Genomic DNA, 115,343 nt, shown 5'->3' on the forward strand with positions numbered 1-115,343 from the left:
CGTCCCCGATCTTCACCACATTTATGGAAAAGAGTTTGAGGCGAGATACACAGAGTATGAAGCAAAAGCGTTTAAAGGAGAAATCACCCTCTTTAAAAAAGTCGCGGCTTTAGATCTTTGGAGAAAAATGCTCAGCATGCTCTTTGAAACAGGTCACCCTTGGATCACCTTCAAAGACCCCTCTAACATCCGCTCTCCTCAAAGCCATATGGGCGTTGTGCATAGCTCTAATCTCTGTACAGAGATTTTACTGAACACCTCAGCACAAGAGACAGCTGTTTGCAACCTTGGCTCCATTAACCTTGCTAACCACTGCACAAAAGAGGGGCTAGATGAGAAAAAGCTTCAACAAACGATTAAAACAGCGATCCGGATGCTGGACAATGTGATTGATATTAACTTCTATCCCATTACAGAAGCTGCCTCTTCTAACGTTAAACACCGCCCGATTGGGCTTGGGCTGATGGGATTTCAAGATGCGCTTTACATCCAAAATATCAGCTACGCAAGCCATGAAGCTGTAGAGTTTGCGGATCAAGCGATGGAGATGATCTCTTACTACGCCATTTTAGCCTCAAGTGAACTCGCTAAAGAAAGAGGCGCATATCCTAGCTATAAAGGGTCTAAATGGGATCAAGGACTTCTTCCGATTGATACACTAGGACTTCTTGCAGAAGAGCGTGGAAGCCATTTTGATGTGAATAAATCTTCTCGTATGGATTGGAGTGTGGTAAGAGAGTCGGTGAAGAAATACGGTATGCGCAATTGCAATACGATGGCAATTGCACCAACTGCTACCATTTCTAACATCACAAACGTCACTCAATCCATTGAACCTACTTATAAGCATTTATTTGTGAAATCTAATCTCTCAGGAGAGTTTACTGTCCCAAATATTTATCTTGTGAAAAAGCTTAAAGAACTTGGGTTATGGGATCAAGAGATGCTTGATGACTTGAAATATTTTGACGGCTCTATCACAGAGATTGACCGTATTCCTGAAGAGGTCAAACGGGTCTTTTTCACCGCGTTTGAAATCGATCCGGAATGGATCATTGAGTGTGCAAGTAGACGGCAAAAATGGATTGATATGGGACAATCTCTTAACCTTTACATTGAATCTCCAAGCGGTAAAAAACTCCACGACATGTATTTCTTAGCGTGGACCCGGGGACTAAAAACCACCTATTACTTAAGAGCCATGGCAGCTACTCAAATTGAGAAATCCACAACCGATATTAATAAAAGAGGATTACAGCCTCGTTGGATGAAAAACAAGTCAGCTTCAAGTAATATTAAAGTGAACCGAGAAGAAGAAGCTCCTAAGGCGTGTAGAATAGGAGATGAAAGTTGTGAAAGTTGTCAATAACCGTAAGGAAATATCATGTCTTTAAAAAATAGTGCTAACCAGCGTGTTGACGCCGATTTAAAAAGATTGATTAACTGCAGTACAGTGGATGTCAATCAACTTATGCCTCTAAAGTATAAATGGGCATGGGAACACTATCTTAATGGTTGTGCAAACCATTGGATGCCAACAGAAGTCCCTATGGGAAAAGATATTGAGCTCTGGAAATCGAATCAGCTTAGCGCTGATGAAAAGACGGTGATTAAACGGAATCTTGGCTTTTTTAGTACAGCTGAGAGCTTAGTGGGAAATAACATCGTTCTTGCGATCTTTAAACATGTGACTAACCCAGAAGCTAGACAATACCTATTAAGACAAGGGTTTGAAGAGGCGATTCATACGCACACCTTCCACTACATTGTAGAGTCTCTTGCGCTTGATCAAGGAGAGATCTTCAACATGTATAACGAGGTGAACTCGATTCATGCAAAAGATCAGTTTGAAATGCGGCTTACAGAGTCCATTTTAGACCCTAACTTCACAACCTCAACTCCTGAGGGAGCCCGTAAATTCTTAGAGAATTTGATTGGGTACTACCTCATTATGGAAGGGATTTTCTTCTATAGCGGATTTGTGATGATCCTCTCGTTCCACCGTCAAAATAAAATGACCGGAATTGGAGAGCAGTTCCAATACATTTTACGGGATGAAACCATTCACTTAAACTTTGGTATTGATCTCATTAATAGTATTAAAGAGGAAAACCCTGAGCTTTGGACAGAAGAGTTCCAAAACCATATTGTGAACTTAGTTAAAGAGGCAGTAGAGCTTGAATACCTCTACGCAGCAGATTGTCTTCCAAGAGGCATATTAGGCCTTACAGCGCCGATGTTTAGAGAGTATGTTCAACATATTGCAGATCGCCGTCTCGAAAGAATTGGACTTAAAGCGGTTTATAAATCGAAAAACCCGTTCCCATGGATGAGTGAAACCATTGACCTTCAAAAAGAAAAAAATTTCTTTGAAACAAGAGTCAACGAGTATCAATCTGCAGGAAGCCTTTCCTGGACTTAAACGTCTCTTAAAATCTCTTCTAGTCATAGAATGATGACTAGAAGAGGTTGTTCTTTTTTTCCTATCCATCTCTAGAGGCACTTCTTCTTTACCTCTTCCAAAATATAATTAATTTTACAAAAGCTCTTCTCTCTTCTATAATGAAGACTACTTATGGCATCAAAAATATCCTCCTCTTATAGATCGTTTAAAGTCACTTATACCACGCAATTAGAAGAACTAAGCGCTCATCTTACCGAGCTTGAGCACATCCCAACTGGCGCTAAAGTGCTTCATATTGCCTGTGATGATCCAGAAAATCTTTTCTGCCTCTCTTTTCAAACCTTTCCCTCTAACTCTAAGGGAGTGCCTCATATTCTTGAACACACGGTGCTCTGCGGCTCTCAAAAATACCCTGTTAAAGATCCTTTTTTTGCGATGACAAGAAGAAGTTTAAATAGCTTTATGAACGCCTTAACAGGCTCTGACTTCACCTGTTATCCAGCCGCCTCACAAGTGGAAAAAGACTTTTACAACTTGCTTGATGTGTATCTAGATGCGGTCTTTCACCCTTCTCTTCAAAAAGAGAGCTTTCTTCAAGAGGGACACCGTCTTGAGCTAAAAGACATCAATAACTTAGAGTCTCCTCTCATTCATCAAGGTGTTGTGTTTAATGAAATGAAAGGGGCTCTTGCCTCTTTTGAGAGCAGGATGTGGAATATCCTCTGTCAAGAGCTTTTGCCTGATTTAACCTACGCCCATGTCTCAGGAGGGACCCCTCAAGAGATCCCTCATCTCTCTTATGAAGAGCTGCTAGCGTTTCATCAAGAGTTCTACCACCCTTCTAGGTGTCTTTTCTTCTTTTATGGCAATATGCCCCTTGAAAAGCATCTAGATGTGTTAGAAGAAAAGGCTCTCTTAGGAGCTCAAAAGCTCCCCCCTCTAGAGCCTATTCCTTTACAAAAACGGTTTCTAACCCCTAAATATCTCACAAGATCTTACCCTCAGCAGCCCTCTGATGAGGGAGAAGCGATTGTCACCTTTGCTTGGTTAACAACTAGAGCAACAGATCAAGAGACGCTTCTTGCTCTTTTTCTCATCGACGCTCTCATTATGGAAAATGACGCCTCTTTACTGAAAATGGCTCTAACTCAATCAGGGCTTTGCTTAACAGCAGAGAGTTTTTTTGATCCTGATATGTCAGAGGTTCCCTACGGCATTATGTGTAAAGGGTGTGATGAAACAAAAGTGAAAGAACTAGAAACAATTCTCTTTAAAACCCTGCAAGACATCGCCTCTCAAGAAATCCCTGCTGATGCAATAGAATCTGCGCTCCATCAACTAGAACTTTCCCGAACAGAAATTGATGCCGATTCTGGCCCATTTGGCCTTTCTCTCTTCATGAAATCAGCGCTCACACTACAACATGGAGGGCGTCCTGAAAAAGCGCTTAAAATCCACTCTCTCTTTAACCATTTAAGAGAAGAGATTAAAGACCCTCTATTCTTAGGGAATTTAATCCAGAAATTTTTCATGACTAACACCCACCGCATTTGCTTAACGATGGTTCCAGATAAAGATCTTTTAGAAAAAGAGGAACTATTAGAAAAAGAGGCGCTTAAAACATATCAACAAAAAGCCTCTTTGGAAGAAAAAAAGCAGATTAGAGAGCAAATGGAGCGTTTAAAGCAATTTCAAGAAAAACTTGAGCATCAAGATCTTGAATGCCTCCCTGAAGTCACATTAGAAGATGTTCCTCTTTTACCGAAGCCTCTTGTTTTAGAAGAAAAAAAACCTCTATTTATCTTCCCTTCTTTTACAAATGGTGTCGTCTATGCTGACCTTATCATGGATATCCCCTCTTTAACAGAAGAAGAGCTTCCTTGGGCTCAGCTTGTCACCATGCTTTTAGGAGAAGTAGGAGTAGGAGATAAAGACTATCTCACCTGGTTAGATGAGGTACAATCAAGTGTTGGTCTTATGAGCGCCTCTTTATCTTTTTACCCCCCTATTTCCTCTCCTGAAGCGCTAAAACCTACTCTTGTGATCCGGTCTAAGGCGCTAGAGAGAAATGCCACTTCGATGTTTCACCTCATGAAAGAGTTAGCCACTCAGGCAAAATTTCATGAAAAAGAGAGGATCATTGAGCTCATTGAGCAGCTCAATTTTGCTCTTCAACAAAATTTAAGCCGAAATAGCTTAAAGTACGCCTCTATGGCAGCTTTAAGTCATCTCTCTTTAGCTGGTTACTTAACAGAAAAATGGCACGGCCTTTCTTATGTGAAGTGGGTACAAAATCTTGCTAAAGAGGCAAAGCAAAATATTGACCCCATTATCGGATCTTTAGAGCGCATCTATGATAAAATCACCTCCTTTCATAACGCCTCTTTAGTTCTTGGGTGTCAAAAGACCTTTAATACCTCTTCTATAGAGAGTTTATTCTCCCTTCCCTCTAAACCGTTTACCCCTTGGCAAAACCATTTTGTCCTAGAGAGTCCTGTATCTAAGGCAATCCCTATCACCTCTGCAGTAGGGTTTAATGCTGAAGCGTTTAAAGTGTGTACAGCAGCGCACCCTGACGCTCCTTTTTTAGCTCTTGCTTCTCAGCTGATGGAGCATCTTGTTCTTCACCCTAAAATCAGGGAACAAGGAGGAGCTTACGGAGCCTCTATCTCTTACATTCCTTTGCTGGGGCATTTCACCTTTCAAACCTACCGTGACCCGCATTTAAAGAGCTCCCTGGATGCGTTTAAAGAGGCCGTGCTACGTATCTCTCAAGGAGAATTTTCTCTGAAAGAGTTAGAGTCTGCCAAGTTAGAGATGATCCAATCCCTTGATGCCCCTCTTGCTCCCTCAGCAAGAGCGTCTACTGCCTATGCTTATCTTAGGCAAGGAAAAACCTTTGCTCACCGTAAAGCTTATAGAGAAGCGCTCCTTGCTGCTACCCCTTCTCAAGTTGCAAAGGCCGTTAAGGAGCAGTTACTCCCCCGATTAGACTCTGGTGTCATTGTTTCTCTTGGAAGTCAAGGGTGGCTTGAAAAAGAAACCGCTCTTCTGCAAAAACCCTTGCCTATTATTTCTATCTAACATAGAATATTCCTTTTTACTGATAGAGTAAAGTAAAGGGCGTATAGCTCAGTTGGTAGAGCGCCTGTCTTACACACAGGTGGTCATAGGTTCGAGTCCTTTTGCGCCCATATTTTGCTTTTCTTACTTCTTTGCGGGAGTAGTTCAATTGGTTAGAGCACTGCCCTGTCACGGCAGAAGTTGCGGGTTCGAGCCCCGTCTCCCGCGCATTTTTTTCAAATGACTCACCTGTTTTTTCCCTCCTTATCCATTTGACATCGCTGTAAGCCAAGACACCTGTCTCTCAATGCGGTAAAAAGCGTTTTGCTGCGCTTTAAGATCTTGCATCCCAAGGATTGAAGACCGTTTTAACGATACTTCTTTCCAAACATCCTCAAAAACCTCTTCACTCTGCTCTAACCCTTTCTGAGGAAGCTCTATTTTTGCTGCATCCCACGCTTGATCAAGTCTATTATCCAATTGCCTATTACCACTCTGAGCTGGGACATCCGTAGCTGTGATGCCTTGAGCTGAGATACCTTGAGCTTTGATAAGAGTCTCTTGGGATACCGTAAAAGATCGTTGATCAAGAGGCGCTTTTCTCATCTTTTCTGAAGATATACTTAACTGTTTTTCTTTATTTCGGCTCTTTCCAAAAATACTTCCTGAAAGAGAAGAAAATTCTGTCATCCCCTCCCAAATATCATCGAAATCCCTCTCTTCTTTCTTACGAGAATAAGAGTCATGCATCTTTTTTTCCTGAACGGTCTTTGAATCAAACAGTTTTTTTTGCGATCTCTTGTTACAGGGCTCATCACTTAGCACAGATTCGCTACTACTGAATAACGATTCTACAGTTTGCGTAAGATTTGTAAAAACCTCATCCACCTTCTTATCCGCGTAGTTACTAAGAGAAGTATTCACAAGCTCTCTTACCCTACTTGAACATTCTTTGCTCAACCTTTTTAAGAGCTCTTTGCCTAACTCTAAAAGCGCTTGACACTCTTTAAGAAGCCAATTCTTTAAAACGGTAATGATCTTCTTAAATGTGCCAGTCACTGCTACAATAAGAGCTGCCACTACTGTAGCTGTCACTGTAGCAGGAGCTGTCTTAATAACAACGGCTGCCATTAAAACTCCAGCTGTGACTTTTGCAAGACAGAGGAGGTTTTGCCGGTTGAATCCAGATAACCCCTTAAGAAAGGCGTCTTTTGTCACAAAGTTAGGAAAAGCTCCCCTAGATGGGATCTGATTACTTTCTACAGCTTTCATTTTTATCATAATTTCCTCTCAATAATGTCTGTTATTTAACACCTTGTTACTTCCTATACTTATTATTTTATCATTTAATATTTTAATTTTAAACAATAATTAAAAAATTAGTTTTATTTATTGATATATATTATAAATATAAAAATCGTACTCATTGCGGATGTGTTGCATATGTTTCCGAAGCAAAGCTTAAAGGGCTTCTTTTCCATAACATATAAAGGATCCTGTTCAATTTGAAAGCTGGGTAAAAGCTTTAGCTAGCTACCTAAGCTCTTTGCATTTTATCCCCGTAAATAGGGTCTGCCAAATTTTTAAAGATCTCCTTGGAATATCCCTATCCCCAGGGAGCTGTATGAACATCAATACACAGCTTTTTACAGAGCTTTACTCGTTTGAAGAGGGATTAAAAAAGGATCTTTTAATTTCAAAGGTCTTACATTTTGATGAGACAGGAATGAGATGCGAGAAAAAGCTGAAGTGGATCCATGGTGCAGCATCCAAGACGATAACTCTTTACATAATACATTCTAAAAGAGAAAAAACAGTCATGAATACCATCGGGATCTTACCTCTTTTCAAAAACTATGTTGTTCATGACCATTCAAATTCTTATTTTAATTATCTGGGCTCAAGTCATGTACTGTGTAATGTTCATCATTTAAGAAAGCTCAATTTTATCTATGAAGAGGAGAAAGAGGAGTGGGCCTTGGCCATGAAAAAGACTCTCCTGCTTGCTCATCAAGCTATCAAAAAAGGGCCTCTTAAAGAAGAAGTGATCAAAGAGATCAAGAGCTCTTACAATAAGGCTGTCCAAGAAGGACACTCCTATCACGCAACCCCCCAAATCTTTAGCTCTCGAAAAAAGAGGAAGAACTAAGTCAAAGACCAGAGAAAACCCTCCTAGATAGGCTAAAGCAAAATGCCTCCTCTGTTATAGCATTTACTAAGGGTTCTAAAATCCCTTTTAGTAATCATCAAGAGGATATTTTAGATAGTTCAACTCAAACAAAAAATTAGAGAGTGCTTCCTAACATTTCTTAGAGGGAAAATTTTTTACCGAATTAGAAGTTATCTTTCCATAGCCCGTAAGCAAAACTGGAATATTTTGGAAGCTATCACTATCCAAGGAAACCCTTATCACTTAACAGGCCGTCCTCCCTTAACTCTTTAGATTTTTAAGAGCTAGATCATACTCCCCCTATACACAAATGTGTGTATAGGAAGTATCTAAATAATTACGAAAATAGAGTAAAATGCCTGTGTGACATAAACCCTTATACGAATCTTAATCGATTAATCCTGCTAAGAAAAACGCTCCCCATTGACGTGGTTTATTCCGCTCTGTTTCCATTGCCATAAGAACTGACTTCTGAAGAGCTTTTGCTTTATTAAGCTTGGGGGTCTCAATCCCTAAATAATGCCTATAAAAAGTATCTACCATCTTAACGGTCATCTCTCCTTCAGGAAGCGGCCAGTAACTAGCAATTGTGGATTTAGCTCCGGATCCTAAGAAAGACCAAATAGGACCAATACTTCCCTCTCTTTTGAGATTTCCTCTTCCTAAATGGCAAGCACTCATAAATACAAGATCAGCTTTTAATGTGAGTAAACTCTCATCTTTTTGTACCCCTAGTAGATTGATATCTTTTGCATGAAGGTCACCTGCTGGATATTTTTCATCCGGCGCTAACCTAAAGAACCCTTCAAAGACAGAGTAAGGGTCATCTAAAGGTTTTTGATTAGTCACTCCGTGAGCCGCAATATGAATAATCTTAGAATGAAGAGCATGTGTAAAGACATTTCCTACAGTCGCCTCTTGTTGAGTTAATACTTTTACATCAAAATTTTGCATCAGCGGCGCAATAATATCACGCACTTCACCTTCAGATTGTTCGAGATTGTTGTGTTTTTTATCAGAGGTTGTGGGATTGCCCATCAAAAGAACTTGGGTTGAAGCTTCTTTAGGCAGCTGATCTAGAAGAGAGAGCACTTGAATAGAAGGAGCTACCGAAAGTGGATAATTTTCAATCAGGTACTGATCTGTTTTGCTATTATAAAAGGCTCCAAAAGGAAGATGTGCTAAAAACCCATCAGGAATAAAGGTGAGGGTCTTCCCAGAACCTGGCGAAGGAATATGCTCTTCTAAAGGAGCAATTAAAAGCTCATACCAAGAAGAAAGTCTTTCTTCAAAAAATTGACTGGGTTGTTTTTGACCTCTTAATGGACGAGTTTTTTCAGTTTGATAGGGAAATGCTTTAAAAATGTGATCTAATTCTGAAAATACATTCTCTGGAATAGGTAAAGAAATGGATTGGAGAGGCTCTTTATCAGAAGATATAATCCATGCGTGAACAGAAGGGAGTTCTTTATTGAAAGTAGTAAGAGAATAGATAATGCAAGTCACATTAAGTTTTTCAGCTAAATTCTGTATGTCTTGAACTGAAAGAAGATTAAGATGAGAATATTGATTTTCTTTTACGCTTAAATGTTGAAATAAAAGAGAAGAGAGGGCACGGGCACGTCTTGTATCAGAAATCTCCAAAGCCTTGGTATTTTCTCCCTTTAATAAAACGCGTTCTAAACCTATATAAGGTTTTGATAACTCCTCAAATATAGAGATTTGCCACTGGGCGTGTTTTGCATCATGCTGAAGAGAGGCAAAAATCTCAATGCTTTGACGGAAATACTTTTCCGCTGGAAGGTACTGTTCTATCCCATAATAAGCCATTCCCAAATTACAATAAGCCCCTCCTTCCCCTACCTTGTCTTTAAGCTCTAAAGCGATATTTAAACCCTTTTCATGGAAATCGATGGCTGTACGGATCTCTCCTAAAGAACGGTAAGCAATTCCCAAATTATTATAAGCGCTTCCTTCCCTTATATTGTCTTCAAGTTCAAGAGCTATCTTTAAAGCCTTTTTATGAAAATCAATTGCTTTACGGGTCTCTCCCAAAGAATCGTAAGCAATTCCCAAATTACTATAAGCCCTTCCTGCCCCTATCTTGTCTTCAAGCTCAAGGGCTATTTTTAAATCCTTTTCATGGAAATCAATGGCTTTACGGGTCTCTCCTAAAAAGTGATAAGCATTTCCCAAATTACTATAAGCGCATCCTTCCCCTACCTTGTCTTTAAGCTCAAGGGCTATTTTTAGATCCTTTTCATGGAAATCGATGGCTTTACGAGTCTCTCCTAAAGAACGATAAGCAATTCCCAAATTACCATAAGCGCTTCCTTCCCCTACCCTGTCTTTAAGCTCAAGGGCTATCTTTAAATGCTTTTTATGAAAATCGATAGCTTTACGGGGCTCTCCTGAAGAATCGTAAGCATTTCCCAAATTACTATAAGCCCTTCCTTCCTCTATCTTGTCTTGAAGCTCTAGAGCGATCTTTAAAGCCTTTTTATGGAAATCGATGGCTTTACAGGAATCTCCTAGAGAATCATAAGCCATTCCCAAATTGCCATACGCCCCTCCTTCCCCTATCTTATCTTGAAGCTCTAGAGCTATCTTTAAATCCTTTTCATAGAAATCGATTGCTTTACGGGGCTCTCCTAAAGAATGATAAGCATTTCCCAAATTGCCATAAGCCCTTCCTTCTCCTACCTTATCTTGAAGCTCTAGAGCGATCTTTAAATCCTTCTCATGAAAATTGATTGCTTTACAGGGCTCTCCTAAAGACTCGTAAGCATATCCCAAATTACCATAAGCCTTTCCTTCTCCTACCTTATCTTGAAGCTCTAGAGCGATCTTTAAATGCTTTTTATGAAAATCGATGGCTTTACGGGGCTCTCCTGAAGAATCGTAGGCATTTCCCAAATTACTATAAGCCCTTCCTTCTCCTACCTTATCTTGAAGCTCAAGAGCGATCTTTAAAGCCTTTTTATGGAAATCGATGGCTTTACGGGAATTTCCTAGAAAATCATAAGCCATTCCCAAATTGCCATAAGCCCCTCCTTCCACTATCTTATCTTGAAGCTCTAGAGCTATCTTTAAATCCTTTTCATGGAAATCGATTGCTTTACGGGTCTCTCCTAGAGAATAGTAGGCATTTCCCAAATTGCCATAAGCCCTTCCTTCTCCTACCTTATCTTGAAGCTCTAGAGCGATCTTTAAATCCTTTTTATGGAAATCGATGGCTTTACGGGAATTTCCTAAAGAATCGTAAGCAATTCCCAAATTGCAATAAGCTCTACCTTCTCCATCCCTGTCTTTAAGCTCTAAAGCGAAATTTAAATTCTTCTCGTAGTATGGAATTGCTTTTTGATACTCTCCTGATTTATAGTGAATCCCTCCCAAATTACTATAGCTCAATGAAAGAACCTCTTCTTTTGAGATCAGCTTAAGCTGCCTTTCTTTTTTAAACAAATATGGTTTATTTGAAACATCTTGAAACATTTCACTGATAAGCCCATCATAAATCCTCCCTTTCACTTTCATCTCGAATAGTTTCTGAATCTGTGCAATACCCTCAGGAGTTTGATCAGAAAACCTATAAAGCCGGATTTTATCCTTTGAAGTATCTGAAGAGGGCAATGGTATTTTAATCAGCCCGGCTTTGCTTAAAGATTTTGCATGAATGTCCATCTTGAACCTCTAATGGTTTAATTGAAAAACCCAATACTGAATACACTCTTCTATTTAATCAAGATTTTTTTCAATTTTGGCAACTATTCAGATGCCCCTCACTATTCCTGATAAATTTTTTATTCCTTTTTACAATCATAGTTAGTAATCTGGAAATATGTCGATAAAGCTAGATAATCTTACACCAGATTCTATTGAAGAGATTTTAAAAATTCTCCCTGAACAGACACCACCATATGTTCATCTTTTGGTGCAACAGCTACTCACTACAATTCAAAAACTAGAAACTAGAGTCCAAGATCTAGAAGCTAGATTATCCAAAAATAGTTCTAATAGTCATAAGCCTCCAAGTAGTGATGGTTTTAAGAAAATCCCTAAAAGCTTAAGGGAGTCTTCAGGTAAAAAAATTGGAGGACAAGAGGGATGGAAGATCGCAAGTGAATAACCCAGATCATACGTTTTTATTAAGTCGTGACCACCCTCAACATTGTCACGCTTCTCTTAAAGAAATTACAAGGAACTGCTTAAGAAAAAAGACAACTGTTTAAGCTCCCTCAACCTAAGATAGAAACGACTGAATACGAGGTTATAGAAAAAACATGTTTGCGCTGTGAACAGTTAACAAGAGCTTCTTTTTCAGAACATGTTAAAGGCCCTACTCAATTTGGAAGCCGGGTAAAAGCTTTAGCTAGCTACCTAAGCTCTTTGCATTTTATCCCCGTAAATAGGGTCTGCCAAATTTTTAAAAATCTCCTTGGAATATCCCTATCCCCAGGGAGCTGTATAAACATCAATACACAGTTTTTTACAGAGCTTTACTCGTTTGAAGAGGGATAAAAAAAGAATCTTTTAAGTTCAAAAGTCTTACATTTTGATGAGACAGGAATAAGATGTAAGAAAAAGCTAACGTGGATCCATGATGCAGCATCTGAGATGGCAACTCTTTATATGATACATCATAAGAGAGGAAAAGAAGCCATGGATACCATCGGGATCTTACCTCTTTTCAAAAACTATGTTGTTCATGACCATTCAAAGTCTTATTTTAATTATCCGGGCTCAAGTCATGTACTGTGTAATGTTCATCATTTAAGAAAGCTCAATTTTATGTATGAAGAGGAGAAAGAGGAGTGGGCCTTGGCCATGAAAAAGACTCTCCTGCTTGCTCATCAAGCTATAAAAAAAGGGCCTCTTAAAGAAGAAGTGATCAAAGAGATCAAGAGCTCTTACAATAAGGCTATCCAAGAAGGACACTCCTATCATGCAAACCCCCAAATCTTTAGCTCCCGAAAAAAGAGGAAGAACTAAGTCAAAGACCAGAGAAAACCCTCCTAGATAGGCTAAAGCAAAATGCCTCCTCTGTTATAGCATTTACTAAGGGTTCTAAAATCCCTTTTAGTAACAATCAAGGAGAACAAGATATTTTAGATGGTTAAACTCAAACAGAAAACCCATGGGTGCTTCCGAACACTTCTTGGAGGGCAAATCTTTTGCCGAATTAGAAATTATCTTTCCACAGCTCGTAAGCAAAACTGGAATATATTGGACGCGATTACAGATGCTATCCAAGGAAATCCGTATCACCTAACAGGTCCTCCTCAGTTAGCTCTTTAGATTTTTAAAAGCCAGATTATACCCCCCTATACACAAATTTGTGTATAGTGGGGTATCTGAACAGTTACCTTTTTATCTTGTATTTTCTCTCCTCTTTTTTGAAAAAATGGCTCTTGAATCAAAAAAAATCTTTCTCTAAATCAGAAATTCACCCTCTTTATCCTAGCTATAATTCACCCATTTACTTCTCTTCAAAAAAAAGAAATTCTCAATATTCCACGAACTGATGGGAGAGCCTTGTATTACAATTGCAAATGTGCCATAGTAAAAACGAACTTGGAGAAACATTACATGACAGCCGCAAAAAAATCCCTTCAGCAATACATTATCACCTATTTTTGGCTCATGTTGGGCTCTTTTTTAGCTGCATTCTCCATCCATGTTTTCTTACTTCCCAGCTCTTTGATTGATGGCGGAACAGTAGGGGTTGCCTTGATTTTATCCAGGCTATTTGGAGAGTCTTACCTCTCTTTATTCCTCATTGTTTTAAACCTCCCCTTTATCTATTTAGCGTATAAATATATCCGTAAGTCGTTTGTGATCACCATGGGAGTCGCCCTTCTATTTTTTGCGCTGTTTTTGGTGCTTGTTTCAACATTTCCCTCTTTTGAAGGAGACCCCATTGAAGTCACCATCATCGGAGGAGCCATTTTAGGGGTAGGTGTTGGGCTCATCATCCGGCACGGAGGGTGTTTAGATGGAACAGAAATTCTTGCCATCCTCATCAACCGCAAGCAAGGGTTTACAGTTGGACAAGTGGTTCTTTTTATCAACTTTTTCATCTTTACAGCGTATGGATGGATCTTTTCTAACTGGCACCATGCCCTTCAATCTCTTATCACCTATATCGTAGCATTTAAGATGATGGACCTTGTCATTATGGGAATTGAAGAGCTCAAATCCGTGATGATTATCTCTGCAAAACCGCAAAAAATGGCAAACGTCATTATGGCAGAGCTAAGACTTGGATTAACCATTGTTCATGGAAAAGGAGGATTTACTGGAGATACCCGTGAAATCCTTTATATTATCATCGAGCGTCTTGATCTTGCTGCTTTAAAAGAGCTTGTTTTAAGAGAAGATCCGACAGCCTTTATGGCGATTGAAAACCTTCATGAGGTTGTGTATGGCAAGCATGCTCATCTCCCTTATAAGAAAAAGAAACGGTCTTTCCTCTAGACTCTTTAAATCTTTAGAAGGGAGATCTCTCCCTTCTCTCAAAAAAAATCGTCTTTACCCATTGCTAAATATTAATAATTTCTTTACTTCTTAATTAAAAGGGGCAAAGAAAATTATGCATCTTGAATATAAAGACCATCATGAAAGCTGGGACTCTTGGAGAATTTTTCGGATCTTAGCGGAGTTTGTTGAAGGGTTTGAAACCATGACAACATTGGGACCCTCTGTTGCCATTTTTGGATCTTCACTCATCCCTCACTCAGACCCTTATTATGAAAAGGCGTCTCTTCTTGCAACGCTCATTGCAGAGCAAGGGCTTGGGGTGATTACAGGAGGCGGCCCTGGAATCATGGAGGCTGCAAATCAAGGAGCTAGATCGAGCCTTGGAAAATCGTGTGGCCTTTGTATCGATCTTCCTAATGAAGAGAGACCTAATTCCTTTATTGATGAAAAGTTTCTTCTGAAATTTAGGTATTTCTTTGTCCGTAAAGTGATGTTCATGCGGTATGCAAAAGCGTTTGTGGCTTTTCCTGGAGGGTTTGGAACACTCGATGAACTCTTTGAAGTGCTCACACTCATTCAAACAAAAAAAATTGCACAGGCTCCTGTTTTTCTGATTGGAAAAGCTTACTGGGAAGGGCTGTTTGAGTGGCTAAAAAATCACGCTGTAGAGAGATCTTATCTCTACGCTGTAGATCTAAGCATTGTGACCATTACAGATGATCTTGAATTAGTTGTGGAAGAGATTACAAAACAGTCTCTACACACAAAAAAAATTGGAAACTTTTAAGAGATGTTTTTAGAGTCTTGAAAAGCTTAAAAAAGCCTTGAAATGGGTGTTTCAAGGCTTTTAAACCGTTTTTAATCTTTAGGGAGGGTAAATTGACACCCTTCTTCAATTAATTGGTCAATATAGGTAATGGGATACTCCCCTTCTAAAAAGGTGGCATCTTCTAACATGTATTGATGAAAAGGAATGGTGGTATGAACACCTCCTATATGAAACTCTTTTAAAGCCCGTTTTCCCACTTGAATGGCAGAGGCTCTATCTTTCCCTTTTACAATCAGTTTTGCAATCATCGAGTCGTAGTTAGGAGGAATACGGTACCCTGAATAACAGGCGCTATCAATCCTTACGTGAGGGCCTCCAGGAGCGATATAGTACTCTAATACACCAGGGCAAGGAGCAAAGTTTCTTGTGGGGTCTTCTGCATTAATGCGGTATTGAATCACATGCCCTTTCATCTGCACATCTTTTTGTTTAAAGCTAAGCTTTTCTCCTCTTGCAATCTGGATCTGCTCTTTGACAAGGTCAATACCTGTCAGCTCTTCTGTAATGGTGTGCTCCACTTGAATCCTAGTATTAACTTCCATAAAATAAAAGTTTTTATCTTCATCTAAGAGAAACTCCACCGTTCCAACAGAGTGGTAGTTTGCAGCTTTAACAATGGCAACAGCGGATTCACAAATCTTTTTCCGTAATGCCTCGCTAAGAACTGGACTTGGACACTCTTCAATCAGTTTTTGCCGCCGCCTTTGAATGGTGCAATCTCTTTCAAAGAGATAGGCATAGTTACCTTGTTGATCTCCAATCACTTGAATCTCAATGTGACGCGGATTGACAATCATCTTCTCGAGATACACATCAGGGTTATTGAAGCTAGATTCGGCTTCTCCTCTAGCTGCTGCAAATTGTCTTGCAAACTCTTCTAAGTTATGAGCAATTCTAATCCCTTTACCGCCGCCCCCAGCTACTGCTTTAATGAGAAGGGGAAATCCAATTTTTTCTGCCTCTTTAAGCCCTTCTTTCACATCTATCACAATTCCATCTGATCCTGGGATGACAGGGCACTTAACGCTTTTAGCAATCGACTTAGCTTTTGCTTTATCGCCTAAGAGCGAAATAGCGGCAGGTGATGGCCCAATAAAATTCACTCCGCAGCTCTCACAAATCGAGGCAAACTTGGCATTTTCTGACAAAAATCCATATCCAGGATGCACAGCATCAGCGCCGGTAATTTCACAAGCAGAGAGGATATTGGCAATTTTGAGATAAGACTTTTGAGAAGGCGCCTCTCCAATGCAGATCGCCTCATCAGCAAGAAGAACATGCAGTGATTCTTGATCTGCTTGTGAATAGATCGCAACGGTTTGAATCCCCAGTTCTTGACACGCTCTAATCACCCGAATCGCAATCTCTCCCCGGTTAGCAATAAGAATTTTTTTCATGGGACCTATCCTGTTAGAAGTTAAACAATCCGAATGAGCTTTGCGCCAAATTCCACAGGGTGGCCATTACTCACAAGAATTTCTGCAACAGTGCCGCTCATTCCCGCTTTCACTTCATTCATCACTTTCATCGCCTCGATGATGCACACAACACTATTTTCACTCACAGGGTCACCAACTTTGACAAAGGGAGGGTTTTCAGGAGAAGCTGCGTGATACACCGTTCCTACAAGAGGCGCTGTAATGCATTTTCCTTCCACTTTTTTCTCTTCTAACTTCTCTTCTGAAGGGAAATGTCTATGAGGAAGTATAGAGCTACTTTGTTTAGAAGAAAGATCCATAGAGGAGTGATTTACGGCCATCTGAAGGGATCCCGCATGAGACACCTCTCCTTGACGCTCCAGCTCTATTTCATACTTATCTTTAATCCGTAATTTCGTAATGCCCGATTTTTCCATCATAAGCATGAGTTCTTTAATGTGCTTGAGATCCACAGATGTCTCCTTTTGTCGTTGTATCACAGCTGTCAGCCGCTGAAAAATGCCCATTTTATACACGTTGAATGTAATCACAAGTTTGCGTATCGACCTTCACAATATCTCCTACCTCTGTGAAAAGAGGCACTTCAATTTTAGCGCCTGTCTCTAAAATGGCTGATTTTGTTCCATTAGAGATTAAAGAGACATGGTCTGCTGGCTCTGTCTTTACAATCATGAGTTCAAGAAATTGCGGAAGCTCAATAGAAAAAATGGTCTCTCCGTAGCTTCTTGCCTTCACATGAACCCCTTCTTTGAGAAAGTTCACTTTCTCACTGATGATAGGAGCTGGAATGAGCACCTGCTCAAGTTCTCCAATATCTAAGAAAAGATAGTCTTTACCTTCTAAATAAAGATATTCAAGAGTCCTTTCGGCAAGGTTCACTTCTGTAACAGACTGCCCGACTTTGAAGTTTTTCTCTACAGTTTCATCTGTCATCAGATCTTTCAGTTTAGCTTTAATAAAGGGGGTCCCTTTAGCTACAGTCACTTTAACACACGACTCGACTCGGTAGATATTTCCTTCGACAGAAATCGTCATGCCAGCGATCAATTGTTGGGTATTTGTCATAATTTATCTATGATTTCTAAGATTTGGTTGAGACGGCGGATTTTAAAATCAACATCTGAAGCAGGCCCTTTAGAGGCAAGTCCTCTTCCCCATTGCATCTGAATTGTTAAGCAACCCAGCTGCTTGGCAGGAGTAAGATCCCGTCCTATACGGTCTCCACAAACAACCGTTTTATCAGGGGTTACATTCAGTTCTTGTAAAACCTTTTCATAAGAGGGTCTTTTATCTACATGCTCAGAAAAAACTATCTTACTAAAGAGTCCTGAATCTAGACCAGCATTTTTCATTTTAAGAAGCTGCTGATCGGTTTTTCCTTTGGAAACAAGAGCAATTTGATGGTGCTCTTTAAGCTGCTCTAAAACCGCTTCCGCATCTTCAAGTGCAAAAATGGTGGTATCTTCTGCAATTTCCCCGTAAATGATAGACTCTCCAATATCTAAGAAAGCGGCATCTCCATCTATAATATCTAAAAATTCTTTTAGCGTATGAAGCGCGCTTTCTGAGGAGCTATCCATCCGTTTAAGGGTCGTAAGAGCTTCTTCAAAATCTCCTGCCTCTAGCCCTTTTTCCACCATTTTTAATAGCGCCTTTTCTAGCTGCAGAGGGGTTACGCACCCTGTTGTATCAATTAAGGTATCATCAAGATCAAAGATAATTAACAATTTTCATCAACTCTTTAGCTAATTTTTTAGAATCGTGCCGTATTAAATTTCTCTTCAGTAAATCTTTCTTAAACCCAGGCGTTAACTCTCCTAAAAGAGGCACTGCCCTCACACGGTCAGAGATTAGATCATTCTCAATCAACTCTCCCTCTTCTGCATAAAGAGCAATCAATTCTTCTGGGGGGAGCTGGTTATTCACAATGATATAATCAAAAACATCTCTCCCTAGATATTTTTCAAATTCGTTTAAGTAGTCACTCACCTTAAAATGCGATGTCTGCCCTTTACGGTTCATGAGGTTTACAACAAAAACTTTTTTTGCATCGCTCTCAAGAAACGCTTCACTGATCCCTTCCACTAAGAAATTGGGAAGAAGAGATGTGTAAAGGCCGCCCGGCCCTACCACGATCACATCGGCATTTTTGATCTCATCTATAGCTCTTGGATTGGCTTTAGGGTAAGGATCTAAATAAATGGAGCTATATCCTTGTTCAATTTCTTGAGAAAGATACACCTCTTTCTCTCCTTCAAGAAGATGCCCATTTTTTAAGATCATCTTAAGCCGCACTTGGTGCATGGTGACAGGAATCACTTTCCCTTTAATATAAAGGATTTTTCCCACCTCTTCTACAGCTCTTTCAAAGCTCCCCGTTACCTTTTCTAAGGCAGAAAGCAGCAAATTTCCAAAGCTGTGTCCAACAAGTCCCCCCTGCTCAAACCGGTAGTTCATTAAACTGCGCATGAGTCTTGAAGAGTCAGAGAGCGCTACAAGACACTGCCTTACATCTCCAGGAGGCAGTACCCCTAGCTCGTCGCGTAAAATGCCTGTACTTCCCCCGTCATCTGCCATAGAAACGATGGCTGTGATATCGATATCATCGTTTCTTAAGCCATTAAGGACAGTAAAGTTCCCCGTCCCTCCGCCAATTGTGACAACTTTTTTCATGAGCCGTTAAGCTCTTTTAAACTCTTAATAGCTCCCTTCATATCTTTAGATTGATAAAGGTATTGCCCTGACACTAAGATGCTAGCTCCTGCCTTAACACATAAGAGGCCTGTCTCTTGATTAATGCCTCCATCCACTTGAATAAGAGGTGCTGCATCTAACGCTTTAGAAAGCGTTTTTACATAGTGGATCTTTTCCACCATTTCAGGAAGAAATGGCTGTCCGGTAAATCCAGGATTTACCGTCATTAAAAGAATCTGATCGGCCTCTTTTAAGTATTTTAAAATCATCTCAGGTGAGGTGTCAGGAGAGAAAGCAAGTCCTGCTTTCACTCTACATTTACGGATGTAATTTAAGGTGTCTAGCACATCTTCTGTTGCCTCAAAATGAAACGTAATACCGTGAGCGCCAGCTTCTACAAACTGCTCAATATAGCCATAAGGGTTATACGTCATTAAATGGACATCTAGAAAAAGAGAGGTCGATTTTCTGATATCAGCTACTGCTTTAGCGCCAAGGGAAAAATTGGGGGCAAAATGTCCATCAATAATATCAATATGAAGGCCATCAGCTCCTGCATCTTCTGCACGTTTTGCCTCATCAGCTAATTTCCCAAAGTCTGCTGCTAAAATAGAGGGATAGACCTGGATCTGTTTTTGGATTTGTGTTTTGCTCTGATCAACTTTATTCATTTCCCTTAAATTTTAGAGGGTTTGAATAGATCACGTCAATAAAGATCTAGGAATTTGAGGTGAAATGCCTCCTCTCTCTCTTAAGTTAACGCCATCTCTATCAGATCTTCTTCGCTAGCGCTCTCATAAATAGGAGAAAAGCTTTTCTCAGAAGAAGAGGCTTTTCCAATCCACGAACCTTTAGCTAAATCAGGATGGATAAACGAGAGCACTTGAAGCGGCATCTGATTTTTTTCTGCTAATAAAACACATCTTTGATGCAGCACCTTAGCTCCTTCTTGAATAATCAAGAGCGCCTCAGAGTAGGTTAAATGCGAGAAGAGAGAAGCCTCCCTATTTTTCTTAGGATCTTCATTAAAAATGCCTGGCACATCTTTATAAAACTCCACTTTATCTGCCTGCAGGGCAACAGCTAAAGCCACAGCTGTTGTATCAGAGCCTCCTCTTCCAAGTGTTGTCACCTCTCCTTCATGACTTACCCCTTGAAACCCTGCTACGATCACAATTTTTTGCTGCTTTAACCCTTGCAAAATCCGCTTTGGCCGGATCTCTATGATCTTAGCTTCTGCATGCTGAGAAGTCGTTATAACACCTGCTTGACTCCCTGTTAAGCTAATTGCCTCTTTCCCTTTAAGATCAAGTGCCATCGCAAGAAGCGACATGCTAATTCTTTCTCCAACAGAGGTGAGCATATCTTGTTCTCGTTTAGGAGGAAAAGGGTGAATTTTTTGAGCCAGCTCCAAGAGCTGATCTGTGGCGTTTGCCATCGCGCTCACAACGACCACAATTTCATCTACTTCTCTTGATCTTCTCTCAATGAGATCTGCGATGCGTAAAATATTTTCGGGAGAAGCAACAGCTGCCCCTCCAAACTTTAAAACAACCCTTTTCATAGATATGATGATACTCTGGCACATTTCTCCCGTCAATCTTGGAGAATGGATTGTGTAAAAGAATCAACACTCACCCTTATATTGACAAGAGATCCCAAGAAATATCTGAATGAAGCTGAAAAGAAAAAATCTTTAAAAATTTATGTAAATCACACCTTATTTTTTTAACGGTGAATCTAGAGGCTGATGAGAATGCAGCGCCTCTTTTAAAGCATGAAACAATTTCACAGCCTCTTCCTTCCTATTCAGTTTACAAAGTAAAGTCATCACTAATTGATAACTTTGCTGGATTAAAGATCTCTTATCTCCTACAGTATCCCCTGCATGGCGCTGCTTAATGGCAATCATTTTTTGAGCGGCATCAAGAGCCTCTTGAGTTCTTTCTAACTTTACTAAGAGTGTGATAACTAATTGATAACTCTCAAGTAGGAGGTAGCGGCTCTCTTCTAAACTCTCTTCCCGCCTTTTTAATAACGCCTGTGCTTTAATAAGAGCCTCTTCATCTCTTCCTAATATTTGTAGTAATTCAATCACATTCTTAGAGGCGTATCCTGCAGATATCTCATGATCACTCACCCCTAAAATTCTATTTTGAGTCATTAACATGTCTGAGGAAAGCGTAAGGGCCTCTTCATATTTCTTCAGTTTTTTTAAAATATTTATGACATTTTCATAATCTCTAAGAATGCCATCTACATCTCCTAGGGCAGCTTTTTTCCTATGAAGCACCTCTCTTGCTAAAGAGAGAGCTTCTTCATGTTCATTCATTGTTCCTAAAATAAAGGCTAAGGTTTCACAGCTCTCTACTGTATATTCAGAGGATACCCCGCAAAGTTTTTCTCTGATGGCTAAAGACTCTCTTGCTAGCTCCTCATCAGATTCAATACAGCTTCTTAAATGATACAGTTCTGCTTTCAGTAAGGAAAATGGTTGATCTGAGAGATCTTTAATTAAAGTAATACCTTGGTCAATATACCAAAGCGCATTTTCCTCTTTCTCCTCATAATAAGCTATCCATCCTAGATGGCTCAGGAGTTGAACCGTCTCTTTTAAAGGGATAAGGGGCCCCATGTCTATGAAAAGAGCTAGCATATGCACCTGATAGATCTCCCTTAACCGGTCATCAATCTCTCCTTCAACAATGTGATAAGGTCTTCTGAGTTCTGTGATTTCTTGATCAAGCGATGTAATCACGTCTTGGATGATCTCTTTTTTGTCTTCTTCTCTTAGCTCATGCGCGATCACTTTTTGCACAAGAGCGTGAATATGATAATATTTTTTTACCCCTCTTGTCTCCTGAAGAAAGGCATAATTTTTTAAAAGTTTAAGCCCGGAAGCGATAGACACAGGGTCTTCTTCTGGATAACGTCTTTGAATAAAGGTGCATAAAAGATCAAAAGGAATATCTTCTTCCCCAAGGAGTGCAATAAAATGCATGATCTTTAAAGAGAGTTCTCCATTTTTCTTCTGTTTGATCGCCTCTAATGACACTTGCCAGGTGATAAAAACAGATTGCTCACCTGCAGGAAGAGAGATGGCATCAAGATCAGGAAGCTTTAAGCTGCGGCTTTTAAACCTTTTACTATATTCTTCTATGGAAAGATCTTCCTCTTGCAAATACCTAACGATGTGTGAGAGTGCAAGAGGGTGGTATCCCACTTCTTTAGCAAGACAGCTAGCACTTTCTTGTTCTACCTTATTCACCTGTTTTTTCTGAATCAAATAGCAAAGCGCCTCCTCTTCTGAAAATTCTGTTAAAGAAATATCATGAAATCCATTAACTTTAGCTTCTTCTCCTATCCTTGTAGTGATTAAAATGTGACACTGCATAGAGTTTGGTAAATAGTCATCTATCTCTTGAAAAAATAAAGAGTCATCAAGTCCATCGATCACAATTAATCCAGGAAGCGTCATTTTCTTAAGGGTTACTTTAAGCTCAGTTAACGTTTCTTCATGATCCTCTTTTTTTAAGCCAAGTAAAAGAGCTAGCTCAAGGAGCCCTAATTTAATGGATCTTGGCCCTGTGACTTTAATGAGATGGAGGAAAAGATACTCTTTAAGCTCTAGAGCATATTTGAAACTTAAAGTGCTTTTTCCCATTCCTCCAAGCCCTGAAATAGAGACTCTAGAAGAAGCTAGAAAAGCTGTTTTTAACTCCTCAAGCTCTTTAACTCTTCCAACAAAAATGTGATCTCTTACAGGGATATTACTGAGACAAGAGGGGGGCTTGATTAAACCGTCTTCTAACGCTTTTGAGGTACTCTGAAGAAAAAAATCATACTTCCACGGCTTAAGAAGAGGTTTTGATGACCTTGAAATGCCAAGAGAAGTTTTATGAACATCAAATGCTTTAACCTCTGAAAATAACTGCTCTATTTGTTGATTAGACTCACTTTTATGATCTTCTCCTAGAAAAGAAATTTCCTTGATCCTTCCCCGAGAGATCTCCTCAGATATTTCTCTTTTTTCCCCTTGTCCTAGATGCTGATAAAGTAGCCTCAAGAGAAGCCGCTCTTCACGGGTCAGTTTATCTTTTTTAACCGTTAAATGCGTTAGCTTGAGAACAAGGGTGCGGTAATTGGTTTGTTTTCCTTTAAAATAAGGATTTTCTTGATAGATGAGTTCATCAAATTGATCTACAAGAGAGTTGATAAAAGAAGGGGCTATAACCTTTCCATAAGTCGTATCATCATAGAGATCTTTGCTAGAGTTTTTCCGTCTTAAGATGAGAGGGCTTAAAACCCCTGGAAAAGAGAGCGCTGCAGTAAGAACATCTGATATCACAAAATCTTCGTATTCTGCATTTTCTGAAGTGACATGCATCAGTTTCTCTTGAGTTAAGCTATAGGTAAAGAGGTGAATATGTTTATATCTCTCAGGAAATTTCTGGATTTTGTCAGCTAGCTCTTTAAATGTCATATCATGTATCTCTGACTGCTGATAGATGATTTCTTCTAACGTCTCTTGCAACGGCTTCATGTGACATAAAGCAAGAGAAGAAACCTTATTTTTTCCTGTGAATCCTTGAGAACATTCAAAGGCTTCTAGTTCTTTAAGCTCTTCATGTTGTAGCGTATGATCTACTGTAAGAAGTTCTTGAAGCGACGTGAAAGGTAAATCTCTTAATTGAGAGGATGTATATCCAAGAGAGAGAAGTGTGGCTATCATAGAGCCCATCCCAAGTCCTGAAAATCTCCTGATATCTTTGAGAATCTTTTTCGATTCTAGCCCTTCTATGACGCCTATAAATCCTTCCATATGCAGATAGCTTCCCTCTAAAATCATGTTAAAAGGAGCCCTTTCTAAAATGAGTGTCTCTTTCACCTTGTCTAGCCGTTTGGAAGCGGTAAAATTTTCTAAGATATTTTTACATCTTCTCATCAAGGGGGCTTTAGCGTCTTTATCCTGTAAATCAGCAAGAGGAGATCTTCCTGCTGCATCTGTTTTACTGGGATCTATTCCTAGAGAAAGAAGGAGGAGGGTAGCATCTGGCTGTTTTCCTCTTACTGCAAAATGGAGAGCTGTTCCCCCTTTCTCAAACTCTCCTTGATGAATATGCGCTCCCTTATGAATCAGCGCTCTTATCGCAAATAGATCTCCTAAAAAAGCGGCGAGTTGAAGAGGTGTCCTCCCTAAGGCATCTTTAAGTTCTAAAAGGTATTTTACCGTGTCATGCTCATGATTTAAGAGATGAGTCAGCATACGGGGTTGATTGGAATGAATCGCCAAATGAAGAGGGGTTTTGAGCTCTGGAATCCCCTCTAAGAGGCTGATCTCTTTAAACTGATTATGACTAAGTAAAAGAGCTAAGATTGAAGGGTATCCGGAGAGAATGGCAAGTGCTATCAGGGAAATGATGTGTGTTTTAAGCTCTAACTCTTGCCCAATCATGCCATAGCTAAGAAGCCTTCGAAGGATTTCTTCATGCCCTTCATGAATGGCCCAGTGTAAAGCAGTAAGACCTAAAGCATCTTTATCTTTCATATTGATCATATCTAAATGTGTATGAAGAAGTGCTTGAAGCATCTCTTCTCTTCCATAGATGGCAATGAGATGAAGAAGTGTTTTTCCCCTAAGTTCTTCTCTTTCTTCTAACCCTTTAATCATTATGAGATCATCTACAGGCACGTGGTGAATGAGATACGAAAAAAATGGTTTTTTCCCTTCCCGAATCGCTGTAAAGGCAATATTCATCCCTTGTAAATCATAAAGCTCAAGTAAATGAGGATAGGAGAGTTTATCCCACTCTTCAGGTTTCATTTCATGCAAAATGTGAGAAAAAAGATACGTCACTAGATGCTCTTGACTCTGAAAATTCTCTTCTTTTACCTCTTGGATCCATGCATCATCAAAGCCGCATGTTTTCATCAAAGAGCGCATGCCCTCTTTTTGAATAGAGTGTATAGCAGCACACCTTAACTCTGAATGAGGCAAGCTCTTTATTGGAGATGATGGGGTAAATGCCCCAGAAGCTTTTAGCGAGGTAGGCTCAGATGGGTTATGCTGAGGCCAAATAGAAGAAGAAGGGATCATGAAACACCTTAAAAGAGGATTTTTTTAAGTGATATTGGAATGAAGGGCAATTTTACATCAAATAGAAAAATGTGTTTTTTGATCCAAAGGCTCTTACCCTTAATTTCTTAAGAGTTAAACATGTTAGAAGATGAAAAAAGATATCCTTATTAACGCCTTACAAACAGTAAACTAAAACAGTCCATTTTAGGCCCTCTTTCTATTAAAGCTAACGCTCTCTCTTTTGTATTCACTTTCTTGGATATTTTAAAATAGCTGAAGAATCTATCTAGGAATAGAGGAGTTAAGATTAATTTGTCATTCTTACTATTTCCTAACCACCACGCAACTAAAAAACTGCCATATTTTTTAATTTATGCACCCTTTTTAAAACCAATCTGTTAAGCTTTAGTAAGTAAACTGTCATTTTCATGCATATTAATCCCTATTAGGAATCTATACTATGTCTACATCTCTTATTCTCTCTTCAGCAACTACTACATTATACTACTTCAATCAACTGAAATACTCCGAAACGCTTTTTGATGCATGCTTTCTGCAAACTCCAAGCGTAGCTGATGCTGATGAGGATGAATTACTTAACCAAGAGATTGAAATCGTATCTCATGTATTAAACCCTCAAGAAATATTTCATACTCTGCAGATGAAAGAAATCTTAAAAGTGAGTACACTCAGCAAAATCCTCATCCCCACCTTGATAGGAGCCTTAGGAACTTATCTTAAACTCTACTCTCCGCAAAGATCGTATGTCTTTAACGGTATCATAGGACTTATTACAGCGTATACCCTCTTTAATATCCGCTTAACTCTCATCAAATGCGCTCTCATGTGGAATTTTTACCACTTACGCCAATCTCTTTATCATTTAAATCAATCTTCTCCTCAATTACAAGAAGATATTCAAAATCCACAAGCCGCATTTGCGACCCCCCTGCCCTATATTTTCGCTAACATTGCCTTCAATCACCCTATTTTTGTCACTGCATTAATTGACTCAGCGCTTAATGATGCCAAAGATACCCTCTCTTTTTCTGCGGAAATTTACAATCAAGAGCAGCTTCTGATTTCTGAAGAGGATCCAATCAAAGAGATTGAGTAATTTCTGAACTCTTGATTTTAGCCTTGCCTCATGAGAACCTCTTAATCTCTTTGGGCAAGGTCGCATTTTAGCTCTCTTGCCTTGTTAAAAGAGTTGAAATCACAGCTATTTTTCTCTATTTGAATAGACCTCTTCGGTATACTACTTCCTATGTTAACCCCCTGTTATCTTAAAACTGCCCTAACTTCCCTCACTCTTCTTCTTTTTTATACAGGAAAAGTTTATGGAGAAGAGTTTGAAGTTAAACTCAAAAACCCCGTCTTTTCTAAAGGAACACTCTCTTCCACAGAAGGGGGTATTATTACGGGGCCTCATCTTCGCATTCAAGCTGAGGAAATGGCGTATATCGATAAAACAGCTGATGGCCTTCATATTAAGCAAGTCAAAGCTAAAGGAAATCTTCTCTTAGAATATAAGGGGAAGTTCTTTACAGGTAGTGATCTAGATTACGATTTAATCCATCAGACAGGAATTTTAAAAGATGCAAGAACATCTACAGATTACTGGTTTGTAGGAGGCGACACCTTAGAGATTCAAGAAGATGGAAGCTTTTGGATGTCGGAGGCTTATTTAACAACAGCTGAGAGTGAAGATCCTTGGTGGAAGCTCTATTCTTCTCACATTAACTTAAAAGACAGCTATCTTCTTTCAGCAAAAAATATGGGCTTAAGATTTTTTGACTTTCCTCTTTTGTGGCTCCCCTACTTTAAACTTAATCTCAAATTTTTAAAAGACTCTCCGATTCGGTATAAATTTGTGTGGGATGAAGTGTTAAAACAAAAGCTATCTATTCGGTATGAGCTGTATTCCACAGAGACATTTGCGCTATTTGGACGGCTAGATTATAGAGCTCAAAAAGGGCCAGGCATTGCCATTGAGACAAGTTACCGCTCACCTTCATCCACAACTGTTTTCCAAACAAAAAATTATGCCGCGCATGATAAAGTTGTCCCTGATGAAATCAGTAACAAAAGGTACCGCTTTCAAGGACTCTTAACCTCATCTTTTCAAGAGGGTCATACTCATATGCATATCAGCTATGATAAACTCAGTGACGATAAGATGCCTCAAGACTTTAAGGAAGAAGAGTTTGAGCTTGGAAACCAAAAAAGAACGCTTGCCTTTATCTCTCATGTAACAAAAAGGAACTCTTCTAGACTCACTTTAGAACCGAAAATCAACTATTTTCAAAGTATTAATCAAAAGCTTCCCCTCTTTGTCACCCATCAAAAATCTGCTCCTCTTGGCAAAACGGGGATCATCGCTCAAAATAGTGCCTCTATGGGCTATTTAAGCTACACCTATGCAGGGGGGCTCTCTTCTTGGATTCAAGACTTTGAATCTGCAAGAGTTGAAAATAAAACAACGCTCTACCGTCCCTTTCACACAGGCCCTTTTTCTTTAACACCTTGGATGAATATAAGCGGCCTTTATTACAGTAAGCCTCATCAAACAAAGCTCATCACCTCTTATGGGTTTAAACTTAAAACGGCTCTTTATAAAAGATTTCAATCCTTTACCCATCAACAAGCCCCTTACATTGAGCTCTATAACATCACACCACTATCCTCTACACACACTCCAAACCCGGTTTTTTCTCTTCAAGATGGGATTGTAAAACAGACGGTGATGAAGCCAGGGATGACTCATGCGTTTTACCCTCAGCAAAAAACGGCTCTTCCCTTCACTACTTTTCATCTTTACACCTATCTCTTTATAGGAAAAACTCCCTTTACATCAAGAGCTCCTAAAGTTTACCTCTCAGCTCTTTGTGAATACCCGTCTTGGAGAGGCTCAATGGATTTCATCTATAATAGAGAACAGCAAGTGATTGACCGCATCAATACAAGATCTGCTTGGACAGTAAGTAGAAATGTCGCCTTTTCTTTAGAGCTTAGACACCGTAGCCGTTTTGATTGGCGTAAATGTGATCAACATAACTTTTCTCTTGATGTCAAAAGAGATGGTGATGAGCTCCTTAGCTCCCCTCTTTCTGACAGGAGAAATACCCTCCTCTCGCAATTTCACATCAAACTCTCACCTTTATGGTCATGTCATTTGGAGTCTCATCATGGATGGGGGAGAGTCACAGAAAAAAACTACAATGCGTATGAGATTAAAGTGATCACTCTTCTTAGCGGTAAATGGCAAATGGAGATGGGATATAGATACTCTCCTTCCACAAAAGAGTGGACATTTCCTTCCATTAAGCTCATGGATATGAAGTTCTAAAAGCCTATACTTCAGCTCGGCTTGAGTTAAAAGTCAGAATCCTCTTCCTCTTAAATGGTATTTTTTAACAAATAAGAGGAACTATTCAGATACCCCGCACTTATTCCCTGATAAATTTTTTATTTCCTTTTACAAAAATAGTCAGTAACCTGGGAATATGTTGATAAAGTCAGAAAACTTTACACTAGATTTTAATGAAAAGCTTTTAAAAACTCTTTCTAAACGGGCACCGCTGTATGTTTGCCATTTAATAGGACAGTGACTCACTGCAAATTAACAACAAGATATCCTCATTCAACAATTAGGAGCCAAAGTCCAAGATTGAGAAGCTAGATTGTGCAAAAGCTCTAATAGTCATAAACTGCTCAGTAGTATGGGAATAGTTTGGAGGCTGTCATAGAAGCTATCCAAGAAGATCCCTATCACCTCATATGTCCTACGAGACAGTTTCTTTGATTTTTAGAAGTTAGATTACTCTCTTATACACATGTGTGTATAAGAGAGGCAGACATCTAAATCGTTACAAAAAATTAAGGATTATTATGCGTATTGCAAATCATCATTCTTTGACCTCTCACCTGCCGCATTCCTCATTAGATGGTAATAAGCAGGAATATCCTTATACTCTTCTAGCAGAAGGGCTCAATCAACTGACAAGCTTAGAGACTTTGCCTAATTGCATCGTCATTACAGGTGATATAGAACTAATTTCCTCTAACATCCACGCTTTTGTCCTTTTACAATCTAGAGATGTTACAATAGAAGGCTCTCTTACATGTGACCCCCTCTTTGTTTCAAAATTCTTAGAAGAAGAGATACATAATGCTTCTCAGCAAGCATCTTACTTTTTACCTCAAAAGCTCTATGTTAAAGGAGATGTTAACCTTTCTAACCTCTCTACATCTTTTTCTTTACCTAAGACATTTAAGGTTGAAGGATCTCTTGATCTCTCTGACTGTAGAGCTCTGAAACAGCTCCCTGAAGATTTAGCCGTAGGAAAAGATCTTAATCTTTTTCGGTGTAACTCTCTTATAGCAATGCCTAAAGGACTTAAAGTCAAAGGATCTGTATATCTTTTTAATTGTAAAAAGCTCTCTCATCTCCCTCAAGATTTGGAAATAGGAAAAGATCTTATTCTCTCTAACTTAAGCCTAATTACCTCCTTACCCGAGGGCCTTAAAGTCCAAGGATCTCTATATCTTTCTGATTGTAGAGCGTTAACTCACCTCCCTCCAGCTTTGGCAATAGGAGAAAATCTTAGTCTTTCTAACTTAGAGTTAATTACTTTCTTACCAGAGAGCCTTAAAGTCCAAGGATCTCTATATCTTTCTGATTGTAGAGCGTTAACTCACCTCCCTCCAGCTTTGGAAATAGGAGAAAATCTTAGTCTTTCTAACCTAGAGTTAATTACTTTCTTACCAGAGAGCCTTAAAGTCAAAAGGTCTCTATATCTTTCTGATTGTAAAGCGTTAACTCGCCTCCCCCCAGCTTTGGCAATAGGAGAAAATCTTAGTCTTTCTAATTTAAGATTAATTACCTCCTTACCAGAAGGCCTCAAAGTCAAAGGATCTTTACATCTTTCTCATTGTAGAGCGTTAACTCATCTTCCTCAAGGTTTAGAGGTAGGAAACAATCTTAAACTTTCCAACTTAAAATTGATTACCTCCTTACCAGAAGGCCTCAAAGTCAAAGGATCTTTACATCTTTCTGATTGTAGAGTGTTAACTCATCTTCCTCAAGGTTTAGAGGTGGGAAACAATCTTAAACTTTCCAACTTAAAATTGATTACCTCCTTACCAGAAGGCCTCAAAGTCAAAGGATCTTTGCATCTTTCTGATTGTAGAGTGTTAACTCATCTTCCTCAAGGTTTAGAGGTAGGAAACAATCTTAAGCTTTCTCACTTAGAATTAATTACCTCCTTACCAGAAAGCCTCAAAGTCAAAGGATCTTTGCATCTTTCTGATTGTAGAGCGTTAGCTCATCTTCCTCAAAATTTGGAAGTAGGAAAAGATCTTAAGCTTTCTCACTTCAAATTAATTACCTCCTTACCAGAGGGTCTTAAAGTCAAAGGGTCTCTAGACATTTGTAATTGTCAAACACTTACCCACCTTCCTCCAAGTTTGGGAGTAGGAGAGAATCTTGATCTTTCTAACTGTGAGTCTTTGACTACATTACCAGAAGGTTTTAAAGTCCAAGGATCTTTGAATCTTTCTTTTTGTAGAACATTCTCCCATCTTCCTCAAGATTTAGAAGTAGGGGGGGATATTGATCTTTCTCACTGTGAGTCTTTGACCACATTACCAGAAGGTTTTAAAGTCCAAGGATCTTTGAATCTTTCTTATTGTAGAACACTCTCTCATCTTCCTCAAGATTTAGAAATAAGAGGAGATATTGATCTTTCTCACTGTGAGTCTTTGACTACATTACCAAAAGGTTTTAAAGTCCAAGGATCTTTGAATCTTTCTTATTGTAGAACACTCTCTCATCTTCCTCAAGATTTAGAAATAAGAGGAGATATTGATCTTTCTCACTGTGAGTCTTTGACTACATTACCAAAAGGTTTTAAAGTCCAAGGATCTTTGAATCTTTCTTACTGCAGAACACTCTCTCATCTTCCTCAAGATTTAGAAATAGAAGAAGATATTGATCTTTCTCACTGTGAGTCTTTGACTACATTACCAGAGGGTCTTAAAGTCCAAGGATCTCTAGACCTTTCTAATTGTCAAGCATTCACTCACCTTTCTCCAGGCTTGGAAGTAGGAGGGGATATTGACCTTTCTGGGTGCAAAGCTCTTACTACTTTGCCTCATTTTCTTAAGCTTAGAGGGAATTTATATTTAAATAACTGTTCCCATTTAACCTCTTTACCCAATTGGATTGCCACTTTAGGTTATTGTTCTAACGGAAAGAACCGTATCATAAATCTTACAGGATGCTCTCTTTCTCCTAGGGTTATCTCAAGATTGCAAGAAGATACTCATGGTATAGAAGGAATGCAATTTTATTTTTCTTTTGAGGCTAAAGAGGAATATATCATCTCATTTGACGATCTCTTTGAAGCTCTTAAGTTTTGGCAAGATCAGGCTAAACAAGATATGCAGATCCCTATTGAAAAGATATGTGATCAGCTTCATCAAACATTGACAGAGGTACAAGATCATGAAAATCTCTTAGAATTTCTCATGCGCCTTACCGGAACAGCAGATTACTACAACATCGCCACCCGGGAAAATCTTGGAAGACAGATTCTTCAAATGATAAAAATCATGACAGAAGATGCAGAACTTTGCCGCCCCATTGTAACATTGATTCATCAAGGACTCTCTTCCTGTGATGACCGGGTGATGACAACTTTAAGTGATATTGGACTCTATCAAAAACTCAAGGGAATTGAGCAAAAATCTGCGACTATTGAAGAGGTGAAAAGTTTAGGAAAAGGCTTTTTCTTGCTTGAAGAACTGAACAAAAAAATCAGAGATTTTACCAAAACACTCCGTTTTGTGGATGAAGTAGAAGTGTATATGGCCTTTCATATCAGGTTACAGAAAATGTTAAATCTACCGATCAATATAAAAGACATGCTCTTTAGGAAATGTGTGGCTATTTCGGATGCAGAAATTGATTATGTGGGTCAATTGGTTTTACAAGAAACAACTGAAAATGCTTTTGAGGCTTTTTTAGAAAGCTGGAACCCTTGGAAACGGTATCAAAGAAGAGCCTCTATTCAAGCTTGGGAGCATCTTCTTGTAATACACCGCTCATCACCATGTAAAGAGATTTGCCCTTATCTTCAAGACACTCCAGAGCGCCCTGTACTTTATAATAATGTGGTCTACGATTATGAGGCATTCATCAAAAGATATATCTCTGAAGGAGTCGATTTATACAATGCAAAAGTGCAAATTGAAAAGCTTTTACGTATTGAACCCATCTTAGTATCTCAAAATACTTTAGAAGCTTTACATCCAGAAAAGATCACGGCTCAAGATAAAAAAATGAAGAGCGAATAAAAATTGTTTTCTTAAGGTAGATGATCGATAAAAACTCTACCCTTTTGTGCATCTATTCAATTTAAGAAAGGTTAGTAGGGGACACTTTAAAATTTAAAAAAACAAATGGATTTAATGCGTAATTTTTGTAAGAAAATGCTATTTGAAGAAAGATAAAAGTGTAGCGGTAGTCGGATTCGAACCAACGACACAAGGATTATGATTCCTCCGCTCTAACCAACTGAGCTATACCGCCATATCGAAGATGGGAAAAAAATAGCGGGGGAAGGATTCGAACCTCCGGCCTTTGGGTTATGAGCCCAACGAGCTAACCACTGCTCCACCCCGCGATAAGATAGACAATATGGTAGCATTTTCTCTTTTTTAAGGCGAACTTATTTTATCATCTTGTAAAAAACAGTCTCTTAAACAAGAAAACGTTTAATGAGTCTCCAGGTTCTCTCCGTAGCTCCTCTCGCCTCTTCTCCTAGGAGAAGCCCAGACTCTCTCATGGAAATAGGAGGATTTAAGAGCATCTCTTCTACTGTAGATGACACATCATCTAGCATCACCTGGGCTCCTGCAGGAGCTCTTCCCTCTTGACCTAGCACTAAATCTACAAGATCTTGTTGCCCATGCATGTAAGGACCAAAGAGGACAGGAGTTCCCATCATGGCAGGCTCAAAGATATTGTGCCCTCCTACATGAGGGATAAAGCTTCCTCCTACAATGGCAAGATGCGACACTTTATAACACGCAGGAAGTATCCCCATCGCATCGATTAATACAATGCGGCTAGATTCCTTCTCTTTATCCCTTTGAGAAAACAGGGTAAAAGGTATCTTTTTCTTACTCATCAGCTCAGCGACTTTTTTAAACCGCTCTGGGTGACGAGGAGCTAAAAGAATCTTAAGGCATGGGTATTTCTCAAGTAGAGGCATTAAAGCGTGAAGAAGACTCTCTTCTTCTCCTTCATGGGTAGAGCCCAGTGTAATGATGGTATCTTCTTCATGAATCCCTAATTTCAGCCGCCAATCCATGAGATCTATGAGCGGGATTTCGTGATCAAATTTCAAGTTACCTGTCACTGCAATGCGGTGAGGATCAATTCCAAGCTCTTCAAACCTGTGTGCAAATTGAGCGCTTTGCACACATAAAAGATCGATATTTCGAAAGAGCCGTTTCGTAAAAAAAGGGACTTTCTTAAACCTGGAAAACGACTTTTCTGAAATATCGCCATTCACAAGCACAACTTTAGGAGAGAGTCTAATCAAATTCAGCCAAAAATCACTTTCTACTAAAATGAGAATATCTGGCTTCAAGTGCTTTAAAACCCTTTTAATATTCCAAGAAAAATCAAAGGGAAGATAAAAGTAGTGCTGAGCATGAGGTATGCTTCTTTTGGCTTCTGCCTGCCCTGTTTCTGTCACTGTAGAAACCATCAAAGAAGCAGAGGGGATCTCTTTTTGAATCTTATGAGCTAAAGGCGCAACCGATCTTGTCTCCCCTACAGAGATCGAATGGATCCACACTCTTGGCCCCTCTGATGAGGGGCGAAAAGGGGTGATTTTAACGCCTAGCTTTTCTAGAAAAGAGCGGTGGTGCTTGCGAGATTGCAACATGTCAAAGAGCCATTTAGGCAAAAAAAGACACAGCATCACAAGAAGCAAGGTGTTATAGAGCAGATTAAACATCAGTCACAACGTTGAGAAGTTTATTCGGAACAAAGATCACTTTCTTAATAGGGCCCTCAATATGCTTTATGATCTGAGGCTCCTCTCTTATGAACTCTAGAATTTCTTCTTCTGTCTTGTCTTTAGGAAGCTCCCACTTACCTCTTAGTTTTCCATTCACTTGAATCACATAAAGCGCTGTATGATCAATGAGATACGCCGCGTTAACAACAGGATAAGGAGCGTAGGTTAAGCTCTCTTTTTCTCCAAGAAGCTCCCACATCTCTTCTGCAATGTGCGGTGCAAAAGGATAGAGCACTTGGACAGCTATTTTAACAGCTGTTTTAGGATAAGAAGCTAAGAGAGAAAAATGGTTAATAAATTCCATCATTTTTGCAATTGCTGTATTAAATGCCATCCCTTGAAGATCTTTTTCCACATGAAAAATAAGTCTGTGAGCGAGTTTTAACCCTTCTTCTTCCTCTAAATTTTTATCCAGTTTATCTGAGGTGACAAGATTGTAAAACCTGTTTAAGAATCTAAAGCACCCTTGAATCGCATCGTTATTCCACACCTTTTCTTGATCAAAAGGGCCCATAAACATTTCATACAGCCTTAAGCTATCAGCTCCGTACTCCTCAATCATTTCATCAGGTGTCACACCGTTGAGTTTAGATTTAGACATCTTTTCCATCTGACTCTCTAAGGAAATATGCGTCTTTTTATCAAAAAATAGACCGTCTTTTTCGATCACATCTGCCTCAGGAAGATAAGGACCAGAGGGTATTTTATACGATCTTGATGTTAAAAGACCTTGGTTACGAAGCTTTTGAAACGGCTCTTTTGTCGAGACAAATCCGCAATCATAGAGAACTTTATGCCAAAATCTTGCATAAAGAAGATGAAGAACTGCATGTTCAACCCCTCCTACATAAAGATCCACTGGCATCCAATATCTCTCTTTTTCAGGATCCCACGCCATCTCTTCATTGTGCGGATCACAAAATCTTAAGTAATACCAGCACGACCCTGCCCATTGCGGCATAGTGTTGGTCTCTCTTAACGCTTTTTTTCCTGTTTTAGGATCTACAACCTCTACCCACTCTTTAACTTTAGCAAGAGGGCTCTCCCCTGTTGGAGACGGTTTATAGTCGGTAAGCTCTGGAGGAAGAAGAGGAAGTTCATCAAGATCAAGAGACCGAATAGACCCGTCTTCTAAGTGCAAAATAGGAAACGGCTCTCCCCAATATCTTTGGCGAGAAAAGAGCCAGTCTCTTAGCTTATACGTGACGCTTTTCTCTCCCTTTTGATGATCCTCTAACCATTTAATCATCACTTGTTTAGCTACCTTAACTTCTAAGCCATCTAAAAACTGACTGTTATACAAAACACCTTCTGTAAAAGAGATCTGTCCTTGAAGCATTTTTTCCTTTTGCTCTAAGTCTACTGGCATGATGACAGGTAAAATAGGAAGATTAAACGCCTTTGCAAAATCAAAATCCCTCTCATCACTTCCAGGAACTCCCATGACAGCCCCTGTTCCGTAACTTGCCAGCACATAATCTGCAATCCAAATAGGAATGCGTGTATTTGTCACAGGGTGAAGAGCGTAGCTTCCTGTCCATACCCCGGTTTTTTCTTTACAAAGATCCGTTCTTTCAAGATCAGATTTTGCCTTAACCCCTTGAAGATACGCATTCACGTGTTCTTTTTGCTCTAAGGAAGTGATTTCTTCTACAAGAGGGTGTTCTGGAGCTAATACAAGAAAAGAGACCCCAAAGAGCGTGTCAGCTCTTGTGGTAAAGACAGCCACTTTCTCCTCAAAATTCTCTAGCGAGAAAAAGAGTTTTGCCCCTTCACTTCTTCCAATCCAATGAGTTTGTAGCCTCTTTAAAGAGTCTGGCCAATCCAGTAACTCTAAATCTTCTAAAAGACGGTCCGCATACTTTGTAATCTTTAAGACCCACTGCTTAAGAGGTCTTCTTTCAATGAGGTGCCCTCCCTCTTTAGCTCTTCCTTGCTCTACTTCTTCATTAGCCAAAACTGTGCCTAAAGCAGGACAATAGTTCACAAGCATTTCCGCCTCATACGCTAGCCCCTGTTCAAAGAGCTTTGTGAAAATCCACTGCGTCCATTTGTAATAAGTAGCATCACTAGTCGCTATTTCCCTATTCCAATCGTAACTAAGCCCCAAAGATTTCAGCTGTCTGCGGTAGGTGTTGATGTTGTTTTCTGTGGTGATTGAAGGGTGCGTACCTGTTCTAATCGCATACTGCTCAGCTGGAAGTCCAAAGCTATCCCATCCCATAGGATGGAGCACATTGTACCCTTTTGTTCTCATGTATCTTGCTGTGACATCGGTGGCTGTATACCCTGTAACGTGCCCTACATGAAGACCTGCTCCTGAAGGATACGGGAACATATCTAAGACATAATATTTAGGCTTTTGCCAATTGACTTCTGCTTTAAAAAGATGGTGATCTTCCCAATATTTCTGCCACTTTTGTTCGATCTGTTGATGAGGATAATTTGACATATGTGCGTTCCTTATAAAAAGCGGTCTTACGTGTCTATATTAAAGGGCTGAGAAAGATTTTGCAATCTCTTAAGAATCAAAAACTCCAAGCCATTCTCTAAAATACTAGAGAGTTGAAATTGCTTCAAAAAGAAAAATCACCTATAATTTTGATTACAGCTATGATAGATCTCACTTCAACAAAGAAAAATAAAATCACGCTCAGTGATTACGACTATAAAAAAGACATCCTTAGTCGTCTTTTGCTCTCAAATCTTAACTCTGATGAGGCATCTGTTTTAGAAGAGCTTCTCTTTAGCCCGATTAAAACTTCCGTTGCAAAAATTTCCAAAACAACCGCTATACCTCAAGAAATTATTTTGCAAACGCTCAGCCGCTTAGCGCCAAGTGGCCTTGTGGAAATCGAGGGAGATCTCGTCACGGTTGATAAAGAAATGCGCAAATATTTTGAACGGGAATTTGAGAGATTCTCTAGTGATTTTGAACCGGGGATGGAATTCATTCAGCTGCTTCTCAAAAAAGTCCCGATTCACATTCTTCCCCTTTGGTATGCGATACCCCGGATGACAAATAACATCTTTGAATCTGTCGTCGAAAGGTATCTTCAAACCCCCTACATCTATCAAAGACACCTCTCTGAAATTCAATTTCCCACACCTGTGTTTTCTGCGATCACCCAAGATCTTCTTAAATCCCCTTCTTTTGAGCTTTCTTTAGAAGATATTGCCTATAAATACGGCCTCTCTGATGAAGATTTACAAGAACTTCTTTTGCATCTTGAGTTTAACTTTATCGGAACCGTCATTTACCGAAAGGAAGAGGACGAGTGGAAAGGGATCTTAACCCTTTTTCAAGAGTGGAAAAATTACCTCACCTTTCTGAAGGTGACAGCTCCAGAGCCAATTTTAGAGGTGCAAGAGATTGAAAAAATTAGACCTTTAGAGTTTTCTTTTGTAGAAGATCTCACCATGCTTTGTAAGTGCATTAAAAAAGAGCATTCCTTAAAAAAAGAAGATGTGACACCTGCCTTATTTGTAGCGCCTTTTCCTTCTAAGAGCTATCTAGAGACTCTTTTATCTCGGGGAAAAGCCTTAAACCTCATTCGAGAAGACAATGATCACTACGTTGTAACAGAAACAGGCATAGAGTGGCTAGATTTAAGAGTGGAAAACAAATCTTTATACCTCTACCGTCACCCTCCCATTCACGCGTTATCTCAACGATTTTCTTTTACTGTCCCAGAAAAAATGGTCCGGGAAATTGAAAAATCTGTGATTAAAATCCTCCACTCAGGGTGGGTTTACCTAGATGCCTTTCTTAAGGGTGTACATGCTCCTTTAAAAGAAGATCAAATGGTGATCCTTTGCAAAGCAGGAAGAATGTGGAAATACCCCCTCCCTGCCTACTCTTTAGAAGAGCTGCAGTTAATCACCGCTGTTTTAACCGAACATCTTTTTGAATCAGGCCTCATCATGGTAGGCCATTTCAAAGGGAAACTCTGTTTAAGTTTAACGGCTTTTGGCCAATCGTTTTTTGGGTAATTTTCATGGCTGAAGATCTTGTTTCTAACCGAAAAGCGTTTTACAACTATGAAATATTAGATACATTTGAAGCTGGCATTGTTCTTGTAGGAACAGAGGTGAAGTCCTTAAGACAACACGGGGGCAACCTTCAAGAGTCGTATGTGATCTTTAATGAAGATGGAGCTTACCTTAAACTTGCCTCTATCTCCCCTTATAAGTTTGGTAATCTCTTTAATCATGAAGAAAAAAGAGAGAGAAAGCTTCTTTTACATAAAAGAGAAATCAGCAAACTCCGGTCTGCAACAACGGAAAAAGGGCTCACTGTCATAGCGCTCAGTTTTTACCTCAAGCAAGGGAAAATCAAAGTGAAACTCGCTCTTGCTAAAGGGAAAAAAACGTATGACAAACGGGATGCGCTGAAAAAAAGAGAGCATGATCGTCAAATTGATCGCTCTTTAAAAAATCTAGATGATTGACAGGCACTAAAAAATTACGGTATCTTCTATGCCAAAAAAGGAATCTTATGAAATTCGTTGTCTCTCGTATTGATCTTTTGAATTTGATTAATAAAATCCAAGCTGTTGTTCCTTCAAAGCCGGCTCTTCCTGTTTTAAATAACGTGCTTCTTGAAGCCAAAGCAGACGGTTTAACGCTTAGCACGACAGATCTTACTGTCTCTATGCAAGCCACCTGTGAGGCTCAAATTCATGAAGAAGGAGCCGTAACGCTTCCTGCAAAAAAACTGTTTCAACTCACAAGAGAGCTCACCTCTTCTCATATTGAAATTGAAACCTCTGTTGGAGAAATTGCCAAGATTAATGCAGGATCTTCTCACTTTAAAATGAGCGGCATGCATCAAGGAGAGTTTCCCCTTCCCCCTTCTCTTCAGTCAGGAGTTTCTTTAGATATCGATAATACGCTTTTAAAAGAGATGCTCATTCGCAGTTCTTTTGCAGCAGCCCGTGATGATAACCGGCAAATTTTAAACGGCACGCTTCTTGAGCTTCAAGGAGATGAGGCCATCTTTACAGCAACAGATGGAAAAAGACTTTGCAGACTCTATACAAAAATTGAGTCTAATATCTCGTCTAAAAGCTCTTATGTGATTCCTTTAAGAGCTATTGAAGAGATGATCCGTCTCATTGATGTGAAAGAAGGGCACTCTACGCTCTCCTTCTTTCCTGACCGTATGGGTATTGCCATTAGTAATATCACCCTCACCTCTAAGCTTTTAAATGGGCAATATCCTGATGTGAATAAAGTGATTCCGCAAAAATCCCTCTCACCGCTCATTTTACACCGTGAAGAACTGATTGCTCTTTTAAGACAAATTTCTCTCTTTACAACAGAGCATAGTAGCGCTGTGAAGTTCACCTTTTCTTCCGGAGAGCTTCATTTAACAGCGATGAGTTCGGATCTTGGAGAAGGGTCTGTCAGCATGAGTGTGAACTACGGAGGCCCAAAGCTTGATATCGCCTTTAACCCGCAATTTTTCTTAGATATTTTACGGCACTCTAAAGATGAAACTGTGCACCTTTCGATTACAGACGCTTTTAGTCCAGGACTCATTACAGATTCCACATCGTCTCAATTTGTTTTGATGCCGATGCGACTTGATTCTTAAATGTTCATCCAGAAGATTTATTTAAGGCATTTTCGTAATTATTTAGAGGAATCCATCACATTTTCCCCCCATACTAATTTGATTTGGGGGAAAAATGCTCAAGGGAAAACCTCTCTTTTAGAAGCACTATTTCTAGCTTCTATGGGAAGATCGTTTCGTACCCCTCACCTTAAAGAGCTCATTCACGAAAAAGGGTCCTTTTTTTTCATTGAAATTCAGTTTGAAAAAGATGGTATACAACAAATTGTAAAACTCTCTTTTGATGGAGAGAGTAAACGGTTAGAGATTAATCACTCTACCTACTCTCACTTTAGTCCCCTCTTAGGGATTTTGCCCATTGTCCTTCTCACCCCTGAAGATGTACAGCTCATTACAGGCGCCCCTTCTGAGAGAAGACGGTTTTTAGATCTGCATTTAGCGCAAAGCGATCCGCTTTATGTATTTCACCTCACAAGGTACCATAGAGCTCTAAAGCAACGTAATACCCTTCTTAAGCAAGGGAAAACTGACGGGCTTTTACCGTTTGAAGAGCTGATGAAGATTGCAGCTACCTACATTCAAGAGCAAAGATCACTCCTCATTAAAACGCTATCTCCTCTTCTTGAAGAGGGGGTGCAAGCGCTTTCTGAAAACTGTGATCATATTGAGATTAAATACCACCCCTCCATGGTTCACGACTATACAAAATATAGAGCAAGAGACCTTCATCTCAAATCAACATCAATGGGCCCTCATCGGGATGATTTTACGCTTCTCATCAATCAAAAATCAGCAGCTAGTTTTGCAAGTCAAGGGCAAATCAGATCAGCTGTTGCGTCGTTAAGACTCTCTCAATGGAAAATACTCTCTGATCATCATCAATTTCCTGCTCTTTTTTGTATCGATGATTTTGGGGTGCATCTTGATCAAGCAAGAAGAGATGCGCTTCTTAATCACATCACCTCACAGGGACAGATTTTTTTAACTTCCCCCTTTTTTTTAGATCATAAAGACTACCATGCTCTTCATATTGAAGAGGGAAAGCTCTTCCCCTCCCCCTAAAGTAAGAAGATATTTTTTCTTTAACGGCAGTTTGAGATTAACCAAATGCCTAAAATCTATATCTTTATTTAAAAAAACTGTTACCTTTTTTTCTAAAAATATTACATGAAAAATTAATTCTATTTTTTTGAAAAAATAAGGATTTTTCCAAGAAATCAATACTTTTAAGGCACTATGTAATGCCCCTTTTAGCAACTAGGAAGTTAAGTTAAAGAAAAAAAAATCTTCGCTTTAAAAGATATAATATTCAGGATAAAGTATATGATTTTTTTAATTCATGCTTTACTTGAACTGAAAATATTGATAAAGTTTCAAACTTCATAGAGAGATGTGCCAGAGGATCAAGCGAGAAATTTATATCCTTTGGGGACTCGTTAGCTTAAAAACATAAATCAAAAGTTATAGTATGACAATTAAACCTTATGCTTTAATGGCAGATCCATTAGAGGCTCTTTATTCCCAAGAAAATTTATCTAGTTTAGCAAAAAATGCGGATGAAAATTCGTCTAGAAAACTCCAAATAGAATGTTCAAAAACAGACCAGGTAGCAAAAGATATTTTAGAAATAAGTGGCAATAACAACACTAATAATATTTTAGATTTACATCCAATCATAGAGTCCTTAAATGATGAATTTGGTACAGAAAAAGAATTTTTTATCCAGGCAATTGATTGTAATTCTCAAGACGGGAGCGTTTACAACAAACTTGCAAATCTTCTAGAAAATGGTGAAACCATTCAGCTTTTAAGCGGGAAAATCTATACAAATAAAGAACTCTATCTTAAGGCGATTGATTTAAATCCTCAAGATATAAATCCTTACTATAATCTTGCATATCTTCTAGAAAATAATGAAACCATTCAGCTTTTAAGTGGGGAAATCTATACAAATAAAGAACTCTACCTTAAGGCGATTGATTTAAATCCTCAAGATGTGAGTCCTTACAATAATCTTGCATATCTTCTAGAAAATAGTGAAACCATTCAGCTTTTAAGTGGGGAAATCTATACAAATAAAGAACTCTACCTTAAGGCGATTGATTTAGATCCTCAAGATGTGAGTCCTTACAATAATCTTGCATATCTTTTAGAAAATAGTGAAACCATTCAGCTTTTAAATGGGGAAACCTATACGAATAAAGAACTCTACCTTAAGGCGATTGATTTAAATCCTCAAGATGTAAATCTCTACACTAATCTTGCAAATCTTCTAGGAAATAGTGAAACCATTCAGCTTTTAAGTAAGGAAACCTATACGAATAAAGAACTCTACCTTAAGGCGATTGATTTAAATCCTCAAGATGTAAATCTCTACAATAATCTTGCATATCTTCTAGAAAATAGTGAAACCATTCAGCTTTTAAGCGGGGAAACCTATACGAATAAAGAACTCTACCTTAAGGCGATTGATTTAAATCCTCAAGATGTAAATCCTTACACTAATCTTGCAAATCTTCTAGGAAATAATGAAACCATTCAGCTTTTAAATGGGGAAATCTATACGAATAAAGAACTCTACCTTAAGACGATTGATTTAAACCCTAAATATGAAGATTCCTACACTAATCTTGCAAATCTTCTAGGAAATAGTGAAACCATTCAGCTTTTAAATGGGGAAGCCTATACAAATAAAGAACTCTATATTAAGGCTATTGAGTTAAACCCTAAAGGTGAGATTCCTTATATTAATCTTGCTAATCTTTTGGCAAGAGATGAAACAGTTCAACTGTTAAATGGAGAAGTCTATACAAATAAAAAGCTTTACATTAAGGCCATTGAGTTAAACCCTAAAGGTGAGATTCCTTATATTAATCTTGCTGATCTTTTGGCAAGAGATGAAACAGTTCAACTGTTAAACGGAGAAGTCTATACAAATAAAAAGCTCTATGTTAAGGCTATTGAGTTAAATCCTAAAGATGACTGTTCCTATACTAGTCTTGCCCACCTTTTAACAAAAAATGAAACAATCACCTTTTTAAGTGGGGAGATTTATACCAGTAAAGAGCTTTATCTTAAGGCTATTAAATTAAATCCTAAAAATCTACAGGCCTATACAATCCTTGCACATCTTTTAGAAAAAGATGAAACGGTCCAACTTTTAAATGAAAAAGCTTATACGAAAAAAGAGATTTACCTTAAGGCTATTGATTCACATCCTCAACATGAATGCTTTTATTCTACTCTTACAAATCTTCTGAAAGATGATGAGCCTGTAACACTTTTAAATGGGGAAATTTATACAAAAAAGAAGCTTTATCTTAAGGCTATTGATTTAAATCCTACAAATGAAGCTAATTACGCCAATCTTGCAGATCTTCTAACAGATGATGAATCAGTCCAGTTTTTAAATAGGGCACTCTATACAAAAAAAGAACTTTATCTTAAGGCTACTGATTTAGAATCTGTTACACACATGAGCTCAAGAGCTATGGAATATTTACAACACTTCTATATTCAAGAAATTGGTACAAATCCGGAGAAAATAGAAAACTACTTTAACTTAATTACAGTCATGCAACACGGCACTGTTTATTTACAGAATGGAATGAAAGTAGATAGTGCATTTTATTTTCGAGAAGCGCTTCGTTTGGATCCTACCTCTGCTTTTAGCTCACGATTTGCTAAGGGGGTTTTCTCTGTAGCTTCTGATTTATCTAATCAAGTGGAAAGAATTTTGCAGCAACCTCAGGAGATGACTGTTAGAAATGGATCTTATATAACGCAGATTCTCAAAGGAGGGGCTTATTTAGAGTTAGAACATGATAAGAAGATATCTATAAGGGCACTTTATGAACATGCTCTTCCTTTTCTTTCATCGGTATATTTAAAGCATAGAGGAGAGGAAAAACTTGGAGACTATCTCTCTTCTAGAAAGCATATTGTATTACAAGATGGGGTAAAGTTTACAAAATTAATGGCCTACACGTACGCCCATCAAAAAAAATACACTAGTCATATTTTAGGAAAACTAGGTGATGCGACTCACCCTGAAAAGCATTTTCTATTAAATGAACAGTGTTATGATAAAAGAACCTTGTACCAACACGCCAAACAGTATAATACAGATATTACAGCTTGCTTAAGGATGGCCGAATCCCTTTACCCACATGAATGGTTAAGAAAGGAAGAGTTATTTCACAGCATCTTAGATCAAGTTTCTCAATTGAGAGAATTTTCTTGGGAAGCTATCACAATATTTGTCCGGATTCTTTCTCAATATGAACTGACAGGTTTAGCATCTAAATATCTTCTAATTTTTGAAGAGCGCATTAAAGGACTTAATCGTCCTGAGGAATGTTATCCTATACCTGCAAATGAATACTATAAAGATTCAGAGATCAGTGATAAGCTTTATTTTATCAAAAAACAGGAGTTATTACTCTATTTATTCAAGTACATGCCTGATCATGAAGAGATGTATGTAGCTTTTGCAAGAAGTTTTGAGTCCCCTGTGATGATTCATGAAAAGAATTATGCCTCAAAAGAGGCTCTTTATCTTAAAGCCATTGATATTAATCCTGAATATAGCTTGCCCTACTTCCTTTTAGGAAAAGAGCTTTTTCATCAAAATATCAAGAGTATTCAGCTTTTAAATGGAGTGACTTTGTCTTGTAAACAGCTTTTCATGAGAGCGATACAGCTAGGAACGTATGAGGCAGAAGCTTACCACTTAGCAGCTATTATGATGGATGATAGAGAAGGCATTCTTCTTTTTGATGAGAAGACTATTCTTTCAAGAGGAGATCTCTTCATCCGTGCATTTGAGCTTGACTTTACACGGATAATGGATTTTAAAAATTTCATCTCTTATATAAAAAGAAACAAAAAATTAACGAAATCAGGCTGAATATGAACCCTGTACGATTACATATATTAGCAGTCCTAGAACCTTGATTTGAGAAAATCATCGCAAATCATTAATGGAGTGCAAAATAAGGTAGCTCATTCAAGTTCATTCATTTTTCAACCTTCTTGTTGATTTTTTTTCTAGATAAAAAAAATGCGTACTTAGAAGGTTGATTTTCAAGATTGAAAATGTTGTTTTGGTCAATCCAAAACAGGCTTTTCTTTAGCCCTTTTTTAATCTTGGATAAAGTTAACATAAGCGTGTAAAAGAGGATCCTTAGAGGCTTTGTTAGCGCGGCTTAATACCATCTCTTCGATCATCTTAGATGAGAGCCTCTTACCTAACTGCACACCTTCTTGATCAAACGAGTTAATACCCCATAAAAACCCTTGAAAGGCTATTTTATGTTCATAATAAGCCATGAGAGATCCTAGTGTAAAAGGGTCGCATTTTTTTGCCATTAAGATGTGAGAAGGGCGGCCCCCTTCAAAATGTTTATTGGGATTTTGAGAGCTCTCCCCAGCTGCTAAACTAATTGCCTGCGCAATCATATTTCCTAGTAGCTTCTCTTGAGATAAGCTTTTATCTATTTCTAAATCAAATCCATAAGCGGGCTCTAAGAAGCCGATAAATTCTAAAGAGGCAAGAAGATCTCCTTGATGAAGCAGCTGAAAAAAAGAGTGTTGTCCATTTGTTCCTGGCTCTCCCCAAACAATAGGGCCTGTAGGATAGCTCACTTTTTCTCCCTGCCGGCTGATGTGTTTACCGTTAGACTCCATACTTAGCTGCTGTAAATACGCGGGAAAGCGAGATAGCGCTTCACTATAGGGAATCACAGCTATAGTAGGGATTTTTAAGAACGAGTGGTTCCACACGCCTAAAAGCGCTGCAAAAAGAGGAAGATTTTCATTAGGAGAGACCTTAAGAGCGATTTGATCCATCTCATACGCGCCTTCAAGAAACTGTAAAAAAGAGGCATACCCTAAGATGAAGGATAACACAACCGCTCCTACCATCGATGTGACGGAAAACCGTCCTCCAATAGAGTCCCAAATGTAGAAAACCTCTCTATAATAAAGAAGATTGTCCATGAGGCTCTTCTCTTCTGTTACTGCAATGAGATGCTGTTTGGGATCAAGACCCTCTTCTTTAAGCCTTTCTCGAATTAACGCCTCATTTGTGAGGGTTTCAAGAGTGGTTCCTGATTTAGAAACGATCACAAAAAGGGTCTTTTTAAGATCCAAAGAATTTAAGATGGAATAACTTGCATCTGGGTCAATATTTGCGATAAAGTGAGCCTCTCTTCCTTTGATGCCATATGGTTTTAGCGCCTGATACACAGCCTCTGGGCCAAGTGATGACCCTCCAATTCCCACCTGGACAAGTGTGGTAAAATCCATAACTTCTGTTAAAAATTGCTGAAGACGGGTCAGCTCTTGTTGATTTTTTTCAGCGATGAAGCTAGCTTTTTGAGATAAAGGAACCTGACCTTTAGGGATGCGGAGCGCTGTATGCAGCACGGATCTATTTTCAGAAGGGATGTTCTCTAGCTTATTAATCACCTCTCCAGATTGCATCTTAAGCATCCACTCAAGCGCTTTTTTCTCCTCTGCAAACGCAAAAAGCTGTGATAAAATGGCCTCTGTGACAAGCTCTGTTGCATAGGAGAGTTTAAAGGCGCCAGCTTCTAATTGATAGCTCTTAACCCGAGTTGCTGTCAGATCTTCTCTTAAATTAGGTACGCACTGAACACATTGCTCTAAAGGATGGCTTAGCATCTCTTATCTCCTATTTGATTACTTCTTAACCCAAAGTGGTATTTTGCTCTATTTTTAAAACTTCGTTATTGATGAAAAGGGGTGAAGTGAGCTATACTGACTCCTGTTCGGAGCATAGCGCAGCTTGGCTAGCGCAACTGCTTTGGGAGCAGTGGGTCGGGGGTTCGAATCCCTCTGCTCCGAACTTTATCACACTCCCTCCAGCGGCTTCAAATCCACAGATTTGCCGTTTTCCGTAAGCTGAAATTGTCTCTTCAAATACAATGATTTCATCAAGTCCATTCCATAACTCACTGAGCTGCCTTTCAGGAATCACTTTAATCTTTTTATGGGCGTTTTGAAACGTGCTTAAAAGCGTGGTTAATCGCTCCTGAATACTCAGAGAAAACAGTTCATCAGAAGGAAGAACGACCCCGATGGGAGATTCCTCAGGTGTTAAGGAGAGCTCTAGATAAGAAAACCGCTCTTTAGAAAGAAGATAAGCCATCTCACCAAGAGGTCTTTTCAGCGGATTACTAAAAAGAGCATAAGGAACTGCTTCCTCAGGTAAAAAAGAGGCTAACCTATGTAAATAATCTCCTAAGAGAGAAGCTAACTCCCCCTCTGATAAATTTTCTTCAGAAACAGTGAGAGTTGAGAGCACTTCAATAGACCCTTGAAATACAACAACACCCTGACAAGAATGCTTAATAAGAGGCCACACTTCTTTCGAAAAATGCTCAAACGCCCTCACAAGTGCATAAAAAATAGAAGTGTCATTTAAAAAAAAGGGACCTTCATCAAAGCCGCAATTTAGATGAACATAGAAAGGCTCTTCTAAATTCAGCATATCCCCAATCTCTTCATCCCAATTAAGATCCGAAGAGGAAGAGGCATAAAGTGTCACGATTGCCACTTAAGACTCCTCACGGATAAATTTCATATACCGTATTTCTTTCCCTTTTTGTCTCCACAGCTCTTCAAAAAAGGACGTGCCATACCCTTCTAAGCTTGTGACATAGTGAGGAGAAGCAAAAAAAGAGCCCCAAGAAGGGTTTTCTAACACTTCATCCATCACTTGGTGACTATACACTGCGTCATCTGTGACAACGGTTAAACACCCGTGAGGCCTCACTGTTCTTGCTAAATGGCGCACAAACTCTTGTTGAAAGAGTCTATTTTTTGCATGTTTCAGTTTAGGCCAAGGGTCAGGAAAGTTAACATACACCTCATCTACTTGATGATCCTTCATATAATCTTTAATGAAAATATGTGCATCTCCATACACAACAAGGAGATTATTGAGTCTTTTTGTCCTTTTTTTGGACCAAATCTTTTGGGTTCTATCAAACCGCTTTTCTACAGCTATCCAATTAACAGAAGGGTCTTTTGCTTTTTCAGCTAGCCATGTTCCATTTCCTGTGCAATATTCAATGTGAACAGGATTTTGATTACCAAAGATTTCTTCCCATGAAGGAAGTGTCCAGCTTGTATGCTGATCATAATGCGGAGGGATAAAGAGAACCCCTTCATGAAGGCAAGGTTTACGCTCTTCCCAAGTGTAAGGATAGGTCAGTTTATAGAGTGTCATACGGCATCCATTTTACCCCAAAGATACGTTTTGTTGCCTTAGGAACTATCTTTTCATTCATTTTAAATAAAATACTACCTATTAAAAAAGAGCATTAAACCGGGGCCCTTCTTCAAGACCTCTAGAAAATATATCTTAAATACCTCTTCTCTTAAGATAGGATTAAATAGTGATTTTATTTCCAGAAACAATTTAAACTCTATCGTGAAATAGCTTGTATTCATAAGGAACTTATGTCGATTGAAGTAGAAGAAGAACACCCTTTTTTAGATCTTGATCAAACCATTTTCCCCCATTTTAAAAATCTCGTGACTCCTTCTTTAAGAGAGCTTTATGAACGTGTCGAGCGCGCAAGACAGAAGAAGATGATTGCCTACACCTTAGGAAGCGCTGCAGCTGTTGCAAGTTGCGCTCTTTTAGCAACAGCTACTTATCTACCCATAGCACCGCTTGCTCTTGTGGCTATCAGCTGTTTTATGTATGGTAAGATTCAACATAAGCCTAAACCCTATCTCATTTTATCGATTGATGGAGGAGGTATCCGAGGTATTATCCCTGCTCAAATGTTAGCGCATATTGAACGGATGGTAGGGTGCCGTATCGGAAGTTTATTTGACTGCATTACAGGGACCTCTATTGGCGGGGTTTTAGCTCTTACACTTGCGCTTCCTGACCCTCAAAACCCTAGATATCCGAAAAAAAGCGCAAGAGACATGGTTCATTTTTTTCTTAACTCAGGCCCTGCTGTCTTTTCCAATACCACTTACGAAAGAATCAAAGGGATTGAAGGAGTGAGAGGCCCTAAATATTCTAATGAAAGTTTAAAAAATCTCTTAACTCAAGAATTTGGAGAGACAAGGCTCTCTGAAGCTGTAACTGATGTTTTAGTTCCCAGCTACGATCTTGCCAAGGGAAAGCCTCTCATTTTTTGCCATTTTAAAGATGATAAAACAAAGAAATCTTTCCTGATGCGAGATGTAGGACTTGGAACGACAGCTGCTCCCGTGTATTTCCCCTCTCACTCCATTCAAGATAATGGTCATTCACTCAATCTCATTGATGGCGGTATGATTGCCAATAACCCCTCTTTCCTTGCCTTTATGAAAGCAGCCGGCCATATTGAACCTGGCCGTGATATTTTCATCTTATCCCTAGGAACAGGAAACGCCACTTGGAAGTCCATTAGTCATGAAGAGTCTAAAAACTTTGGGGCGTTTCAGTGGCTTCCTATGATTTTTAATCTCCTCTTTCAAACGTCAGAAAAAATGCTCACCCTGCATTTTAAAAATATGCAATACCGAGATGGAAAGAGCTTTTCCATGATCCGGCTTCAACCTTCTTTAGACAGCCCTGAACAAACAGTCTTAGACAACACTTCAAGGCAAAACATTATCAACTTAAACAATATTGCTATTAGGTACTGTGCAAAAAATAAAGAGTGGATTCAGAAAGAAATCGTGGAGCCTTTAAAGAAGCATGGGGTCTCTCCTTTGCATGAAATAGAAGAATTTGAAGAACAGCATCCTATTGAGCTTGACGATTATACAGCAACCATTTATCCTTAAGACCTCTTTGCCCAGATGGTGGAATTGGTAGACACAACAGATTTAGGTTCTGTCGCCCAAAAGGTGTGTAGGTTCGAGTCCTATTCTGGGCATCTTTTTTTATCTCTCTTAATTTTGATGCCTCTTTAAACTAACAAAGAAAAATTGTAATCATTCAGTCCCCTCCCTTCTGGATGAGTTTTCTGTCCCTTTTTACAATAATCGTCAAATCGCCTGAGAATATGTTGATCAAGCTAGAGGCTCTTACAATAGATTCCCTCCACGAGATTTTAAAAACTTTCCCTCAATGAGCACCCTTTATATTCGAAGTTATCTCTTCAAAATACGTCAGTAAAACGGAAATATTTGAGATATAATCCAAGAAAATCCTTATCTCTTGGCAAATCTTTCTAGAGAAACTCCTTCCTCTTTTTAAGAGGCATTTGAAGGGTTATTTTAAATCCAAGATTATCTAGAATGGATAACGTTGTGAAAGCTGCAAGTTGATCATAGGTAAGCTCTTTTATCTATTTGATAACTGCCGTGAGTTGCTATCTCTTGTAATCTACTGAAAAGTAATGCTCACTATTCAAGCTTCCCTTATTTTTTTGAAAAAATATTTTCTCATATTTTTAAAGAGCAGATTTCAATTAAAACCGATTGTTTTAGCTATTTGGATAAGGTGTTTGATAAAAAATAAAGAGGGGATAAAGGCACATCACATAAGCCTTGAAGAAGAGCTCTTCAAAGCTTATGCAGTTAAAGAAAGAGTTATTTGAGATGTTCTGCAAAGAAGGAAATTGCAGATGTTGCAATCTCATCATGAATCTTTGAGCGGTCAACAGTTGGAGAGTCAAAAGCGACTTTCTTATCTAAAAGCATTTTTCCTCCCTTACTCACTTCATTCAAGAATACATAGTGACTAGCGCTTCCAGGAATTAAGCTTAAGACAGCTTTTTTAATCTTTCCGGCTAAAATTTTTGGACTCGAATCAAAAGGAACTGTTTGATCCCCTTCTGCTGCGACAATGTAGACAGGAATAGAAATTGACTGCAAGCTTGCCCCATCAAACAGATAGCCAAGAGCTGGAGCCATTAAAAAGGCGGCACTCACTCTTGGATCTCTATAAGAGTTAGCAGCTGGTGAAAAGTCAATCGCTCTTAATACCTCTTCATTAACTGTTGTAGGAATTTGATCCGCAGGAAGCTTACTCATATCGGGTTGATCAAAATGTGCAACTCTTCCCCCAGCAATCCAAACACCTGTTTGACCGCCTAAAGAGTAGCCCACAAATCCAATACGCTGTGCATCGATATGGTCTTTAAATTGCTCCATTTGAAATAAATTATCAATCACCGAAGAGATATCTTTAGGTCTTTCCCAGATTTTAATGAAGCTATCAACAATTTTGTTATTCCATGTGTTACCGTAGTGATCAACGGCTGCTACGATGTAGCCATTTGCAGCTAGAGTCTCTGCGATCCACGATGTGTTCATTCTATCGCCCCAGTTCCCATGAGACATCACGATTAAAGGGTATTTTTTTGAGGAAGTTTTTAAAGGAGCGTCTCTAGCTTCAGCGCATCTTACCCAAAGCCCTTCCACTTTAGCAGCGGTTGTTGCTTGATCAACCGGGTACCAAATTTCTGTGACAAGAGGTCTCTCTCTTGCTTCATCATAAAATCTAACGGTCGTAATGCCTGTTTTAGATGGATGTAAAACACGGTCTAGAGAACACGGCTTTTGACAGCAGCTTAATCCGATTAAACAACCGATAGCAACAGCTGCAAGTGATAGATAAAGTATCTTTCTTTTCATGGCTAAGTATCCTTTTATGATTCAAACAAGTCTCTCTGACAAAGCAGTGAGGTGAAAGGAGTAAGTTTAACCGATTATCTAGTTTCTTTACACTGTAGCTTTTATTTTCCTCTCAAAAAAATAGTGATACTAGAAAAAGAGTTGCCGATATTAAATAAAAAAACTATTTTGCAATTCAAGAGAAGACGAGATAAATAACCCTCAATTTTATACACTATGAAGGTGCTAATGACTCTCTTGCTTTTCTCTATAGTTAAGAAAACTGATCATAGCGACAGGACCTTATTACCGATGTATCTATTGTTTCAAAAAAAAATCACATTTTTTGTTCTTTTTTTAGCTCTTTTTGCTTGTGAAGTGAAGCTCTTTTCCGAGGAGAAGAAAACCGTTCTTGTGTTATGCAGTTATGGCGGATATGGCCACCAGGCAGCTCTTCAAACACTTGATCACTTAATGGGAGAAAAATACCATATCAACGTGATCTACCCCATCGATGAAATGAACATCTTTGGCGTCAAATCAGGGGAGCAATTTTATAATTTTATGCTCCAAACAGGGTGGATTAAACCGGTCAATTTCATTACAAAACATATCGCCCCTAAGCTCTTTCGCTCAAGAAGATCGGCCATTACCTCTTTAATTAAACGGCATATATCACAAACTCAGCCAGATCTGATCATCTCTCTTATTCCCTTTATCAACTTATCTGCTAGTGACGCAGCGCATGAAATGAGAGTCCCCTACCTTGTTGTTACAGTCGATAACGATTTACAAACATGGGTGCATGGCCTTCAGCAAGTGGATCACCCGCATTTCAAAGTGACGGTGTCTTCAAGCGATAGAAAACCTCGGAAAATGCTGAAAGATCGCCATATTGCAAATCATCTGATCCAAACAACAGGACTTCCCATACGGGAAGATTTTTTTACTCCTAAAGATCAAAAGCGTATTAAAGAAAACCTCGGCATTGATCCTCATCAGCCTGTCATTCTTTTAACCTGCGGCGGAGTAGGAGGAAAACAAACGTTAAGCTACACAGAAGAAATCAGCAAAATGCCGCTTGGAGCTCATCTCATTGTGTGTGCAGGAAAAAATGAAGCGCTCATCCACTCTTTAGAAAAACTGACTCTTCACCCTACAAACAGGCGCACGGTGATGGGTTTTACCTCAGAGATTGCCGATTTAATGGCCATTTCTGATCTCATTATCACCAAATCTGGACCTGGAACCATTACAGAAGCGATGACCCTAGAGCGTCCCCTTCTCATTGATGCAACGGGGTCCATTTTAAGATGGGAAAAAGCCAACATTGATCTTGTTAAAGAGTATAAAGTAGGGGATGTGATTCATCATCTAGATGAACTTGAGCCTCTTTTAAGAAAATTTCTCTTTGATTCTGAAGTTCGCCATGAGATTCAAAAAGCGTACCATTTGGTGCCTCCTAACCGATTTCAAGAAGAGATCATTCCGCTCATTGAATCGATGTGTCTTTTAAAAAGTGACTCCCCTTACAATGAAGGATAAAAAATGAGGTCTTTTGATGAAACAACTCGCTCCTTACGGTCTATGGACCTCTCCCCTTCATGAAACCCACCTGACAGAGGGGCAAAAACGGCTAGGGACTATTCTCATCCAAGATGGCTCTATCTATTGGGATGAAGGAAGACCTCAAGAAAAAGGGCGTGTGGCCCTCATGGAAAAAGCCCCTGACGGCACGGTCATAGACCACACGGGAGGCTCCATGAGCTGCCGGACCCGCGTGCATGAATACGGGGGAAAGTGTTTTGCTGTAGCAAATAAAAAAGTTTATTTTGTGAATGACACGGATCAAAGAATCTATGCCGAGGGAAATCCCCTCACAGAGCCCGGTATGCGGTGTGCGGATTTTGTGATTCATGAAGATTACTTAATAGGTGTAGGAGAAAAAGAGGGAAATAATTTTCTTTTCTCTCTTCACCTCCCTTCAGGCGCCTTTTATCAAGTAGCATCTGGTCACGATTTTTACGCCTCACCTACCCCCTCTCCTTGTGGAAACCAGATTGCTTACCTCACCTGGGATCACCCCCATATGCCTTGGGAGTCTTCACAGCTATGGCTAGGGAGTCTTAAAGAGGGGCGTATTGTCTCTTCTAAGTTAATAGCTGGAGGAGAAAATATCTCTATCCAACAGCCTCTCTTTTCAAGTGATGGAGTACTTCACTGTATCAGTGATGAGAGCGGATGGTGGAACATTTATCAATACATCCATGAAAAGTGGATACCCCTTCACCAAGAGGCAAGAGAGTTTGGGCTCCCGCTTTGGCAGCTGGGACTTTCCACCTATACATTTTGTCAAAATCAACTCATTGCAGCTTCTCAAAAAGAGGGCCTATTTACCCTCTTGAATGTCACAACACAAGAAACACTTACTCTTCCTTGGACATTTTATACACAGCTAAGATCGGAAGGGTCCACCTTAGTTTTTATCGCAGCTTCTGCTACAGAAGGAAAGAGCCTCATTCGTTATGATCTTTTAACACAAAAAATGGAAACCATCACAAAAGAACAAGAGGTTTTTTTAGATCAAGAGATGATCTCTCTTCCTCAAATGATCTCTTTCCCCTCTCATCAAGGAAGAGCTTGTCACGGAATCTATTACCCTCCGCAAAATGCGCTATGGCGCGCCCCTTTAGATACAGCTCCCCCTTTACTAGTGATCTCTCATGGAGGCCCGACATCCCAAGCATTTCCTCTCTTTGATCTAAAAATTCAATTTTGGACCTCAAGAGGGTTTGCAGTCATTGATGTCAACTACGGGGGAAGCTCTGGCTATGGAAGAGCGTATAGAAACTCTCTTCAAGGGGAGTGGGGTGTTATGGACACCCAAGATTGTGAGGCTGCAGCCCAATTTCTCATTAAGCATCAGCTTGTAGATCCTAAGTACATTGCTATAAGAGGGTCTAGCGCTGGAGGATACACCACACTTGCTGCCCTCACCTCATCTCCTATTTTTACAGCAGGGGCTAGCTACTACGGTGTGTCTGATTTAAAACTTCTTGCCAAAGAGACACATAAATTTGAAGCGCACTATCTCGATTTTCTCCTAGCTCCTTACCTCTCTCATCAAAAGCTCTATGAAGAGAGATCCCCTCTCCATCAGATTCAAGGGATTAAGTGCCCTATCATCTTTTTTCAAGGAGAAGAAGATACGGTTGTCCCTCCTAATCAAGCTAGGCTCATGCATGAGGCTTTAAAGCACCAAGGGATTAAAACTAAGCTCATTCTCTACCCTCACGAACAACACGGCTTTCGGCAGGCAAAAAATATCCAAGACTCCTTAGCCCAAGAGCTAAACTTTTATTTAACCGTGTGGGGGCTAAAGCCGTAAAATCATCTTTTGTTCTCTCAGATTCTTTGAATATTCATCCCCCTACACAATAGAGGGTTTTGAAATGGTTATGATGGTAGCTATTTTTGCTCAAAGCAAAAAGGGCCTAATAGAGAGTGCTCACTCCAATTGTTTTAATGCCTAAGAGAGTCACCTCTTCAACGATGAGTTCAAACTGATCGATTCTAACAGTTTCTCCAAGAGTTGGGATATGTCCAAGCGTGTGGATCATGAGCTCTTCTAACGTTTTTTTACCGTGCCCATCAAGGTGGACATGATAGGTTTGATTAAACTCTTCAATTGATTGATGACTGGGAAACGATCTATCCACAACAACATGGCGCGCTCTTGGGACAATCTCTTCAAATGACATCCAGTTGTCATCTAATCCAAAAATTTCATCAATGATTTCATCAAGAGTTAAAATACCAGCTGCTCCCCCCTTTTCATCTAGAACAACAGCCACACTTTGGTTGTTATGCCGAAACTGTTTTAAGATGGAGAGTATCGGATCTTTAGTGGTAATGAACCAAGGAGCTTTAGCGTAATCACGCACTTTTTTCTGATCTGTCAGCCTAAGAAGATCTCTTGGGTAAATAATGGCCATGATATTAGAGGGGCTCTTTTGAAAAAGAGGCACAAAAGGAGAGTAGTTTTTCTCTAACAAAACTCTTAGCTCTAAAAGAGTAGCTGTGGAAGAGATCATCACAATCTCTTGTAAAGGCTTCATGAGCTCTTTAGCTGTCATCGTCCTAAGGGCAAAGATTTTCACAGATGTTGTGTTAAAATCTTCTTCATCTTTTTCCTCTAAAATCTTTTGCAGCTCTTCGCGGCTTAAAGAGAGCCCTCCCTTTTCTGAAGATCCAATAAGTGAGTGTACCATTTGACAAAAAAGATCAAAAAAATCAATGAGCGGTTTTAAGATAAAAGAGATGGCATAAAGAACTGGAACCCCAATCATTGCGGCATGCTCTGCATACCGTCTTCCAGCAAAAAGCGGGGCAATTTCTGCAAAGATGATCACAATAATCACTTGTGTTAGCGGTGCAAAGTCAGGATCAAGATTTAGGGACTCGTAAAGCCTTCTTGACGCTTCTGAACCAATTAGAAGGCTTGCATTAATGCAAATGAGAGCGCTTCCAAATAGCCTGCCCGGATGCTGCAAAAGATCATTTAACCAAATCGCTCGTTTGATCCCTTTGCTGACATAGTATTGAAGACGCACTTTATTAAAAGAAACACACGCCATTTCGACCATCGCAAAGAACCCTTGCGTCACTAAACAGAGAATAATTAAAAAAAGAAGCGCTTGTGAGGAGAGGTTCATCGTTTTGTATGCATCCTTCGAATATAAATGCGCCGCACCCTTGTAGGGTCAGCAGCTAGCACATGAAATAAACAGTTTTCTAACACCATTTTACTGCCGCTTTTAGGAATATCTCCCATCTTTCCTGTTAAATACCCCCCAACTGTCACCATGTGATTTTCAGAGGGAAACGGTTGATCAAAGAGCTCTTCTAAGTCGTTAAGTTCCATTTTTCCGCTTGCAATGATGACATCTTTTCCAGAAACCGTGTAAAGGTTTTTCTCATCCCTCCTGTCAGCAATCTCTCCAATCACCGTTTCAACAAGATCTTCTAATGCAATGATGCCGCTGACGGACCTGTATTCATCAACCACAATCGCAAAGGACTCTTGTCTTGAATAAAACTGTCTAAGGAGAAGACGTGCCGGGATCGTCTCAGGGACAAAGAACGGTTTTTCAATCACCGTTAAAAGATCTTCTGCTTTATGGATGGACTCTTGATGAAGAAAAAACTGTTTACTTGTCATGATTCCAATGATTTGATCAAGCCCCTTACGGCATACCGGAATGCGGGAGCACTCAAGGTCTACAAAAAAATGGACTAACCGAGAGAGCGGCTCTTCTAGCTCAAAATGCAGCACCTCTTCCCTAGGACGCATCTGCTCTTTAACGGTGGATTCTTGAAGGGTTAAGTACCCCCTGATCAGCTCTCCCTCTTCTGCTTGAAGGACTCCATACTCCCTAGATTGCCTAAGAGCGTGTCTCAGCTCATCAATCGAGATTTCTTTTTCTTGATGCAGGAAGAAAAACACAAACCGTGAAACGCCGTTTGTGATCCACACAACGATTTGCCGAAGCGGCTTAAGAAGCTTTTGGAATATAAAAATGATAGGAGCCACCCGTTCTGCAATTTTCACACCGCTCACGAGACCAATCGATTTGGGTAAAATATCTCCAATAATTAGCGTTAGCACTAAAGGAATACCGACATTCACCATCCAACTCGATGTTTCTGCAAAAATGGAGGCGCACACATTTTGAATCAAAATATTTGTGGCAATATTAAGCATAATAATGGTGACAAGAAGGTCACTTGGAGAGGCAAGAAGATCAGATACAAGTCTTCTTCTTGGATGAGGATCTGTTTTATACGCTTTAATCTTTAAACTTGAAAGGGAAAAAAGAGAGGTTTCTGATGCGGAAAAAAAAGCTGATAAAAACAGCAGCAAGAGAAGAGATACAATAAATAGGGTCATAATATAGGAGTGAATATTTGTTTACTCTGTAAGAGTCTCTGGGGAATGCCTCCATAAAGAAAAGAGGGGCAAAGGTCTTTACTAAAGTGATCTTGATCAAAATTACCGTTCATCTTATCAGAAGTTATCACACCTTAAGAATTATTGTGAAAATAGATCTTTGTTTGCCCATGCCGCACCATCCCCAGCTGCCGCTTAAGCACCATTTCCACCCACTCAGGATCAGACTGGCTTTGAATTTGAAGAAGGAGCTCTTCTTGCGAAGAGATCGCCTCTCGTTTCTCTTCCTCTAAAGAGTTTAGCTTCACAAGAAGGAGCTGATAATTATTTTCTTTCTCCTGAATCATGAAAATTCCAACAGCTGCAGCCAGACACATCCCCAAATAAAAAACCCACCGAAAACGGCCTGTTTTCTTAAGAGAGGGAGCAGGTGGTGAGAGGGCAGCTCTTTTCATCCTAGAATCTATTGTATTGGAAATATTTTTTTACTGAAGGCTTTTTTTCGAATAAAATAATAAGGCTAATAATCAATAAGATTCAATGTGCAAATTCCAAGCCGTCAATAAATTAAGCGATTGGCAAAGTAATGCGCGTTTGTTTCATATATTTACCTCCTCTATCTGCATAAGAAACCTCACACACATCTTGCGCTTGATAAAATAACACCTGCGCTAACCCTTCATTGGCGTAAATCTTTGCAGGAAGCGGTGTTGTATTAGAGATTTCAAGCGTCACAAACCCTTCCCACTCTGGCTCAAAAGGAGTGACATTCACAATGATGCCGCACCTTGCATAGGTGGATTTTCCTAAACAAATGGTCATTACGTCTCTAGGTATTCTAAAATACTCCACACTTCTAGCGAGTGCAAAAGAGTTCGGAGGAACAATGCAGTAGCTTCCCTCAACATGCACAAAAGCGTTATCCTGAAAGTTTTTAGGATCGATTAAAGAGTTGTTAAGATTTGTAAATATTTTAAACTCCCCTGCCACTCTTAAATCATATCCGTAGCTAGAGAGTCCATAACTAATTACTTTTTGCCCTTCACAAGACCGAATTTGTTCATCGACAAACGGCTCAATCATCCCTTTTTTAAGAGCCATTTGACGAATCCATGTATCTGATTTAATCCCCATCTTCATCTTCCTTATGTTGAATACCCGCTTATTTTGGGTACAATCCGCTAAGCGTTATCCGAAAGATATAGCGAGGCAATTCGTTTTTTGCTAGAGTTTTGTTAAGAATTTAACCTTAAGCTATCAGGAAAAAGAGTTCATGCGCATCTTTTTTTCCCTAAAAGTTTATCTAATCCAAAGCCTATGAACGAGCAAAGCTTTATCCAGTCCTCTTGGTCTAAACCGGATGAAAAACTTGAGACAACACTAAGACCTCAGTCTCTAACAGATTTCTTTGGCCAGGAAAAAGTGAGAGAGCGTCTCTCTATTTTGATGCAAGCTGCAAAAACAAGAAAAGAGCCGCTTGGACATGTGCTCTTTTACGGCCCGCCAGGGGTGGGTAAAACCACACTTGCCCATCTGATTTCTAAAACCATGGGCACTCAGCTTGTTATCACTTCAGGGCCTGTCATTGAAAAAGCGGCAGATCTTGCAGGGCTTTTAACCAAGCTTAAAGAAGGCGATGTCCTTTTTATCGATGAGATTCACCGCCTTTCTAAAACCATTGAAGAGTATCTTTATCCTGCCATGGAAGACTTTTGTCTTGATCTTTTGATTGATACAGGTCCAGCTGCAAGATCTGTTCAGGTAAAGCTCAATAAGTTTACGTTAGTGGGAGCCACCACCCGTGCAGGCCTCCTCTCTTCTCCTTTACGGTCAAGGTTTGCTTTTTCTTCAAGGCTTGATTACTACGACGCTGAAACTTTACAGAAAATCATTTTACGGTCTTCTTTAAGACTCAGCACACCCATCGATGAGGATGCTGCATATGAAATTGCCCTCCGTTCAAGAGGCACTCCCCGTATTGCAAATAATTTACTTAGGTGGGTTAGAGACTTTGCCTTAATTCAAAAATCAGACCGCATTCATCAAGAAATCGCTGTTTTAGCGCTTGAGCTTCTCTCTATTGATCACTTAGGTCTTGATGAAATGGATAAAAAGTTCCTCTCTGTCTTGATTGATCATCATGAAGGGGGGCCAACTGGCATTCAAACCTTGGCTGCAGCTGTTGGAGAAGAGTCTGAAACCCTTGCTGAAGTGTACGAACCGTATCTTGTCTTGCAAGGATTTATTAAACGGACTCCAAGAGGCCGTGAGGCAACACGTCTTGCCTATTTACATCTAGGAAGAACTCTTCCCTCGAAATTTAATCAAGGAGAACAACAATGTCTTTAAGACATCTCATGACACTACTCATTGGAGGACTTGGAATGATGTGTAACCTCATTTCCTCTCCTCAAAGTACAGATTTTTCCCAAAGAGTAAAACCTGCCACTCTAAAAGTGTTGCTTCATAAGGAAGTGCCTCAAGTTCTTCTGGAAGTGAAAGGAAGACACCACATTTATAATCCCTTAAATGGCGTGGAAATGACATGGGGAGTAGTGAGCCGTAAATTCCCTTTAAAGTCCACTGAATATGGTCTTCACTGGGGAGAGCAGTTTCCAGGCACTTTTCATTTAAGGTTTGTTCCAGGGGATTCACAAAGCTCTGTTCTTGTGAACGGCATTCAATATAGAGGATGCGTTGAAGTATCTTTAAATGACAATCTGTTTACTGTTGTCAATGAAGTAGACATTGAAAGCTATCTTAAATCCACGCTCTCTTCAGAATTTACAGCGCCTCTTCCTGATGAAGTGTTAAATTCTGTCGCCATTGTGGCAAGAACCTCTGCTTATTTTCTTGCTAAAGAATACCCAGAATCCCCTTGGCATGTTGTGGCAAGTGAGTGTGGCTATCAAGGCACTTCGATGCTTGCAAAACCGTATATTGATAAAGCCGTCAGTGCAACTTATCACGCCATCCTTACCTATGATGATAAGCCGTTTGCAACATGTTGGACAAAAGATAGCGCAGGGCAAACAGTTGATTTTGCAGCGATCTTTAGAAAATCTTTGCAAACACCTCCTGGTATTTTTAGCCCTATTGCAAAAAATCACAGAATAGAGTCCAAGTGGACACTCACCTGTTCTAAGGCGCAGCTAGAAGAAGCGACACGGTTTGCTAAAATTTCAACCATTGATCTTTATATCGTTCCTGACTCTTCTAAAGTGTATGGCATTAAAGTGTCTAACGGCCATCAGGAAAAAGATTTTGATTTTATCACCTTCCAAAAGCTGATCGGGCCTGAGCTTAAAAGTAACGATTTTGCTCTAGATGTGCGGGAAGATAGCTGCACCTTTACCGGTTATGGAGAAGGGCCTGGCGTTGGTCTTTGCCTGTATACAGCTAAAATTTTGGCAGAGAAAGGGGAAAAAGCGCCTCAAATCTTGCACACGTTTTACCCTGATACAAGACTTGAGAAGGTAAAGTCTTTATAAAGAGAATCTACCTAGTATTCACCTTCACCTGAAGGATTACTCCTAGAGAAAATTCCTCTTTTCAGATACACTATTTTATTGCTGGGGACCTTATAGAAAGTAGAGGCCAGAACCAGGTTAGGGCCGGAAGGCAGCACCCTTAAGGGCTCACCTATTTGCCATAAGCCCTCTCCAGCATTTCTTTAGAACTTGAGTCCAAGTCCAGATGTCACCCCGTGAAAAATTACATATCCTTTACGGCTAGGTAATCCTGTTTCCCAATTAGGGATGAATTGCTGAGAAGAGAGCGCTATGCCATATATCCCGGTTGCTTGATAACTAGTAATAAACTCCATATTTGAAGAGAGGTTATAACAAAGACAAAGTGCCATATCAGCTACAAAAGGAAAGGAAAATTTTTTCTCTTGATTTTGTCCTACAGTCACCGTGTCATTTAAATCTCGCCAAAGCATCTTTTGAGAAATCGTATTAACACCCACTCCTCCTTGAGCCAAAATGCTCCATGTTAAATGCCTCATGGGATGCACATGCATCACTCCTCCTAACTGAATAGCTGGAATAGTGTTGTAGCTCTTCACCGTGTAGGGACTAGGGACTTTATCTGCTGTATAACTTAGCACCATATTTTCTTGAAGTGAGAGGTATTTAACGCTTCCCCTATAGGCGCAGGAGAAATAGTTTTTCCCTGGAGGGGTTATAAAGCGGGTTAGACTCAGCTCTCCTTGCCAAAAAGCTGAATGATACACAGCAGAGGCTGCATTTGCATTTTCAAAATCTGTCCCCGTATTCATTACATTAGGCGGTAAATAAGCAAAAGAAAGAGAGCCGGTATCACTCCTAGAATAGTAAGAGGTCTCAGGATGGATCCATAAGTAAGAGAGCTCAATTTCTGTCTCATCTAATCGGTATTGAAGAGCTGTTTTAAATCCAGGCTCAAACTTAAAATGGTGATGAAAATCCCCCAGTACTGTTTTAACACCTGTAGATAAAGAATTATCGATGATAAATGGGGTATTATGGGATTGAATCCGTCCAAAATAGGCAGCCTCTACGTAGCAGCTAAATGGTTCTCTTGCGTAAAGAGAGGGCGGTATGAGCGCAATAAACGCCCCTAAAAGAGATAGCATTGATGTTTTCATGTAAAACTTAAAATAGCAAAAAATGTTTTATTCACAACATTTTTATCTTCCTATTCTTGAAAGTAACGTGTCATAACCCTCTTCTTTTTTGATGAATAGCTTATCCGGTAGCTTTTTTTCCCCCATTTAGTCTTTAGATGGAACCTATTTTTGTCCTCTCTTAAAGAGCTTCAAAAAGCCCTCTTCTCTATTATTTAAATCACTTGATTCAAGCTTTAACAGTTAATAAAATGTTCTATTAGGATGATAAATAATAGTTATTCGTTTATAATAGCTGGAAAAATGACAAATTTAATTAAAGAATTCATCTATTCCCTCTCTCCTTACTATCACATCAATGATTCTCTGTCTTCAAATGCCTCTGAAAATCAAGACAACTCTTCTTCTATTGAAGAAGAAGTCATACCTCTTTTACCTGGTCTTAACTTAGCGCAATCCGTCATTAAAAACCTCACTAAATCAGCCATTCAAAACCAAATTCATAAAACACTTGAAGCCCCGTCCCCTGGTGTGGAAGAAGCGTTAAATGACTTAAATGCTTTAATTCAAACCATCAAGCAAAATGAACAGGTAGCTGATGAAACGTATCCGCATCTTCTCAAGTTTCTTGGTGAATGTTCGCTTAACACCTCTTTGGTATACCCCTTTTTAAAATTCCTCTCCCCAAAGCAAAAAGAGGATTTATCTTCTCTTAAACAAAAAATTCAATCAAACGCTCTATGTTATGATGACTTAAAGACTTTAGAAGAAGCCAAGGCGATTGTCTTAACGTTAAGAGGAAGACAAGAAGGGGTTGTTCAAACAGTTACAAGAGAGCTAAAAGACAAAGTATCTTTGCAATTTAAGGCTCTTTTAGGCATATCTCCTGAAGATTTTGATAAAAACCTCGAGCTCAAACAACAAGCTAAACAATCCAATCTCTATCTTCATCAACTCCGTAAGCGAACGCTTCAGCAGCAACAGATTGAAAGTAAACCTGTTCCTGTGGATCTTCTTTCTGCAATTGAAAATCAACTTTTTAACCTCAGTAACCTCACCGCACAAGTTCTTCTCATTAAGTTTTTATTCCCAGGCGATACTGCATCGACTCTCTTTCCTGAGATTTATCAAACAGCTCAAGAAATGCAAAGCCGTCATGCCAATATGACAGAAGAGATGGCTTTTAAAGAAATTCTTACCTCTACTTACCATACAAAAAATCTAGATGATCAAAAATATCCTACGCTTTTTTACCGTATTTATTTGCAGATTCATCTCCATATCACACTTCCTATTCTCAGATTCTACATTAATCATGTCTTTCAACAGCTTAACAAAGATTTATCTACACTTCTTAAAACCTCTCCGGATCAAAAATTTGAATATCTCGATGCTTGTGTCTTAAGTCCTTTGAAAAATCACTTTTCCACGGTTCAAAACTTCTTAGATAAGAAAATTTGTCAGTCTCAAGAGATTTTTCTAGAAACAACAAGAGATAGTGTACAAAATTTCCTCTCTGAAATTGCCATCAATGGAAAATCACCTCAAAAGCTTCTCAGTGAGCTTTCAGAATACCTCTCTTCTCGCTATATTCCGCATCTTCCCTGGACGAAGAAAGTTAAAGAAGCGACCTATTGCCCTATTGATCCCGTGCAAAATATCGTGATCAATATCTTTCTCTCTTGCCTCAATCTCATTTCAACATCTCTCATCTACACCGTTATACGCCCTGTAGAATTGATCATGGATATCCTTTGTAAAAAACTGATTGAACAGATTGTCAAAAATCACGTCCTCCCCTCTATGCTCCCTCACCCAGCAACTTCTTCTCAAAATCCCTCTCACTCTCCCTTTAGACATCAAATTAACTTAATACTGTGGCAAAATTTTGCCAGTTTAAATAACCGGGATAAATCAAATCTTGATGAAGAATTTGCTCCCTCACAACCGATTCTCTCTTCTTTAAGATATAATCAAATTAAAGAAGTGATTGACCATATTCTTAAAGCGATTGCTTTAGAGCATTCAATGAATGATCCGCAAAAAATTGATCAAACACTGCATCATAAGATCTCTTTAACCTCTCTTCCAGCCAATCTTCACCAAACTCTCATGGAATACATATCTCCTGCAGCGTCTGTAGAAGTGATTAAGATTTTAGAAAACATTATACAGCAAGATTTCCTTTCTAAATTGCTGTGGTCTGCTCTAGAAAATGGCCTCACCATTTTAAAAAGACCTCCTGTCACCATTTCTAAAGAAGAGATGGAATTTGCGGAGATGGCACGGGTTGATGAACTCCGGGTCACAGTAGAAAAAGCTGTTGAAGAAGCGATTCAAATGGCTCTTAACCCTGCAGAAAAAATTAACCGTGAAATCAGAAGAGAAATTCAGATCTTATATCATGAGATCAGCTCCTTTACGATGCTTGCCACCCACTGCACCATTGAAAAGTCTCAAGAGCTTGTGAAGAAATGGACAAAAATTTCTCACCATGTCGCTCACATGAAATTTTGTGAAAAAGAGCTTCTTCAAATCATCATCTTTGAAAAAGAGTTAAGAGAGCAATTTTTAGATCAAACCAATGAGCTCAATAAAGCGATTCAAAATATTCAATCTCTTTATAACCAAAGTGATTCCTACACAAAAATTGCGCATTTTTTAGAAGATCAATACCGCGTTCTGAAAGAGACTCCTGATATCAAAGCCAATCAAATTTTAGCCTCTTTAAATTTTTTAGAAGTCCGTCTCTCTTCTCACCTCTACTCTGATAACTTAGGCATTCGGTCTTTCCTCAAAGAGCTTAAAATCTTCATCAGAAATACCAAGAACTATCAACTCCTGACAGCCCCTGATATGCATTCTGAAGAAGCGTTTCAAACCATTTTTACCCAGTTTAAAGAGCAGTTACAACTGATTAAATCAACTCTTCATGAACAAGCAGATCACTATTTAGAAAATACAGAGATCTCTTTACAAACAGTTGTCAATGCTGCAACTCCTCTTGAAGTTTGGGCGCAGTCAATTACACCTCCTCGCCTTAAACCTCAAGATATGGGATCACTGTCTCAAAAAGTGAGTGAAACGCTCGGCCCTCAATTTAAAACGATATTAACGCATTTTTTAATGAACGATATCAATACGCTCATCAATATGCTAGATGCAAAAGCCAAACCCAACCACTGGAATGCGCTTCTTTGGAGAGGTGTGGGATCTTATTTAGCGAGTCCCTTACAGAAAGTGTAAAACCGTGTTATGATGGATTCCTATTATCCATTGAATAGGAATGCCTCAATGAACTCAGCTACTTACCCAAGGCACTTTACAGCAACTGCCTATATCATTTCTCATGCAGAAGTGCTTCTCATCTTTCATCCCAAACTGCATAAATGGCTCCCTCCTGGAGGGCATCTGGAAGAGGGAGAAACGCCTCCTGAATGTGCCTACAGAGAAGCTTTAGAAGAGACCGGTATTGAAATTGAACTGATTCCTCAAGAAAACATCTGGATTGAAGAGTGGAATGCTAAAAGCATCGTAAGACCCTACATGTGTCTTTTAGAAGAAATACCGGCTTACAAAGAAACGCCCGCTCATCAACATATCGATTTCATCTATCTTGCAAAACCTATTGGAGGAGAACTCTCTTTTGGAGCCAAGTGGATGAGCTTAGAAGCCATTAACCTTTTACAAGATGATATAGAGATCTTTAAAGAGACAAAACAAACGCTTAAGCACCTCTTAGAAAATAAGATTTAGCGCACTCTAATCCCTCTATAAAAAGAGGTTTAATCATAAACTCTTCTTTAATCTTTCTTTTATAAAACATCTTATCAAGACGCTTCCATCCAAATACAAAGGCTATCTTTTAAGCACAAGATAGCCCTCATGAAGTTGTAATACCTGGTATGATATACCTTGAAGTGGCACGGGGTGTCAAGACCAAAAATTGCAGTTTTCTAAGCTAAGTTGTTATTGCTCTATTTTGCTTGTCCCAAAGTAGACTGCTGATGGTGTCTGATATTTAAGTCCTTGGTGAGGTCTATCTTCGTTATAAAAATTAAAGTAGTCTTTCAGTCCTAGCTTCACCTCTTTTAGGCTTTCGTATGCTTTGAGATAAATATCTTCATATTTAATGCTTCTCCAGAGCTTCTCTACAAATACATTCTCCAGAGCTCTTCCCTTCCCATCCATACTGATTTTAATCCCCTTTTTCTCTAGATGATTTGTAAACTTGAGGCTTGTAAATTGCACATCTTGGTCTGTATTAAAAATCTCTGGAGATCTATTTTTTAACCCTCTTTGTAAAGCCTCTAGGTAAAATTCCGTATCAAGGACATTTGAAAGCTCCCATGCAATCACGTATCTACTAAACCAATCAATAATCGCAAATAGATACCTAAACCCTTTTAACAGAGGAATATAGGTGATACCTGACCTGTTTACACTAAGGAGCTCGCATTGCCTTCGCTAAGATCACCACTTAGTTGAAGGCTCTATAAGCTTTCTTCTTTCACTTACGTCAGAATCTTTAATTTTTTTTAAGCCACTCCACTTCCATTTTTAGTCTGCCAATTTGCCTGGTAAGCTCTAATTTTTCTTTTGTTTCTAGGAAAACTTCCTTAGAATTTTTTGACCGTTTTTCAAAAATCTTAGGACCTTCTTCTAAAAATTGCTTTTTCCAGCTAGCAAGAAGTAAAGGATGAACTTCTAAATCTCCTGCTAGCTTAAGCCACCCGTTTTTTCACCTTTTAAGATTCCCATGACAGCCTTAAGCTTAAATTTGGCTGAATGAATTCGTCTTTTTTTGGACATTTTCTGTCTCCTTTTTTAGGGAGATTATAAGCTTAAAAGTCCTTAAAAAATGGTCCTAATTTTCCATACCATTATACTTTTACCCTTTCATTGTCCAAAGAATGATTGTCGTTTTCTTCCTGTTTTTGATGCTCTATTAAAGCTTTACGGGCTTTTTCTAAATTAGAATAAGCATTCTTTTCTTCTACTTTATGCCTTAATTCTAGAGCAATTTTTAAAGCCTTTTCATGATACTTGATTGCTTTAAGATACTCTCCTAAATCGTGATAGCTAGTTCCTAAATTGCTATAAGCTCTTCTCTTCCCTACTTGATCTCTTAATCCTAATGAAATCTTTAAAACTTTTTTGTGATGTTCGATTGCCTTATGATACTCTTTTAAATTATTATAGCTTGTTCCTAAATTACAATAAGCTCTTGCTTCCCCTAATTGATCTCTTAATCCTAATGAGATTTTTAAAACTTTCTCATGATATTCAATTGCCTTATGGTACTCCCCTAACCTGTGATAGCTAATTCCTAAATTGCTATAGACTCTTTTTTCTCCAACTTGATCTTTTAGCTCTAACGCGATCTTTAACGCCTTCTCCTGATATTCGATTGCTGTATGGTACTTTCCTAACCTGTGATAGCCATTTCCTAAATTGCAATAAATTCCCCCTTCCCACACTTGATTTCTTAGCTCTAGCGAGATCTTTAAAGACTTCTCATAATACTCGATTGCCTTACGACACTTTCCTAACTCCCTATAGCCATTTCCTAAATTGCAATAGAGACTCCCTTCTTTGACTCGGTCTCTTAGCTCTAGGAAAATCTTTAATGACTTCTCATAATACTTGATTGCTTTACGGTACTTTCCTAACTCCTTATAGCCATTTCCTAAATTGCCATAAGCTCTCCCTTCTCCTATTTGGTCTCTCAACTCTAGGGAGATCTTTAAATCCTCCTTATAACACTTAACCGCCTTCCAGAATTTTCCTAAACCCTCATAACCATTTCCTAAATTACCATAAGCTCTCCCTTCTCCTACTTGATCTTTCAGCTCTAGGGAGATCTTTAATACCTTTTCCTGATACTTGATAGCCTTATGATATTCTCCTAACCTTTGGTAGCTCTTTCCTAAATTTTCATAGGCTCTTCCTTCTCCTAATTGATCTTTTAGCCCTAGAGCAACCTTTAAAGTCTTTTTATAATATTCAAGTGACCTCTGGTACATTCCTAAGTCATAATAGCTTTGTCCTAAATGGTTATAAGCTTTCCTTTCTCCTATTTGATCTCTTAATCCTAGAGCAATCTTCAAAGCCTTTTCGTGATATTCGATTGCTTTATGGTATTCTCTTAAATCGTCATACACATTTCCTAAATTACAATAAGTAATTCCTTCTCCTACTTTATCTTTTAGGGTTAAGGCACTCTCTAACTCTTTTTCATGGTATTTGATCATTTGATAGTGCTCTTTGAGGAAATCAGATGACTGAATGGTATAAGAAACTAGCTTGCTTTCTTGAGTATCGCTATCTTCTTTCTCATTTAAACTCACTTGCAATTGAAAAGCCTCTTCTCTTGAAATGAGCCTAAAGCCGTTCCCTTCTCTTAAGAGGTATAACTTAGTTTGAAGATCTTGACCTAATTGAGAAATATCCCCTTCATATTTTCTCCCTTTATAAAGCTCTCTTTCAAGTGCTTCTTGAACTTTAGTAAGAGTATCTGAAGTGACAAGTGATAGAGAGTAGAGCCTAGTTTTCTGACTTGAAGAGTGAGAAGGGTGCAAAGAACACTTGATTAGCCCTACTTCACTTAAAATTCTTTTAGAAATCTCCATTGATTATCTCCTAAAATTTTCAATAAATATTGTGATATTAACGATAATACTATATTTGATCGAGATTTTTTGAACTAAAAAAATCATGTGGATTGAATCATGATTTAGCCTTAAGAAATAGCCCCTATTGCTTAAGACTTAATTTTTTGCAACATATGAAAGAACTAAACCTTGTTGCCAAGCTCTAGCACACGAATAAATAAATTGTTTGATAGATATGAAATCTATAGGGGTTTTCTAAAAATACTCTCTAGAAGTCTTATAAATCCCCTACTCATTCCAAGTATTTGAGTGTCAATACCCCTTCAAAGACTACATTACTGCATTCCCTCTATTGTTTTACGTAAATAATATTCTAGCGTCTTTTCATCTTTGATTTCAGCGTGGAGAATGCTTCCTGTTTCTCTATCGGTCATAAAGTAGAGCTTATTCCACTTTATTGTGACATTTGGTCTAAAAGCTTTCCTCTTTTCTTTCCCATAAAGCCTAAGACCTCTCTTATCTAACACAATATCTGTGACTGTATCTCTTTCCATCATATTTTCAGGAGGGGAAGTTTTCACTCTTCTATATAGCTGTGTATACGAAGGGGATTTTATAGGTGCATCTTGAAAATCTAGAATAGATCTAAAAAACCCTTCAGAGGCTCTTAGAGAAAGATTAAATTGCATTTGCAACATATGCACCCTTTGCATCAAAGAGTCAGGATAGGTAAAAGGGTGGCCATTTTTTTTAGACTTAGGAATCTTTAAATCTTTTAAAGCTTAGAGGATCTATCCAAACAGTAATTTTAAGCGCATTCGCTAATGTTTTCTCATCTACAGCTTGAGTGTTGGGAGTTAGCATCCATTTTCCTTTTTTAATATAAAATATTACCTTCCTTCTTTTTCTTTAATCAATAAAAAACTCTCTTTTTTTAAGCTTTTCTCTAGAAAACATCTAGCTCATCTAAAAAATATTCTACCTTAATATTAAGCCGTTCTGTATGTCATGGATTAAAGGCATGAGAGTGCTTTTGTTGATTTAATAGACCTATGTTTAGGGAACCATTTTATGAAAACACAGCCTAAAGAGATGTACATCTTATCCCTCATTGAAATGTGTCAGCGGTTTGCTTTTTGGGGAATCGGCAATCTCCTCGTGCTGTATGTGGTGAGTATTTATAAGTTTTCAGATCAAGAGGCAACGCATCTTTACGGCATATTTACAGGTATTGCGTTTATCTTACCTCTCTTTGGAGGGTATATTGCTGATCAAACCAGTTATCAAAAAAGTGTTATCGTAGGATCGCTATCTACAGCTTTTGGATGCCTTCTTCTTTCTACAGGAGTATTACCCCTTCTTTATACAGGACTTTTCTTTGCAGCAACAGGAGCTAGTATTTTTACGCCCAGCATTTACACCCTTTTAAGCCGCCTTTATCAAAACTACCCTAAGCTTAGAGAGGGAGGATTCTCCATTTACTACTCAGCCGTTAACGTGGGCGTGTTTTTAGCGACGTTTATTTTAGGAGCGCTTGGCCATAAAGGGTACTGGAGAGAAGCTTTTATACTTGCCGCTTTGATTCAGCTTCTTGGACTGTTGATCTTTTTAAAGGTGATGAAGCTGCCTCATTTTTTAAAAATGCATAGTAATGCTTCTTCTTTGTTAGAAAAGGAAGATACATCTTCTTTAACAAAGGTGCAAAAAGGGCGTATTGCAGTGATTTGCATCCTCTCTTTTATCTCAATTTTGTTTTGGATGTGTTATGTTCAAGGGTGGTCTTCGATGACCCTTTTTACGCTAAGGTATACCGATAAAATGATAGGAAATTTTGAGGTGCCAACTTCTTGGTTTCTCTCTCTTGAGACACTCTATTTGATTCTGCTAGCTTTTCCTTTAGCCTTTTGTTATAAACTGCTCGCCAAATACCAGAAAGACCCTTCCCCTTCTTTGAAAACAGCGCTCAGTTTAATCGCTATGGGCCTTTGCTTTTTTGTGATGAGACAAGGAGCTTTGCAAATCCCCTCAGGATCTTTATCTGACTCCATTAGCCCAAGCTATCTCATCACCGCGTTTGCTTTTATGGCCCTTGCTGAAATGCTGATTGCGCCTATTGGACTCTCGCTTGTGACAAGGCTCTCTCCTCCTAGATACACCGCGCAGCTTGTAGGCATTTGGTATCTTTGCTTAGGAATTGCCTCTTATTTAGGAGGCATCATGGCAGGGTGGATGTCTTCGATGAAAGAGCTCTCTTCTTTTTTTGAGATATTTATTTACCTCTCTTGGATCCCAGCCATCATCTTACTCTTAATGGCTAAAAGGCTCACCAAACTCTCCCATATGGAGGATCTCTAAAGCCTCAGTAAAATCAGGAGGAAGATCAGCTGTCACTTCTACATTAAGTCCTGTAATAGGATGGGTAAAAGCTACGCTATAGGCGTGTAAAAGATGCCGAAGAGGTTTATAGCTTGATTGAAACACAGCTGCATATTGATGATCGCCTAAAATCGGATGCCGCATCTCTTTCATGTGAACTCTTAGTTGATGTGTTCTTCCTGTAATAGGATGGCACTCCACCAAAGACGCCTTATCCCCGGAAGCGATTTTTTTCCAGTGAGTTTCTGAGATCATTCCTTGAGGAGCCGAGTGATACACTGTTTGCCCTTCATAACGGAATTTAGGAGCAAGGTGAGAGACAATTTCTCCCTGAGGAAGTTTTACAATTCCATCTACGATGGCAAGATAAGTTTTATGAATCTTCTTTTGACGAAACACTTCGATCATTTTTTCAATCGCAAATTGACTCTTACCCAAAAGAATCACGCCTGACGTGTCTTTATCAAGGCGATGTAAAAGATACCCTTCTAACTGAGGATCATCAGACACCATGCCAGCTGGTTTATCATACGCTTTTAACCACTCATCTTCCCACAGTAAAACCGGCTTAATGACCGCTTTTACCTCTTCCATTTGGATGATCACAACCTTATCCCCTGTTTTTAAAGGGTGAGTCGAAAAGGTTTCAAGCCTGCCGTTAACGGTGCATCTTTTGGCCTCAACCCACCGCTTTAGGGCTTTCACAGAAGGGGGTTTTTTGTAGTTATCACGTAAAAAAGCAAGTAGCGTCATTCCATGCTCTTTCTTAGACACGGTAAATTTTTGCTCTAAAGACTCTTCTTCCAAATATCTAGAGAACCGCTTTGATCCGTACCCTTTTTTATGGGGATGACGGGATTTAAAATCTCGTTTTTCTTGTTGTTTTTTTAACATGGATAAAAGCCTTGAGGTGGTAAGTTTTAAGAGTTATATTAAGGTCTCTTTAAAAAAAGAAAGCATGCATTAAAAACCCTATCAAGGATTTAATGCATGCTCTATCAAGCTTTAAGAGCCGTTTTGAGAAAAGTATTCAACAAGGAGTCTCACACCCACGCCTGTTGCAGGAGTTGTGTGATAGCCATGCGGAGTACTTAAATATGCTGTTCCTGCGATATCTAAATGCGCCCAAGGGGTCTCTTTTTTCACAAATTCTTGAATGAATAAAGCGCCGTTAATGGCAGAAGCTTTGCGGTCCCCTGCATTTTTAATGTCTGCAATGGATGATTTTAAAGACTCTTTATATTCATCATAAAGCGGTAGGCGCCATACTCTTTCATACACCTTTTCTCCAGATGTTGTTAAGGCATCTGCAAGCCCTTGGTTGTTACTAAAAAGACCTGTCACATGCTCTCCTAAAGCGACCACAACCCCACCTGTCAGCGTTGCTAAATCAATGATATGACTCACTGGATAGTGCGCTTCTAAATAGCTAATGGCATCTGCTAAAACAAGTCTTCCCTCTGCATCGGTATCTGCAATTTCAACTGTTTTACCGCTATAGCTTTTGTAGACATCTCCTGGCTTATAGCTGTTAGATCCAATGCTATTTTCTGTAGAGGGGATCACTCCGATGATATTGACAGGAAGTTTTAAACTAGCTACTGCTTTAAGGGTTCCTAAAACAGATCCAGCTCCTGACATATCGTCTTTCATGGTCTCCATACTACCCCGTGGCTTTAAGTTAAGCCCCCCGGTATCGTAGGTGATCCCTTTTCCAACAATCGCTGTATAGGTATTAGAATTAGGGTTTCCTTGATATTTCACGGTGATTAAAGCAGGATCTCTCACAGAGGATCTATTAACAGCTAAAATCAGCCCAAGACCCTCTTTTTTCATCTCTTCTTTTCCCATGACTGTTGTTTCAAGGACAGGATAAGAAGCTGCAAGTTCTCTTGCAACAGAAGCTAGCTTTTGCGGGGTGATGTCATCGGCATTGCCGTTCACAAGATCCCTTGTAAAGTTGACTGATTCTGTGATGAGAAAGGCTCTTTGACATTTTTTAAATACTTCTTCTGATATTCCCACTAAACACACCGACTCAAGGAGGGCTTTTGCCTCTTTTTTAAGCGTGTCACATTTGAGCGCATCAAAGGTGTAGTGCGTGAGGAATACACCCTCTGTAATCGCAGAGGCAGCTCCTTCTTCAGAAGGGGTGTAAATGTTCAGCGCTTTCCATTTTTTCTGTCTTGCAAGCTTAACAGCAGATGCGATAGCTCTTCGCCAAGATTCTAAGGAGCACTCTTCTTTTTTTCCGCATCCAAGAAGCACTAATCTCTTCTCTTTTTCTAAATCAAGATAAAGGGTTGTAACCTCTCCTTCTTTAGCAAGAAAATCGCCGCTCTCAAGAAGCGCTTCAATTTCTTTTGCAAAGTAAGGGGTTAAAGGCTCAATCCCTTTTTCTAACTGAAAGCAAGGTAAGATGATACAATCAGCATCTGTCCTATTTTCTATTAAAGGAGCATGAGAAAAATGCATCAGAACGGTACCTCATCATCTGAGAACATCGGTGTAGATTTTGATTGTCCGTAGCTAGGTTGTTCAGGGCTTGATCCAAAAGAAGATTCTGAAGAAGCTGAAGGAGCGCTCTCTCTTGAATCTCCGCTCGAGTGATCAGGTTTTCCAAAAGGGCTAAAGGAAATGCTTGTTGCTGTCACACTCATTGAAATTTGAGGTTTTCCATCCCGGTCTGTAAAAATTTCAGGTTTATGAATTTCTCCCATGACAACAATGGAGCTTCCCTTTTTAAAGTAAGTCATCATTTTATCAAACTGCTCACCCCAGACAGAAACTCTCCACCAAATGGTGTCATCTTTTGACCCTTTACGGGCACGAGCAGCCACGCGAAGTGTTGTGACTTTTTGGCCTGATGATGTGAAACGCACCTCAGGATCTGATCCCAAATGACCAGCGATCATAGTATGATTCATTTTAAACTCTCCACATTAAATACAACTTTCTCTACATTATACAACGAGCAATAGAATCATGATAACAATTTTCTCGAGATATAAGAGAATATTAACAGGCATGCGCTCAGCTTTAACCTTAAGAAGGCTCTTGGACCATGAAAGAAATTAAAACAACAAACGCCCCTCTTGCTATTGGCCCCTATTCTCAAGCGATTCTCTCGAAGGGATTCCTCTTTATTTCAGGGCAAATCCCGATTAATCCGGTATCAGGACAGGTGGAATCTACAACTATTGAAGGGCAAACGAGGCAAGTACTTGCGAATTTAGAAGCGATTTTAAAAGCAGCTGACCTCTCCTTTGATCATGTTGTGAAATCTGAAATCTATCTGAAAGACCTCTCGCACTTTTCGGTTGTGAACGCGCTCTATGCAGAATGCTTTAAAGGCGAGATTAAACCTGCAAGACAAACCATGCAAGTAGCTAAACTCCCTCTTGACGCGCTCATTGAAATCTCTTGTATTGCGTGTGTTTAACACACGCCTTTCTTGATATCTCTTAAAACCTTAAACTGAATGGAATTTTTCTGTAGACTTTCTTTTAAGCAAAATGAGCCCTCCGATGATGAAGGGAATAGATAGAATTTGTCCCATTGTGAATACACTTCCTAAAAAGATAGCGCTTTGCTCTTCTTTGAAATACTCAATCAAAAACCGAAAAACAAAAACAGATGTCACAAAAAGGCCGCAGAGCGCTCCATCACGCGGAAGTTTTTTCTGATGATAAAGCGTCATCATCACAGCAAAAAGAGCGAAATAAAAAACAGATTCATAAAGCTGTACAGGGTGCCTTGGTATAGGAGAGGACCCATCAATGGGGTGACCAAAAATGATACCCCACGGCACTGTTGTGACCTTCCCTAAGATTTCTTGGTTAAAAAAATTCCCCATCCGAATGGAAGCAGCTGGAAGCCCTGCCACGACAGAGAGATAATCTAGCAGCTTTAAAAGGGTAACTGAGCGGTGTTTTCTTTGATAGAAAATCAGCGCAGTAATGAGTCCAATTACTCCTCCATGACTTGATAGCCCCCCTTCCCAAAAATAGAGAAGTGCTAAAGGGCGCATCTTCATGACCATCCATCCTTGATAAAAGAGGATATCAAACAGTCTAGCCCCTAGAATAATGCCTAGAAGTAGAGAGAGTGTAAACGTATCTCCCTCATGATACGCCCCTTTCCCTTCTTTTTTAAATAGAGAAAGTAGAATTTGGTGCGCGAGCATAATCCCCAGAGCAAAAAAAGCGCCGTACCACAGAAGCGGACGGTCTAAGATAGGGATATTCCAAGGGAAAATCGCAGGAGAGGGGTCCCAATACAGGTAAGCAAATAGCAGAGTTAGTCCCCTTTAATCACAGGTTTTTGCACGTGATTAATTGCTTCTCTAAAGTAAATCATCGCTCCGTGAATGAGCGCAGAGCCAACTGTTACATCAATAAACCCTTTGATATCAGAAGGAATGGGGATAAACCGAAAACTCATCCCAAGTCCCATCATCAATCCTAAGATGATAAAATACTTCTTATCATACGCCTCTTGAAAAGAGAGGAGCGCATTTTGCTGATAGAGTCTACTCACAACTCTTTTCACCGTTTTAGCCAGGATCACTCTTCCTTTAATGAGCCCGGCAATTAGAGCTATGCACAGCATGATCATTCCTGCATCATGAGATGTTCTACTCTCTCCCATAAACCACCCCATCATGCCATCTGTTTTATTAGTCATCATGCAGAGTAAGATCCATTTTAGCCCCTTCGAAAGAAGCAAAGAGCCCATAATAAGCCATGTAAACCCTGAGATCACGGTCCATTTTGTTGCACTCAATTTCATAAAACACTCCAAAATTCCAGTATACCGTGTAACACCTTCAAAATCAACAAAGCAAAGACAATAAAAAAATTCACACTTCCCTCTAACAAAAAGTTACTGTTGTTTCCAAAAGGAAAATTTGTCATGATCATCTTCTGATGAATCTGATATCCCCTACCCTCTTGAAGCAAAAGCTTCCTTTAACTCCCCTTCATCAATACACCGTCTCTTCTCAAAGACAAACGGTGTGTCATGTACTGTCTAAGAAAGATCCAAGACTTGCTCTCATCTTTGGGCCATGCTCTATCCATGATATTCCCTCAGCGCTTGACTATGCGAAAAAATTTAAGCTATTAGCTAGCCGTGTGGAAAAAGAGTGTGTCTGCATCATGCGGGTCTACATTGAAAAACCAAGAACCACTTTAGGGTGGAAAGGGTTTGTGTATGATCCAAATCTTGATGGATCTAACGATTTACAAAAAGGGATTAGAGAAGCGCGTGAACTGTTTATCACCCTTACAAAATGGGGCATTCCTATTGCAACAGAGATCTTAAGCCCGCTCCTTCTCCCGTTTTTCTCTGATCTCATCACCTGGGGATTTATTGGAGCTAGAACTTCTGCCTCTCAAACTCACCGTGAGATAGCGTCTGATTTACCGTTTCCTGTCGGATTTAAAAATAGCCCAGAAGGGAGCATTTCTCAAGCAATTCACTCTGTCATTGCCACAAGAGAGCCCCAGTCTTTCCCGATGATAGGAGAAGATGGGTTTATTACAGCTGTTGAAACAGCTGGAAATCCATTTGCTCATGTGGTGTTAAGAGGGTCTCACTTAGGCCCTAACTATGACGCTCAAACCGTTGCCTCTTTACAAGAAGAACTTTTGCGCAATCATCTTCCTCAAGGCGTCATGATTGATTGCTCGCATGATAACTCAGGAAAAAATGTAGATAGGCAGAAAGCTGTGTTTTTTGAAGTGCTAGAAAACTATCTCCAAAATAGATCCCCCATTTTAGGGATGATGCTGGAGAGTCACTTAGAAGAAGGGGCTCAAAGACTACTCGAGGACCCTTCAAATCTAAAATACGGCCTATCTATTACCGACCCTTGCATGAGCTGGAAAGATACTGAAAAGCTTGTTCTTTACGCCTCAGAGTGCATTGCTTCAAGCGTAATGAGATGAACCCATAGCTGATGTTTCCACTCTCTATAGACCGTTCCATCTTCTAAACAAATTTTGGCTTTATACGTTAAAATGCCCCGTTTTGCTAAATAGTCTTCATTAAGAAGGGAAAAGAGCTTTGTTCCTCTTCTGTATTCAAGAGGGTAGGTGATGCGCTCTTCTGTATAGTCTTGATAAATAACATGAAACACAATTTGCGGCTTTTTTTCTAAAAGATCTGGAGGAACCGACCACTGCATCACAATTTGCTGCCCAAACGGGGGATTTTCTTGTCTAGGGTCTGGGCTTTTAATGTGATAGCTAGCTAAAGATTTTTGCGTGATCGGGATCTGCTGTAAAGAAAGGATATATTTTTGACAGCTACTCATTAAACCCAGCATGAGAAAAATCGAGAAAATCCCTCGCATATTTAATCCTTATGAAAAAGAGGGCATTGTACCTTTTTTTCTCTTTTCTATGTCAAAGGAGCCGCATTTTATAAAGAAAAACCTCTCTTTAAAACCTAAATTGGGTAGACAAAAGAGCTCTATTTCAGTTAAAACTTTAAGCTATGTCATCTTCTGTTGTCTGTATTTTAATGCATCAAGATCAAGTGCTTCTGATTAAGCGGCGCGATATTCCTGTTTGGGTCCTTCCTGGGGGAGGGATCGATCCAGGAGAGTCTCCAGAAGAGTGCGCAGTCAGAGAGATGCAAGAAGAAACTGGCTTAACAACGACCATTAAAAGAAAAATTGGAGAGTACTCCCCTCTTAATAAGTTAACGAGATACACCCATTTCTTTGAAATGACACTCCTATCTGGAACACTGACACTGACAGATGAAACAGCAGATATTCAGTTTTTTAAGCTAGGCGAACTCCCCTCACATATGCCCCCTCCTTACCCAGATTGGATTGAAGATGCTCTTCTTTTCTCTCCCACCCTCATTCAAAAAAAGCTTACCCAAATCACTTACCTTAAGCTTTTTAAGACGCTGCTACGTCACCCACTTCTTGTGATAAGATTCTTATTAACGAAAATACATATTCATCTTAATAGCCCTTCAGTAAAAGATTAAACCATCTTCTTCACATCTACAACTTGATCAAACTGCTCATAGCTAAGAAATTTAAGCCTAAAAGCTGCCTCTTTAAGAGATATATTTTCCTGATGCGCCATTTGAACCACTTTAGCCGCCTTATCGTATCCAATGACGGGATTTAAGGCAGTAGCTACCATTAAAGAATTTTCCACCATTTTCTCAATCCTTACTCTATTGAGTTCAATCCCCTTGAAGCAGTGATCATGAAAGCTCTTGATTCCCTCTCCTAGTAACCTAATGGATTGCAAGAGGTTGTAAATGATGACAGGTTTAAAGACATTGAGCTCAAAGTTTCCCATCGATCCTGCAATGCCTATTGTCACATCATTTCCCATCACCTGGGCTGCGATCATAGTAAGCGCTTCACACTGTGTGGGGTTCACTTTTCCTGGCATGATGGAAGAGCCTGGTTCATTAGAAGGAAGAATCAGCTCTCCCAGACCGCATCTAGGGCCAGAAGCGAGCCATCTGATGTCATTACCTATTTTCATAAAGCTTGTGGCTAAGAGCTTTAATACCCCGCTCATCTGCACTAAAGGGTCATGAGAAGCTAGCGCTGCAAAACGGTTTCTAGCTGCTCTAAAGGGATGCCCTGTCATCTCCCGAATCTTTTGAATGGCAAGCTCATCAAACCCTTTTGGGCAGTTAAGTCCAGTACCTACTGCTGTCCCGCCTAATGCAAGCGGATAGAGAGACTCAAGCGCGTGATAAAGCTGCTCTAGTCCATACCGAATCTGATCCCCATACCCTGAAAACTCTTGTCCAACTGTTAAAGGAGCTGCATCCATGAGATGGGTTCTTCCCACTTTAACGACATCATTAAACACGGCGCTCTTCTCTTCAATCTCTTTTAAAAACTCTTCTAAGTGAGGAATTAAGCACTCATGAATGAGCTTAACCGCTGCAATATGCATGGCGGTTGGAAAAACATCATTAGAAGATTGAGAGCAGTTCACATGATCATTAGGATGAATAGGTGTTTTAGATCCCATCACGCCCCCACTCTTTTCAATGGCGCGGTTAGCAATCACTTCATTGACGTTCATATGAGTTTGAGTACCTGATCCTGTTTGCCATAAAGAGAGAGGAAAATGTTTATCTAACTCTCCTTGGATCAGCTCATCACACACACCTATAATCACTCTTGCTCTATCTTCTGAAAGAAACCCTAATTGATAATTTGCTTCAGCAGCTGCTCTCTTAATCACCCCAATGGCATGGATCACTTCGATTGACATCTTTTCTTTCCCAATGGAAAAATTTTTCAAAGACCTCTCTGTCTGAGCTCCCCAATACCTATCTGCTTTAACCCAAATAGACCCTAAGCTATCGCTCTCTTCTCTAAAGATCTCTTCCATATTGCCTCTCTTTTTTATCTCCTTATTAACGGGTTAAAAAAGAATAATCAATATTTTTATTTATAAATTATGAAAGTTGAAGAGGATTCAAAGGTCTCTAAAGCACTCAATAGACAAGATGGATTGCTCATCACCATTCATGAAATGTATCAAGAGTATTTAACAAAGGGATGCAGACTATGAGATCAAAGACATCTAGGCACATAAATACTCTCTATAGCATAGAAATCTCCCCCATTCTTCTTTATCCCTTATAACTCTCCTAGAGCTGGGGGTGCTTTTTTTGAGGGGTATGTAGTGGATTCTTAAAGCCCTGAGTATGATTTGCAACTTGGGGTGTTTTTGAGACTGTCTTAGCCACTTTTTTACTTAAGGTTAATTTTTGCATCTTTTCTGTTGATTGCTCTACCTTTTCTTCTAAAGAAGGCACTTCAGGCTGAGCTGGTAAGACTACTTTAGTTTTTTTACATGCTAAGTACATCGCTTCGCTTTTTTCAACAATGGATCTTGCAAGACCATCAACGAAAAATTTTACAGGATTAACGCCCCTCGCCTCTGCCTCTTTACGCCGCTCCATATCGGCAGTCATGATTTGCATTTTTCGTTCACGTTGTCCAAGTGCTTCAGAAGCTAGATCAATGTAATCCTCAGCATCTTTCCAATAGTATCCACAGGGTGTGTTGTATTAATCCATAGACAATCAAAAAAAATGGGGTGAAAAAATAGGGTAATTTTTTATTGATTAAAGAAAAAGCATGGGATTATACTTTTGATTACTACAAAAAAAGGAGATCCCATGCGATCACGAAGTAAATTACGACGTAACTGGTCTGAATATAACACATCTTTGGAAAACCTAAGGAGATGTTAATTTCTGGGTAGAGTCTACAGCCCATGAAAAATTTAAGGTAAAAGATAAGAAAAAACGGGGCCATCCCTTTAGCTACTCGAATTTTTTGATCATGGCTATGATGACGCTTAAGATTCCAATTCAATCTTCCTCTAAGGCAGACACAGGGGGTTTTTTAGGTCTCTCCTTATTCTTCAAGGTATTGATATACAAGTGATTTCCTATTCACAGCTCTGCAGAAGGATGAAAACTCTTTCTCTTCCTAAAAACCTTGTTAGACGCGGGCAATTGTGTTAGATTCTACAGGGCTAAAAGTATATGGAGCTGGTGAGTGGTGTGCCTCCAAATATGGAGGAAAATCCAAGTGGAATAAGCTCCATATAGCCATGGATTTAAAGACGCAAGAGATCATCTTAGCTGAAGTGGGAGATGAATATGAATCTGATACGACTTACTTTGAAAAAGCCCTGAAAAAAGCAAATAGCAAGAAAGGAAGAGTTCTCATGGATGGTATCGCTGACAATAAAAAATGCTACGCTCTTGCCAAAAAGTATAATAAGGAGCTTCTTACTCCTCTTAAGAAAAGGAGCGATTATTCGTGATGAACCTGTGTATGAAAAAAGAAATGAAGCTGTCCGTATCATCAAAGGATTAGGAGATGACCTAGAAGCTAAGGTCAATATGGGGAAAACTAACAGGATACAGTCAAAGATCGGTAGCAGAAAGTATGATGTCTGAAGAGGAAAAAAGTAGAAGTTGCAATCAAAGCAGGCATACTTAACAAAGTAATTTCTAGAAAATATGGATAAAAGTTCCTGGAAAAAGGGAGCTACTGTCATTTTTTTGCTCTAAAATATTGTTTTTCCAGCATTAGTACAACAAACCCTGTTTGATCCCAAAATATGCCGGGTTATATTATAAAAAATTACCAACCAAGGATGAGTTATGAGATCAAACAGCTAGAGTCAAGCGAGTGATTTTCCTGCTTAACTTTCTTCAGTAGCCTATTATCTTCAATCCTCGTCTTGCCTCTTTTCCTCTGAAGACTCTAAAGAGGGTGGAAGAGCTTGAGGAATATGGATACGAAAAAGCTGATGAAGCGCGACTTTCTCTCCATATAAATCCACACCCTTTTCAATATATCTTCGAATAAATGCCTCGTAATCGTACAGGGTGCCCCGATAAAGGATTGGTTTTATTGGGGCATCTTGAAGATAAGGACAAATGTCTGTAGAACATAGAGCTCTTTCTATATTAGGAAGAAGATCCCACTGCATTATGGAGACTCTTCTTTGATACCTTATCCAAGGGTCCCACGTAGCTAAAAATGCGCTAAGTTCAGCCTCTGTTTCTTCTTGTAACACTTCCTCTCCCACTCTATCGATCTTTTCATCTGAAATATCAACATACCGTCTAAAAAGCATATTTTTTGTTTCAATAGGAAGATGGAGCATTTCTTGTAACCTTGTATGAAATGCCATATGCACTTCTACTTCATCCACAAAGCGAAGTGTCTTGATATACTTCCTTATGTTTTGATTCAGCTTTTCTAAAAGGAAAAAACCTCTCCCAGCAATTTTAAGCTCTTCCTCTGTGATAGAGGGACGCTCTAAATGACAGAGTTTTTGATAAAAGCCAATATCATCCAGAGTTGTCATCACACGGTCATCGCAAGATGAAAGCCCTTGATGGATCAAAAACGCGGCATGGTGACAAAATGTTTCATCTGTTTCCATCAGTTGAAGCATTGTGAGTACGCGGACTGCAAGAGCACTCCTTGTAGAGCTGTTATAATAATCTTCAGTCCCTGTAAGACGTATCAAAAATGTTAACAGATTTTCATGATCTTGCACCTCAGTGAGATTTTGATGCAGCTTGTGACACACTGTTTCAGGATCTAGAAATTCCCCTCCAGCTTCTTCTTGCCAAAACTGAATAGCAGGAAGTAATGTGCTAAATTCGATGATATAATCATCAGCAGCACCTATTGAAAAGTGAAATTGCATCCCTTCGATATTTACAGTATCTTCTTCCAATCTTCTCATCACTGCAGGTGAGAGCCCGCATCCCGTAAGGTATACAGTACGCTCCTCCCCATTAGAACAGCTGCCTAAAGTTGTAATCCAATTGGGTAAAGATGTCAGATACGTGCAGTCACTTAAATCTAAATTCCCTCCCAATTTTAGAGTGGGAGATAAAGCTGTAAGAGCTATGCAATGAGAGAGATTAAGGTTATTTCCTATTTCTAAATCTTCAGGGAGATGAGTGAGTCCTGTGCAATAAGAGAGGTTAAGATTTCCTTTTATTTTAAGCCTCTTAGGTACAGCAGTAAGAGCTTTGCACCCCGAGAGGTTAAGGTCTTCTCCTACTTCTAAATTTTCAGGGAGATAGGTCAATCCCATACACTCATAGAGATTAAGATTTCTCTTTACTTTAAGCCCCTTTGGTACAGCAGTAAGAGCTTTACACTTAGAAAGATTAAGATCTTGTCCTACTTCTAGATCTTCGGGAAGATCTGTCAGCCCTATACAATAAGAGAGGTCAAGATCCCCTTTTACTTTAAGCCCCTTAGGTACAGCAGTAAGAGCTACGCAACTAGAGAGATTAAGATCTTTTTCTACTTCTAAATCTTCTGGAAGATCTATCAGCACTATACACTCAGAGAGATTAAGATTTCTCTTTACTTTAAGCCCCTTAGGTACAGCAGTAAGAGCTTCACACCTAGAAAGATTAAGATCTTGTCCTACTTCTAGATCTTCGGGAAGATCTGTCAGCCCTATACAATAAGAGAGGTTAAGATCCCCTTTTACTTTAAGCCCCTTGGGTAGAGTAGTAAGAGCTACGCACCTAGAGAGATTAAGATCTTTTTCTACTTCTAAATCTTCTGGAAGATCTATCAGCACTATACACTCAGAGAGATTAAGATTTCTCTTTACTTTAAGCCCCTTTGGTACAGCAGTAAGAGCTTTACACTTAGAAAGATTAAGATCTTGTCCTACTTCTAGATCTTCGGGAAGATCTGTCAGCCCTATACAATAAGAGAGGTTAAGATCCCCTTTTACTTTAAGCCCCTTGGGTAGAGTAGTAAGAGCTGCGCACCTAGTGAGATTCAAATCTTTTCCTACTTCTAGATCTGAGGGAAAATGAGTTAGTTTTGTACAATCACGGAGATTAAAGTCCCTGTTTACTTTAAGCCCCTTGGGTAGAGCAGTAAGAGCTGCGCACCTAGAGAGATTAAAATTTTTTCCTACTTCTAAATTTTCGGGAAGATCTATCAGCCCTATACACTTAGAGAGATTAAAATCCCCCTTTACTTTAAGCCCCTTGGGTAGAGCAGTAAGAGCTGCGCACCCAGAGAGATTGAGATCTTGTCCTACTTCTAGATCTTCAGGAAGATCTGTCAGCTTTGTACACTCACGAAGATTAAGACTTTTCTTTACTTTAAGCCCCTTTGGTAGACTAGCAAGAGCTTTATACTCCGCAAGATTAAGATCTTGTCCTACTTCTAGATCTTCGGGAAGATCTGTCAGCTTTGTACACTCACGAAGATTAAGACTTCTCTTTACTTTAAGCCCCTTTGGTAGACTAGCAAGAGCTTTACACTCCGCAAGATTAAGATCTTGTCCTACTTCTAGATCTTCGGGAAGATCTGTCAGCTTTGTACACTTACGAAGATTAAGACTTCCCTTTACTTTAAGCCCCTTTGGTACACTAGTAAGAGCTTTACACTCCGCAAGATTGAGATCTTGTCCTACTTCTAGATCTTCGGGAAGATCTGTCAGCTTTGTACACTTACGAAGATTAAGACTTCCCTTTACTTTAAGCCCCTTTAGTAGACTAGTAAGAGCTTTACACTCCGAGAGGTTAAGGTCTTCTCCTACTTCTAGATTTTTAGGGAGGTAGGTCAACCCCATACACCCAGAGAGATTAAAATCCCCTTTTACTTTAAGCCCCTTTGGTAGATTAATAAGAGCTTTACACTTAGAAAGATTAAGATCTTGTCCTACTTCTAGATCTTCAGGAAGATCTGTCAGTTTTGTACACTCATGAAGATTAAGACTTCTCTTTACTTTAAGCCCCTTTGGTAGACTAGCAAGAGCTTTACACTCCGCAAGATTAAGATCTTGTCCTACTTCTAGATCTTCGGGAAGATCTGTCAGCTTTGTACACTGAGAGAGATTAAGACTTCCCTTTACTTTAAGCCCCTTAGGTACAGCAGTAAGAGCTTTACACTTAGAAAGATTAAGATCTTGTCCTACTTCTAGATCTTCGGGAAGATAGGTCAGTCCTGTACACCCAGAGAGGTTAAGACTCCCCTTTACTTTAAGCCCCTTTGGTAGGACAGTAAGAGCTTTACACCCAGAGAGGTTAAGATCTTTTTCTACTTCTAAATCTTCAGGTAATGGGATTAGAGATATATCACGAAAACAAAGTGAACCTTGTATCTTAACATTTTTGGATTGTAAAAGGGCAAAAGCCTGAGTATTAGAAGAATCAATGGTTACATCACCTTTAATCACAATATCATGAGAAATACCTTCCAAACTTGTGAGCTGATGTAACTCTTCTGCTAAAAAGGCTTGCCTAAACTCTATATCATGAAAATTGAGTGGAGGATTAAGAGGTGAAAAGCGGGGATACCCGGCACTTGAAATATGCATAAAAATCCTTATTTTTTAATGAATTCCTCTTTTTAATCACGGTTTTGGTTGGAAGTGGAAATTCAGAAAAAGAATAAGCAAAAGGGGCGTGAATTGAGGATACTAAACTCTCTCATAAGAGCTTTTTTTTGTAAATATAGTTTTTCTTGCATAGAATCATTGGGTAATGAGGAGGTTGTACTTAGACTGGGTGTGTTGCGCTAATCTATTCATAAGTCAGAAAAGGAATAGGGAAAATTTTTATTGATTAAAGAAGAAGCAGGGAGATTAGACTTTTTATCATCACACAAAAAGGAGATCCCATACAATCACGACGTAGCTAGGCAAAGCATAAATTCTTTCTCTTCCTAAAAACCTTGTTAGACATAGGCAATTGTATTAGATTCTACAGGATTAAAAATGTAGGGAGCAAAGAGAGTGGCAAAGCTTCTAAATATGGAAGAAAATCTAAGTGGAATAAGCTCCATATAGTAATGGATTTAAAGACACAAGATATTATCTTAGCTGAAGTGAGAGATGAGTATGAACTTGGATACTGCTCATTTTGAAAAAGCACTTAAAAAAGATGGTAGCGAGAAGGAGAGAGCTCTCATAAATGGCATCGCTGACAGTGAAAAATGCAGCCCCAAGCAAAGAAGTATAATAAGGAGCTTCTTACTCTCCTCTAGACAAGGAGCGATTATTCATGATGAACCTGTGCAGAAAAAAAGAAATGAAGCTGCTGGCATCATCAAGGGATTAGGAAATGATCTAGAAGCTAGACCATTATGGGGAAAATTGACGAGATATAGTCAAAGATCTTGGTAGAAAGTATGATATCTGGATGCCAGGGCGCTTTAACTAAAATATTTTGATAGTAGATGGCATACATGGCATACTAGATCCTCACACGGAGGAACTCACGGCACGGCGTCAGCCCATTGATACTAAAATTCTAGAAGCTAGCAAGACATTTGATGCTCATCTATTTGCAAGTACTGTTAAAGGCTCATTTGCAGATTTCCCAGATTATAGGCGTAACCAACAGAGAGTTTTATACCCTATTTGGTATCTATCTCTTGTCGTTCTGTGTGGATTCTTTTGTGGCTGTAATACAATTGAAGAAATTGCTGAGTATGCTTACCATCAACAAGAGTGGTTTTTATCTATTCTTGGAGAAAATGTCTCCTCACCTTCTCATGGAACTTTATGATGGTTTTTAGTTAAAACTCCTCCTAGAGCCCTAAAGAGTTATTTGCAAAAATGGTTTAGTAAAATTCTCAGGTTCCTTACAAGATCAACTGCTTGCACTGGATGGTAAAAGATTAAAGGGAGCAAGTTTTTTAGGTGACATTACCCATGTCGTAGAGTTATTTGCTGCTGAGGATAGGCTCTGTCTTGCTGTAGAGAGAGTTCCAGATAAAACAGTAGAAAAGACCACATTACCGATCATTTTAGAGCAAGTTGATGTAAAGGGCGCAATTATCTCTGGAGACGCGCATTTCACTGTGCCAGAAACAGCTGAGAAAATCATCGATGCAAAAGCAGATTACTTACTGGCTGTAAAAAACAACCAACCATCTCTTTATGCTGAACTGGAGAATTTTTTCGATCAAGCTCATGCAGTAGAATGGGAAGGAGTGTCACACCTATTTTACCAAGAGTTAGATAAAGGGCATGGACGAATTGAATCTAGGGAAGTCAGGGTTATAGAAGAGTTAGACTGGCTCCCTCAGGCAAGTAAATGGATAAAGCTAGCTTGTTTGATTGAAATCAGGTCAAAGAGAGAGAAAAGTGGCCCAGATGAAGGAGAGTTATCCAGACGATTTTATCTCTCTAGCTACCAAGCACCAGCGAAAGATTTTGGAAAATGGATCCAGCAACATTGGAGTATTGAAAATCAATGCTACTTAATAGCAGATGTGATTTTTGAGGAAGATGATAACTTAATGGATAGTGGAAATAGTGCGGAGAACCTAGAACTGTTTAGAAGATTAGCGATGAATATGGCAGCCGTTGCTGATCCAGAAAGAGGCCTTGCTTCAGTGAGAAGGGCAGCTCGTTTTGGAACCGGCTATCTGAAGGGATTTTTGGCAACGATTTTCTGTAGCAAAGTGTCAAGTAATTCTAATTAAAGGGCCCTGGATGGATTGCTTATCGCCATTCATGAAATATATCAAGAGTTATTTCGTAAAGGGATGCAGACTATGGAGTCAAAAGTATCTAAGTACATAAATAGTCGGCCCTGATTTACTCGTTTAAGGATTAAAATATCCTCATTTATTTTTAGGCATATCTTTGGTCAGCTTTAAATTGTAGGTGATCATTCCATAGTTTTAGGGTCCATAACTGTAAAAGAGCATAAAAAATCCTTAGCTTTCTAAGGATTATTCTAAAATTATGTCCTATTGCAGAGAGGCTTGCTTGCATTTGGTCACCAAGGATTCCTTTGAGATAACACCTGCCTAATTTACAATCTTGCTTCATGTGTCCTATCCACGGCTCTATAGCTTGCCTTCTCTTAAGTACCTTCTTAAGGGAGCGAGGTAGCTTTTTTGTCCTACTTATCAACACTTCTGCATCATCCACATCATGCTTTCTAAATCCTAGATCAACTAAAATACGCCTAATGGTAGCAGAGCTATTTTCTTCCCCATTTTTCTTGGCAGCTTTAAGTAGATGGCCATTATAAGGGGCTGCGGGGTATGCTTTTGAACTTAAGATAATCCCTTTTTTCTCTGTAAGAAGAATACACACTTTACACCCAAACTCATAAGGCTTAGCCACTTTACCTTTAGCAATACAAGATACATGAGGTTCATGACAACTATAGATTTTAGATGTATCATTCCGCTCCTGAAGGACAAGTCTTGTTCCAATTGCAACTTCTTTAAAAAGATCTCTAGGACAAGTTTCTAAAATAGGATCTAGCTCTTGTAACACCTTTCTCACATATGTTCTTAAACGCCCTAAGCATGTTGCTGCTCTTCTATACCTTTTGCAATGTCTCCATTTTTGGTACTCAAAAAGAGCTTTTTTAGCAACCCGAAGATAGGTCCGTTTTAAAGGAATATGGGCTTTATGAACTTCCTTTACAATCCTCTCTAAGCTACGTTTAAGCAATTTAGCATCAACGGGATAGCTAATGGCTTTAGGCATTACAGTTGTATCCGTAATTGCTTGATTTAGCTCTGCAGGAGCGATTGTTTTAGTGCTCACAGCTACTGAAATAGAAAGCTTAAGAATTTTTTCTAATCCTTCAGGGCCTAGCCTCTGACGCCATCTAGTCAGTGTTGTAGGATGGATAGGAAAATCTTGCTGAAAAAAATCATACCCACAAAAAAATTGCCAGTATACATTTTCTACCCATGTTGATACCACGCTTTCATCAGAGAAGTTGTAGGTATTTTGCAAAATCAAAATACCTACAACAACTCTTGTAGGAACAGGCGGGCGGCTAACTCCTACTGTAAAATACTCTGCACACTCTTCTTCAATTGTTTGCCAAGGGATGGAAGCTGCTAGTTTACAAAGCTCGTGATTAGGATTGATCATCTGGCTTAATCTAGTTTTAAAAAGCTGATCTTGGTTTTGAACAAGCGATTTTGGCTTCATCGATTTTCCCTATTTTAAACTAACAATTATAAAAAATAGGCCTATCTTCTGCATCTTATTTTGATTTTTCTATAGAGAAATAGACTAAATCAGGGCCGACTAAATACTCTCCATAGCATAGAAATCCCCCTCCTTCTTCTTTATCCATTATAACTCTCCTAGAGCTGGGGGTGCTTTTTTTGAGGGGTATGTAGTGGATTCTTAAAGCCCTGAGTATGATTTGCAACTTGGGGTGTTTTTGAGACTGTCTTAGCCACTTTTTTACTTAAGGTTAATTTTTGCATCTTTTCTGTTGATTGCTCTACCTTTTCTTCTAAAGAAGGCACTTCAGGCTGAGCTGGTAAGACTACTTTAGTTTTTTTACACGCTAAGTACACCGCTTCGCTTTTTTCAACAATGGATCTTGCAAGATCATCAACGAAAAATTTTACTGAATTAATGCCCCTCGCCTCTGCCTCTTTACTCCTTTCCATATCGGCGATCATGATTTGCATTTCTCGTTCATCTTGTCCCAGTACTTCAGACGCTGGATCAATGTAATCCTCAGCATCTTTCCAATAGTACCCACTATACAATAGCCGTGTCTTACATACGGTTTCTTTAAACACACGGGTAAAAAAACCAGGATTTTTCTCTAGCTCATCAAGCTTGAGATATCGAATATTTTTATCTCTCATCTCCTGTGTTCTATACTCATGAGGAACTTCCATACCGCGTCTAGTAAACTGCTCAATAAGCCTGGGGGCAAGAATTTCCACTCTTTCTTTGCCTTCATTATCGGTATGCATCTTGATCCATACTTCAAATGTAGTTGGATTAATTAAAACCCTACATGTCATAGAAATTTCCTTATTCTTTATATCTTATAATGACCAAGAGCTGCGGTTGTTTTCTTTGAGGAGGCATGTAGTTGATTCTTGAAGCTCGTGGTATGATTTGCAACTTGGTGTGTTTTTGAGGCCGTCTTAGCCACTCTTTTACTCAAGGTTAATTTTTGCATCTCTTCTGTTGATTGCTCTACCTCTACTTCTAAAGAAGGTACTTCAGGTTGAACCGGTGAGACTAATTTAGTTTTTTTACACGCTAAGTATACCGCTTCGCTTTTTTCAACAATTGATCTTGCAAGATCATCAACGAAAAATTTTATAGGATTGACACCACTCGCCTCTGCCTCTTTACGCCGCTCCATATCGGCAATCGTGATTTGCATTTTTCGTTCACGTTGTCCAAGTGCTTCAGAAGCTGGATCAATGTAATCCTCAGCATCTTTCCAATAGTATCCACTATACAATAGCCGTGTCTTACATACGGTTTCTTTAAACACACGGGTAAAAAAACCAGGATTTTTCTCTAGCTCATCAAGCTTGAGATATCGAATATTTTTATCTCTCATCTCCTGTGTTCTATACTCATGAGGAACTTCCATACCGCGTCTAGTAAACTGCTCAATAAGCCTGGGGGCAAGAATTTCCACTCTTTCTTTGCCTTGATCATCCGTATGCATCTTGATCCATACTTCAAATGTATCTGGACAGATTAACACCCTACACGCCATAGAAATTTCCTTATTCTTTACACCTTATAATGACCAAGAGCTGTGGTTGTTTTCTTTGAGGAGGCATGTAGTTGATTCTTGAAGCTCGTGTTATGATTTGCAACTTGGTGTGTTTTTGAAGCCGTCTTAGCTACTCTTTTACTCAAGGTTAATTTTTGCATCTCTTCTGTTGATTACTCTACCTCTACTTCTAAAGAAGGTACTTCAGGCTGAGCCGGGGAAGGTAATTTAGTTTTTTTACATGCCAAGTACACCGCTTCGCTTTTTTCAACAATGGATCTTGCAAGATCATCAACGAAAAATTTTACTGGATTGATACCCTTTGCTTCTGCCTCTTTACGCCGCTCCATATCGGCAATCATGATTTGCATTTTTCGTTCACGTTGTCCAAGTGCTTCAGAAGCTGGATCAATGTAATCCTCAGCATCTTTCCAATAGTATCCACATTGTAATAATTGTGTTTTACACACCGTCTCTTTAAATACATGGGTAAACAAATCCGGATTTTTCTCTAACTCATCAAGCTTAAGATTATAAATACCTTGGTCCCTCATCTCCTGAGTAGCATAGTATTGGGGAACTCTCATTCCAAATTTAGTAAATCGATTGATAAGTCTGGGCGCAAGAATTTCTACTCTTTCTTTGCCTTGATCATCCGTATGCATCTTGATCCATGCTTCAAATGTATCTGGACAGATTAACACCCTACATGTCATAGAAATTTCCTTATTCTTTACACCTTATAATGACCAAGAGCTGTGGTTGTTTTCTTTGAAGATAGCTGGAGTTGATTCTTAAAATTTGTGGTATGATTTGCAACTTGGTGTGTTTTTGAGGCTGTTTTAGCCACTCTTTTACTCAAGGTTAATTTTTGCATTTCTTCTGTTGATTGCTCTACCTCTACTTCTAAAGAAGGTGCTTCAGGTTGAGCCTGAGAAGGTAATTTAGTTTTTTTACATGCTAAGTATACCGCTTCACTTTTTTCAACAATGGATCTTGCAAGATCATCAACAAAAAATTTTGTAGGATTGACGCCCCTCGCCTCCGCCTCTTTACGCCGCTCCATATCGGCAGTCATAATTTGCATTTCTCGTTCATCTTGTTCTAGCGCTTCAGAAGCTGGATTAATGTAATCCTCAGCATCTTTCCAATAGTATCCACATTGTAATAATTGTGTTTTACACACCGTTGCTTTAAACACGCGGGTAAAAAAATCAGGATCCTTTTCTAAATCATCAAGCGTGAGATATTCGGTATTGATATACTTCGCCACTTGCTCCCCACGGTAAGGAGGAATTTTCAATCCCCATTGGTTAAATCGATGGATCAGTTTAGGCGCAAGAATTTCTACCCTTTCTTTGCCGTGATCATCCGTATGCATCTTGATCCATGCTTCAAACGTAGTTGGATTAATTAATACTCTACATGTCATAAGAACCTCCTTACCCGATATAGTTGATTCTATAATAGAAATTAAATAACATCAAATTAAATGATATTAAAAATATTCTAAAAAATATATTTTTAATACAAAAAAATGCAATAAATTGAATACGATTATCTCGATTAACAAGGATATATCCGTAACCATATAGGTACGGATATCTCTGCTATAAATCGAAAATACGCATCTCATTTTGAATAGTGCTAACTGTTACAGAAAGATCGTTGGTATTTCTGAGCTTAGCCCCCACGTTTTCAATCCAACCTAACATCTGTTCATCCGATGCGTGATCAAAATCATATTTGGTAGATTGATCTAATTTATCTTTACTATTAAAACACTCTTTAAGGATCTTTATATATTCATTACAATATTTTTCTGAATAAAGAACCTTTATTGATTCATCAAAATCTCTTAGTTTTATCTCTCTCGATAACTCCTTAATTATCTCTATCTCATCCATTGTATAGGAATCTTTTTTGTATTTTAAACTCTTCTCATGATCAATCCCATAGCAGGTATAGGTATCTCCTTCTTTCTTGTATAAAATATTTGAAAAATTTCGATCATGGTTAATAAAAAGAAGATCAAAGATCAATAATTTTCTCAGCGCAGGGAGGAGTGAATGTACCTCTTCTTCTGGAATCTGATCAAAATTTATGGTATCTGAAATAAATGGTTGAATCGTTCCTGATACCCCTCTAAATCGAATGGAAAATACTGCAGGGATAGGAAACTGCTCATGGAAATTCATTTTAAACGCATAGTGCTCACAATCTCTAATATCAGTTTCATTAAAATCTTCCTCAAGAGTTGCAGGTTTAAAGACCCACTCAGGAGCAAACTCTTGTGTCCTTAAGATAAAAACAGGATGTTGATTACTGACTGAAAACCAGTCGTTAGCTGTATACAAAGGGCAATGATTAACTTTATCCATCAACTTTTCATCATTTTGATTCTTAAAAAATTTTATAAGAGGAAAAAATTTGATCTTTTTTTGCTTTTGTATTTCTCGCATTTCATCGGTATATTGCCTGGCTTGTGTCATTATCTTAACAAAATCCCTCTCCTGAGGAAGAGCCTTTAAGCAATCAGCTAAAGAATGAATCACTAAAGCTGCATGAGGCCGAATGAATGACATCTCTTGTTGAAGATGCACTTGACTGAATGGATCAAGCTCGGAATGAAATAGACAGGCATGCGCCTCTTGAATAAATTCCTCTGTTAAGACCTTATTTTCAATATGCTCTTGTAACGCCTCAAATACGAAAATTGCTATCTTTTCTACAGAAAGATCTTCAGGAATGGGAAGTGAGATGAGCTTTTCAAGACGTCTTATCATTTCTTGGCTTAAAGCTTGTGATCCTTTTACAAGAGCCATCTTTGTCTCTACTAACTGTATTGAAGAGGAAGCTTGATCTCTTGGTGAAATAGGCTCTTGAATCGTTGAAGAAGAAGTTGTTGTTGTTGTGGTTTGAATAGGTTTTTTTATAGTAGGATCTTCTAACTGCTTATCTTGCTCACGCATTTCTTGATGAGCAGATACTAGTTGTGTGTCTTGATCCCTAGACTCTAAAGGAGGGAGAGTATTCATCTTTTTGATAGATTGCGTAATCTCTTCTTTACCTAATGATCTTTTTCTGATCAAAGGCTCTATACTTTCTTTTACAACTGCGTGGGTTTTACTAGCTGTTTGCTTTTGAGAAAGCGTCTCTTCATGCTGAGTCTTACCGCTTTGATGAATTCTAGGAGAACTCTCATCGCTACTTCCTTCACTCTCAGGACTTGAGTGAGAGTGTGAACTCATATTTGAAACATTCATTCCCATAGAATCACCTATTTTTACAATGCAATCTTAATTGTATTAATATCATATTTTTAATTTTAAATCGTTATTATTTAAAATTAATTTTATTTATTTTTAAGAATGATCTAAAAATAAGATGCCTTATAAAACAGTAAAGGAAGGGCCAATTGAAGTTTTTGTAAGGAATAAAACTTCAAAGCTATGTGTATGTTATATTACAGGATAAAAACATCCATCTTTCCTCCCGCTTTCACATCAATCAGCCGTATTTCTCTTAAGATGTGTAGAAAAAATATAGGATTAAATGATTTTAAAGATGCGCTTTAGAGGGAATATAAGACGCTCTGATATTTTCTACCTGTGTGCTTTTTGGTAAAGATGAGAGACTGTCTGTAAACTTAATAAAATTGCTATTATGGTATAATTATTCTTCTAATCATAGGAGGAAAAAACCATGGCTCGGCAAAATTATCCGTCTGATTTAAATGATAAAGAATGGGATTTAATCAAAGAATTTGTAGAAACAGATTTTTCAAAAGGAGGCAGACCTTATAAATACTCTCGAAGAGAAATCTTAAATGGCTATTTTTATGTCTTAAAAACAGGCTGTCAGTGGAGATATCTTCCATCAGATCTTCCTCATTGGAAAACCGTTTATCTACAACATAGAAGATGGATGAGGCAAGGGATTTTTGAGGAAATTTATAAGAAGCTACACCGACTCGAGAGACTGAGGAATAATAAAACTCCTAAACCGTCAGCTGGGATCATTGATAGCCAGTCTATAAAGACTGGAGAAAAAGGCGGTATTAGAGGCTTTGACGGAGGAAAAAAAAATCAAGGGACGTAAGAGGCATCTACTCGTTGATCATTTAGGATTTCCTCTAGCACTAGAACTAACTGCAGCTAATGTAGGAGATCGAGAGGGATTTAAGTTGCTGTTAGACAAATACAAAGAGAACACTCCCAATATAGTTTTTGCAGATAGCGGATATAAAGGTAAGGATTTTGAACAAGAGTGCATGAATCAGGGGGTAAAAGTACAGCCCGTTCCAAGGAATGAAGGTTGGTGTCTGAAGACAAATTCTTTAAAAGTTATTCAGGGATTTCAAGTTGTTGCTAAAAGATGGATTGTAGAGAGATCATTCGCGTGGCTGGGTAAATACAGGCGTATGGTAAAGGATTATGAGTTGATACTGACTGTAAGCAAGGCCATGATTTGGATGGTATTCATTAGATTACTCTTAAGTAGACTTGGGAATTAAGGTTTACAGACCATCTCTGAGTTAATATTATTTTCTTTATCTTAAGATGTTCAATAACATAAAATACATTGAATTTAATGAGGAAATAGTGAGAAAATTAATCTATTAATGATTTTTTATTTATAGGATTTATGACAACATTAAATCAAGATATCTATTCTCTTAAATTGGCAATACACGCTCTTACTCCTCAAGAAAAAGCTCCCTTTTCATCTCATGAAACACTCTCTCAGCTGGCTAAAATCAGCCGTATTGCCCTCCCTCTTTTAAAAGGGTTAGATACACTGTTTTTTCATATTAAATGCATCAATCACTGTTTTTCTCTCATCACAGGTTATTGTATTGCACTCAAAGTCCTCCCCTTCTCTTGGATCTACTCTCATAATCATGTGATTCATCTTGCTGCACGTCTAACAGCTAAGCAAATTACATGTTTACAGATGATGAGATTGAATCCTGATGACGCTTCTTCTTACTTCAATTTAGCCCTTTCTTTAACAGACCCTCACCAAAATGTGGTGATAGGGAATAAACCGTGGAATCAAAAAAGTCTTTATTTAGAAGCGATCAATATTAATCCAAACCTTGCAGAAGCTTATCTACATCTCGGAAATACTCTCTCTTCTGAAGATTGCACTACACTTCTTAATGGAGTTGTTATGACTGAGCAAGAGCTTTATCTAAAAGCTATTGATCTTTGTACCAAAGAGCTAGATCTTAATCCTAAGGCTCTAGATCTAAACCCTATTCTTGCAGAAGCTTATCTTAATTTAGGAGTCACGCTCTCTGATAAAGAAACTATATCCATCGACGGGTTAGAGGTCACTGATCAAGATCTTTATTGTGATGCTATTGATCTTAATCCCCATCTTGCAGAAGCTTATCTCAATTTAGGAAGCACTCTTTCTCTAGATGAAACAGCCACGCTTTTAGATAATAGAGTCATGACAAGGGGGGAGCTTTATTTAGAGGCACTCAAGCTTGATCCTTCTCTTGGAGAAGCTTATTTTAATCTGGCAGGGCTCCTTTTACCTAACGAAACTGTGACTCTTAACGGAATCACCTATTCTGAAAAAATGCTTTATTTAAAATGTATTGAGCTTGAATCTGCAGAAGCTGAAGCGTACTTTGATTTAGGAACTCTTTTAGAAGATCATGAAACCATCACACTGAGTAACGGCTCTTCACTCACTAAACAAGCGCTTTATCTTAAAGCAATTGAGAAAGATCCAAACTTTTTAGATGCTTATTTCAATCTCGCTTTAACGCTATCAGATCAAGAGACAGTTACTCTTTTGGACGGTATACCCCTTAATCAACAAAAGATTGCTCTTAAAATGATCGATCTAGATGCCTCTTATCAAGATGCCTACCACCTTCTCATTAAGACATTTTCAGAAGATCAAGAAGATATTACCTTATTAAATGAGACACTCTTATCCCGGGACGCTCTTTTGAAAAAAGTGTCTCCGCAACCCCTTCAAAGTAAGAGAAAATCCATAGGCTCTTCCTTTGTAAAAAAATCTCCTTTAAAAACAGAATAAAGAATTGTTTTTTTAAGCTAGAAGGGTTTTTAGTTAACTCTTCTAGCTTAAAGCATCTTTAGTCCCTCTTTTTAAAGAATTTCTTTAAATTCTCTCTCTTCAATCACCAAAACACCAAGTGACCTTGCTTTTTCAAGCTTAGATCCAGCTTCATCTCCAGCAAGAACATAATCTGTTTTTTTACTGACAGATCCTGTCACCTTACCGCCTCTTTCTTTAATAAGACGTGTCGCTTCATCCCGGCTAAACTCTTGCAGACTTCCCGTTAAAACAAACACTTTATCATAAAAGAGATGATCTGTTCTTGTGATTTGAGAAGGAGGAATCGGTGCAATGCCTTGAGTTAGAAGCGCTTTGACTTCTTCTTGATGAAGAGGATTTTTAAAAAACTCTATTAGAGCCTCTGCCATCTTCTCTCCAACCCCTTGAATATTTTTTAGCTCCTCTTGAGACATTAAAGAGAGTCTGTCGATAGAGCCTGCAGCTTTAGCTAGAACTTCTGCCGTTTCTTCTCCAATGTATCTGATACCAAGAGCCAAAATAAACCGAGAGAGCGTGATGTGCTTAGACGCTTCAATACTTTTCAGTAAATTATGAATGGCTTTATCTTTAAATCCTTCAAGAAGCGCTAGATCATCATGAGAGAGTGTATAGAGATCTGATGCTTTTTGAATCAGCTTTTTTTGAACAAGCTGGGTCACAACTTTTTCTCCTAAATGCCGAATATCCATCGCATCTTTAGAGGCAAAGTAAGCAATCTGCCGTATTTGCTGCTCTTCACATCTTAAGGAGTTAGAGCATCTCATAGCTACTTCTCCAGGAATATGCACAACTACACCGTGACAAGAGGGGCACTCTTTTGGCATTGTCCAAGGAAGTGACCCTTCTTCTCTTCGAGTAAGATCAACATGCACAACTTTCGGGATCACATCTCCCCCCTTTTCAATCGTCACAAAGTCCCCTTTACGGATATCTTTACGCATCACCTCTTCTGCGTTATGAAGAGTGGCTCTTGCAATGCAGCTTCCAGCTAAATTCACAGGCTTTAACTCCGCAACAGGAGTTAAGACCCCTGTTCTTCCCACTTGCACAGTAATATCTTCAATCTGTGTATACGCCTGTTCAGGAGCAAATTTATAAGCCGCTGCCCACCTGGGGCTTTTTCCTGTAGATCCTAAGAGAGACCATAACTTTAAAGCATCCACTTTAATCACAATGCCGTCGATATCAAACGGAAATGTTTTGCGGCTTTTCTCGACATGCGCTGCAAACGATAAAATCTCTTCAAGAGAAGAGCACGCTTTAAAGTGATCTGGATGAAAGACAGGAAGCCCCCACTCTTTTAAAACGGTGTGCACTTGATGCTGAAACTGCACACATGTGTTTTCTGCTGCAAACCCATAAAACACAATGGAGAGTCCCCTTGTAGCTACTTCTTTAGGATCTAAGAGCTTAAGAGCGCCAGCTGCTGCATTACGGGGATTAGCAAGAGGCTCTTCCCCAGCTAATTCTTTTTCCTCATTCAGCTTTTGAAACATTGATCTTGGCATGTACACCTCAGCTCTTAACTCTACCTCCTCTGGAATATTTTCCCCATGAAGCGCTAAAGGAACTGACCGAATGGCCCGGATATTGGCTGTAACATCATCCCCTTTTTTCCCATCACCCCGTGTTAGTGCCTGGGTGAGGACTCCTTTTTCATACCTTAAGGAGACGGCAATCCCATCCATTTTAAGCTCTGTGCAAAAGGAGATATGATCTTTTTCTAAAATCTTCTGGATTCTTCCTATGAAGCTGACAATCTCTTCTTCTTCATACGTGTTTTGTAAAGAGAGCATCGGGACTTTGTGACTCATCTGCCGAAACCCCTCTGTTGTCTTTTCTAAAACCCGCTGAGTAGGAGAGCTTTTTTTCACCCACTCAGGGTGCTCTTTTTCCATGAGAAGCAGCTGTTGATACAGCTGATCATATTCATAATCGGTAATCAGCGGTGTATGTTCTACGTAATAGAGTCTGTCGTGCTTTTGGATCTCTTGAATCAGCTGTAAATACATCAAATGTGTCATAGGCATCGTTATGTGTTAGGGGTTTCTCTTGTTAAGAGTAAGGATTTTTGTTGTTCATGCCGGACCCAGGCAAGGTAAAAAAAGCCTGTTAAGCAGAAAAGGGCTCCTAAAAAAAGGACAGGGAAAGGGCCGGTAAACTCACAGAGAAGAGTTGATATCCCAGGGATGAGAACACCTCTTAAACCAACGGTGAGGACATTAACTGTTGAAAAAGGCGTACTCCCCTCTTCTCCTGCAAATAAAGGGCCTGATAAATGCCAACTTAAGTGACTTCCTGCTTGCGCAATACCGTAGAGAAAAAAAGCACAATAAAACATGACAGGGTACCAAAAAGCGAGCATCCAGCTAAATGCTCCTAGCGCAAAGAAGAGATTGGCTAAACTTGTCATGAGAAAGATATTTTCGTAAGAGATCTGTTTTCTCCAAAAAGGAATTGCCATTACAAATCCTAGCCCCATCCACACAAATCTCCCCCAAGCCACCATAGAGTGCGTGAGTAAAAGATCATCTGAGGTGTAGATCACAAGCGCTGGCATCACCATCATAAGGCCCGTGCCCCCTAACATAAACCCTATTTGAAACCTGGCAAAATCGGGCCTTCTTTTGAGAAGTGTTAAGCTATCTTTCCAAGGCGTTTTAAAAAAAGAGCCTGAGGGTTTTGATGCTCCTTCTTGCAGGAGAATCGGCATTTTGGCTTGGATCAAAATCGATAACAACCCGATAAATCCCCCTGCAAAAAACAGCATTTTCCACATTTCTCTATGGTGATCCATCCAAGAGCCAATGAAGCATCCTAGCACAATGCTTAAGAAAAAATTTGAAGCTGCTGTCCAAGAGAAAATGGTTTCTCTGATTCCAGGAGGGGCGTTTTGTTTGAGCACTTCCATGTGCGCAGGAAGAGATCCTTTTTGAAAGAAATGAAAAATAGCTAGCGAGGTAATAAAAAGATACGGGTCACTCATAAAAGGAAACAGAAGAAACGGAAGCCTGGCTAAAAGAGATGCTGTAATCCAATTCGAGCGTAACTTTTCTTTTTGATAGGTTAAAGCCGACCCCCAATAAAAAGAAAAAAGAGAAACCACAGGTTTGATCATATTTAAAAGCGCAATTTGCCCCCCTGTCACCTGAAGCTCTTTCCGTAAAATGAAAGGAAGCATCGCGACAAAACAGGTTAAGGGCTCACTTAAGAGCCCAGATAGGGTCATGGATAGCCATGTTCTTTTGTGAGAGTAAGAGGGATTATCCATGCATCACTTCTTTTAAAAACAGTCTCTATTTTTCAAACCGATCAAGCACAACTTTTTTTCCTGCCTCTAAAACCATTTTAGAATTTACTAGATATCTTTTTAAACGATCTTTCCGAAAGGATTTGATTTCTTTAGGAAAAATAAGCTCTACACTTCTTGATCCTTTCGGATAAATTGTCACTGTTCTAATCTGCTTTTTCACCCATTCAATAGCAATTTCATCCTGAGTTAAAGTGCAGATGTGACCCATTCTTCCTGCAGGAAAATCTTTTGGAAGAGAAGGGAGAAATTTCCATGTATCCCCTGTTTCTTCAAAAAAAAGCGGCCGTACGGCTTGATACCCAGCATGAAAGAGGGCAAAGGGAGACCCTGAAATGTTTCCCTCTTTTACAATCCCTTGATACGTATCATCGATAAGCCTGGGAACAAGCATATCTTTAAAGCCTGCCTCTAAAAATAATAAGAGCTGATTTGGGGCATCATGACACGAGGGAAATTGCAGAAGATCTAATACGGGAGCTACCCCCTCTCTTAGAGGCATCTGCTGAGAGAGCGCAAAAAAGACAGGGAGCATCTCGTGAATCTTTTTCTTCGCTTTAATCCGTGCCCAATCAAGCTTTGTGTGCTTTCCTAAAGAGAGCCTCTCTCCTTTTTTTAAAACTTTTTCATAAGAAATGGAGATGACTTTCTCTTTTTTCTCTTTATCAAAGGTGAGCTTGACTCCTTGATCTACTGCCTCTAAGCACACTCTTTTAAAGCCATTTGCACTTTGCCCAAACACCTTAATACAGCTGTGATAAAGATCAAGCTCAGCTGTAAATCCTTGAATCGGCCCTTCCCAATCTAGACTCTCCTCCATCTCTTCTCCGTTATCTAGATTGAGGAAGATGAGCCTTGTTGGATACGCTTTTACAATCAAAGGCGTAAGAGGAAGAGGTAAGGAAATGCCAGGTTCATGAGAAAATGGTTTAAGCTCTTTGGCAATAGAAATAGTCATAAGACAACTTCTCCTAATAACCCTTCAGGAAGGTTGTCAATACACTTCACTTTGACAAGCGTGTTTCTAGGTACAGTAGTTGTTAAATATACAGGCAGGAAGTTTTCTGAATGCCCAAACCTCTTCTCCTCTTCTTCAACAAGCACCTCTAAATAGGTGCTAACATAAGGCTGCCGCATGGCAAAAGAGAGTCTTTCGGCCTCTCTTAATACAATATCTTTTCTTTGCTGCATCACTTGAGGAGAAATCTTTCCAGGGTAAAGAGCCGCTCTTGTTCTTTCTCTTGGACTGTAGGGAAACATGTGCACCTTTGCAAATTGCACCTCTTTCATGATGTCTAATGTCTCTTGAAAATCTTGCTCACTCTCCCCTGGAAATCCCACAATAATATCGGTTGTAACGGTAAATTGAGGACTGGCTTTTTTTAGCTTATCTACAGTCTCTAAAAATATTTGCTTTGTATATTTCCGGTTCATCCGTTTTAAAATGAGATTAGACCCTGCTTGAAGAACAATATGCATCGAATGACACGTTTTTTTCCCTTCCAAAACCGCCTGCATGAGATTGTCATCAATTTCATCAGGGTCAATGGAAGATATGCGGATACGCTCTAGCCCCTCAATTTGATCCACACTTTTTACAAGATCGGTTAGCTTTTCCCCGTTTTCTCCTTCATAATCTCCAATATTAATCCCTGTCAGCACAACTTCTTTGTAGCCTGATCTTACAAGCTCATGAACCTCTTCAAGTATTTTAGGAAGAGGTCTTGATCTTGATCTTCCTCTCACATACGGGATGATGCAGTAGGTGCAAAAGGAGTTGCATCCATCTTGCACTTTAACAAACGCTCTTGTATGTGCGGCAAATTGATCAATTTTAAATTCAGGGAGATCTTCTGTAGGAAACACCTTATTCAAAAGATTTTCTTTTTCTTGATTGGAGACGACAAGGGTAACCCCTTCAATTTTCTTGATCTCCTCAGGCAGCCTTTCTGCAAGACACCCTGTTACTACAATTTGAGAGTTTGGGTATTGTCTATGCAGCTGACGGATTTGATGGCGGCTACTGCTATCTGCACTTTCTGTGACCGTGCAGGTATTCACAATACAAATTTCTGCTGGTTCATCAGCTGTCGCTTCTTCATACCCCATCTCTCTTAATTGAGTGGCATACGCTTCTGATTCATACTGATTGGTGCGGCATCCAAGGGTGGCAATTCTAAATTTTTTCGTAGACATAGAGAATGATTATATCACACATTCTCAAAATAAGCCCATCCTGTTTCCTTAACCTCTTTTACCAAGGCTTAAAATATCCCGCCTGTTTCAAGGAGATATAGCCACTTGACCCTACAATCAAATGATCTTCTAAATGAATGCCCATGATCTTACCGGACCTGCTTAAATGGTGCGTCATTTCAATATCTGCTTGAGAAGGAGTCGGATCTCCTGAAGGGTGGTTGTGGGCTAAAATCAGGCTGCACGCTTTATGACGAACAGCTGGATAAAACACCTCTCTTGGGTGAATGAGCACCTCTGATAGCGTTCCTATAGAGACGGTTTCAATGGAGATAAGCTTTTCCTTAACATCTCTTAAAATCACCATAAGCACTTCTTGTTTAAGGATTTCAAGTTCATGCCGAATGAGCTCATACGCTCTTAAAGCGTCAATACGGACATGATTTAAGGGTTCAGTGAGCTGTACTTTTTGCGCAAGGCCAAGAGCCGCTTTTAATTTTACCGCTTTTGCAAGTCCAAGCCCTTTAATCTCCATGAGTTCTTCAATAGAGGCGTGCATGAGTTTTTTCAAAGAACCAAAATGACTTAAAATCTGCGCTGCAAAATCTAAAACAGAGGCTTTTTTCGTCCCCGTTGTGAGAAGAATTGCTAACAGCTCTTGAACAGAAAGAGCTCCTATTCCTTGATTTTTTAATCTCTCGCGAGGTCTTTCAGAAGGAGGGAGCTCTTTAACATTCATAACACAAGAAATGGCTTGATTTTGTATTCAAGACGAAGAGGAACATCAACCGTAATGATCACATCATTTTCTTCATAATTGGATTCAATCACATGCCCTTCTCTCATGAGAAGAGTGACTAAAGCATATTCACTTTGAGGAATCCTGAGTGTAACTGTTTTTCTTAAGTTTTTAACCTCTTCAACCATCTTTTCAAGAAGATGATCAAGTCCTTGGCCTGTCAATGAAGAGATTTCAATCGCTTCAGGATACATGCATCTAAGCTCTTCATAAGACGCTTTATCTTCAACTTTATCCACTTTACTAAAGAGGGTGATCATGCGCTGAGATGCAGCGCCAAGCTCTTTAAGAACGTCCATGGTTGTCTTGGCTTCAATAGGTGCTAGCTTATTACTCACATCAATGAGATGGATTAAAACATCGGTGCAAAGCGCCTCTTCAAGCGTACTTTTAAACGCTGTAATGAGTGTATGAGGAATCTTTTTAATGAACCCTACGGTATCAATTAACACAACCTCTTGATGTGTCGGAAGTGTGTAGTGACGCGTTGTAGTATCAAGCGTTGCAAACAGTTTATCTTCGACAAAGACACTCGATTCTGTCAGTTTATTTAAAAGAGAAGATTTTCCAGCATTCGTATACCCAACAATTGCAAAAGAGGGAACAGATAACCGCACCCGTTTTTGTCTTTGCGTTTGACGATTTTTCTGAACAACCTCAATCTCTTCTTGAAGCTGCTGAATACGGGTTTTTACAAGCTGTCTATCCACTTCAATTTGAAGCTCTCCAGCCCCTCTTAAATACCCTCCGCTACCTCCGCCGCCGCCGCCTCCCCTTTGTCTAGAAAGGTGCGTCCACATCCGTTTAAGACGGGGCATCAAATATTTAGATTTTGCGAGGTCCACTTGAAGTCTTGCCTCTTTGGTTTGTGCTCTTTGCGCAAACACTTCAATGATGAGCTCTGATCGATCAATGACGGGTCTTTTGAAGAATTTTTCTAAGTTGCGTTGCTGATTGGGGGTAATTTCTTCATCAAAAATCACCACTTCAGCAAGAGTTTCTTCAAGAGCTAAAAGAATTTCATCTAATTTACCTTGTCCTAAAAAGGTTGAGGATTCGATTTTCCTTAAAGGACACACTTCTCTTCCCACTTCAGTAAGACCATAAGTCTCTCCTAGCCTTTTGAGCTCGTTTACGCTCTCTTGGCTCTCTTCTTTGGACTGCCTCGAAGAGTAAGTCCCGATCAAATAGGCGGTTTTCGCCTCTTTAAAATTGCTATCTGTTAACATAAAATTGTAATCTCAAGTCCATCATACGCTAGCTGAACATCTGCTGGCAATAATAGATTTGTTTTTTGATGATCTAATTTGTGGGAGACGTGAGAGAGCCATGTCATTTTAGCCCCAATTTTTCTCGATAATTCAACTGCTTCATCAAGACTTAAATGTGAGGAAGACGGCTCCATTTGAAGGCCGCTAAGCACAAGTGTCTCCACGCCTTGTAATTGCTCAATCAGGGAAGAGGGGTAGTGTTTGACATCAATGAGATAGGCAAAATTCCCGGTTCTATATCCAGTCACTACTGTATGATTTTGTTCATAATACACCGCGCTTAACTCTAAATCACAAAATTGCACATGGTGATCCAGCGGCGTTAAAACCTGAAAATGAAAATACGGAGTTTTACCCGGGGAAGAAGAGGCGTCAATCAGATACGATGTGCGGTGTTTAAGTTCTATATACGCTGAATCAGAGAGAAGGCAGTTAAGCGGTTTTTTTTGAAAAGAGAACACTTTAAGATCATCAAATCCTGCAATATGATCATAATGCGCGTGTGTAATCAGCGCCCCGTCTAAGTGATGGATGTGATACTTTAGCGCCTGTTCTCGAAAATCTGGCCCTGCATCAATTAAAATTGTCTTACCTCGTATCTTAAGTAATCCGCTTGATCTTCTCCGTTTATTATGAGGATCTACTGAGAGGCAAACACAACATGTACAAGAAATTACAGGAACACCTGTTGATGCCCCTGTGCCTAAAAATATAAAAGAGCCTAGATGATGCATCTTTTCCCTCCTCCCTAATCCCTGCTGACTTTTTTAGCATCGCATCTTCATGAATTGGCAACAATCTTTAAATGAGAGCTATTTTAAAATTCTCTCCTTTACACCCCCTGCCTAAAAATGGCGCATTTTTACATGTTTGTATAAAAATGACAAAGTCTGTACAATTTTGAATTCTAGCAAGTCATAAGGTTAAAAAATGTCAAGTATTAGCCCATTTCATGTTTCTCAAGGATCTAGCCCAAGCTCATCACCTCCTCGCTCTCCTCTCTATCCCATCTCTCCTGAAGAGAAAGGATTGCAAGATCTTTTCTTTAAAGTGCGTCAAGCTAAAACATCTCCTTCTATAACTCCCCCTGAAAATCATTCTCCTCAATCGTTATCCCCTACAAAAGATGAGGAGACATTCTCCTTTATCACCCCTTATCAAAACGGGGCGCAAAAAGGGAAAAGACTTTTTAATGAAGCTCTAAGTGACAAAGAAGCTCTTTTGCTCCCTTCTCCTCTTCATCAAGACTTTCCTAAGAAAAATAAACCCCTCCTGACAACCTCTCCTTCAGAAGACCGTCCTTTATTTCCTCTATTTAAAGATGTGTTATCTCCTTTTAAAGAGCTCTCTTCTCTTCCTCCTCTTCCCTCTCCTGCTAGAGTTAAGCCCCGGCCTCAATTTTTTGAAACAGGGATTCCTTCTCACTCTGTGAAACCTCCTGCAACACCTCGAAAAAACCTTGCCCCCTCCTCTCCTTTTTCTAAAGTTCTTAGCTGCGCAAAAAATGCCTTTTTGATGATCGGAGGAAAAACTGTTTCGTTAACTTTTCTCGATGAAGGGTCTTACATGAATGTGTATCAGCCAGGAGATACGCCTCTTCTTGTCCCTTCGCTCAGTAATCAAGCGGTCGTTGTAAAGCTGTATCACGGAAAAAACACAGGCCTTAGCTCTCAGCAGCTAGAAAAATGTTTAGCCACTTCACTGAGGTCTTATAAGCAAACCCTTGATTATGACATTCCTGTTGCTAAGATCTATAACGTAGAGACGGCGTTAACAGACTGCTTCTTGATTCAAGAAAAAATACCCCATCCTATTCAAATCACTTCTTATCTTTTAGAGATCTTTCACTTTTTTGAGCTCTCCTTAAAGCATAACATCACACTTGATCTTATCCCGGATAATTTTAGAGTCAAAGAAGATGGAACGGTTGTTCTCATTGATTTTGTCGAAGACGCATCAGAGGGGATTGAGCTCTTTCTCGAACATGCTCTTTACTCTTTATGTGAAAGGTATTTAACAGAGACAAAGAGGGATAAGGAAAAAGCAGAAATGTTATTAAATCTCATCCTAGAGAAGCTCCCTGAGCTGATCCGTTTCATTTCAAGTAACAGATGGAAAATCACTCTTGAAAAAGCCATTGATACCTCTTCCTCACCGTCAACGTAGTGCACTACAATGTAACAAAAGCCTCTTTAAGCTTATCGGCAAAAAGAGCGTGGTATAACAGCCCTCTGGAACCTAGGGCTGTTATAACATATTGAAACTTCCCTATTTGATGCAAAATAGGGAAATAGTGCGCCCGGTTTGTCACCCGGATTCCAGATCTACACTGAATAATGGGGTAAGACGGCTTTAAAAGACGCGTAGCTGTTTCTAAGCAAGGCTCTTCATGGATAAAATCTCTTTCATATGTAGCTCCTATATGACATTCATAGGGGTTTTGAGATAGCGCGGTATAGACCGTAGAGGAAATGCTTCTTTCTAAAATAGTGGGGAAATGGCATGTGAGAAGCTGACCTTTTACAAAGCCTAAATTAAGCCCCTCAAACTCTTTAAAAAACCGGATACCAGCTCCTACTGCAATCACACATCCATCAAACTGCTGAACATCTCTTAGGGATGTGATTTCTTTATGCTCAAAATCTACCCCGTTTTGTTCACAAAGGCGCCATAACCCTTGTAAATATAACGAAGAAAAGACGGTCCACCCTGAGGTGATGAGATGTTTATTTTCTCCTAAAGAAATCACATCACTTAAAGGACTCGTGATGAGCCCCTCTCTTAATATCCCTCCTCGGTGTGCGGTAGGTACTCCTAAAGCCTTTTCTGCCTGATCAATCAGCGCTTTAGCTTTCATTAAAGCCTCGTTTGACTCCCAACTTAAAAGCCCCTTTTTTCCCGCATACGGATGCAAAAGCCCAGCTGCAATGCCTGAGGCGCCCCCGCCAACTCCTTTATGATCAAAGATCACCACTTTACATAAAGAAGAGAGTGCATAAGCCGCTGATAAGCCAGCAAGTCCAGATCCTACAACAGCTATTCTTTTCATAGCCATCTAGAGGTGAGAAGAGTTAGCTGTTTTATCCTACTTCTCTTTAGAAGATAGCACAGCCCTTTCTTTTGATGCATGATAACACCTGGTAAAAGAAGCTAATTTATCACACTTTTTTCTTAAAAAGAACTCTGTTTTATGAAGGGCCATTATAAAGATACCGAGGCCTGATAATGGGAGTCCCTCTTCCCTCTCTTGCCTCAACTCTTTCATACACAATTTGCCTTGCAATGCCCACCGTTCTTGACATCCCAAAAAGAAGCGGGAAATAGAGCGGGTAGTTAAAGTTAGCAGCAGCTAGCATCACCCCTGAAACGGCATCGACATTAGGATAGGGGCTTGCAATTTTAGGATTTTCTTGCAGCACACGCACTCCCACTGAGCGGAGTAAAAAAGCTGTTTGAACAAGAGGGTGGTTCTGAAAATGCTTTTCAAGATAGTCATACATGACTGTCGATCTTGGATCTTCAATCCGTAAAACCGCGTGCCCAAACCCAAAGATAAGCTCATGCTGCCGTATCTTTTGACGCATGAGTTCCTCTATTTTTTGCGCTGTGATATCCCCTTTTGTCTCTATAAAAATCTTCTGTAAAAACTCTAAAGCATCTTGATTAGCTCTTCCGTGGCGAGGGCCTGCTAAGGCGCACATGGCAGAGGCAATAGAGCCATAGAGATCCTCTAGCGAAGAGGCGACGGCTTTTCCAACAAACGTCGATAAATTGCCTCCCCCATGATCATAGTGGAGCACGTTAAAAAGCCGCATCGCCTCTTCCATTTCCCGTGTTTGTTGAGGCACTCCCAGCATGTGGATAAAATTTTGAATGTACCCAAGCTCTGGACAAGAAGGGGTGTGTTTCCACCCTGCATGCAAGTTGATGACTAATGCGGTGATTTCAGGGATGATCATCACAAGATGTTCGCAATCTTTTTGATACTCTCCTATGCTCTCAAATATCCCGGCAATCAAAAGCGCTAATCCCAAAAGTTTCATCGGGCTCCCCTGAAAGGGAAGCTGCCGAATTGCTTCAAGGGTTTGCGGCTTAAGGTAAGAGGCTCTATAGCGCTTGGAAAAATAGGAATTGACCTCTTCTTGGCTCCCTTTTTTTCCCTTGAGAATTAAATAAATACCCTCTTCTGCACTCCAACTAGCCACTTCTTTAATCGGAAAGTTAGCATAAAAAAGCCCCTCTGTTGAAGTGACAGTTGATGTAGGACAATACCCCACGGGAAATCCTCTTAAACCTGTTTCTAAATGCTCTTTTTTAATCTGGAATAACACACCCTCATCCATGCTTCTCCCCTCACAGTTTAATTGTTTTTTTATGAGCCTAAAAGAGCGGTAATGATCCGTTTTTCTTCTAAAAGCTCCTCTTCTGATCGTTTAATCTTTTCTCTTAAAGAAGAAGAGAGCTCAAGAGAGGGAACAATCTGAATATTTCCTTGTAAAGTTCTTTGGCAAGGAAAAGAAAACACAATACCTTCATGAACGCCGTAAGGGTTGTGATCAGATAAGAGCCCAACAGAAAACCACCCGTTTAAGTCGGTAGGAAAAAGAAGAGATTGCATGGTCTCTAAAGCAGCTTTTGCAGCAGAGGCAGCAGACGATTTTCCTCTTGCTAAAATCACTTCTCCTCCCCTCTCTTGCACGGTTTTGGGAAATGTATGCTCCAGCCAGATGTGATCTTCAATCACATCTTTTGCTCTCTTACCTTGGATGGTGACATAAGAGTAATCCACAACCTGTGTTAAAGAGTGATTGCCCCATATAATCATCCGTTTGACAAGATCAGGATTCACCTTAGCTTTTTGAGCTAAAAGAGAAGTTGCCCTATTGGCATCAAGCTGGGTCATGGCATAACAATGATGACTTTTTGCATACGACTGCAAGATGAGGCAATTCGTATGACAAGGATTTCCCACCACTAAGAGCGTGGCAGGAGAGGCTGCCACTTGTTCTAAAATTTTACCCTGCTCAGCAAAGATATGGCCATTATCTTGTAAAAGATCACGTCTTTCCATACCAGGGCCTCTTGGTTTTGAACCTAAAAGAAACACCGTGTCTACTCCCTCTAACACTTTTTTAGCATCATCCCCATAGATAATGTGATTTAAGAGAGGGAAGGCGCAATCTAAAAGCTCCATCTCTACCCCTTTTAACCTGGGCATAGCCTCTTTAACATCTAAAAGATGAAGATCAATGTTTTGCTCTTGTCCAAAGAGCTGTCCCGATGCAATTAAAAAAATTAAACTGTAGGCAATCTGGCCGCACGCTCCTGTGACTGCAACTTTTTTAACACCCTTTGCCATCAAGCTTAATCTCCTTTTTAAAAGATCCCCTTAAAGTGGATTGTAATGGGGATTCCTATTAGAATCAAATAATTATTTTATCTTTTTTAATCTGAATGTGATAAAATGAAGTTATGACAAAAGATATTTCCCCTTATTACGGTTCATTTAATAAAGCCTTTCCTTTAAAAGAGAAAAAGCAGTTTATTGTCTATCAAGAACCTCCTTATCATCTTTATCTCTATCCCTTAACGCTCCCCTCACCCTCTCACATTCAAGAAAAGAAGATCATTCATCATACATTTGTGAATTTAGATCACGCAGCTACTCAAACAGCTTACGCCTCTAATAAAGCAAATTGGACCTCCCTTTCTTCTTCTCAAAAAGAGCGCCGTATTTATCAAGCAGCTCATAACCTGATGCCAAGACCTGATTTTGACACTAAGCTTTTCATTCAAGAGCCTCTAGCTCAAAAACAGGGCCTCATCTCTTATGCTGTATCGATCCTTAAACAAGTCATTCCTTCTTGTTCAGAAGAAGCATTAACTCCTCTAGCTAGCTGCCTCTTTTCTCACGCATCAAGCCTCTCTTCTTTTAAAGATCATATTAATATCCAGATTCAGCAGCTTCTTAACTCTAAGGCTTCTTCAGATTCTCGTAAGGAAGGTCATGCTTTAGCAAAAGAAATGTTAAAGATGTATCAAGAAATCCAAACACTCACCTTAAGCCGTATTGAGTACATTAGGCCTCCATCTATCTTCCACAACCAATGTTACACCGATCATGAAGGGGAAAAAGTGTGGCTTAGTCAAACTCACCCCTCTTCTTACGATAGAGAGCATCTTGATATTCAAAACGGGCGGCTGATGCTCAGTGATAAAGGGCATGTGATTTATTCAACAGGACGGATGGAAACAAGCCGTAAAGCACATCAAGCCGTTTCTAAAATCATCCACCAAACTTTTCTTTCAGGACAAATTAAAGAAGAAGATCTCCTCCTTCAGGAAGATGGCACCTATCTTTACCCTTTTATGGTGGAAAATCTGCTCAGCACCGTGGCGACAAGTCATAAAGAAAGAACATACGTCCTTCAGCAGCAAGAAACATTAAAAACCCTGGCTTTAAAGCCGTATACAGCAGTGCTAAATAATGGAAAAGAGATTCAGCTTAAGCTAAAACCGCTTCACTTTTCCTCCCATGCAAATTTTAATATTCTTCTTTCTAACTGGGGCAACTTTAGCTTTAATGGATCAGATATTTCTCAAGCCTTCTCACAAATAGCTTATCAAGAGCTTGAAGCCATCTATCAGTTAAAAAGAGAAAAGCTCTCTTCTGCATTACAAACCTATCTTGATCAAGTTTTTTGTGATCTTAAAAAAGCAAGAGAGCCTGAGCATCAATGGATACTGCGCGCTTCTATCTCTGAAATCTTAAACATTCCGTATCATGTTCATTGTAAAAGCAGTAAAGATAGGACAGCTGTAGCAGCTGCCATTAGAAAAGGTATTCACACCTTTATTTCCCTAGAGAAATGGAGAAAAAGCAGCTCCCTTTTTACCGTTAGCCCGGTAACTCTTTTTCATAACCCCATTTTTAGAGAGTATACAGAATCCGCTTTATTTGAGAGCTTACCAATGACAGATCAAGGGATTGGGATGATAGGAAGCTTAAGAGGGAACACCTATACCCCTAACCGAGGATTTGATTATCAAAAATCTATTTTTGAAAATAGAATACCCTCCTTTGTGCTCTCAGAGAGATATATCACAAAAACATCTCTTTTAAAAAGATCCATTCTTGTCTTATCAGCGATTGTACTCTCTACCATCACCATGATAGCTTTTATCTCCCTCTTGCCTTTAGTGGCTCTTTTTCTTTATTTAAAAGTGGGAAATAGAGCCTTAGAAATTTTGAAATATCTCTTCCTTTTTATCGCTACCTACCCTTTAAAATCTGCGCTTCGTCAAGAGTGGATTAACCGTGAGTCAGAAGCGCTCAAAGAGAGAAGCTTTTTTAGAACCTCTTTTACCCCCCTCATCGATCAAGCGGCTCAAAGTCTGCAAGATCAATTAGAGGCTCTTGATCAAACCGATTATCAAAGGGTCATGAAGTGGATTAAAGAAGGGGATTCTTTTTCTTTAAAAGATCCACAATGGGACTTTTTACCTCCCATCTTAACGCTTCTTGTTAACCACTGGCAAATCCTTCACACGTTAAAAAACCCCTCTTCTCGCTTAAAAAACCTCTTAAAAGAAGTAGGGACATCTCCCATTATGCTTTTTAGGTATCTTCATCTAATGACAGAAGAGACGCTTTCTCACTACGCCTCTAAAACCCTCATCCCTTGGCCAGTTGAGAGTTTTCTGCCTCAAGGCAACAAAGAGGAAAAACTGCTGAAAGAACTGGTTCTTGACGCTCCAAGATCTCACTATATTGTAAAAACTCCTCACCAAAGAAAAGAGTTTTCTAAATTGCATAATAACCATACAGGCAAAAATATCACCGAGGCTTTACTTGAGCTCTCTTGCTTTAAAAATACAAACACGGTTCCTCATGCGATTCAACTCGCGCTAACTCAAGCTTCAAGTTTAACCTATATACTCTCAACAATCGGGGGCTTACTAGAAGAGTCAGGACTTGCCCCTCTTAACTCAAGCAATAGAAAATATTTTATTGAAGAGGGAGATAGCACCTCTTTTTGGCTGATGATTCAAGAAGAGAGCTTTATCACAGATCCTAATAACTCTTCTAATAAACTTCATTTTTACTATAGTTACAGTTTTAAAATTTCTAAAGGAAAAGAGGGCCAGTGGAAATCTGCATTTATCAGCCTATCTCCTGTCTCTACCCATATTGATACGGTCTTTAATGAGATCCTTAAACCCCTTTCACCCCCATCATCTCTTGATGAAGAGATCCATAAAAATGAAATAGCGTTTCTTCAAAGAGAAATAGTTTCTCTTTTCAAAAAATACGCCTCCTTTAAAAATCCCCCTAAAAATCAAAGCCTCCTGAAAGAAAAAATACTTTCTTACCATACACTCTTAACAGAAAACCTCTCTTCGTATTTTCTCACAGGAAAAATGATGACATCTTGGACTCAGCTTAGCTGTGATACATTAGAAATACATGCATTACCTAACGATCTTCAATCTCTTTATATCTCTTTACTTAAAACCTCTTTGCAAAAACTCTCACGCAAAGAACAAAAAACCTTTACAGAAGAGATGTTACAGCAGCTAAAGCATAAAGCGTTTAAAAAGAGCTTTAAAAACAATACAGCGGCGCTACTCCCCATTTTCAAAGAAGTGCTCTCTGATGAAGCCTTTACGCAAATTGAAACAGAAGTGATCACGAAATAAGAGAGATCTTAGAGTATAAAAAAGAAAAACAAGGATGCGGTTACCAAGATTTGAACTTGGGACCTCGACATTATCAGTGTCGCGCTCTAACCAACTGAGCTATAACCGCGGATGTTGGAGATTAGGAGATTCGAACTCCTGACCCTCTGAATGCAAATCAGATGCTCTACCAACTGAGCTAAATCCCCATGCAGAATAAGGGAAAAAGATACCGCAATAACCGTTTTATTGCAATACCTTTCCTAAAAATAAAGAGATAAAGAGGGATATTACCCCTCTTCATCTCTTTTAAAAAAATTACTATTGTGTAGAGCTCTCTTCTTTTTCACTAGAAGAAGATTTACTCTCAGGACGCATGATCGGGAAAAAGAGAACATCTCGGATCGAGCTTGCCTTTGTAAAGAGCATCACAAGCCTATCAATACCAATCCCAAACCCGCCTGTTGGCGGCATCCCTTGACAAATCGCTTCAATGAACTCTTCATCAAGAGGGTGAGCTTCTGCATTACCTTCTTCTCTTAAGCTGTTTTGATGCACGAGAAGCTCTCGTTGAAGCTCTGGATCATTGAGCTCTGTATAGGCGTTACAGATTTCACTTCCCATAATAAAGCTTTCAAACCGCTCTACAAATCCCTCTTTTCTTAAAATTGGATCGCGGTGCAGTTTACATAACGGAGTGGTTTCAATAGGATGATCAGTAATATGGTGCGGCTGAATGAGATGCGGCTCAGCGAGCTCTCCAAACAGTTTTGCAATTAAAATGCCTCTTGGAGCTTTATTCATCTCCTCAGGACTTTGGCCTAAATCTATGACCATCTTTCTTAACTCGGCATCTGTTTTTTGATGCACATCAATCTTTGCATAGGTTTTAATCGCATCGATCATGCTCATCCGGATCCAAGGGGCTTTTAGGCTAATGGTTTGATCTTGAAGCGTAATATCTGTCGTTCCAAAGAGCTTGAGCGCTAAATGCTCAAAGAGATTTTCAATGAACACCATCACATCGGTGTAATCCCAATACGCTGCATACGCCTCAACCATGGTAAATTCAGGGTTATGGGTACGGTCTAATCCTTCATTTCTAAATACTTTAGAAATCTCAAAGATCCTCTCCATTCCTCCCACAATCAATTTTTTTAAAGAAATTTCTAAAGAAATGCGTAAGAACATCTCTTGATGAAGGGCTTTAAGTTCTGTGGTAAAAGGAGTAGCTTCTGCTCCTCCGTAAATCGTTTGTAAGACAGGAGTCTCTACTTCTGCAAATTGCTGCGCATCAAAGTAGTTTCTAATAAGACGCAAAATTTGACTTCTTGTTTTAAAGGTCTCCATGACATCTTGATCAGAAATGAGATCTAGCCACCGTTTACGGTATCTTGTCTCAATATCAGAGAGCCCTTTATGTTTATCAGGAAGAGGGAGTAAAGACTTACAAAGAACAGTGAGCTCTTTAACAAATACAGTCAGCTCTCCTTTTTGCGTACGGAATATGTACCCTTCTACACCGATAAAGTCTCCAAGATCTAGTTTCTTTTCGATGAATTTCATCGGAGTAACATCTCCTTCTAAAGAAAGCCCGGTAACTTTTGTATCATCCCGGCTAAACATCAGCTGCATTCTTCCAGATGCATCTTGAATTTGAGCAAAAGCGTTTTTTCCCATCGACCGAAAGAGAACAAGCCTGCCTGCTAATTTAACACACTCTGTTGCACCCTCTTTAGCTGTTTCACTATCTCCTGTCTCTCTTACCTCATACTTTTCATGAAGCCCTTTTGCTTGATGGAGTGGTTTAAAGGTTGCAGGATAAGGATCAATGCCAAGACTTTTGATCTCAGAGAGTTTCATTGATCTATTTTTAAATTCTTCGTGCGCGTGATAAGAGGGTAGATTCATGGGTGTTTCCTTGTCTGATACAATCTCTTCTTGTGCTTTAATTAAAGGGTAAAGCTTTAAGATAAAATGATTTTACGCTCCTTGAAAGACAAAATCAATCACTCTTTCAAGACTGCTGCAGCTTATCAAAGATAAATATACATATTTTTGTTTAATCTGTAAAAATGCGTCCTCTCTTCTCAAGAGTAAGAAGATGTTCTTAGAAGTTTTAATAGCGCCTTTATCCAACACTACTGCACATCACTTGATCTTTATCAGCTTTTTATCCCTTAACGCTTCAAATGCCTCTCAAGATTTAGGAAAAAAAGAGAATTTTCTGATCCTCTACCAGTTTTTTTCCAAAAAGCCAGGCCTCTTTAGTTTTATTGTTTTTCGATAAAAATCACAATTAAAACAATCATATTTCACATTTATTAAAAATAAACGTAAATATAAAAAACATTTAATAAATTAAATAGATTGAAAATATTACAGAAGGCTTTTATATTCCTGCCAAATAAGTTAGCAATCCATTTCACCCATTTAGGAGTTTATTATGGTAGTTCCAGCTTCCTCTTCAGCAATACTTTTTAAGACCACTTTAAACGATTTGCCCCCCTTTGTTACGTTTGAACTCGATTTAAAGGGAGGTGCATGCTCCCTTCAATATGCATGGAGAAGAGATGCCTCTTTTATCTATACCATCTTCAAAGATTGCGTAAAAACGGCAAGCTGGTTTGGTACACTGGGGATGGGAGCTGGCGGGCTGATCACAGCCGGTACAAAATTCGTACTCAATAAGCTCGATGCTCAGCCACTTGCTATTAAGAATAAAATCTATACGGATCTTAAAAAACAGGGACAAATTCTTTGGAATAGAGCAGAAAGTCGCATCCTTTTTCCAGATAATGCCTATTTAAAAGCAGTACTGACAGGAGCTGGAATTGGCGCCGTAGGAGGTTTTGCCTTTGGCATGCTGTACGGCTCACACCGCATGATCAAAGTGTCTATTGCAAGGCAGCAAGCCCTGCAAAAATCTCATCAAGAATCGGCAAAAGCGCAGGCTAT

The 115,343-nt window shown here is 39.3% G+C and carries 85 protein-coding genes, 8 tRNA genes and 2 pseudogenes (2 of these 95 cut by a window edge); 43 read left to right on the forward strand and 52 right to left on the reverse strand.

Translation table 11 applies throughout. The features are described 5' to 3' along the window. The 5 genes from ACI7T6_RS04135 to ACI7T6_RS04155 form a co-directional block, all read left to right on the forward strand. Nucleotides 1–1,369 carry the 3' portion of a ribonucleoside-diphosphate reductase subunit alpha gene (locus ACI7T6_RS04135; protein WP_404666131.1) on the forward strand. The gene continues 1,748 nt to the left of window position 1, outside the view, so the window shows 1,369 of its 3,117 coding nt (coding positions 1,749–3,117); its start codon lies beyond the left edge, outside the window; it ends in the stop codon at nt 1,367–1,369. A 15-nt stretch (nt 1,370–1,384) separates the two neighbouring features. After that, the gene (locus ACI7T6_RS04140; RefSeq protein ID WP_404665134.1) at nt 1,385–2,422 is read left to right on the forward strand and encodes a ribonucleotide-diphosphate reductase subunit beta; all 1,038 of its coding nucleotides are present in this window, start codon (nt 1,385–1,387) and stop codon (nt 2,420–2,422) included. 153 nt (nt 2,423–2,575) lie between these two features. Further along, nucleotides 2,576–5,488 carry an insulinase family protein gene (locus ACI7T6_RS04145; RefSeq protein ID WP_404665135.1) on the forward strand — a complete coding sequence of 971 codons (2,913 nt, stop codon included), beginning with the start codon at nt 2,576–2,578 and terminating at the stop codon, nt 5,486–5,488. Nucleotides 5,489–5,525: 37 nt separating this feature from the next. Continuing rightward, nucleotides 5,526–5,598: transfer RNA gene (locus ACI7T6_RS04150), tRNA-Val, on the forward strand. A 23-nt stretch (nt 5,599–5,621) separates the two neighbouring features. Next, nucleotides 5,622–5,695 (forward strand) — tRNA-Asp (locus ACI7T6_RS04155). A gap of 36 nt (nt 5,696–5,731) precedes the next feature. Here ACI7T6_RS04155 and ACI7T6_RS04160 read toward each other — a convergent pair. Then, nucleotides 5,732–6,748, reverse strand: a complete 1,017-nt coding sequence (locus ACI7T6_RS04160; protein ID WP_404665136.1) for a hypothetical protein — start codon at nt 6,746–6,748, stop codon at nt 5,732–5,734. 265 nt (nt 6,749–7,013) lie between these two features. Here ACI7T6_RS04160 and ACI7T6_RS04165 point away from each other — a divergent pair, with 265 nt between their 5' ends. The 7 genes and pseudogenes from ACI7T6_RS04165 to ACI7T6_RS04200 all read left to right on the forward strand — a co-directional run bounded on the left by ACI7T6_RS04165 (nt 7,014) and on the right by ACI7T6_RS04200 (nt 14,904). Then, nucleotides 7,014–7,616, forward strand: coding sequence for a transposase (locus ACI7T6_RS04165; RefSeq protein WP_404665137.1), 603 nt, complete (start codon nt 7,014–7,016; stop codon nt 7,614–7,616). 3,862 nt (nt 7,617–11,478) lie between these two features. Next, nucleotides 11,479–11,766: a DUF6444 domain-containing protein gene (locus tag ACI7T6_RS04175; protein WP_404665138.1), complete on the forward strand. Its 288-nt coding sequence runs from the start codon at nt 11,479–11,481 to the stop codon at nt 11,764–11,766. 158 nt (nt 11,767–11,924) lie between these two features. Next, a complete protein-coding gene (locus tag ACI7T6_RS04180; RefSeq protein ID WP_404665139.1) occupies nt 11,925–12,158 on the forward strand; it encodes a hypothetical protein in 234 nt (77 codons plus the stop codon). 12 nt (nt 12,159–12,170) lie between these two features. Beyond that, nucleotides 12,171–12,629: pseudogene (locus ACI7T6_RS04185) on the forward strand (transposase); the annotation flags it as partial. Nucleotides 12,630–12,749: 120 nt separating this feature from the next. Continuing rightward, on the forward strand, nt 12,750–12,935 hold the full coding sequence (locus ACI7T6_RS04190) for a hypothetical protein (RefSeq protein WP_404665140.1): 186 nt from the start codon (nt 12,750–12,752) through the stop codon (nt 12,933–12,935). Nucleotides 12,936–13,226: 291 nt separating this feature from the next. Continuing rightward, the gene (locus tag ACI7T6_RS04195) at nt 13,227–14,114 is read left to right on the forward strand and encodes a YitT family protein (RefSeq protein WP_404665141.1); all 888 of its coding nucleotides are present in this window, start codon (nt 13,227–13,229) and stop codon (nt 14,112–14,114) included. 115 nt (nt 14,115–14,229) lie between these two features. Next, on the forward strand, nt 14,230–14,904 hold the full coding sequence (locus ACI7T6_RS04200; RefSeq protein WP_404665142.1) for a TIGR00730 family Rossman fold protein: 675 nt from the start codon (nt 14,230–14,232) through the stop codon (nt 14,902–14,904). A 71-nt stretch (nt 14,905–14,975) separates the two neighbouring features. Here ACI7T6_RS04200 and accC read toward each other — a convergent pair whose 3' ends face one another. From accC to ACI7T6_RS04240, 8 genes are all read right to left on the reverse strand, one after another. Beyond that, nucleotides 14,976–16,343, reverse strand: a complete 1,368-nt coding sequence (gene accC, locus ACI7T6_RS04205; RefSeq protein ID WP_404665143.1) for an acetyl-CoA carboxylase biotin carboxylase subunit — start codon at nt 16,341–16,343, stop codon at nt 14,976–14,978. Between the two features lie 20 nt (nt 16,344–16,363). Beyond that, nucleotides 16,364–16,837 (reverse strand): acetyl-CoA carboxylase biotin carboxyl carrier protein, encoded by a 474-nt coding sequence (gene accB, locus ACI7T6_RS04210; protein ID WP_404666132.1) that lies wholly within the window; start codon nt 16,835–16,837, stop codon nt 16,364–16,366. A 55-nt stretch (nt 16,838–16,892) separates the two neighbouring features. Beyond that, nucleotides 16,893–17,450 carry an elongation factor P gene (locus ACI7T6_RS04215; RefSeq protein ID WP_404665144.1) on the reverse strand — a complete coding sequence of 186 codons (558 nt, stop codon included), beginning with the start codon at nt 17,448–17,450 and terminating at the stop codon, nt 16,893–16,895. Beyond that, nucleotides 17,447–18,112: an HAD family hydrolase gene (locus ACI7T6_RS04220; RefSeq protein ID WP_404665145.1), complete on the reverse strand. Its 666-nt coding sequence runs from the start codon at nt 18,110–18,112 to the stop codon at nt 17,447–17,449. Before ACI7T6_RS04220 ends, ACI7T6_RS04215 begins: the two co-directional genes overlap by 4 nt. Further along, nucleotides 18,096–19,058: a uridine diphosphate-N-acetylglucosamine-binding protein YvcK gene (gene yvcK / locus ACI7T6_RS04225; protein WP_404665146.1), complete on the reverse strand. Its 963-nt coding sequence runs from the start codon at nt 19,056–19,058 to the stop codon at nt 18,096–18,098. Before yvcK ends, ACI7T6_RS04220 begins: the two co-directional genes overlap by 17 nt. After that, on the reverse strand, nt 19,055–19,750 hold the full coding sequence (gene rpe, locus ACI7T6_RS04230) for a ribulose-phosphate 3-epimerase (RefSeq protein WP_404665147.1): 696 nt from the start codon (nt 19,748–19,750) through the stop codon (nt 19,055–19,057). The genes yvcK and rpe overlap by 4 nt, the downstream gene beginning before the upstream one ends. A gap of 80 nt (nt 19,751–19,830) precedes the next feature. After that, nucleotides 19,831–20,667 carry an aspartate kinase gene (locus ACI7T6_RS04235; protein ID WP_404665148.1) on the reverse strand — a complete coding sequence of 279 codons (837 nt, stop codon included), beginning with the start codon at nt 20,665–20,667 and terminating at the stop codon, nt 19,831–19,833. Between the two features lie 132 nt (nt 20,668–20,799). Next, nucleotides 20,800–25,176 carry an ankyrin repeat domain-containing protein gene (locus ACI7T6_RS04240; RefSeq protein ID WP_404665149.1) on the reverse strand — a complete coding sequence of 1,459 codons (4,377 nt, stop codon included), beginning with the start codon at nt 25,174–25,176 and terminating at the stop codon, nt 20,800–20,802. 442 nt (nt 25,177–25,618) lie between these two features. Between ACI7T6_RS04240 and ACI7T6_RS04245 the strand changes: the two genes are divergently transcribed. The 3 genes from ACI7T6_RS04245 (at nt 25,619) to ACI7T6_RS04255 (ending at nt 32,517) form a co-directional block, all read left to right on the forward strand. Then, entirely contained in the window at nt 25,619–26,275 is a 657-nt protein-coding gene (locus ACI7T6_RS04245; protein ID WP_404665150.1) for a hypothetical protein, read from the forward strand. A gap of 150 nt (nt 26,276–26,425) precedes the next feature. Further along, nucleotides 26,426–28,507 (forward strand): hypothetical protein, encoded by a 2,082-nt coding sequence (locus tag ACI7T6_RS04250; protein WP_404665151.1) that lies wholly within the window; start codon nt 26,426–26,428, stop codon nt 28,505–28,507. Nucleotides 28,508–29,049: 542 nt separating this feature from the next. Next, nucleotides 29,050–32,517 carry an NEL-type E3 ubiquitin ligase domain-containing protein gene (locus tag ACI7T6_RS04255; protein ID WP_404665152.1) on the forward strand — a complete coding sequence of 1,156 codons (3,468 nt, stop codon included), beginning with the start codon at nt 29,050–29,052 and terminating at the stop codon, nt 32,515–32,517. 161 nt (nt 32,518–32,678) lie between these two features. On the opposite strand, the gene ACI7T6_RS04260 is transcribed toward ACI7T6_RS04255, so the two are convergent. The 4 genes from ACI7T6_RS04260 to leuS all read right to left on the reverse strand — a co-directional run bounded on the left by ACI7T6_RS04260 (nt 32,679) and on the right by leuS (nt 36,705). After that, nucleotides 32,679–32,752 (reverse strand) — tRNA-Met (locus tag ACI7T6_RS04260). 21 nt (nt 32,753–32,773) lie between these two features. Beyond that, nucleotides 32,774–32,846: transfer RNA gene (locus tag ACI7T6_RS04265), tRNA-Met, on the reverse strand. A gap of 75 nt (nt 32,847–32,921) precedes the next feature. Then, entirely contained in the window at nt 32,922–34,190 is a 1,269-nt protein-coding gene (locus ACI7T6_RS04270; RefSeq protein ID WP_404665153.1) for a 3-deoxy-D-manno-octulosonic acid transferase, read from the reverse strand. Then, nucleotides 34,183–36,705, reverse strand: coding sequence for a leucine--tRNA ligase (gene leuS, locus ACI7T6_RS04275; RefSeq protein ID WP_404665154.1), 2,523 nt, complete (start codon nt 36,703–36,705; stop codon nt 34,183–34,185). Before leuS ends, ACI7T6_RS04270 begins: the two co-directional genes overlap by 8 nt. A gap of 149 nt (nt 36,706–36,854) precedes the next feature. On the opposite strand from leuS, the gene ACI7T6_RS04280 reads away from it, so the two are divergent. From ACI7T6_RS04280 to ACI7T6_RS04300, 5 genes and pseudogenes are all read left to right on the forward strand, one after another. Next, nucleotides 36,855–38,246, forward strand: coding sequence for a hypothetical protein (locus tag ACI7T6_RS04280; RefSeq protein WP_404665155.1), 1,392 nt, complete (start codon nt 36,855–36,857; stop codon nt 38,244–38,246). Nucleotides 38,247–38,251: 5 nt separating this feature from the next. Next, a complete protein-coding gene (gene smpB, locus ACI7T6_RS04285) occupies nt 38,252–38,704 on the forward strand; it encodes an SsrA-binding protein SmpB (protein WP_404665156.1) in 453 nt (150 codons plus the stop codon). Nucleotides 38,705–38,751: 47 nt separating this feature from the next. Then, a complete protein-coding gene (gene dnaN / locus ACI7T6_RS04290; RefSeq protein WP_404665157.1) occupies nt 38,752–39,852 on the forward strand; it encodes a DNA polymerase III subunit beta in 1,101 nt (366 codons plus the stop codon). Further along, nucleotides 39,853–40,761: pseudogene (recF, locus tag ACI7T6_RS04295) on the forward strand (DNA replication/repair protein RecF); the annotation flags it as partial. Nucleotides 40,762–41,299: 538 nt separating this feature from the next. Beyond that, a complete protein-coding gene (locus ACI7T6_RS04300; protein ID WP_404665159.1) occupies nt 41,300–44,740 on the forward strand; it encodes a tetratricopeptide repeat protein in 3,441 nt (1,146 codons plus the stop codon). 233 nt (nt 44,741–44,973) lie between these two features. On the opposite strand, the gene ACI7T6_RS04305 is transcribed toward ACI7T6_RS04300, so the two are convergent. Then, entirely contained in the window at nt 44,974–46,518 is a 1,545-nt protein-coding gene (locus ACI7T6_RS04305) for a glucose-6-phosphate isomerase (RefSeq protein ID WP_404665160.1), read from the reverse strand. A gap of 108 nt (nt 46,519–46,626) precedes the next feature. Between ACI7T6_RS04305 and ACI7T6_RS04310 the strand changes: the two genes are divergently transcribed. Further along, a tRNA-Pro gene (locus tag ACI7T6_RS04310) sits at nt 46,627–46,701 on the forward strand. Between the two features lie 712 nt (nt 46,702–47,413). On the opposite strand, the gene ACI7T6_RS04315 is transcribed toward ACI7T6_RS04310, so the two are convergent. Beyond that, complete coding sequence (locus tag ACI7T6_RS04315) at nt 47,414–48,088, reverse strand: tRNA (guanine(46)-N(7))-methyltransferase TrmB (protein ID WP_404665161.1); 675 nt, start codon at nt 48,086–48,088, stop codon at nt 47,414–47,416. Nucleotides 48,089–48,321: 233 nt separating this feature from the next. Between ACI7T6_RS04315 and ACI7T6_RS04320 the strand changes: the two genes are divergently transcribed. Continuing rightward, the gene (locus tag ACI7T6_RS04320; RefSeq protein WP_404665162.1) at nt 48,322–49,653 is read left to right on the forward strand and encodes a CBASS cGAMP-activated phospholipase; all 1,332 of its coding nucleotides are present in this window, start codon (nt 48,322–48,324) and stop codon (nt 49,651–49,653) included. A gap of 9 nt (nt 49,654–49,662) precedes the next feature. Further along, nucleotides 49,663–49,745 (forward strand) — tRNA-Leu (locus tag ACI7T6_RS04325). A 658-nt stretch (nt 49,746–50,403) separates the two neighbouring features. Here ACI7T6_RS04325 and ACI7T6_RS04330 read toward each other — a convergent pair. After that, nucleotides 50,404–51,450 (reverse strand): alpha/beta hydrolase family protein, encoded by a 1,047-nt coding sequence (locus ACI7T6_RS04330; RefSeq protein WP_404665163.1) that lies wholly within the window; start codon nt 51,448–51,450, stop codon nt 50,404–50,406. 291 nt (nt 51,451–51,741) lie between these two features. Here ACI7T6_RS04330 and ACI7T6_RS04335 point away from each other — a divergent pair, with 291 nt between their 5' ends. Together ACI7T6_RS04335 and ACI7T6_RS04340 are read left to right on the forward strand one after the other, a co-directional pair. Further along, nucleotides 51,742–52,974 (forward strand): glycosyltransferase, encoded by a 1,233-nt coding sequence (locus ACI7T6_RS04335; RefSeq protein ID WP_404665164.1) that lies wholly within the window; start codon nt 51,742–51,744, stop codon nt 52,972–52,974. 16 nt (nt 52,975–52,990) lie between these two features. Beyond that, complete coding sequence (locus ACI7T6_RS04340) at nt 52,991–54,817, forward strand: alpha/beta hydrolase family protein (protein WP_404665165.1); 1,827 nt, start codon at nt 52,991–52,993, stop codon at nt 54,815–54,817. A 106-nt stretch (nt 54,818–54,923) separates the two neighbouring features. Here the strand turns inward: ACI7T6_RS04340 and ACI7T6_RS04345 are convergent, their stop codons facing one another. The 4 genes from ACI7T6_RS04345 to dcd form a co-directional block, all read right to left on the reverse strand. Continuing rightward, nucleotides 54,924–56,144, reverse strand: a complete 1,221-nt coding sequence (locus ACI7T6_RS04345) for a CNNM domain-containing protein (RefSeq protein WP_404665166.1) — start codon at nt 56,142–56,144, stop codon at nt 54,924–54,926. Then, on the reverse strand, nt 56,141–57,379 hold the full coding sequence (locus ACI7T6_RS04350) for a hemolysin family protein (RefSeq protein ID WP_404665167.1): 1,239 nt from the start codon (nt 57,377–57,379) through the stop codon (nt 56,141–56,143). Before ACI7T6_RS04350 ends, ACI7T6_RS04345 begins: the two co-directional genes overlap by 4 nt. A 134-nt stretch (nt 57,380–57,513) precedes the next feature. Further along, nucleotides 57,514–57,834 (reverse strand): hypothetical protein, encoded by a 321-nt coding sequence (locus tag ACI7T6_RS04355; RefSeq protein WP_404665168.1) that lies wholly within the window; start codon nt 57,832–57,834, stop codon nt 57,514–57,516. A gap of 112 nt (nt 57,835–57,946) precedes the next feature. After that, nucleotides 57,947–58,513 carry a dCTP deaminase gene (dcd, locus tag ACI7T6_RS04360; protein ID WP_404665169.1) on the reverse strand — a complete coding sequence of 189 codons (567 nt, stop codon included), beginning with the start codon at nt 58,511–58,513 and terminating at the stop codon, nt 57,947–57,949. Nucleotides 58,514–58,696: 183 nt separating this feature from the next. Between dcd and ruvB the strand changes: the two genes are divergently transcribed. Together ruvB and ACI7T6_RS04370 are read left to right on the forward strand one after the other, a co-directional pair. Next, complete coding sequence (ruvB, locus tag ACI7T6_RS04365) at nt 58,697–59,728, forward strand: Holliday junction branch migration DNA helicase RuvB (RefSeq protein ID WP_404665170.1); 1,032 nt, start codon at nt 58,697–58,699, stop codon at nt 59,726–59,728. Further along, nucleotides 59,719–60,870 carry a SpoIID/LytB domain-containing protein gene (locus tag ACI7T6_RS04370; protein ID WP_404665171.1) on the forward strand — a complete coding sequence of 384 codons (1,152 nt, stop codon included), beginning with the start codon at nt 59,719–59,721 and terminating at the stop codon, nt 60,868–60,870. The genes ruvB and ACI7T6_RS04370 overlap by 10 nt, the downstream gene beginning before the upstream one ends. A gap of 182 nt (nt 60,871–61,052) precedes the next feature. On the opposite strand, the gene ACI7T6_RS04375 is transcribed toward ACI7T6_RS04370, so the two are convergent. Then, the gene (locus tag ACI7T6_RS04375; protein WP_404665172.1) at nt 61,053–62,009 is read right to left on the reverse strand and encodes a hypothetical protein; all 957 of its coding nucleotides are present in this window, start codon (nt 62,007–62,009) and stop codon (nt 61,053–61,055) included. A 282-nt stretch (nt 62,010–62,291) separates the two neighbouring features. On the opposite strand from ACI7T6_RS04375, the gene ACI7T6_RS04380 reads away from it, so the two are divergent. Together ACI7T6_RS04380 and ACI7T6_RS04385 are read left to right on the forward strand one after the other, a co-directional pair. After that, a complete protein-coding gene (locus ACI7T6_RS04380) occupies nt 62,292–65,234 on the forward strand; it encodes a hypothetical protein (protein WP_404665173.1) in 2,943 nt (980 codons plus the stop codon). A gap of 48 nt (nt 65,235–65,282) precedes the next feature. Continuing rightward, nucleotides 65,283–65,744 carry an NUDIX hydrolase gene (locus ACI7T6_RS04385; protein WP_404665174.1) on the forward strand — a complete coding sequence of 154 codons (462 nt, stop codon included), beginning with the start codon at nt 65,283–65,285 and terminating at the stop codon, nt 65,742–65,744. A 213-nt stretch (nt 65,745–65,957) separates the two neighbouring features. Here the strand turns inward: ACI7T6_RS04385 and ACI7T6_RS04390 are convergent, their stop codons facing one another. From ACI7T6_RS04390 to ACI7T6_RS04400, 3 genes are all read right to left on the reverse strand, one after another. Continuing rightward, the gene (locus ACI7T6_RS04390; RefSeq protein WP_404666133.1) at nt 65,958–66,416 is read right to left on the reverse strand and encodes a transposase; all 459 of its coding nucleotides are present in this window, start codon (nt 66,414–66,416) and stop codon (nt 65,958–65,960) included. A gap of 455 nt (nt 66,417–66,871) precedes the next feature. Beyond that, on the reverse strand, nt 66,872–68,620 hold the full coding sequence (locus tag ACI7T6_RS04395) for a tetratricopeptide repeat protein (RefSeq protein ID WP_404665175.1): 1,749 nt from the start codon (nt 68,618–68,620) through the stop codon (nt 66,872–66,874). Nucleotides 68,621–68,937: 317 nt separating this feature from the next. Beyond that, complete coding sequence (locus tag ACI7T6_RS04400) at nt 68,938–69,366, reverse strand: transposase (protein WP_404666134.1); 429 nt, start codon at nt 69,364–69,366, stop codon at nt 68,938–68,940. Nucleotides 69,367–69,673: 307 nt separating this feature from the next. On the opposite strand from ACI7T6_RS04400, the gene ACI7T6_RS04405 reads away from it, so the two are divergent. Continuing rightward, complete coding sequence (locus ACI7T6_RS04405) at nt 69,674–70,957, forward strand: peptide MFS transporter (RefSeq protein WP_404665176.1); 1,284 nt, start codon at nt 69,674–69,676, stop codon at nt 70,955–70,957. Here ACI7T6_RS04405 and ACI7T6_RS04410 read toward each other — a convergent pair. From ACI7T6_RS04410 to ssb, 3 genes are all read right to left on the reverse strand, one after another. Next, nucleotides 70,910–71,872 (reverse strand): RluA family pseudouridine synthase, encoded by a 963-nt coding sequence (locus ACI7T6_RS04410; protein WP_404665177.1) that lies wholly within the window; start codon nt 71,870–71,872, stop codon nt 70,910–70,912. The two genes, ACI7T6_RS04405 and ACI7T6_RS04410, sit on opposite strands and share 48 nt — an antisense overlap. A gap of 111 nt (nt 71,873–71,983) precedes the next feature. Further along, complete coding sequence (locus tag ACI7T6_RS04415; protein ID WP_404665178.1) at nt 71,984–73,453, reverse strand: leucyl aminopeptidase; 1,470 nt, start codon at nt 73,451–73,453, stop codon at nt 71,984–71,986. Then, nucleotides 73,453–73,905 (reverse strand): single-stranded DNA-binding protein, encoded by a 453-nt coding sequence (gene ssb / locus ACI7T6_RS04420; RefSeq protein ID WP_404665179.1) that lies wholly within the window; start codon nt 73,903–73,905, stop codon nt 73,453–73,455. Before ssb ends, ACI7T6_RS04415 begins: the two co-directional genes overlap by 1 nt. 137 nt (nt 73,906–74,042) lie before the next feature. Between ssb and ACI7T6_RS04425 the strand changes: the two genes are divergently transcribed. Continuing rightward, nucleotides 74,043–74,420: a Rid family detoxifying hydrolase gene (locus ACI7T6_RS04425; protein WP_404665180.1), complete on the forward strand. Its 378-nt coding sequence runs from the start codon at nt 74,043–74,045 to the stop codon at nt 74,418–74,420. A gap of 30 nt (nt 74,421–74,450) precedes the next feature. Here the strand turns inward: ACI7T6_RS04425 and lgt are convergent, their stop codons facing one another. Further along, complete coding sequence (lgt, locus tag ACI7T6_RS04430; protein ID WP_404666135.1) at nt 74,451–75,275, reverse strand: prolipoprotein diacylglyceryl transferase; 825 nt, start codon at nt 75,273–75,275, stop codon at nt 74,451–74,453. Between the two features lie 2 nt (nt 75,276–75,277). Next, on the reverse strand, nt 75,278–75,769 hold the full coding sequence (locus ACI7T6_RS04435) for a hypothetical protein (RefSeq protein ID WP_404665181.1): 492 nt from the start codon (nt 75,767–75,769) through the stop codon (nt 75,278–75,280). Between the two features lie 137 nt (nt 75,770–75,906). Here ACI7T6_RS04435 and ACI7T6_RS04440 point away from each other — a divergent pair, with 137 nt between their 5' ends. Further along, on the forward strand, nt 75,907–76,929 hold the full coding sequence (locus ACI7T6_RS04440; RefSeq protein WP_404665182.1) for a 3-deoxy-7-phosphoheptulonate synthase: 1,023 nt from the start codon (nt 75,907–75,909) through the stop codon (nt 76,927–76,929). Here ACI7T6_RS04440 and ACI7T6_RS04445 read toward each other — a convergent pair. After that, complete coding sequence (locus ACI7T6_RS04445) at nt 76,890–77,336, reverse strand: hypothetical protein (protein ID WP_404665183.1); 447 nt, start codon at nt 77,334–77,336, stop codon at nt 76,890–76,892. The two genes, ACI7T6_RS04440 and ACI7T6_RS04445, sit on opposite strands and share 40 nt — an antisense overlap. A 143-nt stretch (nt 77,337–77,479) precedes the next feature. On the opposite strand from ACI7T6_RS04445, the gene ACI7T6_RS04450 reads away from it, so the two are divergent. After that, on the forward strand, nt 77,480–77,986 hold the full coding sequence (locus ACI7T6_RS04450) for an NUDIX hydrolase (protein WP_404665184.1): 507 nt from the start codon (nt 77,480–77,482) through the stop codon (nt 77,984–77,986). Here the strand turns inward: ACI7T6_RS04450 and fumC are convergent. Continuing rightward, complete coding sequence (gene fumC / locus ACI7T6_RS04455; RefSeq protein ID WP_404665185.1) at nt 77,983–79,368, reverse strand: class II fumarate hydratase; 1,386 nt, start codon at nt 79,366–79,368, stop codon at nt 77,983–77,985. The two genes, ACI7T6_RS04450 and fumC, sit on opposite strands and share 4 nt — an antisense overlap. 262 nt (nt 79,369–79,630) lie before the next feature. Beyond that, nucleotides 79,631–79,966 carry a hypothetical protein gene (locus tag ACI7T6_RS04460; protein ID WP_404665186.1) on the reverse strand — a complete coding sequence of 112 codons (336 nt, stop codon included), beginning with the start codon at nt 79,964–79,966 and terminating at the stop codon, nt 79,631–79,633. 542 nt (nt 79,967–80,508) lie between these two features. Between ACI7T6_RS04460 and ACI7T6_RS04465 the strand changes: the two genes are divergently transcribed. Further along, on the forward strand, nt 80,509–80,820 hold the full coding sequence (locus ACI7T6_RS04465; protein WP_404665187.1) for a transposase: 312 nt from the start codon (nt 80,509–80,511) through the stop codon (nt 80,818–80,820). 411 nt (nt 80,821–81,231) lie between these two features. Here ACI7T6_RS04465 and ACI7T6_RS04470 read toward each other — a convergent pair whose 3' ends face one another. Continuing rightward, the gene (locus tag ACI7T6_RS04470) at nt 81,232–84,879 is read right to left on the reverse strand and encodes an NEL-type E3 ubiquitin ligase domain-containing protein (protein ID WP_404665188.1); all 3,648 of its coding nucleotides are present in this window, start codon (nt 84,877–84,879) and stop codon (nt 81,232–81,234) included. A gap of 522 nt (nt 84,880–85,401) precedes the next feature. Between ACI7T6_RS04470 and ACI7T6_RS04475 the strand changes: the two genes are divergently transcribed. The 3 genes from ACI7T6_RS04475 to ACI7T6_RS04485 are packed head-to-tail and all read left to right on the forward strand — an operon-like array spanning nt 85,402 to nt 86,993. Next, nucleotides 85,402–85,686 (forward strand): hypothetical protein, encoded by a 285-nt coding sequence (locus ACI7T6_RS04475; RefSeq protein ID WP_404665189.1) that lies wholly within the window; start codon nt 85,402–85,404, stop codon nt 85,684–85,686. 43 nt (nt 85,687–85,729) lie between these two features. Then, nucleotides 85,730–86,071, forward strand: coding sequence for a transposase family protein (locus tag ACI7T6_RS04480; protein WP_404665190.1), 342 nt, complete (start codon nt 85,730–85,732; stop codon nt 86,069–86,071). 40 nt (nt 86,072–86,111) lie between these two features. Further along, nucleotides 86,112–86,993: an ISAs1 family transposase gene (locus tag ACI7T6_RS04485; RefSeq protein WP_404666136.1), complete on the forward strand. Its 882-nt coding sequence runs from the start codon at nt 86,112–86,114 to the stop codon at nt 86,991–86,993. 151 nt (nt 86,994–87,144) lie between these two features. Here the strand turns inward: ACI7T6_RS04485 and ACI7T6_RS04490 are convergent, their stop codons facing one another. The 6 genes from ACI7T6_RS04490 to ACI7T6_RS04515 form a co-directional block, all read right to left on the reverse strand. Continuing rightward, nucleotides 87,145–88,473 (reverse strand): IS5 family transposase, encoded by a 1,329-nt coding sequence (locus tag ACI7T6_RS04490; RefSeq protein ID WP_404665191.1) that lies wholly within the window; start codon nt 88,471–88,473, stop codon nt 87,145–87,147. A 158-nt stretch (nt 88,474–88,631) separates the two neighbouring features. Beyond that, nucleotides 88,632–89,312: a hypothetical protein gene (locus ACI7T6_RS04495; RefSeq protein ID WP_404665192.1), complete on the reverse strand. Its 681-nt coding sequence runs from the start codon at nt 89,310–89,312 to the stop codon at nt 88,632–88,634. A 17-nt stretch (nt 89,313–89,329) separates the two neighbouring features. Next, the gene (locus ACI7T6_RS04500) at nt 89,330–90,028 is read right to left on the reverse strand and encodes a hypothetical protein (protein ID WP_404665193.1); all 699 of its coding nucleotides are present in this window, start codon (nt 90,026–90,028) and stop codon (nt 89,330–89,332) included. Nucleotides 90,029–90,201: 173 nt separating this feature from the next. Next, nucleotides 90,202–90,744: a hypothetical protein gene (locus tag ACI7T6_RS04505; protein ID WP_404665194.1), complete on the reverse strand. Its 543-nt coding sequence runs from the start codon at nt 90,742–90,744 to the stop codon at nt 90,202–90,204. Between the two features lie 17 nt (nt 90,745–90,761). Beyond that, entirely contained in the window at nt 90,762–91,460 is a 699-nt protein-coding gene (locus ACI7T6_RS04510) for a hypothetical protein (protein WP_404665195.1), read from the reverse strand. A gap of 178 nt (nt 91,461–91,638) precedes the next feature. Further along, on the reverse strand, nt 91,639–93,294 hold the full coding sequence (locus ACI7T6_RS04515; RefSeq protein WP_404665196.1) for a hypothetical protein: 1,656 nt from the start codon (nt 93,292–93,294) through the stop codon (nt 91,639–91,641). Between the two features lie 439 nt (nt 93,295–93,733). On the opposite strand from ACI7T6_RS04515, the gene ACI7T6_RS04520 reads away from it, so the two are divergent. From ACI7T6_RS04520 to ACI7T6_RS04530, 3 genes are all read left to right on the forward strand, one after another. Further along, complete coding sequence (locus ACI7T6_RS04520) at nt 93,734–94,129, forward strand: transposase (protein ID WP_404665197.1); 396 nt, start codon at nt 93,734–93,736, stop codon at nt 94,127–94,129. Continuing rightward, nucleotides 94,098–94,544 carry a transposase gene (locus ACI7T6_RS04525; RefSeq protein WP_404665198.1) on the forward strand — a complete coding sequence of 149 codons (447 nt, stop codon included), beginning with the start codon at nt 94,098–94,100 and terminating at the stop codon, nt 94,542–94,544. Before ACI7T6_RS04520 ends, ACI7T6_RS04525 begins: the two co-directional genes overlap by 32 nt. Nucleotides 94,545–94,675: 131 nt before the next feature. Continuing rightward, a complete protein-coding gene (locus ACI7T6_RS04530; RefSeq protein WP_404665199.1) occupies nt 94,676–96,088 on the forward strand; it encodes a tetratricopeptide repeat protein in 1,413 nt (470 codons plus the stop codon). 71 nt (nt 96,089–96,159) lie between these two features. Here the strand turns inward: ACI7T6_RS04530 and ligA are convergent, their stop codons facing one another. Genes ligA through ACI7T6_RS04565 form a run of 7 tightly spaced genes read right to left on the reverse strand, consistent with a single transcriptional unit; the run spans nt 96,160 to nt 104,440 of the window. Next, a complete protein-coding gene (gene ligA / locus ACI7T6_RS04535) occupies nt 96,160–98,154 on the reverse strand; it encodes an NAD-dependent DNA ligase LigA (RefSeq protein WP_404665200.1) in 1,995 nt (664 codons plus the stop codon). An 8-nt stretch (nt 98,155–98,162) separates the two neighbouring features. After that, on the reverse strand, nt 98,163–99,401 hold the full coding sequence (locus ACI7T6_RS04540; RefSeq protein ID WP_404665201.1) for an MFS transporter: 1,239 nt from the start codon (nt 99,399–99,401) through the stop codon (nt 98,163–98,165). Between the two features lie 25 nt (nt 99,402–99,426). Continuing rightward, nucleotides 99,427–100,398 carry a hypothetical protein gene (locus tag ACI7T6_RS04545; protein ID WP_404665202.1) on the reverse strand — a complete coding sequence of 324 codons (972 nt, stop codon included), beginning with the start codon at nt 100,396–100,398 and terminating at the stop codon, nt 99,427–99,429. Further along, nucleotides 100,395–101,636 carry a tRNA (N(6)-L-threonylcarbamoyladenosine(37)-C(2))-methylthiotransferase MtaB gene (gene mtaB / locus ACI7T6_RS04550; RefSeq protein ID WP_404665203.1) on the reverse strand — a complete coding sequence of 414 codons (1,242 nt, stop codon included), beginning with the start codon at nt 101,634–101,636 and terminating at the stop codon, nt 100,395–100,397. Before mtaB ends, ACI7T6_RS04545 begins: the two co-directional genes overlap by 4 nt. A gap of 58 nt (nt 101,637–101,694) precedes the next feature. Beyond that, the gene (gene radC / locus ACI7T6_RS04555) at nt 101,695–102,375 is read right to left on the reverse strand and encodes a DNA repair protein RadC (protein ID WP_404665204.1); all 681 of its coding nucleotides are present in this window, start codon (nt 102,373–102,375) and stop codon (nt 101,695–101,697) included. Beyond that, complete coding sequence (gene hflX / locus ACI7T6_RS04560) at nt 102,372–103,664, reverse strand: GTPase HflX (protein ID WP_404665205.1); 1,293 nt, start codon at nt 103,662–103,664, stop codon at nt 102,372–102,374. The genes radC and hflX overlap by 4 nt, the downstream gene beginning before the upstream one ends. Beyond that, nucleotides 103,658–104,440: an MBL fold metallo-hydrolase gene (locus ACI7T6_RS04565; protein WP_404665206.1), complete on the reverse strand. Its 783-nt coding sequence runs from the start codon at nt 104,438–104,440 to the stop codon at nt 103,658–103,660. Before ACI7T6_RS04565 ends, hflX begins: the two co-directional genes overlap by 7 nt. A 196-nt stretch (nt 104,441–104,636) precedes the next feature. On the opposite strand from ACI7T6_RS04565, the gene ACI7T6_RS04570 reads away from it, so the two are divergent. Next, entirely contained in the window at nt 104,637–105,872 is a 1,236-nt protein-coding gene (locus ACI7T6_RS04570) for a hypothetical protein (protein ID WP_404665207.1), read from the forward strand. Between the two features lie 4 nt (nt 105,873–105,876). Here ACI7T6_RS04570 and ACI7T6_RS04575 read toward each other — a convergent pair whose 3' ends face one another. The 3 genes from ACI7T6_RS04575 to ACI7T6_RS04585 form a co-directional block, all read right to left on the reverse strand. After that, on the reverse strand, nt 105,877–106,755 hold the full coding sequence (locus ACI7T6_RS04575; RefSeq protein WP_404665208.1) for an FAD-dependent oxidoreductase: 879 nt from the start codon (nt 106,753–106,755) through the stop codon (nt 105,877–105,879). A gap of 139 nt (nt 106,756–106,894) precedes the next feature. After that, complete coding sequence (locus ACI7T6_RS04580; protein WP_404665209.1) at nt 106,895–108,049, reverse strand: citrate (Si)-synthase; 1,155 nt, start codon at nt 108,047–108,049, stop codon at nt 106,895–106,897. A gap of 29 nt (nt 108,050–108,078) precedes the next feature. Next, complete coding sequence (locus ACI7T6_RS04585; RefSeq protein WP_404665210.1) at nt 108,079–109,065, reverse strand: malate dehydrogenase; 987 nt, start codon at nt 109,063–109,065, stop codon at nt 108,079–108,081. A gap of 113 nt (nt 109,066–109,178) precedes the next feature. Between ACI7T6_RS04585 and ACI7T6_RS04590 the strand changes: the two genes are divergently transcribed. Then, complete coding sequence (locus ACI7T6_RS04590) at nt 109,179–112,406, forward strand: hypothetical protein (RefSeq protein ID WP_404665211.1); 3,228 nt, start codon at nt 109,179–109,181, stop codon at nt 112,404–112,406. A gap of 35 nt (nt 112,407–112,441) precedes the next feature. Here the strand turns inward: ACI7T6_RS04590 and ACI7T6_RS04595 are convergent. From ACI7T6_RS04595 to lysS, 3 genes are all read right to left on the reverse strand, one after another. After that, nucleotides 112,442–112,515, reverse strand: a tRNA-Ile gene (locus tag ACI7T6_RS04595). Between the two features lie 6 nt (nt 112,516–112,521). Continuing rightward, nucleotides 112,522–112,594: transfer RNA gene (locus ACI7T6_RS04600), tRNA-Ala, on the reverse strand. A 112-nt stretch (nt 112,595–112,706) separates the two neighbouring features. Beyond that, the gene (lysS, locus tag ACI7T6_RS04605) at nt 112,707–114,296 is read right to left on the reverse strand and encodes a lysine--tRNA ligase (protein ID WP_404665212.1); all 1,590 of its coding nucleotides are present in this window, start codon (nt 114,294–114,296) and stop codon (nt 112,707–112,709) included. A gap of 535 nt (nt 114,297–114,831) precedes the next feature. Between lysS and ACI7T6_RS04610 the strand changes: the two genes are divergently transcribed. After that, nucleotides 114,832–115,343, forward strand: the 5' portion of a protein-coding gene (locus ACI7T6_RS04610; RefSeq protein ID WP_404665213.1) for a hypothetical protein. The gene runs 649 nt beyond the window's last position; only the first 512 of its 1,161 coding nucleotides appear in the window; its start codon is at nt 114,832–114,834; the stop codon falls past the right edge of the window.

The organism is Rhabdochlamydiaceae symbiont of Dictyostelium giganteum, assembly GCF_964291045.1.
GTDB lineage: Bacteria > Chlamydiota > Chlamydiia > Chlamydiales > Rhabdochlamydiaceae > PALSA-1444.

Bases quoted from the DNA above. Each gene is read 5' to 3' on its own strand.
- smpB (WP_404665156.1), top strand. From the start codon at position 38,252: ATGGCTGAAGATCTTGTTTCTAACCGAAAAGCGTTTTACAACTATGAA.
- ACI7T6_RS04475 (WP_404665189.1), top strand. From the start codon at position 85,402: ATGAACTTGGATACTGCTCATTTTGAAAAAGCACTTAAAAAAGATGGT.
- ACI7T6_RS04370 (WP_404665171.1), top strand. From the start codon at position 59,719: ATGTCTTTAAGACATCTCATGACACTACTCATTGGAGGACTTGGAATG.
- ACI7T6_RS04520 (WP_404665197.1), top strand. From the start codon at position 93,734: ATGGCTCGGCAAAATTATCCGTCTGATTTAAATGATAAAGAATGGGAT.
- ACI7T6_RS04240 (WP_404665149.1), bottom strand. From the start codon at position 25,176: ATGATCCCTTCTTCTTCTATTTGGCCTCAGCATAACCCATCTGAGCCT.
- ACI7T6_RS04305 (WP_404665160.1), bottom strand. From the start codon at position 46,518: ATGCTAAGCCATCCTTTAGAGCAATGTGTTCAGTGCGTACCTAATTTA.
- dnaN (WP_404665157.1), top strand. From the start codon at position 38,752: ATGAAATTCGTTGTCTCTCGTATTGATCTTTTGAATTTGATTAATAAA.
- ACI7T6_RS04505 (WP_404665194.1), bottom strand. From the start codon at position 90,744: ATGACATGTAGGGTGTTAATCTGTCCAGATACATTTGAAGCATGGATC.
- ACI7T6_RS04200 (WP_404665142.1), top strand. From the start codon at position 14,230: ATGCATCTTGAATATAAAGACCATCATGAAAGCTGGGACTCTTGGAGA.
- ACI7T6_RS04300 (WP_404665159.1), top strand. From the start codon at position 41,300: ATGACAATTAAACCTTATGCTTTAATGGCAGATCCATTAGAGGCTCTT.
- ACI7T6_RS04380 (WP_404665173.1), top strand. From the start codon at position 62,292: ATGACAAATTTAATTAAAGAATTCATCTATTCCCTCTCTCCTTACTAT.
- ACI7T6_RS04385 (WP_404665174.1), top strand. From the start codon at position 65,283: ATGAACTCAGCTACTTACCCAAGGCACTTTACAGCAACTGCCTATATC.
- ACI7T6_RS04375 (WP_404665172.1), bottom strand. From the start codon at position 62,009: ATGAAAACATCAATGCTATCTCTTTTAGGGGCGTTTATTGCGCTCATA.
- ACI7T6_RS04410 (WP_404665177.1), bottom strand. From the start codon at position 71,872: ATGTTAAAAAAACAACAAGAAAAACGAGATTTTAAATCCCGTCATCCC.
- accC (WP_404665143.1), bottom strand. From the start codon at position 16,343: ATGAAAAAAATTCTTATTGCTAACCGGGGAGAGATTGCGATTCGGGTG.
- ACI7T6_RS04470 (WP_404665188.1), bottom strand. From the start codon at position 84,879: ATGCATATTTCAAGTGCCGGGTATCCCCGCTTTTCACCTCTTAATCCT.
- ACI7T6_RS04405 (WP_404665176.1), top strand. From the start codon at position 69,674: ATGAAAACACAGCCTAAAGAGATGTACATCTTATCCCTCATTGAAATG.
- ACI7T6_RS04270 (WP_404665153.1), bottom strand. From the start codon at position 34,190: ATGTTTAATCTGCTCTATAACACCTTGCTTCTTGTGATGCTGTGTCTT.
- ACI7T6_RS04575 (WP_404665208.1), bottom strand. From the start codon at position 106,755: ATGAAAAGAATAGCTGTTGTAGGATCTGGACTTGCTGGCTTATCAGCG.
- ACI7T6_RS04515 (WP_404665196.1), bottom strand. From the start codon at position 93,294: ATGAATGTTTCAAATATGAGTTCACACTCTCACTCAAGTCCTGAGAGT.
- ligA (WP_404665200.1), bottom strand. From the start codon at position 98,154: ATGACACATTTGATGTATTTACAGCTGATTCAAGAGATCCAAAAGCAC.
- ACI7T6_RS04585 (WP_404665210.1), bottom strand. From the start codon at position 109,065: ATGGCAAAGGGTGTTAAAAAAGTTGCAGTCACAGGAGCGTGCGGCCAG.
- yvcK (WP_404665146.1), bottom strand. From the start codon at position 19,058: ATGAAAAAAGTTGTCACAATTGGCGGAGGGACGGGGAACTTTACTGTC.
- ACI7T6_RS04140 (WP_404665134.1), top strand. From the start codon at position 1,385: ATGTCTTTAAAAAATAGTGCTAACCAGCGTGTTGACGCCGATTTAAAA.
- ACI7T6_RS04545 (WP_404665202.1), bottom strand. From the start codon at position 100,398: ATGACTATTTCTATTGCCAAAGAGCTTAAACCATTTTCTCATGAACCT.
- ACI7T6_RS04460 (WP_404665186.1), bottom strand. From the start codon at position 79,966: ATGCAAATCATGACTGCCGATATGGAGCGGCGTAAAGAGGCAGAGGCG.
- ACI7T6_RS04565 (WP_404665206.1), bottom strand. From the start codon at position 104,440: ATGCATCATCTAGGCTCTTTTATATTTTTAGGCACAGGGGCATCAACA.
- ACI7T6_RS04340 (WP_404665165.1), top strand. From the start codon at position 52,991: ATGAAACAACTCGCTCCTTACGGTCTATGGACCTCTCCCCTTCATGAA.
- ACI7T6_RS04315 (WP_404665161.1), bottom strand. From the start codon at position 48,088: ATGACACTCTATAAACTGACCTATCCTTACACTTGGGAAGAGCGTAAA.
- ACI7T6_RS04355 (WP_404665168.1), bottom strand. From the start codon at position 57,834: ATGAAAAGAGCTGCCCTCTCACCACCTGCTCCCTCTCTTAAGAAAACA.
- radC (WP_404665204.1), bottom strand. From the start codon at position 102,375: ATGAATGTTAAAGAGCTCCCTCCTTCTGAAAGACCTCGCGAGAGATTA.
- ACI7T6_RS04540 (WP_404665201.1), bottom strand. From the start codon at position 99,401: ATGGATAATCCCTCTTACTCTCACAAAAGAACATGGCTATCCATGACC.
- ACI7T6_RS04160 (WP_404665136.1), bottom strand. From the start codon at position 6,748: ATGATAAAAATGAAAGCTGTAGAAAGTAATCAGATCCCATCTAGGGGA.
- ACI7T6_RS04335 (WP_404665164.1), top strand. From the start codon at position 51,742: ATGTATCTATTGTTTCAAAAAAAAATCACATTTTTTGTTCTTTTTTTA.
- ruvB (WP_404665170.1), top strand. From the start codon at position 58,697: ATGAACGAGCAAAGCTTTATCCAGTCCTCTTGGTCTAAACCGGATGAA.
- ACI7T6_RS04415 (WP_404665178.1), bottom strand. From the start codon at position 73,453: ATGCATTTTTCTCATGCTCCTTTAATAGAAAATAGGACAGATGCTGAT.
- ACI7T6_RS04255 (WP_404665152.1), top strand. From the start codon at position 29,050: ATGCGTATTGCAAATCATCATTCTTTGACCTCTCACCTGCCGCATTCC.
- ACI7T6_RS04435 (WP_404665181.1), bottom strand. From the start codon at position 75,769: ATGAAATTGAGTGCAACAAAATGGACCGTGATCTCAGGGTTTACATGG.
- ACI7T6_RS04440 (WP_404665182.1), top strand. From the start codon at position 75,907: ATGAATCTGATATCCCCTACCCTCTTGAAGCAAAAGCTTCCTTTAACT.
- ACI7T6_RS04320 (WP_404665162.1), top strand. From the start codon at position 48,322: ATGTCGATTGAAGTAGAAGAAGAACACCCTTTTTTAGATCTTGATCAA.
- ACI7T6_RS04250 (WP_404665151.1), top strand. From the start codon at position 26,426: ATGTTAACCCCCTGTTATCTTAAAACTGCCCTAACTTCCCTCACTCTT.
- ACI7T6_RS04190 (WP_404665140.1), top strand. From the start codon at position 12,750: ATGGTTAAACTCAAACAGAAAACCCATGGGTGCTTCCGAACACTTCTT.
- ACI7T6_RS04445 (WP_404665183.1), bottom strand. From the start codon at position 77,336: ATGCGAGGGATTTTCTCGATTTTTCTCATGCTGGGTTTAATGAGTAGC.
- ACI7T6_RS04195 (WP_404665141.1), top strand. From the start codon at position 13,227: ATGACAGCCGCAAAAAAATCCCTTCAGCAATACATTATCACCTATTTT.
- ACI7T6_RS04580 (WP_404665209.1), bottom strand. From the start codon at position 108,049: ATGGATGAGGGTGTGTTATTCCAGATTAAAAAAGAGCATTTAGAAACA.
- ACI7T6_RS04175 (WP_404665138.1), top strand. From the start codon at position 11,479: ATGTCGATAAAGCTAGATAATCTTACACCAGATTCTATTGAAGAGATT.
- mtaB (WP_404665203.1), bottom strand. From the start codon at position 101,636: ATGTCTACGAAAAAATTTAGAATTGCCACCCTTGGATGCCGCACCAAT.
- ACI7T6_RS04395 (WP_404665175.1), bottom strand. From the start codon at position 68,620: ATGGAGATTTCTAAAAGAATTTTAAGTGAAGTAGGGCTAATCAAGTGT.
- ACI7T6_RS04235 (WP_404665148.1), bottom strand. From the start codon at position 20,667: ATGTGCCAGAGTATCATCATATCTATGAAAAGGGTTGTTTTAAAGTTT.
- fumC (WP_404665185.1), bottom strand. From the start codon at position 79,368: ATGGAAGAGATCTTTAGAGAAGAGAGCGATAGCTTAGGGTCTATTTGG.
- rpe (WP_404665147.1), bottom strand. From the start codon at position 19,750: ATGAATAAAGTTGATCAGAGCAAAACACAAATCCAAAAACAGATCCAG.
- ACI7T6_RS04590 (WP_404665211.1), top strand. From the start codon at position 109,179: ATGACAAAAGATATTTCCCCTTATTACGGTTCATTTAATAAAGCCTTT.
- hflX (WP_404665205.1), bottom strand. From the start codon at position 103,664: ATGTTAACAGATAGCAATTTTAAAGAGGCGAAAACCGCCTATTTGATC.
- ACI7T6_RS04570 (WP_404665207.1), top strand. From the start codon at position 104,637: ATGTCAAGTATTAGCCCATTTCATGTTTCTCAAGGATCTAGCCCAAGC.
- ssb (WP_404665179.1), bottom strand. From the start codon at position 73,905: ATGAATCATACTATGATCGCTGGTCATTTGGGATCAGATCCTGAGGTG.
- ACI7T6_RS04330 (WP_404665163.1), bottom strand. From the start codon at position 51,450: ATGAAAAGAAAGATACTTTATCTATCACTTGCAGCTGTTGCTATCGGT.
- lysS (WP_404665212.1), bottom strand. From the start codon at position 114,296: ATGAATCTACCCTCTTATCACGCGCACGAAGAATTTAAAAATAGATCA.
- ACI7T6_RS04145 (WP_404665135.1), top strand. From the start codon at position 2,576: ATGGCATCAAAAATATCCTCCTCTTATAGATCGTTTAAAGTCACTTAT.
- ACI7T6_RS04500 (WP_404665193.1), bottom strand. From the start codon at position 90,028: ATGGCGTGTAGGGTGTTAATCTGTCCAGATACATTTGAAGTATGGATC.
- ACI7T6_RS04490 (WP_404665191.1), bottom strand. From the start codon at position 88,473: ATGAAGCCAAAATCGCTTGTTCAAAACCAAGATCAGCTTTTTAAAACT.
- ACI7T6_RS04345 (WP_404665166.1), bottom strand. From the start codon at position 56,144: ATGAACCTCTCCTCACAAGCGCTTCTTTTTTTAATTATTCTCTGTTTA.
- leuS (WP_404665154.1), bottom strand. From the start codon at position 36,705: ATGTCAAATTATCCTCATCAACAGATCGAACAAAAGTGGCAGAAATAT.
- ACI7T6_RS04510 (WP_404665195.1), bottom strand. From the start codon at position 91,460: ATGACATGTAGAGTATTAATTAATCCAACTACGTTTGAAGCATGGATC.
- ACI7T6_RS04215 (WP_404665144.1), bottom strand. From the start codon at position 17,450: ATGACAAATACCCAACAATTGATCGCTGGCATGACGATTTCTGTCGAA.
- dcd (WP_404665169.1), bottom strand. From the start codon at position 58,513: ATGGGGATTAAATCAGATACATGGATTCGTCAAATGGCTCTTAAAAAA.
- ACI7T6_RS04495 (WP_404665192.1), bottom strand. From the start codon at position 89,312: ATGACATGTAGGGTTTTAATTAATCCAACTACATTTGAAGTATGGATC.
- ACI7T6_RS04425 (WP_404665180.1), top strand. From the start codon at position 74,043: ATGAAAGAAATTAAAACAACAAACGCCCCTCTTGCTATTGGCCCCTAT.
- ACI7T6_RS04350 (WP_404665167.1), bottom strand. From the start codon at position 57,379: ATGACCCTATTTATTGTATCTCTTCTCTTGCTGCTGTTTTTATCAGCT.
- ACI7T6_RS04245 (WP_404665150.1), top strand. From the start codon at position 25,619: ATGTCTACATCTCTTATTCTCTCTTCAGCAACTACTACATTATACTAC.
- ACI7T6_RS04450 (WP_404665184.1), top strand. From the start codon at position 77,480: ATGTCATCTTCTGTTGTCTGTATTTTAATGCATCAAGATCAAGTGCTT.
- ACI7T6_RS04530 (WP_404665199.1), top strand. From the start codon at position 94,676: ATGACAACATTAAATCAAGATATCTATTCTCTTAAATTGGCAATACAC.